General features: G+C 65.2%; 109 protein-coding genes and 2 tRNA genes (2 of these 111 running past the window's edge). 77 read left to right on the top strand and 34 right to left on the bottom strand.

The genetic code is table 11. The annotated features are described in order from the left end of the window. From tatB to IAG39_RS00805, 3 genes are all read left to right on the top strand, one after another. A protein-coding gene (gene tatB / locus IAG39_RS00815; RefSeq protein WP_059376782.1) for a Sec-independent protein translocase protein TatB crosses the window boundary here: on the top strand, positions 1 to 341 show its 3' portion. It extends 190 nt beyond the left edge of the window; only the last 341 of its 531 coding nucleotides appear in the window; its start codon lies off the left edge, out of view; it ends in the stop codon at positions 339 to 341. Then, entirely contained in the window at positions 338 to 1129 is a 792-nt protein-coding gene (gene tatC / locus IAG39_RS00810; protein ID WP_059376778.1) for a twin-arginine translocase subunit TatC, read from the top strand. Before tatB ends, tatC begins: the two co-directional genes overlap by 4 nt. Before the next feature lie 77 nt (positions 1130 to 1206). Further along, a complete protein-coding gene (locus IAG39_RS00805) occupies positions 1207 to 1575 on the top strand; it encodes a helix-turn-helix domain-containing protein (RefSeq protein WP_059376775.1) in 369 nt (122 codons plus the stop codon). Between the two features lie 27 nt (positions 1576 to 1602). Here IAG39_RS00805 and IAG39_RS00800 read toward each other — a convergent pair whose 3' ends face one another. Beyond that, positions 1603 to 2763 carry a trypsin-like peptidase domain-containing protein gene (locus IAG39_RS00800; RefSeq protein ID WP_059376772.1) on the bottom strand — a complete coding sequence of 387 codons (1161 nt, stop codon included), beginning with the start codon at positions 2761 to 2763 and terminating at the stop codon, positions 1603 to 1605. A gap of 19 nt (positions 2764 to 2782) precedes the next feature. Between IAG39_RS00800 and IAG39_RS00795 the strand changes: the two genes are divergently transcribed. From IAG39_RS00795 to IAG39_RS00785, 3 genes are all read left to right on the top strand, one after another. Continuing rightward, a complete protein-coding gene (locus tag IAG39_RS00795) occupies positions 2783 to 3559 on the top strand; it encodes a Nif3-like dinuclear metal center hexameric protein (protein WP_118933481.1) in 777 nt (258 codons plus the stop codon). Between the two features lie 269 nt (positions 3560 to 3828). Next, positions 3829 to 4455, top strand: a complete 627-nt coding sequence (locus IAG39_RS00790; RefSeq protein ID WP_059376767.1) for a glutathione S-transferase family protein — start codon at positions 3829 to 3831, stop codon at positions 4453 to 4455. Positions 4456 to 4505: 50 nt separating this feature from the next. Further along, complete coding sequence (locus IAG39_RS00785; protein ID WP_118933480.1) at positions 4506 to 5837, top strand: MFS transporter; 1332 nt, start codon at positions 4506 to 4508, stop codon at positions 5835 to 5837. 33 nt (positions 5838 to 5870) lie between these two features. Here IAG39_RS00785 and IAG39_RS00780 read toward each other — a convergent pair whose 3' ends face one another. Further along, positions 5871 to 6899, bottom strand: coding sequence for an AraC family transcriptional regulator (locus IAG39_RS00780; RefSeq protein WP_059376761.1), 1029 nt, complete (start codon positions 6897 to 6899; stop codon positions 5871 to 5873). Positions 6900 to 7043: 144 nt separating this feature from the next. On the opposite strand from IAG39_RS00780, the gene IAG39_RS00775 reads away from it, so the two are divergent. After that, complete coding sequence (locus IAG39_RS00775) at positions 7044 to 7811, top strand: aldolase (protein ID WP_118933479.1); 768 nt, start codon at positions 7044 to 7046, stop codon at positions 7809 to 7811. A gap of 117 nt (positions 7812 to 7928) precedes the next feature. Here the strand turns inward: IAG39_RS00775 and mscL are convergent, their stop codons facing one another. Then, positions 7929 to 8375, bottom strand: a complete 447-nt coding sequence (mscL, locus tag IAG39_RS00770) for a large conductance mechanosensitive channel protein MscL (RefSeq protein ID WP_042795720.1) — start codon at positions 8373 to 8375, stop codon at positions 7929 to 7931. Positions 8376 to 8515: 140 nt separating this feature from the next. Between mscL and petA the strand changes: the two genes are divergently transcribed. From petA to IAG39_RS00740, 6 genes are all read left to right on the top strand, one after another. Further along, positions 8516 to 9151, top strand: a complete 636-nt coding sequence (petA, locus tag IAG39_RS00765; protein ID WP_054455534.1) for a ubiquinol-cytochrome c reductase iron-sulfur subunit — start codon at positions 8516 to 8518, stop codon at positions 9149 to 9151. A gap of 74 nt (positions 9152 to 9225) precedes the next feature. Beyond that, a complete protein-coding gene (locus tag IAG39_RS00760) occupies positions 9226 to 10614 on the top strand; it encodes a cytochrome b (RefSeq protein ID WP_059376757.1) in 1389 nt (462 codons plus the stop codon). A gap of 23 nt (positions 10615 to 10637) precedes the next feature. After that, a complete protein-coding gene (locus IAG39_RS00755; protein ID WP_059376756.1) occupies positions 10638 to 11489 on the top strand; it encodes a cytochrome c1 in 852 nt (283 codons plus the stop codon). A 154-nt stretch (positions 11490 to 11643) separates the two neighbouring features. Further along, positions 11644 to 12255, top strand: a complete 612-nt coding sequence (locus IAG39_RS00750; RefSeq protein ID WP_006388039.1) for a glutathione S-transferase N-terminal domain-containing protein — start codon at positions 11644 to 11646, stop codon at positions 12253 to 12255. 12 nt (positions 12256 to 12267) lie between these two features. After that, positions 12268 to 12717, top strand: coding sequence for a ClpXP protease specificity-enhancing factor (locus IAG39_RS00745; protein WP_118933478.1), 450 nt, complete (start codon positions 12268 to 12270; stop codon positions 12715 to 12717). 68 nt (positions 12718 to 12785) lie between these two features. Continuing rightward, positions 12786 to 12861, top strand: a tRNA-Thr gene (locus IAG39_RS00740). 57 nt (positions 12862 to 12918) lie between these two features. On the opposite strand, the gene IAG39_RS00735 is transcribed toward IAG39_RS00740, so the two are convergent. Both IAG39_RS00735 and IAG39_RS00730 read right to left on the bottom strand, forming a co-directional pair. Further along, positions 12919 to 13884: a Bug family tripartite tricarboxylate transporter substrate binding protein gene (locus IAG39_RS00735; RefSeq protein WP_118933477.1), complete on the bottom strand. Its 966-nt coding sequence runs from the start codon at positions 13882 to 13884 to the stop codon at positions 12919 to 12921. A gap of 30 nt (positions 13885 to 13914) precedes the next feature. Continuing rightward, complete coding sequence (locus IAG39_RS00730) at positions 13915 to 15336, bottom strand: amidase (protein WP_118933476.1); 1422 nt, start codon at positions 15334 to 15336, stop codon at positions 13915 to 13917. Positions 15337 to 15483: 147 nt separating this feature from the next. Here IAG39_RS00730 and IAG39_RS00725 point away from each other — a divergent pair, with 147 nt between their 5' ends. From IAG39_RS00725 to IAG39_RS00705, 5 genes are all read left to right on the top strand, one after another. Then, on the top strand, positions 15484 to 16305 hold the full coding sequence (locus IAG39_RS00725; protein WP_118933475.1) for an IclR family transcriptional regulator: 822 nt from the start codon (positions 15484 to 15486) through the stop codon (positions 16303 to 16305). 65 nt (positions 16306 to 16370) lie between these two features. After that, positions 16371 to 16446, top strand: a tRNA-Asn gene (locus IAG39_RS00720). Positions 16447 to 16580: 134 nt separating this feature from the next. Then, positions 16581 to 17495 carry a transcriptional regulator GcvA gene (gene gcvA, locus IAG39_RS00715; protein WP_118933474.1) on the top strand — a complete coding sequence of 305 codons (915 nt, stop codon included), beginning with the start codon at positions 16581 to 16583 and terminating at the stop codon, positions 17493 to 17495. A 97-nt stretch (positions 17496 to 17592) separates the two neighbouring features. Continuing rightward, positions 17593 to 18066 (top strand): RidA family protein, encoded by a 474-nt coding sequence (locus IAG39_RS00710; RefSeq protein WP_054455544.1) that lies wholly within the window; start codon positions 17593 to 17595, stop codon positions 18064 to 18066. 17 nt (positions 18067 to 18083) lie between these two features. Beyond that, positions 18084 to 19280 (top strand): aminotransferase class V-fold PLP-dependent enzyme, encoded by a 1197-nt coding sequence (locus IAG39_RS00705; RefSeq protein ID WP_118933473.1) that lies wholly within the window; start codon positions 18084 to 18086, stop codon positions 19278 to 19280. A gap of 25 nt (positions 19281 to 19305) precedes the next feature. Here the strand turns inward: IAG39_RS00705 and IAG39_RS00700 are convergent, their stop codons facing one another. Next, the gene (locus IAG39_RS00700; RefSeq protein ID WP_118933472.1) at positions 19306 to 20199 is read right to left on the bottom strand and encodes a DMT family transporter; all 894 of its coding nucleotides are present in this window, start codon (positions 20197 to 20199) and stop codon (positions 19306 to 19308) included. A 155-nt stretch (positions 20200 to 20354) separates the two neighbouring features. Between IAG39_RS00700 and IAG39_RS00695 the strand changes: the two genes are divergently transcribed. The 8 genes from IAG39_RS00695 to IAG39_RS00660 all read left to right on the top strand — a co-directional run bounded on the left by IAG39_RS00695 (position 20355) and on the right by IAG39_RS00660 (position 31117). Then, positions 20355 to 21245: a helix-turn-helix domain-containing protein gene (locus IAG39_RS00695; protein ID WP_118933471.1), complete on the top strand. Its 891-nt coding sequence runs from the start codon at positions 20355 to 20357 to the stop codon at positions 21243 to 21245. A gap of 89 nt (positions 21246 to 21334) precedes the next feature. Continuing rightward, positions 21335 to 22777 carry a DUF2868 domain-containing protein gene (locus IAG39_RS00690; RefSeq protein ID WP_118933492.1) on the top strand — a complete coding sequence of 481 codons (1443 nt, stop codon included), beginning with the start codon at positions 21335 to 21337 and terminating at the stop codon, positions 22775 to 22777. After that, positions 22770 to 24158: a GTPase/DUF3482 domain-containing protein gene (locus IAG39_RS00685; RefSeq protein ID WP_059376731.1), complete on the top strand. Its 1389-nt coding sequence runs from the start codon at positions 22770 to 22772 to the stop codon at positions 24156 to 24158. Before IAG39_RS00690 ends, IAG39_RS00685 begins: the two co-directional genes overlap by 8 nt. A gap of 356 nt (positions 24159 to 24514) precedes the next feature. Next, on the top strand, positions 24515 to 26122 hold the full coding sequence (locus IAG39_RS00680) for an ABC transporter substrate-binding protein (RefSeq protein ID WP_059376729.1): 1608 nt from the start codon (positions 24515 to 24517) through the stop codon (positions 26120 to 26122). Positions 26123 to 26239: 117 nt separating this feature from the next. Continuing rightward, positions 26240 to 27211, top strand: a complete 972-nt coding sequence (locus IAG39_RS00675; RefSeq protein ID WP_059376727.1) for an ABC transporter permease — start codon at positions 26240 to 26242, stop codon at positions 27209 to 27211. A gap of 10 nt (positions 27212 to 27221) precedes the next feature. Beyond that, the gene (locus tag IAG39_RS00670) at positions 27222 to 28148 is read left to right on the top strand and encodes an ABC transporter permease (protein WP_059376724.1); all 927 of its coding nucleotides are present in this window, start codon (positions 27222 to 27224) and stop codon (positions 28146 to 28148) included. Between the two features lie 7 nt (positions 28149 to 28155). Beyond that, entirely contained in the window at positions 28156 to 29883 is a 1728-nt protein-coding gene (locus IAG39_RS00665) for an ABC transporter ATP-binding protein (protein ID WP_118933470.1), read from the top strand. A gap of 25 nt (positions 29884 to 29908) precedes the next feature. Further along, positions 29909 to 31117: a metal-dependent hydrolase family protein gene (locus IAG39_RS00660; protein ID WP_059376720.1), complete on the top strand. Its 1209-nt coding sequence runs from the start codon at positions 29909 to 29911 to the stop codon at positions 31115 to 31117. A 90-nt stretch (positions 31118 to 31207) separates the two neighbouring features. On the opposite strand, the gene IAG39_RS00655 is transcribed toward IAG39_RS00660, so the two are convergent. Then, the gene (locus IAG39_RS00655) at positions 31208 to 32680 is read right to left on the bottom strand and encodes a YdgA family protein (RefSeq protein ID WP_059376716.1); all 1473 of its coding nucleotides are present in this window, start codon (positions 32678 to 32680) and stop codon (positions 31208 to 31210) included. A gap of 304 nt (positions 32681 to 32984) precedes the next feature. Here IAG39_RS00655 and IAG39_RS00650 point away from each other — a divergent pair, with 304 nt between their 5' ends. The 4 genes from IAG39_RS00650 to IAG39_RS00635 all read left to right on the top strand — a co-directional run bounded on the left by IAG39_RS00650 (position 32985) and on the right by IAG39_RS00635 (position 37603). Continuing rightward, positions 32985 to 34511 carry a DEAD/DEAH box helicase gene (locus IAG39_RS00650; protein ID WP_187774072.1) on the top strand — a complete coding sequence of 509 codons (1527 nt, stop codon included), beginning with the start codon at positions 32985 to 32987 and terminating at the stop codon, positions 34509 to 34511. 33 nt (positions 34512 to 34544) lie between these two features. Next, on the top strand, positions 34545 to 35174 hold the full coding sequence (locus IAG39_RS00645; protein ID WP_059376713.1) for a LysE family translocator: 630 nt from the start codon (positions 34545 to 34547) through the stop codon (positions 35172 to 35174). Between the two features lie 110 nt (positions 35175 to 35284). After that, positions 35285 to 36892, top strand: coding sequence for a peptide chain release factor 3 (locus IAG39_RS00640; RefSeq protein ID WP_054455568.1), 1608 nt, complete (start codon positions 35285 to 35287; stop codon positions 36890 to 36892). A gap of 24 nt (positions 36893 to 36916) precedes the next feature. Next, positions 36917 to 37603 carry a hypothetical protein gene (locus tag IAG39_RS00635; RefSeq protein WP_187524009.1) on the top strand — a complete coding sequence of 229 codons (687 nt, stop codon included), beginning with the start codon at positions 36917 to 36919 and terminating at the stop codon, positions 37601 to 37603. Between the two features lie 81 nt (positions 37604 to 37684). On the opposite strand, the gene bfr is transcribed toward IAG39_RS00635, so the two are convergent. Together bfr and IAG39_RS00625 are read right to left on the bottom strand one after the other, a co-directional pair. After that, positions 37685 to 38161 carry a bacterioferritin gene (bfr, locus tag IAG39_RS00630; protein ID WP_013390908.1) on the bottom strand — a complete coding sequence of 159 codons (477 nt, stop codon included), beginning with the start codon at positions 38159 to 38161 and terminating at the stop codon, positions 37685 to 37687. Between the two features lie 366 nt (positions 38162 to 38527). Continuing rightward, positions 38528 to 39442 carry a DMT family transporter gene (locus IAG39_RS00625; RefSeq protein WP_118934759.1) on the bottom strand — a complete coding sequence of 305 codons (915 nt, stop codon included), beginning with the start codon at positions 39440 to 39442 and terminating at the stop codon, positions 38528 to 38530. A gap of 128 nt (positions 39443 to 39570) precedes the next feature. Between IAG39_RS00625 and IAG39_RS00620 the strand changes: the two genes are divergently transcribed. After that, positions 39571 to 40428 (top strand): LysR substrate-binding domain-containing protein, encoded by an 858-nt coding sequence (locus IAG39_RS00620; RefSeq protein WP_059376701.1) that lies wholly within the window; start codon positions 39571 to 39573, stop codon positions 40426 to 40428. 30 nt (positions 40429 to 40458) lie between these two features. Here the strand turns inward: IAG39_RS00620 and IAG39_RS00615 are convergent, their stop codons facing one another. Next, the gene (locus IAG39_RS00615; RefSeq protein ID WP_054455575.1) at positions 40459 to 40740 is read right to left on the bottom strand and encodes a bacterioferritin-associated ferredoxin; all 282 of its coding nucleotides are present in this window, start codon (positions 40738 to 40740) and stop codon (positions 40459 to 40461) included. Positions 40741 to 40873: 133 nt separating this feature from the next. Beyond that, entirely contained in the window at positions 40874 to 42319 is a 1446-nt protein-coding gene (rpoN, locus tag IAG39_RS00610; protein ID WP_118934761.1) for an RNA polymerase factor sigma-54, read from the bottom strand. Here rpoN and IAG39_RS00605 point away from each other — a divergent pair. Together IAG39_RS00605 and leuA are read left to right on the top strand one after the other, a co-directional pair. Next, complete coding sequence (locus IAG39_RS00605) at positions 42318 to 42935, top strand: hypothetical protein (RefSeq protein ID WP_118934763.1); 618 nt, start codon at positions 42318 to 42320, stop codon at positions 42933 to 42935. The two genes, rpoN and IAG39_RS00605, sit on opposite strands and share 2 nt — an antisense overlap. Positions 42936 to 43454: 519 nt before the next feature. Continuing rightward, positions 43455 to 45167 (top strand): 2-isopropylmalate synthase, encoded by a 1713-nt coding sequence (gene leuA / locus IAG39_RS00600; protein ID WP_054455581.1) that lies wholly within the window; start codon positions 43455 to 43457, stop codon positions 45165 to 45167. Between the two features lie 66 nt (positions 45168 to 45233). Here the strand turns inward: leuA and IAG39_RS00595 are convergent, their stop codons facing one another. Further along, positions 45234 to 46562 carry an amidase gene (locus tag IAG39_RS00595; protein ID WP_118934766.1) on the bottom strand — a complete coding sequence of 443 codons (1329 nt, stop codon included), beginning with the start codon at positions 46560 to 46562 and terminating at the stop codon, positions 45234 to 45236. Positions 46563 to 46874: 312 nt separating this feature from the next. Here IAG39_RS00595 and IAG39_RS00590 point away from each other — a divergent pair, with 312 nt between their 5' ends. From IAG39_RS00590 to IAG39_RS00565, 6 genes are all read left to right on the top strand, one after another. Continuing rightward, positions 46875 to 47888, top strand: coding sequence for a LacI family DNA-binding transcriptional regulator (locus tag IAG39_RS00590; RefSeq protein WP_118934767.1), 1014 nt, complete (start codon positions 46875 to 46877; stop codon positions 47886 to 47888). Between the two features lie 39 nt (positions 47889 to 47927). Next, positions 47928 to 48725, top strand: a complete 798-nt coding sequence (locus IAG39_RS00585) for a phosphodiesterase (RefSeq protein WP_118934769.1) — start codon at positions 47928 to 47930, stop codon at positions 48723 to 48725. 120 nt (positions 48726 to 48845) lie between these two features. Further along, positions 48846 to 49901: an ABC transporter ATP-binding protein gene (locus IAG39_RS00580; protein ID WP_118934771.1), complete on the top strand. Its 1056-nt coding sequence runs from the start codon at positions 48846 to 48848 to the stop codon at positions 49899 to 49901. A 27-nt stretch (positions 49902 to 49928) separates the two neighbouring features. Next, complete coding sequence (locus tag IAG39_RS00575) at positions 49929 to 51224, top strand: ABC transporter substrate-binding protein (protein ID WP_059376680.1); 1296 nt, start codon at positions 49929 to 49931, stop codon at positions 51222 to 51224. A gap of 13 nt (positions 51225 to 51237) precedes the next feature. Next, positions 51238 to 52113, top strand: a complete 876-nt coding sequence (locus IAG39_RS00570) for a carbohydrate ABC transporter permease (RefSeq protein WP_059376674.1) — start codon at positions 51238 to 51240, stop codon at positions 52111 to 52113. Beyond that, positions 52110 to 52910 carry a carbohydrate ABC transporter permease gene (locus IAG39_RS00565; protein WP_042795754.1) on the top strand — a complete coding sequence of 267 codons (801 nt, stop codon included), beginning with the start codon at positions 52110 to 52112 and terminating at the stop codon, positions 52908 to 52910. The genes IAG39_RS00570 and IAG39_RS00565 overlap by 4 nt, the downstream gene beginning before the upstream one ends. Before the next feature lie 76 nt (positions 52911 to 52986). Here the strand turns inward: IAG39_RS00565 and IAG39_RS00560 are convergent, their stop codons facing one another. Both IAG39_RS00560 and IAG39_RS00555 read right to left on the bottom strand, forming a co-directional pair. Beyond that, positions 52987 to 53304: a hypothetical protein gene (locus tag IAG39_RS00560; RefSeq protein ID WP_059376671.1), complete on the bottom strand. Its 318-nt coding sequence runs from the start codon at positions 53302 to 53304 to the stop codon at positions 52987 to 52989. Positions 53305 to 53393: 89 nt separating this feature from the next. Next, the gene (locus tag IAG39_RS00555) at positions 53394 to 53741 is read right to left on the bottom strand and encodes a DUF1840 domain-containing protein (RefSeq protein WP_059376669.1); all 348 of its coding nucleotides are present in this window, start codon (positions 53739 to 53741) and stop codon (positions 53394 to 53396) included. Between the two features lie 320 nt (positions 53742 to 54061). On the opposite strand from IAG39_RS00555, the gene argS reads away from it, so the two are divergent. From argS to IAG39_RS00530, 5 genes are all read left to right on the top strand, one after another. Further along, positions 54062 to 55744 carry an arginine--tRNA ligase gene (argS, locus tag IAG39_RS00550; RefSeq protein ID WP_118934773.1) on the top strand — a complete coding sequence of 561 codons (1683 nt, stop codon included), beginning with the start codon at positions 54062 to 54064 and terminating at the stop codon, positions 55742 to 55744. 9 nt (positions 55745 to 55753) lie between these two features. Continuing rightward, a complete protein-coding gene (locus IAG39_RS00545; protein WP_187524008.1) occupies positions 55754 to 56506 on the top strand; it encodes an SPOR domain-containing protein in 753 nt (250 codons plus the stop codon). 81 nt (positions 56507 to 56587) lie between these two features. Then, complete coding sequence (locus tag IAG39_RS00540) at positions 56588 to 57217, top strand: thiol:disulfide interchange protein DsbA/DsbL (RefSeq protein ID WP_118934063.1); 630 nt, start codon at positions 56588 to 56590, stop codon at positions 57215 to 57217. A gap of 136 nt (positions 57218 to 57353) precedes the next feature. After that, the gene (locus tag IAG39_RS00535; protein ID WP_118934061.1) at positions 57354 to 58565 is read left to right on the top strand and encodes an ABC transporter substrate-binding protein; all 1212 of its coding nucleotides are present in this window, start codon (positions 57354 to 57356) and stop codon (positions 58563 to 58565) included. After that, complete coding sequence (locus tag IAG39_RS00530; protein ID WP_187524007.1) at positions 58544 to 59521, top strand: alpha/beta fold hydrolase; 978 nt, start codon at positions 58544 to 58546, stop codon at positions 59519 to 59521. Before IAG39_RS00535 ends, IAG39_RS00530 begins: the two co-directional genes overlap by 22 nt. A gap of 21 nt (positions 59522 to 59542) precedes the next feature. Here IAG39_RS00530 and metC read toward each other — a convergent pair whose 3' ends face one another. Both metC and IAG39_RS00520 read right to left on the bottom strand, forming a co-directional pair. Then, positions 59543 to 60736 (bottom strand): cystathionine beta-lyase, encoded by a 1194-nt coding sequence (gene metC / locus IAG39_RS00525; RefSeq protein ID WP_165867940.1) that lies wholly within the window; start codon positions 60734 to 60736, stop codon positions 59543 to 59545. A gap of 82 nt (positions 60737 to 60818) precedes the next feature. Continuing rightward, a complete protein-coding gene (locus IAG39_RS00520; RefSeq protein ID WP_118934056.1) occupies positions 60819 to 61544 on the bottom strand; it encodes a nitroreductase in 726 nt (241 codons plus the stop codon). 133 nt (positions 61545 to 61677) lie between these two features. On the opposite strand from IAG39_RS00520, the gene IAG39_RS00515 reads away from it, so the two are divergent. Together IAG39_RS00515 and IAG39_RS00510 are read left to right on the top strand one after the other, a co-directional pair. Continuing rightward, positions 61678 to 62304 (top strand): LysE family translocator, encoded by a 627-nt coding sequence (locus IAG39_RS00515; RefSeq protein WP_059376646.1) that lies wholly within the window; start codon positions 61678 to 61680, stop codon positions 62302 to 62304. Positions 62305 to 62485: 181 nt separating this feature from the next. After that, on the top strand, positions 62486 to 63514 hold the full coding sequence (locus IAG39_RS00510) for a Bug family tripartite tricarboxylate transporter substrate binding protein (protein ID WP_118934055.1): 1029 nt from the start codon (positions 62486 to 62488) through the stop codon (positions 63512 to 63514). 8 nt (positions 63515 to 63522) lie between these two features. Here the strand turns inward: IAG39_RS00510 and IAG39_RS00505 are convergent, their stop codons facing one another. Beyond that, positions 63523 to 64590 carry an MBL fold metallo-hydrolase gene (locus IAG39_RS00505; protein WP_059376642.1) on the bottom strand — a complete coding sequence of 356 codons (1068 nt, stop codon included), beginning with the start codon at positions 64588 to 64590 and terminating at the stop codon, positions 63523 to 63525. A gap of 72 nt (positions 64591 to 64662) precedes the next feature. Between IAG39_RS00505 and IAG39_RS00500 the strand changes: the two genes are divergently transcribed. Continuing rightward, positions 64663 to 65043, top strand: coding sequence for a MerR family transcriptional regulator (locus IAG39_RS00500; RefSeq protein ID WP_059376638.1), 381 nt, complete (start codon positions 64663 to 64665; stop codon positions 65041 to 65043). 10 nt (positions 65044 to 65053) lie between these two features. Further along, positions 65054 to 65386 carry a YnfA family protein gene (locus tag IAG39_RS00495; protein ID WP_118934054.1) on the top strand — a complete coding sequence of 111 codons (333 nt, stop codon included), beginning with the start codon at positions 65054 to 65056 and terminating at the stop codon, positions 65384 to 65386. Positions 65387 to 65498: 112 nt separating this feature from the next. Here the strand turns inward: IAG39_RS00495 and IAG39_RS00490 are convergent, their stop codons facing one another. Together IAG39_RS00490 and IAG39_RS00485 are read right to left on the bottom strand one after the other, a co-directional pair. Further along, positions 65499 to 66470: a Bug family tripartite tricarboxylate transporter substrate binding protein gene (locus tag IAG39_RS00490; protein WP_118934053.1), complete on the bottom strand. Its 972-nt coding sequence runs from the start codon at positions 66468 to 66470 to the stop codon at positions 65499 to 65501. 58 nt (positions 66471 to 66528) lie between these two features. Beyond that, the gene (locus IAG39_RS00485; protein ID WP_118934069.1) at positions 66529 to 67704 is read right to left on the bottom strand and encodes a M20 aminoacylase family protein; all 1176 of its coding nucleotides are present in this window, start codon (positions 67702 to 67704) and stop codon (positions 66529 to 66531) included. 246 nt (positions 67705 to 67950) lie between these two features. Between IAG39_RS00485 and IAG39_RS00480 the strand changes: the two genes are divergently transcribed. The 11 genes from IAG39_RS00480 to IAG39_RS00430 all read left to right on the top strand — a co-directional run bounded on the left by IAG39_RS00480 (position 67951) and on the right by IAG39_RS00430 (position 83364). Continuing rightward, a complete protein-coding gene (locus IAG39_RS00480) occupies positions 67951 to 69129 on the top strand; it encodes an isovaleryl-CoA dehydrogenase (RefSeq protein ID WP_059376629.1) in 1179 nt (392 codons plus the stop codon). Positions 69130 to 69140: 11 nt separating this feature from the next. After that, the gene (gene aceK, locus IAG39_RS00475) at positions 69141 to 70997 is read left to right on the top strand and encodes a bifunctional isocitrate dehydrogenase kinase/phosphatase (RefSeq protein ID WP_118934052.1); all 1857 of its coding nucleotides are present in this window, start codon (positions 69141 to 69143) and stop codon (positions 70995 to 70997) included. A gap of 35 nt (positions 70998 to 71032) precedes the next feature. After that, on the top strand, positions 71033 to 72214 hold the full coding sequence (locus tag IAG39_RS00470) for an acetyl-CoA C-acetyltransferase (protein WP_059376625.1): 1182 nt from the start codon (positions 71033 to 71035) through the stop codon (positions 72212 to 72214). 225 nt (positions 72215 to 72439) lie between these two features. After that, positions 72440 to 74047 (top strand): carboxyl transferase domain-containing protein, encoded by a 1608-nt coding sequence (locus IAG39_RS00465; protein ID WP_059376622.1) that lies wholly within the window; start codon positions 72440 to 72442, stop codon positions 74045 to 74047. 56 nt (positions 74048 to 74103) lie between these two features. After that, complete coding sequence (locus tag IAG39_RS00460) at positions 74104 to 76128, top strand: acetyl/propionyl/methylcrotonyl-CoA carboxylase subunit alpha (RefSeq protein ID WP_118934051.1); 2025 nt, start codon at positions 74104 to 74106, stop codon at positions 76126 to 76128. A gap of 84 nt (positions 76129 to 76212) precedes the next feature. After that, on the top strand, positions 76213 to 76632 hold the full coding sequence (locus IAG39_RS00455; RefSeq protein WP_118934050.1) for a VOC family protein: 420 nt from the start codon (positions 76213 to 76215) through the stop codon (positions 76630 to 76632). A 107-nt stretch (positions 76633 to 76739) separates the two neighbouring features. Next, positions 76740 to 77960, top strand: coding sequence for an MFS transporter (locus IAG39_RS00450; protein WP_118934049.1), 1221 nt, complete (start codon positions 76740 to 76742; stop codon positions 77958 to 77960). Positions 77961 to 78089: 129 nt separating this feature from the next. After that, positions 78090 to 78635, top strand: coding sequence for an RNA polymerase sigma factor (locus tag IAG39_RS00445; protein ID WP_118934048.1), 546 nt, complete (start codon positions 78090 to 78092; stop codon positions 78633 to 78635). Next, a complete protein-coding gene (locus tag IAG39_RS00440; RefSeq protein WP_118934047.1) occupies positions 78632 to 79648 on the top strand; it encodes a FecR family protein in 1017 nt (338 codons plus the stop codon). Before IAG39_RS00445 ends, IAG39_RS00440 begins: the two co-directional genes overlap by 4 nt. A gap of 100 nt (positions 79649 to 79748) precedes the next feature. Beyond that, positions 79749 to 82175 carry a TonB-dependent siderophore receptor gene (locus IAG39_RS00435; protein ID WP_118934046.1) on the top strand — a complete coding sequence of 809 codons (2427 nt, stop codon included), beginning with the start codon at positions 79749 to 79751 and terminating at the stop codon, positions 82173 to 82175. A gap of 295 nt (positions 82176 to 82470) precedes the next feature. Continuing rightward, on the top strand, positions 82471 to 83364 hold the full coding sequence (locus IAG39_RS00430) for a hypothetical protein (RefSeq protein WP_118934045.1): 894 nt from the start codon (positions 82471 to 82473) through the stop codon (positions 83362 to 83364). Between the two features lie 72 nt (positions 83365 to 83436). On the opposite strand, the gene IAG39_RS00425 is transcribed toward IAG39_RS00430, so the two are convergent. Together IAG39_RS00425 and IAG39_RS00420 are read right to left on the bottom strand one after the other, a co-directional pair. Then, complete coding sequence (locus IAG39_RS00425) at positions 83437 to 84189, bottom strand: SDR family NAD(P)-dependent oxidoreductase (RefSeq protein WP_118934044.1); 753 nt, start codon at positions 84187 to 84189, stop codon at positions 83437 to 83439. A gap of 90 nt (positions 84190 to 84279) precedes the next feature. Continuing rightward, positions 84280 to 85158 (bottom strand): LysR family transcriptional regulator, encoded by an 879-nt coding sequence (locus IAG39_RS00420; RefSeq protein WP_059376583.1) that lies wholly within the window; start codon positions 85156 to 85158, stop codon positions 84280 to 84282. A gap of 148 nt (positions 85159 to 85306) precedes the next feature. On the opposite strand from IAG39_RS00420, the gene IAG39_RS00415 reads away from it, so the two are divergent. The 3 genes from IAG39_RS00415 to IAG39_RS00405 all read left to right on the top strand — a co-directional run bounded on the left by IAG39_RS00415 (position 85307) and on the right by IAG39_RS00405 (position 87754). Then, entirely contained in the window at positions 85307 to 86431 is a 1125-nt protein-coding gene (locus IAG39_RS00415) for an agmatine/peptidylarginine deiminase (protein ID WP_118934043.1), read from the top strand. Positions 86432 to 86632: 201 nt separating this feature from the next. Beyond that, entirely contained in the window at positions 86633 to 87208 is a 576-nt protein-coding gene (locus tag IAG39_RS00410; RefSeq protein WP_118934042.1) for an isochorismatase family cysteine hydrolase, read from the top strand. A 60-nt stretch (positions 87209 to 87268) separates the two neighbouring features. Then, positions 87269 to 87754, top strand: coding sequence for a hypothetical protein (locus tag IAG39_RS00405; RefSeq protein WP_223283441.1), 486 nt, complete (start codon positions 87269 to 87271; stop codon positions 87752 to 87754). Positions 87755 to 87835: 81 nt separating this feature from the next. Here the strand turns inward: IAG39_RS00405 and IAG39_RS00400 are convergent, their stop codons facing one another. The 3 genes from IAG39_RS00400 to IAG39_RS00390 all read right to left on the bottom strand — a co-directional run bounded on the left by IAG39_RS00400 (position 87836) and on the right by IAG39_RS00390 (position 89999). Then, positions 87836 to 88849, bottom strand: coding sequence for a hypothetical protein (locus tag IAG39_RS00400; protein WP_118934040.1), 1014 nt, complete (start codon positions 88847 to 88849; stop codon positions 87836 to 87838). Positions 88850 to 89160: 311 nt separating this feature from the next. Next, positions 89161 to 89475, bottom strand: coding sequence for a hypothetical protein (locus IAG39_RS00395; RefSeq protein WP_205736616.1), 315 nt, complete (start codon positions 89473 to 89475; stop codon positions 89161 to 89163). 50 nt (positions 89476 to 89525) lie between these two features. Beyond that, positions 89526 to 89999, bottom strand: a complete 474-nt coding sequence (locus IAG39_RS00390; protein ID WP_118934038.1) for a DUF2846 domain-containing protein — start codon at positions 89997 to 89999, stop codon at positions 89526 to 89528. A gap of 199 nt (positions 90000 to 90198) precedes the next feature. Between IAG39_RS00390 and IAG39_RS00385 the strand changes: the two genes are divergently transcribed. Then, on the top strand, positions 90199 to 90909 hold the full coding sequence (locus tag IAG39_RS00385) for a hypothetical protein (protein WP_118934037.1): 711 nt from the start codon (positions 90199 to 90201) through the stop codon (positions 90907 to 90909). A 25-nt stretch (positions 90910 to 90934) separates the two neighbouring features. Here the strand turns inward: IAG39_RS00385 and IAG39_RS00380 are convergent, their stop codons facing one another. Both IAG39_RS00380 and IAG39_RS00375 read right to left on the bottom strand, forming a co-directional pair. Next, positions 90935 to 91330 carry a YkvA family protein gene (locus IAG39_RS00380; protein ID WP_059376560.1) on the bottom strand — a complete coding sequence of 132 codons (396 nt, stop codon included), beginning with the start codon at positions 91328 to 91330 and terminating at the stop codon, positions 90935 to 90937. A 67-nt stretch (positions 91331 to 91397) separates the two neighbouring features. Next, entirely contained in the window at positions 91398 to 91613 is a 216-nt protein-coding gene (locus tag IAG39_RS00375) for a hypothetical protein (RefSeq protein WP_223283440.1), read from the bottom strand. A 132-nt stretch (positions 91614 to 91745) separates the two neighbouring features. Between IAG39_RS00375 and IAG39_RS00370 the strand changes: the two genes are divergently transcribed. The 4 genes from IAG39_RS00370 (at position 91746) to IAG39_RS00355 (ending at position 93870) form a co-directional block, all read left to right on the top strand. After that, positions 91746 to 92282 carry a DUF4189 domain-containing protein gene (locus IAG39_RS00370; protein WP_118934036.1) on the top strand — a complete coding sequence of 179 codons (537 nt, stop codon included), beginning with the start codon at positions 91746 to 91748 and terminating at the stop codon, positions 92280 to 92282. Between the two features lie 157 nt (positions 92283 to 92439). Beyond that, a complete protein-coding gene (locus IAG39_RS00365; protein WP_118934035.1) occupies positions 92440 to 92814 on the top strand; it encodes a glutaredoxin family protein in 375 nt (124 codons plus the stop codon). Positions 92815 to 92829: 15 nt separating this feature from the next. Next, complete coding sequence (locus tag IAG39_RS00360) at positions 92830 to 93255, top strand: hypothetical protein (RefSeq protein WP_118934067.1); 426 nt, start codon at positions 92830 to 92832, stop codon at positions 93253 to 93255. 57 nt (positions 93256 to 93312) lie between these two features. Beyond that, a complete protein-coding gene (locus tag IAG39_RS00355) occupies positions 93313 to 93870 on the top strand; it encodes a sugar O-acetyltransferase (RefSeq protein ID WP_059376551.1) in 558 nt (185 codons plus the stop codon). A gap of 41 nt (positions 93871 to 93911) precedes the next feature. Here IAG39_RS00355 and IAG39_RS00350 read toward each other — a convergent pair whose 3' ends face one another. Beyond that, positions 93912 to 94244 (bottom strand): hypothetical protein, encoded by a 333-nt coding sequence (locus IAG39_RS00350; protein ID WP_118934034.1) that lies wholly within the window; start codon positions 94242 to 94244, stop codon positions 93912 to 93914. A 474-nt stretch (positions 94245 to 94718) separates the two neighbouring features. Here IAG39_RS00350 and IAG39_RS00345 point away from each other — a divergent pair, with 474 nt between their 5' ends. From IAG39_RS00345 to IAG39_RS00335, 3 genes are all read left to right on the top strand, one after another. Next, positions 94719 to 95549: a Hachiman antiphage defense system protein HamA gene (locus tag IAG39_RS00345; protein WP_165867939.1), complete on the top strand. Its 831-nt coding sequence runs from the start codon at positions 94719 to 94721 to the stop codon at positions 95547 to 95549. Between the two features lie 46 nt (positions 95550 to 95595). After that, a complete protein-coding gene (locus IAG39_RS00340) occupies positions 95596 to 98661 on the top strand; it encodes a DEAD/DEAH box helicase (protein ID WP_165867938.1) in 3066 nt (1021 codons plus the stop codon). Between the two features lie 389 nt (positions 98662 to 99050). After that, positions 99051 to 99506, top strand: coding sequence for a winged helix-turn-helix domain-containing protein (locus IAG39_RS00335; RefSeq protein ID WP_187774071.1), 456 nt, complete (start codon positions 99051 to 99053; stop codon positions 99504 to 99506). Here the strand turns inward: IAG39_RS00335 and tnpC are convergent. The 3 genes from tnpC to tnpA all read right to left on the bottom strand — a co-directional run bounded on the left by tnpC (position 99433) and on the right by tnpA (position 101737). Next, a complete protein-coding gene (gene tnpC / locus IAG39_RS00330) occupies positions 99433 to 101004 on the bottom strand; it encodes an IS66 family transposase (protein ID WP_026385305.1) in 1572 nt (523 codons plus the stop codon). The genes IAG39_RS00335 and tnpC overlap by 74 nt on opposite strands. A gap of 62 nt (positions 101005 to 101066) precedes the next feature. After that, the gene (tnpB, locus tag IAG39_RS00325) at positions 101067 to 101423 is read right to left on the bottom strand and encodes an IS66 family insertion sequence element accessory protein TnpB (protein WP_158218705.1); all 357 of its coding nucleotides are present in this window, start codon (positions 101421 to 101423) and stop codon (positions 101067 to 101069) included. Further along, positions 101399 to 101737 carry an IS66-like element accessory protein TnpA gene (tnpA, locus tag IAG39_RS00320; RefSeq protein ID WP_050729651.1) on the bottom strand — a complete coding sequence of 113 codons (339 nt, stop codon included), beginning with the start codon at positions 101735 to 101737 and terminating at the stop codon, positions 101399 to 101401. Before tnpA ends, tnpB begins: the two co-directional genes overlap by 25 nt. Before the next feature lie 170 nt (positions 101738 to 101907). Here tnpA and IAG39_RS00315 point away from each other — a divergent pair, with 170 nt between their 5' ends. Further along, positions 101908 to 102840 (top strand): Fic family protein, encoded by a 933-nt coding sequence (locus IAG39_RS00315; protein WP_118934979.1) that lies wholly within the window; start codon positions 101908 to 101910, stop codon positions 102838 to 102840. An 88-nt stretch (positions 102841 to 102928) separates the two neighbouring features. On the opposite strand, the gene IAG39_RS00310 is transcribed toward IAG39_RS00315, so the two are convergent. Together IAG39_RS00310 and IAG39_RS00305 are read right to left on the bottom strand one after the other, a co-directional pair. After that, a complete protein-coding gene (locus IAG39_RS00310) occupies positions 102929 to 103258 on the bottom strand; it encodes a YegP family protein (protein WP_118934964.1) in 330 nt (109 codons plus the stop codon). A 160-nt stretch (positions 103259 to 103418) separates the two neighbouring features. Then, on the bottom strand, positions 103419 to 104612 hold the full coding sequence (locus IAG39_RS00305; protein WP_118934966.1) for an acetylornithine transaminase: 1194 nt from the start codon (positions 104610 to 104612) through the stop codon (positions 103419 to 103421). 210 nt (positions 104613 to 104822) lie between these two features. Here IAG39_RS00305 and IAG39_RS00300 point away from each other — a divergent pair, with 210 nt between their 5' ends. Continuing rightward, positions 104823 to 105788, top strand: coding sequence for a Bug family tripartite tricarboxylate transporter substrate binding protein (locus tag IAG39_RS00300; protein ID WP_059376525.1), 966 nt, complete (start codon positions 104823 to 104825; stop codon positions 105786 to 105788). A gap of 87 nt (positions 105789 to 105875) precedes the next feature. Here IAG39_RS00300 and IAG39_RS00295 read toward each other — a convergent pair whose 3' ends face one another. Next, positions 105876 to 106127 carry a hypothetical protein gene (locus tag IAG39_RS00295; RefSeq protein WP_118934968.1) on the bottom strand — a complete coding sequence of 84 codons (252 nt, stop codon included), beginning with the start codon at positions 106125 to 106127 and terminating at the stop codon, positions 105876 to 105878. Positions 106128 to 106281: 154 nt separating this feature from the next. Here IAG39_RS00295 and IAG39_RS00290 point away from each other — a divergent pair, with 154 nt between their 5' ends. The 3 genes from IAG39_RS00290 to IAG39_RS00280 all read left to right on the top strand — a co-directional run bounded on the left by IAG39_RS00290 (position 106282) and on the right by IAG39_RS00280 (position 108334). Beyond that, complete coding sequence (locus IAG39_RS00290; RefSeq protein ID WP_118934970.1) at positions 106282 to 107823, top strand: helix-turn-helix transcriptional regulator; 1542 nt, start codon at positions 106282 to 106284, stop codon at positions 107821 to 107823. Between the two features lie 140 nt (positions 107824 to 107963). After that, positions 107964 to 108149: a CsbD family protein gene (locus IAG39_RS00285; protein ID WP_059376519.1), complete on the top strand. Its 186-nt coding sequence runs from the start codon at positions 107964 to 107966 to the stop codon at positions 108147 to 108149. A gap of 56 nt (positions 108150 to 108205) precedes the next feature. Further along, positions 108206 to 108334 (top strand): entericidin A/B family lipoprotein, encoded by a 129-nt coding sequence (locus tag IAG39_RS00280; RefSeq protein WP_013390837.1) that lies wholly within the window; start codon positions 108206 to 108208, stop codon positions 108332 to 108334. A gap of 76 nt (positions 108335 to 108410) precedes the next feature. Here IAG39_RS00280 and IAG39_RS00275 read toward each other — a convergent pair whose 3' ends face one another. Beyond that, the gene (locus tag IAG39_RS00275; RefSeq protein WP_118934971.1) at positions 108411 to 109550 is read right to left on the bottom strand and encodes a DSD1 family PLP-dependent enzyme; all 1140 of its coding nucleotides are present in this window, start codon (positions 109548 to 109550) and stop codon (positions 108411 to 108413) included. A 253-nt stretch (positions 109551 to 109803) separates the two neighbouring features. Here IAG39_RS00275 and IAG39_RS00270 point away from each other — a divergent pair, with 253 nt between their 5' ends. Continuing rightward, a complete protein-coding gene (locus tag IAG39_RS00270; RefSeq protein WP_118934973.1) occupies positions 109804 to 110763 on the top strand; it encodes a TAXI family TRAP transporter solute-binding subunit in 960 nt (319 codons plus the stop codon). A 110-nt stretch (positions 110764 to 110873) separates the two neighbouring features. Beyond that, positions 110874 to 111159 carry the 5' portion of a TRAP transporter permease gene (locus tag IAG39_RS00265; protein WP_059376509.1) on the top strand. 1739 nt of this gene lie beyond the right edge of the window, so only the first 286 of its 2025 coding nucleotides appear in the window; its start codon is at positions 110874 to 110876; its stop codon lies beyond the right edge, outside the window.

Genomic DNA, 111159 nt, shown 5'->3' with positions numbered 1-111159 from the left:
GCGAAATGGAAGATGCCGCCCAGGGCGTGCAGAAGTCGCTGAACGAAACCCAGGCCTCGCTGCAGGAACCCGTCCAGCAGTTCCGCGCTGAACTCGACGAGGTCGCGCGCGAAGCCAACATCAAGGCCGAACCGTCCGTGGCCAGCGAAACGCCTGCCGAACCCGAACGCAGCATCGCGCCGCCGCCCAGCCAGAACCACAGCCTGAACCTGGACCTGGATCTGCCGCCGGTGGCTGCGCCCGCGCCCGCCGCGACCCAACAACCCGCGCCCAGCGCGCCCAAGGCCGACGACGCCGCGCCCGCCGCCAAGCCCGTCGCGCCCTCCGGAACCCCGACGTGACCCAGGACGCCTCCCAAGAAGAAGGCCAGCAGGAGACCTTCATCTCCCACCTGGTCGAGCTGCGCACCCGCCTGCTGCGCGCCGCCGCCGCCGTGATCGGCATATTCATCGTGCTGTTCATCTACCCCGGCGCGTCGGCCATTTACGACGTGCTGGCCCAGCCCATGCTGGCTTCGCTGCCCGAAGGCACGCGCATGATCGCCACCGGCGTCATCACGCCGTTCATGGTGCCGGTCAAGGTCACGATGATGGCCGCGTTCATCCTGGCGCTGCCCGTGGTGCTGTACCAGGCCTGGGCCTTCGTGGCGCCCGGCCTGTACCGGCACGAGAAGCGCCTGGCGCTGCCGCTTATCGTTTCCAGCACCTTTCTGTTCATCGCGGGCATGGCGTTCTGCTATTTCGTGGTGTTCCGCACGGTGTTCCACTTCATCGCCACGTTCGCGCCGCAGTCCATCACGCCAGCGCCGGACATCGAGGCCTACCTGAGCTTCGTCATGACGATGTTCATGGCCTTCGGCATCACCTTCGAAGTGCCCGTGGCCGTGGTGCTGCTGGTGAAGATGGGCGTGGTCGAACTCTCCAAATTGAAGGCCGCGCGCGGCTACGTGGTGGTGGGCGCCTTCATCATCGCCGCCGTGGTCACGCCGCCCGACGTGGTCAGCCAGTTCATGCTGGCGGTGCCTCTGTGCCTGCTGTATGAGGTCGGGCTGATCTGCGCCCGGCTGGTCACGCCCAAACCAGAAGCAGAGAGCGAGGCCGATTCGGACTCGCTGACAGAGCGCCACTGATCCCTTCGAACGGTCCTGCCCACAAAGCAGGACCGTTTCACCTTGTGGGCGGCCCACGGCAACTCTACATTGCCCTCATGTCACTCGCCCAAAGACTGCACACCCTGATGCGCTGGCGCGGCATCAAAAGCCAGAACCAGCTGGCTCGCATTTCTGGCGTGCCGCAATCGTGCATCCATCGGATCCTCATGCGCGAAGACTGCTACTCGCCGTCTCGCGCTACCTTGCTGCGCCTGGCGCGGGCGCTGGACACCAGCGTGCCGTGGCTGACCGACGGCGTGGGGCCGGGCGGGGATGCGCCGCACAACGGCGCGTCCCCGCCGGACGACGGCCCGGACGGCTATTGCACGGAAATATGGGCGCTGCTGCGCAATCAATCCGAAAGCACCAAGAAAGCCATCTTGTCGGCGGTGCGCCTGATGGCCAAGGACCCCGCCGCAACCTGAACCCCCACCCGCGGACCCGGCGCGGTCCTAGCGCGGCTTGCCCGGGCGCGTGCCCACCACCACCGCCAGCTCGGCTGGCTTACCGCTGCGCAATATGCCCAGCTTGGCGCTCTGGCCCGGCGGCAGCTGCGCGATCTCCGACAGCAGGCTGGCGGTGTCCATCATGCGCTTGCCGTTGACCGACTGCACGATGTCCCCCACCCGCAGGCCGCCGCGCGCCGCCGGCCCGTCGCGCATCACGCCGGCGATGATCACGCCCGCGGTATCGCGATCCAGCCCGAACGCACGCGCCAGCTCCGGCGTTACGTCCTGCGGCTCCACGCCCAGCCAACCGCGCTTGACCGCGCCGGTCTTGACGATCTCGTCCATGACCTTGCGCGCGATCTCGATGGGGGTGGCAAAGCCTATGCCCATCGACCCGCCCGATTCGGAATAGATGGCGGTATTGATGCCCACCAGATTGCCGGCGGCGTCGACCAGCGCGCCCCCGGAATTGCCGGGGTTGATCGCCGCGTCGGTCTGGATGAAGTTCTCGTAGGTGTTCAGTCCCAGCCCGTTGCGGCCCAGCGCCGATACGATGCCCAGCGTGGTGGTCTGCCCCACCCCGAACGGATTGCCGATGGCCAGCACCACGTCGCCCACCCGCAAGCCCCGGTCCGGCGCCAGCGTGGCCGCGGGCAGGGACCGCAAGGTGGCCAGCTTCAGCACGGCCAGATCGGTGTCCGGATCCGCGCCCACCACTTTCGCGGTATCGCGACGGCCGTCGGACAGCGCAACCTCGATCGCTTCCGCCGCCTGCACCACGTGGTAGTTGGTCAGCACGTAGCCGTCCTGGTTCACGATCACGCCGGACCCCAGGCTGGTCGAGGCCTGGCGCCGCGTCACGCCCGGCACCTGGCCAAAGAACTGGCGCAGCACCGGATCGTCGGGCAGCGGAATCAGCGGCACGTTAACGTGCTTGGTGGTGTATACGTTGACCACGGAAGGCGCGGCGCGGGCCACGCCGTCCGCATAGGACGCCGTGGCCTGGGCGCGCGCAACGGGCGGTCTTGCGGCGGCCGCCGCGGACTGAGGTCCCGCCGCCGGCCCGGCCAGCCGCAGCAGGTCGGGCCGCAAGGTCGTCACGACGAATAGAATACCCAGGCAGACCGTGACGGCCTGAGCAAAGATCAGCCAATATCGGCGCATGATTCTGATAGGACTAGCTATGAGTAAAGTGGACTCCCACGTCCTGGCCAACTGGCTGGACGACACCCTGCAAACGGCACGCTTCAAGGACTATTGCCCCAACGGGCTGCAGGTGGAAGGCCGATCCGAAATCGCACACATTATCGCCGGAGTCACGGCCAGCGAAGCCCTGCTGCGCGTGGCGGTCGAACGCGGCGCGGATGCGGTGCTGGTGCATCACGGCTGGCTCTGGCGCAACGAAGACCGCCGCGTCATCGGCACGCGCCGCGCGCGCATGGCCCTGGCCCTGAAAAACGACCTGAACCTGTACGCCTACCATCTGCCGCTGGACGCGCATCCCACGCTGGGCAACAACGCGCAGCTGGCGCGCGTGCTGGGCCTGACGCCCGCGCTGCGCGATGACGGCGCGCCGCAAACCTGTGGCCCAGACAACCTGGTCTGGCTGGGTACGGCGACGGGCGTGGCAACGCTGGGCCAGCTGGGCGAGCGAGTGGCCGAACGCCTGGGCCGCCAGCCGTTGGTGGTGGGCGACCCGGACATGCCCCTGGCGCGCGTGGCCTGGTGCACGGGCGGCGCGCAAGGCATGCTGGGCGATGCGGCGGACGCGGGCGCCAGCGCCTACATCACGGGCGAGGTTTCCGAATCCACCGTGCACCTGGCGCGCGAAACCGGCGTGGGCTTCATCGCCGCGGGCCACCATGCCACCGAGCGCTACGGCGCGCAGGCGCTGGGCCAGGCGGTCGCGGAACGCTTCGGCATCAAGGTCGAATTCGTCGACATCGACAACCCGGCATAACCGGCTCCGCCTCCTCAAGATCGCCCCCGCAAGGGGGCGTTTTCATTGCACGGCTCCCAGCGCGACCGTGCGCGCCGTCCGTGCCGAATCCGCAGGACTCGGCTAGGGGAAAACCAGAGGGCGCGATCAAGGCGGCGCCTGTGCGTCGCATCTGGTCAATCGCGGTTCTCTCCCTGTCAATTCCGCGCGCAGTCCAGCGCCCTAGCATTCCATGCAGCCGCCCGCTGCCGGCCTTTTCCGGCCGGGCCTCCTACACACGGAGCCATTGAATGCTGACCCTCTACGACCACCCGCGCTCCGGCAACTGCTACAAGGTGCGCCTGTTTCTCGCGCTCATCGGCCGGGACTACCAAAGCAGGTTCGTCGACGTGCTGGCCCGCAAGAACCAGACCGCGGAGTTCGAGCGCGTCAGCGCCTTCCAGCAGATCCCCGCGCTGACCGATGGCGACACGGCCATCTGGGACAGCCACGCCATCCTGCTGCATCTGGCGCATCACTACGCCCCCGAATGGCTGGCGCCGCTGCCTCGCATCGGCGCCATGCACGCCTGGATATCGGTGTCCGCCAACGAGATCGCCAACAGCCTGCAGCCGCTGCGCCTGACGCGCGTGGTAAGCAACGCCGAGGCCGCGCACCACCTGGGCGTGAGCGAGGCCTTGCTCGACGTGCCCGGCATGCAGGCCCGCACCGACCGCGTGCTGCAGCGCCTGGAAAAGCGCCTTGCGGACCACGCCTGGCTGGCGGGCGGCGAAGCGCCGACCGTGGCCGACATCGCCTGCTACGGCTACCTGGCGCTGGCCGAGGAAGCCGCCATCGACATCGCCGCCTATCCCGCCATCGCGGCGTGGCGCAAGCGCATCCAGCAGTTGCCAGGGTACGTGCCGCCAGGACCCTGAGTCCCGCGCACAACGACAAGAACCATTACTACAAGACAAGAGGGAACCACATGGACGCCATCCAGGCCGCGCAGCCTATTGCCCAATCACACAAGAAACCGAACCTGTTCCGGGTCGCCGTTGCCACAGTCATCGGCACCGCCGTGGAAGCCTTCGACTTCCTCGCCTACGGCACCGCCGCGGCGCTGGTGTTCAACAAGATTTTCTTCCCGCAGTTCGACCCCGTCACCGGCACGCTGGCAGCCTTCGGCGCCTTCGCCAGCGGCATGCTGGCGCGGCCCATCGGCGGCATCCTGTTCGGCCATTTCGGCGACCGCATCGGCCGCAAATCCATGCTGACGCTCAGCCTGCTGCTGATGGGGATCTGCACGGTGCTCATCGGGCTGTTGCCGACCTATGAACAAATCGGCATCTCGGCTGCGGTGCTGCTGGTGGTGCTGCGCATCGGCCAGGGGCTGTCGTTCGGCGGCGAGATGGGCGGCGCCATGCTGATGGCGGTAGAACACGCGCCGCCCAAATGGAAGGCGTTCTTCGGCAGCCTGCCGCTGGTGGGCGCGCCCCTGGGCATCCTGCTGTCGGTGGGTTCCTTCGCGCTGGTGACGCGGTTGCCGGAAGCGGACTTCCTGTCCTGGGGCTGGCGCCTGCCGTTCCTGGCCAGCGCAGTGCTGATCGTCGTCGGCCTGTTCATCCGCCACGGCATCGACGAATCGCCTGAATTCGAAGAGGTCAAGCGCGAGAAGGCGCGCAACAGACAGTCCGTGCAAGACAAGATGCCCTTGGGCGAATTGCTGCGCGCGCACGGCAAATCGTTGCTGCTGTGCATAGGCTGCAAGATTGCCGAGGTCACGCTGATCTACACCTTTCTGGTGTTCTCGGTTTCCTACGCGGTGTCCAAGCTCGGCTTCAGCCGCGCCGACGCGCTGCATGCCTTGCTTTACGGCGCTGGCGTGCTGATGTTCACCATTCCGCTGTTCGGCGTGCTGGCCGACCGCATCGGCGCGCGCCGCGTCTGTGGCTGGGGCGGCATGCTGCTTGGACTCATGGCCATTCCGATCTTTCTCGCGGTGGGCAGCGGTTCGCTGATGGCGTACAGCCTTGCCGTCTTCGTCGCCATGGCCTTCAACTACGCGATCATGATCGCGCCGCAATCCAGCCTCTACAGCGCGCAGTTTCCCGCGGAGCTGCGCTATTCCGGATTGTCCATCGGGGTCCAGTTCTCGGCCGCCATCGGCGGCGGGCTGGCGCCGCTGATCTCGGCCACGTTGGTGCAGAAGTTCGACAGCATTCTTCCCGTCGGCGTCTATCTGGCCTTCCTCGGCATCGTGGCGGGTAGCTCCGCGTTTCTCATGAAGCCCACCCCGCAGGACATGCGCCGGGGCTGACGCGCAGGAACGGCATGAGCAGGCGGCGCGGCGCTAGGCGCCGCCGTTGCCGCTTCTGGCGGTCTTGCGATACAGGGCCGGCGACATGCCGAAGCGTTCATGAAAGCGGCGAATGAAATGGCTCGCGTGCTGAAAGCCGCAAGACGCCGCGATGTCCTTGACTTCGACGTGCGCGCGCCGCGGATCCTCCAGCGCTTCCCGGGCCAGCTGCAGGCGGCGTTCACGCACATAGCTGGTGTATTGCAGCGAGCGCATCTTGAACAGCCGGTGCACCCAGCGCGTGGTCACGCGCAGCACATCCGCCACCGCCTGCACCGACAGTTCCGGATCGGTGATGTGGGCATCGATATAGCTGGCCAGCACCTGCCAGTTGTCGGCGGGCGCGCGCGCATCGCCCGGTATCTTCTCCAACGCCTGGCTGGTGTAGATCGAGGCCAGCAGCGCCAACAGCGCCTGCTCGGCAAATAGCGACGACGTCGGATTCGATTCCGCCTTGTCGAAGAACACATGATGCAGGCAGCGATGGGCGGTCTGCACCATGGGCAGGACCGCCACGCCGCGTTGCGCGGTGAACTGCGACATCGCCAGGCTATGCGCGCCCAGCAGGCGCGACAGCGGCCCCTTGACCACCACGATGCGCGAATCGGTGTACATCCGGATTTCCGATGGCAGGGCGGTCGTGCGGAAGATGATGTCGCCGGGTTCCAGCGGCAGCGTCGCGTCGTTCTGCACGATGACGCCATGGCCCGCAATCACAAAGCTCGCCAGGAACTCCGCATGCTCCAGATCGGCCGCATGCTCCGCGCGGTGGTGCACGCTGATCGGCGTGGACTCCAGGCTCACCACCAGCCCGCCCGCGCGCAGCCTGCAGGCCTGCAATAGCAGCCTGGGCGGTTCGGTCAGCGCCCTGAATTCGCCCGGCAGCACCAGCTTGTCCAGCTCGCGCTCGTAGCCGGCGATCTCCTGCGCATAGAAAGGGCGGAACTGCGGCGCAAAGTTCAGATCCGCCTCGGAACAGGCGGGCCGGGCGGATGGATTCACTGTCTGGCGGGCGCGTGGCATGCTCGGAACACTCTGTCGGGTCGGCCAACACTGGCCGAAAGGCGCCGGTCTTCCTGTCGCATTGAGTCAACCCTCGTTCGTGATCGGTCAATCGCGGGCGGCGGAGGCCGGCGTGTAATGGAGCCATTATCCCAAGGAGACCCCATGCTGGAAAAACAAGCCCATGCCGACGCCTTCTTTGCGCGCTCCGCGAACAAGCTCGACTTCGGGAACTGGAGCGAAGAAGAAAAGGTGGCGCTGAGCTGCCGCATTCTCGCCAGCGAAGGCCATTCGGAAACCCTGGCGGGCCAGATCACCGTGCGCAAGGAAGACGGCACGTTCCTGACGACGCCCTTGGCCCAGGCCTTCGACGAGATCATCCCGGCCTCGGTCATCCGCATCAACGACAACATGGAGGTGCTCGACGGCCCCGGCACGCCCAACCCCGCCGTGCGCTTTCACTTCTGGGTCTATCGCCAGCGTCCCGACGTGCAGTGCATCATCCACACGCACCCGCCCCATGTCTCGACGCTGTCCATGACGGGGCAGCCGCTGGTGGTCGCGCACATGGACGCGACGCCGTTCCACAACGACTGTGCCCATTTGAAGGAATGGCCCGGCCTGCCCATCGCCGACCAGGAAGGCGAGATCATCTCGGCGGCGCTGGGCGGCAAGCGCAGCATCCTGCTGGCCAACCACGGCTTTCTGGCAGCGGGCTCGTGCATCGAGGAAGCGCTGTACCTGTCGGTGCTGATCGAACGCGCCGCCCGCAATCAACTACAGGCAGCCGCCGCCTATGGCGAGGTGAAACCGGTGAATGACGCGCTGGCCGCCGAATCGCACGATTTCCTGTTGAAGCCTAGCATCGTGCGCGCAAGCTTCGCCATGTTCGCGCGGCGCGTCGAACGGCAAATGGCAGCAGAACGGGACTAGGGGAAGGGAACAGGCAGCGGATCGTTCAGCGGGGGCCGGCACGCGCCGGCGGGAACGTCCGCCAGCCGCGGCCCGGATCCGCGTCCATGCGGATCCCGGGCCGGCGGCAGCATCGGATCAGGGCTTCTTGAGCAGATCGCGGATTTCACGCAGCAGCGCCACGTCTTCGGGCGTCGCGGCGGGCGCCGGCGCTTCCTCGGCCTTGGTGCGGGCCTTGTAGATGGCCTTGACCATCCAGAAGATCACGAAGGCCAGCAACACGAAGTTGATGATGATCGTGACGAAGTTGCCCCACGCAAATACGTTGGCACCGGCCTTGGTGAGGTCGGCGTAGGTCATGGGGCCGTTGTAGCCGGCCGGCATCGACAGAACCAGGAACTTGTTCGAAAAATCGACCGAGCCTCCGAGGATGAAGTTGACCAACGGCATGACGATGTCCTTGACCAGCGAATCGACGATCTTGCCGAACGCCGCGCCGATGATGACACCGACCGCCAGGTCCACTGCGTTGCCTTTGACAGCGAAATCTCGGAATTCTTTGACGAAACCAGTCGCTTTGCTCATAAAAGCACTCCCTTCGTGATACGCCCGTGAGTGGGCTGGCGCTATAATACGCGGTTGCTATGTTGTTACAAATTCCCGCGAACCCGATGCCGCAGAAGTGATGCTACTCGTAGAGCGGGCGCATCAACAAGGATAGGAAGATGAGTCAGGATACGCTGGTGCACGATGATGACGGTGCGGTTGATCCCAACCTGCCACCTGATCCTTCGCGACGTTTCTGGGTTACCACCGCCTGTGCTGTGGGTGGCGTAGCAGGTGTCGCAACGGCAGTGCCGCTTGTGAGCACGTTTTCTCCCTCCGAAAAGGCCCGCGCTGCCGGGGCTCCCGTTGAAGTGGACGTCGGCGACATTCCCGTCGGCACCATGAAGACGGTTGAATGGCGCGGAAAACCGGTCTGGATCATCCACCGGTCGCCTGAACAACTCGCTGGTCTCAAGACCCAGGACGCGCTGCTGGCCGATCCTGATTCCAAGCGCCCCGGCTTCACGCCCAAATACGCCGAAAACGAAGGCCGCTCGCGCAAGCCCGAGCTCTTCGTCTGCGTCGGCATCTGTACCCACCTCGGCTGCTCGCCCACGTCCCACTTCGAAAAGGGCGGCAGTCTGGGCGCCGACTGGCAGGGCGGCTTCCTCTGTCCTTGCCACGGCTCCACGTTCGATCTGGCCGGCCGTGTCTACAAGAACAAGCCCGCTCCCGACAACCTCGAAGTCCCGCCGTACCAATATCTCACCGACACCCGCATCATCGTGGGCGTCGATGAAGACAACAAGGCCTGACGCGCGCGTCGCGCTTTTTTCCCGAATTACGTAAGTAAATCCGCATTACGCCACGTGAGAGAAGGAGCCGTTACATGGCTGGCGAGAAAACCGTCGAGACGACAGGCCTGTTGGGCTGGCTGGACCGGCGCTTCCCGGTGACCTCTACCTGGAAAGCCCATCTGTCCGAGTACTACGCACCGAAGAACTTCAACTTCTGGTACTTCTTTGGCTCACTGGCCCTACTGGTGCTGGTGCTGCAGATCGTGACCGGCATCTTCCTGGTCATGCACTACAAGCCGGACGCGGAACGCGCGTTCCAGTCCGTCGAATACATCATGCGCGAAGTCCCGTGGGGCTGGCTGGTGCGCTACATGCACTCCACCGGCGCGTCGATGTTCTTCGTCGTCGTGTACCTGCACATGCTGCGCGGACTGCTTTACGGTTCCTACCGCAAGCCGCGCGAGCTCGTGTGGATCTTCGGCGTCGCGATCTTCCTCTGTCTGATGGCGGAAGCCTTCTTCGGCTACCTGCTGCCCTGGGGCCAGATGTCCTACTGGGGCGCACAGGTGATCGTGAACCTGTTCGCGGCCATTCCCTTCATCGGTCCTGAGCTGTCGATCTGGATCCGCGGCGACTACGTCGTGTCGGACGCCACGCTGAACCGCTTCTTTGCCTTCCACGTCATCGCCATCCCGCTGGTGCTGGTGGGCCTGGTCGCGGCCCACCTGGTGGCGCTGCACGAAGTCGGTTCGAACAACCCGGACGGCATCGAGATCAAGCAAGGCCCGAAGGACAAGTACGGCCGCCCGAAGGACGGCATCCCGTTCCACCCGTTCTACTCGGTGCACGACCTGATGGGCGTCGCCGGCTTCCTGCTCGTGTTCGCGTTCATCGTGTTCTTCGCGCCGGAAATGGGCGGCTACTTCCTCGAGTTCAACAACTTCATCCCCGCTGACTCGCTGAAGACGCCCCCGCACATCGCGCCGGTCTGGTACTTCACGCCGTTCTACTCGATGCTCCGCGCCACCACCGACGAGTTCACCTGGGTGCTGGCGGGCGCTTCCGTGCTGGGCGCCATCGCGCTGCTCGTCAAGAGCAACCTGAAGGGCTTCATGCGCATCGCCGTCCCCGGCATCCTGATCGTCGTGGCCGTGCTGCTGCGCGTGATCGACGCCAAGTTCTGGGGCGTGGTCGCCATGGGCGGCACGGTCGTCATCCTGTTCTTCCTGCCGTGGCTGGACCATTCCCCGGTCAAGTCGATCCGCTACCGCCCGACCTGGCACAAGTGGATCTACGGCATCTTCATGGTCAACTTCCTGGTGCTCGGCTACATCGGTACGCAGCCGCCCAGTCCGCCGTTGAACGTCACCTCGCAGATCGGCACGCTGCTGTACCTGGCATTCTTCTTCCTGATGCCGGTATGGAGCCGCCTGGGCACTTTCAAGAAGGTGCCCGACCGCGTCACGTTCCACGCCCACTGAGCCCACCAGATAACGGATTAACCATGATCAAGAAGCTGATTGGTGCCGTGGCCTTGATGCTCACGTGTACCGCCACCCTCGCCGCCGGAGGCGGCTACCCCCTGGACAAGGCCCCGTACCGCGTCAACGACATGGCGTCGCTGCAGAACGGAGCCAAGCTGTTCGTCAACTACTGCCTGAACTGCCATAGCGCGTCCTCGATGCGCTACAACAAGCTCAAGGACATCGGGCTGACCGACCAGCAGATCAAGGAAAGCCTGCTGTTCACCGGCGAAAAGGTCGGCGACATGATGAACGTCGCCATGACCCCGAAGGACGCCAAGCAGTGGTTCGGCACGACGCCCCCGGACTTGTCCGTGATCGCGCGCGCCAAATCCGTGAACGCCGGCCCCTCGGGCGCCGATTACATCTACACCTACCTGCGCACCTTCTACCGCGACACCGCGCGTCCCACGGGCTGGAACAACCTGGTCTTCCCGTCGGTGGGCATGCCCCACGCGCTCTGGGAAGTGCAGGGTCCGCGCGAGCTCACGACGGTCGCCATGCACGAGGTCGAAGGCAAGGAAGGCGCCCCCAAAACCTGGGAACGCGTCACCACGGTGTACGATGCACAGGGTTTTTCCACGGTCAAGGCCGAACCGGTAGCCAACTACCACGGCCATGCCACCTTCGATGCCAAATTCAAGGCCGCTAACCCGGCCCAAGTCGCAACATACGACAACGACGTCGCCGACCTGACTGCGTTCATGTCCTGGATGGCCGAACCCGTCCAGACATTCCGCGTCCGTCTCGGCGTCGGTGTCATGTTGTTCCTGCTGCTGTTCTTCCTGGTTACCTGGCGCCTCAACGCCTCGTACTGGAAACACGTGCGCTAACCGCAACGCCCCGCCAGGTTCTTATCCGTCCCCGATTGCAAATGGGGACGGCATCAGCGGATAGGGCTGTACGCCTATCCCGCCTGGCAATTGGGGCCAGCGCCTGCTAGATTAAGGCGCTGGCCTTTCGTTTTTCAATAAAGGACTTACCGCCATGATGGTGCTCTATTCCGGAACCACGTGTCCGTTTTCGCAACGCTGCCGCTTCGTGTTGTTCGAAAAAGGCATGGATTTCGAGATCCGCGACATCGACCTGTACAACAAGCCCGAAGACATCTCGGTGATGAACCCGTACGGTCAAGTGCCCATTCTGGTCGAACGCGACCTGGTCCTGTACGAGTCGAACATCATCAACGAGTACATCGACGAGCGCTTCCCGCATCCCCAGCTCATGCCCGCCGACCCGGTCATGCGCGCCCGCACCCGCCTGTTCCTCTACAACTTCGAGAAGGAACTGTTCGTCCACGTCTCGACGCTGGAAGACCGCAGCGCCAAGCCCGACGAAAAGAAGCTGGCCAACGCCCGCCAGAACATCCGCGACCGCCTGGCCCAGCTGGCCCCCATGCTGCTGAAGAACAAGTACATGCTGGGCGAGGAATTCTCCATGCTCGACGTGGCCGTGGCTCCGCTGCTGTGGCGCCTGGACCACTACGGCATCGAACTGCCCAAGAACGCGGCTCCGCTGCAAAAGTACGCCGAACGCATCTTCTCGCGTCCGGCCTACATCGAAGCGCTGACGCCTTCGGAAAAAGTGATGCGTCGCTAAGGCTGTTGCGTGATGGGTGAAACTTCGACCAAACCGTACCTGATCCGCGCGCTGCACGAATGGTGCACCGATAACGGCTATACGCCCTACATCACCGTGCAGGTCGACGAGCACACCATGGTGCCCGTCGCCCATGTGCGCGACGGCCAGATCACGTTGAACGTGGGCACGCTGGCCACCAACCGCCTGGTGCTGGGCAACGAATTCATCGAATTCCAGGCCCGCTTCAGCGGCGTGACCGAAAACGTCTACGTTCCCGTGGGTGCCGTCAGCGCCATCTACGCGCGCGAAACCGGCGCCGGCATGGGCTTCGAAGTGCAGCCCTACGAACCGCCGGAAGCGGGCGCCCAGGGCGCGACGGCCGCCGCCGCGCCCGAAGGCTCCGACGCCGACGCCGCCCCCGGCGACGACGGCGGAGACGACGACGAACCCAAACGTCCGCGCCTGACCATCGTCAAATAAGGCATCCCCGCAGGGCCGGCATTTTTTTCATTACAATGCAGCCCTTCGCGTGCCCCCGGGTACGCAGCGCCGGTGTAGCTCAGTTGGTAGAGCAGCTCACTTGTAATGAGAAGGTCGAGGGTTCGATTCCTTTCACCGGCACCAAGAACGAATGAAAAAGGCCGACTCCAGGAGTCGGCCTTTTTTCTGCGCGGCCGGGATTCAATCCGGCTTGATCCCCGCAGCCTTGATGATCGCCACATTGCGCTCCAGTTCGGTTTCCACCTTGCGGCGGAACGCGGCCGGATCGGCGTACGTGGCGTCGAACCCCAGTTGCTCCAGCTTGGCGCGTGTATCGGGTTCAGCCATGACCGCTTCGATCTCCTTGGACAAGCGGGCGACGATGGGCGCGGGCGTGCCCTTCGGCATCACCACGCCGAACCAGGTTTCGAAGTCGTAGTTCGCCACGCCGCCTTCCGCGACGGTGGGCACGTCAGGCACCAGGGCCGAGCGCGCGTTGCCGGTCAGGGCCACGGCGCGCGCCTTGCCCGCCTTGATCTGCGGCAAGCCCGCGACCAGCGTGTCGATCGACAGCGGGATCTGATTGCCCAGCAGGTCGGCCATGGCGGGCGCGCTGCCGCGATAGGGCACATGCAGCAATTTGGCGCCGGTACGCTGCGCCAGCGATTCACCCGCGATGTGCGGCGTGGAACCGTTGCCGAAGGAACCGAAGCTCAGCGGCTGGGCGGCCGACTTGCTCTTGATGTCGGCAACGGTGGCGATGCCCGTCTGCGGATTCGTGAGGATCACGAAGGGCGTGCTGCCGGCAATCGCGACATACTCGTAGCTCTTGATCGGGTCGTAGTTCAGATTCGGATAGAGCAGCGGGTTGAGCGTGAAAGTGGGCGCTCCGGTGATCATGAACGTATAGCCGTCCGGAGCAGCGCGCGCGACGGCCGCTGCGCCGATGCCGGTATTGGCGCCCGGCTTGTTCTCGACCACGACGGTCTGCCGCAGGCGATCGCCCAGCTTGGCGGCGAACAGGCGGCCAATGACGTCCGTCGAACCGCCCGGCGGGAATGGCACGACCATCGTGATCGGCTTGCTTGGATAGTCCTGCGCCGCGGCCAGAGCCGGCCCGACAGCCAGAGCGCACAAGAATGCGCTCTTGGCGATGTGCTTGATCATGCGTAATTCCCCTTGTGTTGGTTGTGTGGTTCAGTCGGCCAGAGCCGGCGTCCGGCGCCAGCATTGCGTGGCTTGCTCAAACGCGTGGGCAAGCTGCAGCAGGGCGCGCTCCTGGCGGTAGCGCCCGACGATCTGGATGCCTACCGGCAGCCCCTCGGCCGTAAAGCCACAGGGCACCGAAATGGCTGGATGTCCTGTCAGGGACAGGTAATAGCCCGAACGCATCCAGTCGATGTAATTGAGCATCGGCGTACCCTCGATGCTGCCGACGGTTTCCTGCTCGACCGGAAACGGCAGCACCTGGCTGACCGGGCCGATCATGAATTCGTATGTCTGCATGAAGGCGTGCATGCGCGCGAACAGCGCGGCGCGGTCCCGCTCCGCCTGCACGACGGCGGCGGCGGATTGCCGCAGGCCGAGCTCGATGTTCCAGATCACCGTGTCCTTGAGCAGATGCCGGTGCTCAAGCAACGCGGCCTCATAGCCCACGGCAAAGGTCTGTCCGCGCAGGGCCTGGAACGCGGCATCCGCGCCGGAAAAGTCGGGGCAGGCCGGCTCCACGCGCGCGCCCAGATCCGCAAACACAGGCAGCCGCTGCTCCAGGGCCTGCACCACCGCGGGTTCGACGGGCAAATCCCCCCAGGTCGGCGCATAGGCGATGCGCACGCCTTTGAAATCGCGCTCCAGGGCGCCAAGAAAGCAGGCCGGATCCTGTTCAATGGCCAAGGGATCGCGCGAATCGGGACCGGCAGTGGCGGCCAGCAGCAAGGCCACATCGGCCACGGTGCGAGCCATGGGTCCGGCCACGGTCAAGGTATTGTAGGGACTGGCCGCGGGCCATTGCGGCACGCGGCCCGGGGAAGGACGCAGGCCCACGACATTGCAGAACGAGGCCGGATTGCGCAACGAGCCGCCCATATCCGTGCCGTCGGCCAGCGGCGCCATGCCGGTAGCCAGCGCGGCAGCGGCGCCGCCGCTGCTTCCGCCGGCGGTCATGCGCGGGTCATAGGGATTACGGGTGGCGCCGAATACGGTATTGAAGGTTTGCGAGCCCGCGCCGAATTCGGGCAGATTGGTCTTGCCCAGGGTGATGGCGCCAGCGGCGCGTTCGCGGCTGACGATCAGGCTGTCCCGCTCCGGCACAAAGTCGCGGTATAGCGGCGAACCATAGGTAGTGCGCATGCCCGCCGTCAGGAACGAGTCCTTGTGCACGATGGGCAGGCCGTGCAACAGACCCAGAACCTGCCCGCCTGCCTGACGCTCGTCGGCCCGGGCCGCGCCGGCCATTGCGGCTTCGGCGTCCAGCGTGACGATGGCATTGATCCGCGGATTCCAGGCCTCGATGCGCCGCAGATGCGCCGCCATGAGTTCCCGGGCGCTCAGATGCCCGGCTGCGATTTCCCCGCGCAGCGCGACGGCGGTCATGTCGCATAGGGTCGATTCGATAGTCATTTGCTGCCTAAAAGTATTGCTATGCAATACAAAGTATTGAATACTTAACTTTATAGTGGGTATTGCCAAGCCGGACAATCCGGGGAAACTAGCGCCTGCCCAGCCCCCGGCTGCCATCGCCGCCTGCCCCGCACTCGAGAAACCTCCATGAAAAAGCGCCAGCCATCCCCTCCCGATGTCGCACCGGCAACGTTGCCGCCAGAGCCGGCGGCCGCCGACGATCCGCTGTACGTCGCATCGCTGGAAAAAGGCGTCCGGGTGCTGGAAGCATTCCGCGATGCCGGCGACTCGCTGGGCCTGACCGACATCGCCACGGTGACCGGCCTGGGCAAGAGCGCCGCGCAACGCTTCGTGCATACCTGGGAACGCTTGGGCTATCTGGTCAAGGAAGCCGCCTCGCGACGCTACCGCCTAGGGCCGCGCGTGGTGGAGCTCGGCTACTTTTTCCTGCGCAGCGACCGGCTTGTGTCCATGGCCGCGCCGCACCTGGTCGCGCTGCGCGATCGTTGCGGGTTGGCGGTGCATATGAGCGTGCTGGCGGGCAGCGACATGATCTATCTGTTGCGCCTGCCCAGCCGCCAAATGACCCTGGCGGAAATGCTGCCGGGACGCCGCATGCCGGCATGGTGCAATAGCGCGGGACGCATACTGCTAGCGCAGCTGGACGACGAAGCCGTGCGACAGGCGCTTCTGCGTTCGCCCCCGCGCGCCTTCACCCCTCGCACCGTGATCGATCCCGAAGCGTTGCTGGCGCTGGTCCGGCAAGCCCGGGATGAGGGCTACGCCCTGACCGAAGACCAGGTCCTGCAGAATCAGGTGGGCGCGGCCGTGCTGCTGCGCGATGCCCGCGCCATGCCGCTGGCCGCCATCAGCGTCAGCGCGCCGCGCCACGACTATTCCACCGACCGCCTGGTGCGCGACATCGTGCCCCAGCTGTTCCGCACGGCGCAGGCGATCCAGAGCGCCTGAACCCGCGCGCGGGGCCGTTTTGCATTCTTCCGTTTTTTTGTGCATAATTCGCCCCCTCTACCTGTTCCCCGATAGCTCAGTCGGTAGAGCGACGGACTGTTAATCCGCAGGTCGCTGGTTCGAGCCCAGCTCGGGGAGCCAAAGAATGCAGTACTGAAGGGCCCGCAACTTGTTGCGGGCCTTTTGCATTTGGACGCGGCGCAAGCGGCCTGTTTGCCGGGCCGCGCGCGGCGTACGATGATGCGCATTCCCTCATCACCACATCGCCTGCCTCCATGCGTTCCGCGCGATCCCTGCCTGCCCTGGTTTCCCTGCGCGCCTTTGAAGCGGCCGCGCGGCGCATGAGCTTTTCGCTGGCCGCGCAGGAACTCTTCGTGACGCAAAGCGCCATCAGCCACCATATCCAACGGTTGGAAGCCGAGCTGGGCGTGGCGCTGTTCGAGCGGCTCACCCGCGCCGTGGCGCTGACCGCGGCGGGTCAGGCCTATTACGAGCGCGTGCACGCGGCCTTCGAACTGCTGCGCCAGGGTACCGACGAGATCCGTGCGCCCGAGACTGTGCGGCAGACGCTGCGCGTCGGGCTGCTGGCCTCGTTCGCCACGCGCTGGCTGGCGCCGCGCCTGGCGGCGTTTGCCGCCGCTCATCCCGACATCGATCTCCAATTGCAGCCCGACATCGGTTTGGCGGACGTCGCGGGCGGCGAGGTCGACGTCGCCATCCGCTACGGGCGCGGCGTGTGGCCCGGCGTGCGGGCGCGGTTGATCATGGCGGAGCGGCTGTCGGTGGTCTGCGCGCCCGCGCTGATCGCGGGCAGGAAACGCCCGCGCACGCCGCAGGATCTGCTGCGATTTCCGTTGCTGGCCTCGCATGCCCGCCATCCCTTCGAATGGGACGCCTGGGCCCGGCATCATGGCGTGGACCTGGGCGGCGTGCGGCCCGTGCGTCTGCATGACTACAACATCGTTGTGGAAGCGGCGCTGGCGGGGCAAGGCATGGCGATGGGCCGCCACCGCCTTATCGCCGCCCAGCTCGCCAGCGGCGCGCTGGTGGAGGCCCTGCCTGACGCCGCGCTCGAATCTCCCCGTATCGGCTGGTGGTTCGTGACGCCGCGCGGCGCGCTTGGCGACGCGGCGCAGCGCTTCCACGCGTGGCTGGCGCAGGTAGCCGCGGAGCAAGACGATACACATTAGTTTTACTCATGTGTACTGCGCGAAAATTGATTGGTCAGGGTCCGCAGTGGCCGATAGCATGAGGCTTGCCCTTAGTTTCCCTATTCAGGAGTCCCTCATGACCCGCTCGATCTCCGGCCGCGTGGCCGAACTTGGCCTGACCCTCGAAGCCGCCGCCGCTCCCGCCGCCAACTACGTGCCCTTCGTGCAGGAAGGCAACCTGCTGTATATCTCGGGCCAGATCTCCCGCAAGGACGGCAAGGCCGCCTATCTGGGCCGCCTGGGCGACCAGGTTTCTGACGCCGATGGCGTGGCAGCGGCGCGCTTGTCGGCGCTGGGCCTGCTGTCGCAGATCGCCGCCGCCACCGGCGACAAGCTGGACCGCGTGGCGCGCGTCGTGCGCCTGGGCGTGTTCGTGGCCAGCACGCCGGATTTCAACCGCCAGAGCGCCATCGCCAACGGCGCCTCCGACCTGATGGTCGAAGTGTTCGGCGACGCCGGCCGCCATGCGCGCAGCGCCGTCGGCGTGGCGTCCCTGCCCCAGGGCGTGGCGGTGGAAATCGAAGCCGTTATCGCGCTCACGCAAGCCTGATCCCCGCCGGAGCCGCCATGTCCGCCCCCTTGACTCCCAGCGCCGTGGAGGCGTTGCGCGCCCAGACCCCAGGCGCGCACACCACCGTCCATTTCAATCACGCCGGCGCGTCGCTGCCCTCGGCCGCCACGCTGCACGCCATCCACGCCCACCTGCACCGCGAAGCCACGCAAGGGCCTATGGAAGCGGGTGTGCGGTCGCGGGAGCTGATCGAGCAGGCTCGCACGCTGGCGGCCCGGCTGCTCAACGCGGACGCGGCCGAGATCGCGCTGACCGGCGGCAATTCGCCCGGCTGGGGCGCGGCCTTCGCGGCGATGGCGCCGTGGCGCGCCGGCGACCGCATCCTGGTGGGCCGCCACGAATGGGGCGGCAACCTGGCCGCCATGCGGCTCAAGGCGCAGCGTGCTGGCGCCACGCTGGAAACCATCCCCTCGGACGACAGCGGCTGCGTCGATCCGCAGGAGCTGGAGGCCATGCTCGATGAGCGGGTGCGCTTGATCGCGCTGACCTGGCTGCCCGCCAACGGCGGCCTGATCAATCCGGCCGCCGCCATCGGCAGCGTGGCGCGCCGTCACGGCATCCCGTACTTCGTGGACGCGGCGCAAGCCGTCGGCCAGTTGCCCGTGGACGTGGCGCAGATCGGCTGCGATGTGTTGAGCGGGGCGGGACGCAAGGCATTGCGCGGCCCGCGCGGCACCGGCCTGCTATATGTGCGGCGCGACTTCCTGGACCAGCTCACGCCCGCCTTCGTCGACACCCATTCCGCGCCCCTGGGCGCCGATGGCGAACCCGTACTGCGCCAGGACGCCGCGCGCCTGGAATCGGCGGAGGCCTCGCTAGCGCTGCGCTGCGGCCTGGCCAACGCCTTGCAGGAAGCCCTGGACATCGGCCTGCCAGCCATCCGCGCGCGCATCGCCGCCACGGCCCAGGCCCTGCGGACCGAACTGGCGGCCATCCCCGGCATCACGGTGCTGGACCAGGGCCGCGAACGCTCGGGCCTGGTGTCCTTCGACCTGGCCGGCCAGGACGCGGTATCCGTGCAGCGCGCCATGGCCGCGCAGGGCATCACCATCGGCAGCAACGGCGTGTCCTACACGCCGCTGGACATGCAGGCGCGCGGCCTGACCCAGATCGCGCGCGCCTCGGTCAGCTATCTGACCAACGACGCGGAAATCGATCGCCTGCTGGAAGGGCTGCGCGCGCTGACCCGCTAGGGCTTTGCCCGGCCCTGGGCCAAGCTCAAGCCGCCGCGCCCCGCGCGAAGGGCGTCCACTTGGTGAAGACCAGCAGGTTGCCCAGCATCACCAGCGCCAGGCCCAGCAGGGCCGGCGCCGTCCATTGATACCCTTCGGCAAAGGTGGACACGCTCAGGGCCACAACCGGGAACAGCACCGTGCAGTAGGCGGCCCGCGCCGGGCCCATGCGGCCCACCAGCGTCAGATAGGCGGTGAAGCCGATCACGGAGCCCGGAATCGCCAGATAGAGCAGGGCGCCGACGTAGGAAGGCGAGGTATCGAAGTCGAATGGCAGACCCGCCGCCAGGCACCCCGCCAGCAGGATGGCTGCGCCATAAAGCATGCTATAGGCATTGCCGGTCAAGGGCCGGATGCCGGCGCGCTGCTGCAGCGACGACAGCATGTTGCCCGTCGAAAAGCAGAACGTGCCCAACAGGGCAAAACCCAGGCCCAGCAAGGTTTCATGGCTGGCCTCCTGCCCCGCCAATTCGGGCCAGAACAACAGCACCAGGCCGGAAAAGCCCAGCGCGCCGGCCACCATCACGCGCGGCGCGACGCGGGTGCCGAACCACAGGCGGGCATTCAGCGCGTTCCACAGCGTCGCCGCCGAAAACACCACCGACACCAGGCCGCTGGGAATCCATTGGGTCGCCGTGTAGAAGCACAGGAAGTTCAGGCAGAACAGGCACAGCCCCTGGCCCACGCAAAGCCAGTGGCCGCGCCGGTCCATTTTCTGCAGCTTGCGGGTCAGAGCCAGGGCCGCGAACAGCACCAGGCCCGCCAGCGCAAACCGGTAGAAGATGGAGACGGGAATGGCCACCACGCCCAGCTGCAGCTTGATGGCGATCCAGGTGGTGCCCCAGATGACGACAGTGAGAAAATACAGGAAGAGGTTCACGATGCGATGCTGAAACAGGGACGCGGAAGGGCGGTCCGCAAGACCGTCGGGAAACCAAGTTTGCGCCTCCCCGGCCCGCAAGAATTGCCGGTTCTTGCGGTTTTCTTCCGCGCGCGCACGCGTCGCGCGCGGGATCGCAGTAGCATTCCACCCATATGGCTACCGTCGCCTCGGCCCCGGCCGATTTCTCCGTCTTCCGCACCCTGGCGGGTTCCACCGCAACGCTGGGGCGCGCCGCCGCGCTGGGCGATGGCATCGCCATTTCGCAATGGTCGCGCAGCGCCCACGAAACCATGGGCTACGACAACCCGGGCCATCACACCCTGTCGCTCTATCTGCGCGGCGGCGACAAGTCGTTCCGCCTGGGCCCGGACCGGCTGCACGGCGGCGCCGGCAAGTTCTGCGTGCTGCCCTCGGAGCACTATTCGCGCTGGTGCATGAACGACAGCGTGCAGTTCCTGCACCTGTACATCGCGCCGGAACGCCTGGCCCGCGAAGCCGTCATGCGGCTGGACTGCGAGCCCCGCACACTGGAACTGCGCGACCGCACCTACATCCACGACGACTCGCTGATCGACGTCTGCCGGCAGCTGCTGGAAACCGACTGGAACCAGACAGCTGACCGGCTGGCCGCCAGCAGCGCCGCCGAAACAGTCCTGCACCATCTGCTGAACCAGGGTGTGGCGCGCAGGCCCGCGGCAACGCTGCGCGGCGGCCTCGCGCCCGTCGTGCGCCGGCGCATCATGGACTACGTGGACGCGCACCTGGCCGAGCCGCTGACGCTGGACGAACTCGCGGGCGTGGCGGCGCTCTCCACCTACCACTTCGCCCGCATGTTCCACACCTCTTTCGGCGAGCCGCCGCACGCCTGGGTGCGGGCGCGGCGGCTGGCGCATGCACGCAAGCTGCTGGCGGCCGGCAAGGGCGACCTGGCCGGCATTGCCCAGGCCTGCGGCTTCGGCAACGCCAGCCATCTGGCGCGGGTCTTCCGCGACACCGTCGGCGTCACGCCCGGACAGTACCGCAGCGCCCGCGCCAGCCACTGACGCGTGGGGGCTGCGGCCCCGTTTCCCGTCCCGCCCGGTCTACAATGGTCCACCGCCCCCAGGGCCTGACCGTACCGCCGCCCGACGCGATGCCGTCTACGACCTCTCGCGATTCCACCTCCACGCCTGACCCCCTTGGCGCCGGCCCCGTGCGCGCGCACTGGCTGGCGGAGCTGATACGCCTGCGCGAAGCGCATTGGGGGCCCTTGGAAGACGCTGCCGCGGTGCGCCGCGTACGGCAGCAGGACGCCGATCTGCCCACGCGCATCCTCGCCCGCGCCGCGTTGCTGGCGCAGCGCGAGAATCTCATTCCCCTGGTCGACAAATGGCGCCGTAGCGCGCTCGCCATGTTGGCCGCGTTGTTCCTGCTGGCCGCGATGTCCGGGGCCGGCGCCGCGCTGGGCGCGCTGGGAGACGGCTCCCGGCCGGTCAACGTGCTGTGGGCGCTGGGCGCCTTGCTGGGCCTGCATGCGCTCACCTTCCTGCTGTGGCTGGCCAGCTTCCTGCTGCGGGCGTCCTCTGTCACGGGACTGGGACGTCTCTGGCTCTGGGCCACGCGCAAGCTGGCCCGCGGCCCCGACAGCGCGCTGGTGCCCCAGGCTTTCCTCAACCTGCTGGCCCGCGCGGGCGCCTTGCGCTGGCTCTTCGGCAGCGTCAGCCACCTGCTGTGGCTGACGGCTCTGTGCGCAGCGCTGGCGGTGCTGCTGGCCGTGTTGTCCACCGCCAGCTACCGCTTCATCTGGGCCACCACCTTGCTGGCACCCGACACCTTCGTGAGCCTGACGCAGGCGATCGGCTGGCTGCCAGCCCAGCTGGGCTTTCCCATGCCGGATGCGGCCATGATCCGCGCCAGCGATGGCGCACAGGCCTTGCCCGCCGAGGCGCAGGCGCAGTGGTCGCTCTGGCTGATCGGCGTGCTGGTGGTCTACGGCATCCTGCCCCGCCTGCTGGCCGGCGTGCTGTGCGTGGCGGGATCGCTACGCACCTTGCGCCGCCTGCGCATCGATCCCTCACTGCCCGGCTTCTCCGCCCTGCGCGACCGCCTGGAGCCGCCCGCCCTGTCCACCGGCATAGACCGCCCCGTCGATCCCCTGCACGAGCCGCGCGTCGGCGCGCCGCCGCTCGCGGGCCTGGGCGGCCAGCCCGTGCTGCTGGGACTGGAGCTGCCGCCGGACCTGGCCTGGCCGCCCGCCGACATGCCCGCGGGCGTCCAGCAGGCCGGCAACCTGGATACCCGCGAAGAGCGCAACCGCGTGCTGGACGCGCTCGCCGGCCAGGCCGCCACGCGCATGCTGATCGCCTGCGATGCGCGCCAGACGCCGGACCGAGGCACGCTGTCGCTGATCGCCGAACTGGCCGCGCACGCGGAACAGACGCGCGTATGGCTGGTCACGCCGCGCGCGGACGCCGAAGCTCCCGCCACCCGCGCCTCTCTATGGCGCGAACGCCTGCTGGCGCTGGGCCTGCCCGCCGACGCCGTGCTGCAAGCGCCCCTGGCTCCGCTTGCGTGGCTGGAGTCCGGCCATGGCTGAGGATCTCATCAAGATCGCGCTGGTCGGCCATACCAACACCGGCAAGACCTCGCTGCTGCGCACGCTGACGCGCGACACCACCTTCGGCGAAGTCGCCGACAGCCCCGGCACCACGCGCCACGTCGAAGGCGCGCGCCTGCGGCTGGAAGGGCGCGCCGTATTGGAATGGTTCGACACGCCGGGCATGGAAGACAGCATCTCGCTGTTGGAATACCTGGAAACACTCGACGGCCCGCAAGAACGCCTGGACGGGCCGGCGCGCATCCGCCGCTTCCTCGACACGCCCGAGGCGCATGGCCGCTACGAGCAGGAAGCCCGCGTACTGGCCAAGATGCTGGACTGCGACGCCGCGCTGTACGTCATCGACGCGCGCGATCCGGTGCTGGGCAAGCACCGCGACGAACTCGCCATCCTGGCCGCTTGCGGCCGTCCTCTGCTGCCGGTGCTGAACTTCGTCAACGCGCCCGCGCATCGCGCCGACGAATGGCGCGCCGCCATGGCCCGGCTGGGCCTGCACGCGGTCGTGGAATTCGACACCGTCGCGCCGCCGCTGGATGGCGAACAGCAGCTCTACGCCAAGCTCGGCGTGCTGCTGGACCGCCACGCTGCGGCACTGGCCCGGCTGTCCGCCAACCTGGCCGAGCAGCGCCGCGCGCGCCGCGGCGCCGCCTACGAACTGCTGGCCGACCTGCTGATCGACGTAGCGGCCTTGCATGTCTCCAGCGCCAGCGACGAGGCAGCGCTCGCGGCCGCCTCGGGCAAGCTGCGCGATCAGGTGCGCCAGCGCGAGCAGACCTGCGTCAACGCCCTGCTGGCGCTCTACAACTTCCGCGCGGCCGACTTCACCGATGATGCGCTGCCCTTGCAAGGCGAACGCTGGGGCATGGACCTGTTCCATCCCCAGGCCTTGAAGGACATGGGCGTGCAGGTGGGCATGGGCGCCGCCGCGGGCGCCATGGCCGGCGCGGCGGTGGATCTGTTCAGCGCGGGCTTGAGCCTGGGCACCGGCATGCTGATCGGCGCCGCCGCCGGCGGCCTGTGGCAAGGCGTCGAGAAGCTGGGCAAGCGCGTGGCGGGCAAGCTGCGCGGCTGGCGCGAGATCAGCGTCGACGACGCGGTGCTGCGTCTTTTGGCCCTGCGGCAGCGACAACTGATCGAAGCGCTGGAGCGCCGCGGCCATGCCGCGCGCGAGCCATTGAGACTAGACCATCCGGAGGACGAAGCCTGGCGCAAAGGGCCCTTGCCCGAAGCGCTGAAAGAGGCCCGCAGCCGACCCGAATGGTCGGCCCTGGGCGAGCACTACGAAGACAGCGACCGCCGCAAGCGCGTGGTGCGCGAATTGGCGAAAACCCTTGCCGACGCGCCGCCGCCCGGCGCCTGAGCCCACAGCCGCCAGCCTTGCCGAACGCACCATTCCACGCCGCCGGCAAGCAAGTACTAACCCCAATCCAAACCGATTGACGCTTAAACGAATGCGTCTATAAGATTCGTCCTACATCGATGCGGGTCCGTCCCCGTCATGATAATCACAAGGGGTTGGGTCTATCGTGAAGTCGAAGTCCTACGCAGTGATACCCGGCAGCGCCATCACCGGCGCGCACGCAGCTCGCGCTGCGTCCCGCCAGACCCCAATCCGTTTTTCGTCGTAAGCAGCAACGCCATGCCCCGGATCCCCATGGGGCCGGGGCCCTGTCACTTCTGTCGCGCTATCCGCGCACCACACGGAGCATGAGGGCTATGCGTACTTTTCCCCACCTGAAGCAAGCTGCGCTCGCCGCTGCCATCGCCGCATCGCTGGCATTCAGCGCCGGCGCGGCCGCCAAGACCTTTCACTGGTCCTACCAAGGCGATGCGACGTCCATGGATCCGATGGCCTTGAACGAAACGTTCACGCTGGGCTTCCAGGGCAACATCTACGAAACGCTTGCCGGCTACGACGGCAATCTGAAACTGACTCCGCTGCTGGCGGAAAGCTGGGAAAACCCCGAACCCACGAAGTGGGTGTTCAAGCTGCGCAAGGGCGTGAAATTCCATGACGGTTCACCGTTCACGGCGGACGACGTCATCTTCTCCTGGAAGCGCAGCCTGACCCCGGGTTCCGACATGAAGGGCTACGGCGCCAAGGCCTCCGACATCAAGAAGGTGGATGACTACACCATCGAAGTCACCACGCCCACGCCCAACCCGATCCTGCCGCGCGAATGGGTGTTCCTGTACATCATGAGCAAGTCGTGGTCGGAAAAGAACAAGACCACCGAAGCCACCAACGTCAAGGGCGACAACCAGGGCAACTACGCCAACCTCAACGCCAACGGCACCGGCCCCTTCATGCTGGCCTCGCGCCAGCCCGACGTGAAGACCGTGCTCAAGCGCTACGACGGCTACTGGAACAAGAACATCAAGACCAACGTCGACGAGGTCATCTTCCAGCCCATCACGCAGGAAGCGACGCGCGTGGCCGCGCTGATCTCCGGCGAAATGGACCTGGTGCAGCCGGTGCCCGTGCAGGACTGGAAACGGCTTGAAGACGCCAAGGGCGTCAAGCCGCTGACCGCGCCCGAAGCGCGCGCCATCTTCATCGGCATGGACCAGGACCGCGACGAGCTGCTGTTCTCGGACGTGAAGGGCAAGAACCCCTTCAAGGATCCGAAGGTACGCGAAGCCGTGGTGCTGGCCGTGGACACCAAGGCCATCAACGAGAAGATCATGCGCGGCGCGGCCAAGCCGCTGGGCTCGCTCATCGCCACCGCCATCAACGGCTATGACGATTCCTTCGGCGCGCCGTACAAGCCGGATCCCGAACGCGCCAAGAAGCTGCTGGCCGAGGCCGGCTATCCCAAGGGCTTCACGGTCACCATGGACTGCCCGAACGACCGCTACGTCAACGACGAAAAGGTCTGCCAGGCCGTCGCCGGCATGCTGGCGCGCGTGGGCATCAAGATCAACCTGCTGGCGCAGACCAAGTCGAAGTACTTCGGCAAGATCCTGCTGCAGGCCGGCAACCAGACCAGCATGTACATGCTGGGCTGGACGCCCAGCTCCACCGACGCGCACAACACGCTGCTGAACCTGACCTCGTGCCGCAATGCCAAGACCGCGGCGGGCCAGTTCAACCTGGGCGGCTATTGCAACAAGAAGGTCGACGAACTCACCGACAAGATCGGCGTCGAAACCGACCAGGCCAAGCGCAACGCCATGATCAAGGAAGCCTTCGAGATCGTGCGCAACGACTATGGCTACCTGCCGCTGCACCAGCAGCCCATGTCCTGGGGCGTGAAGGACAACATCAAGGTCATTCAGCGCGCCGACGACGTGCTCGACCTGCGCGACGTCGTCCTGCCGTAAACCGGCGACGCGAACCCCGGGCGGCGCATGCCGCCCGGGCGCGCCCGGCCCAGCCCCGGCTCCCACTATCCGAGGGAAACGCGGCCCGGCGTCATCTGAATCCGAGGGCTCCCGATAATGCTTTCCTTTATTGCGCAACGGCTTATCCAGTCGGTGCTGGTGATGTTGACGGTGGCGCTGATCGCGTTCGCCATGTTCCGCTATGTGGGCGACCCGATAGCCAGCATGGTGGGCCAGGACACCACCCCTGAACAACGCGCGGAACTGCGTGAACAGCTGGGCCTGGACGATCCCTTCGTGGTGCAGTACGCGCACTTCGTGGCCAACGCCGTGCGCGGCGACTTCGGCATGTCGTACCGCCATCGCCGACCCGTCAGCGAACTGCTCGAAGAGCGCATGCCGGCCACGCTGGAACTGTCCTTCGTATCTGCCGTAATGGCGCTGGCCCTGGGCATACCCATGGGCATCTACACCGCGCTCAAGCGCCACGGCGTGCTGTCCAAGGCCTTCATGGCGATCTCGCTGGCCGGCATCTCGCTGCCCACCTTCCTCATCGGCATCCTGCTCATCCTGTTCTTCGGCGTGCAGCTGCGATGGCTGCCCAGCTTCGGGCGCGGCGACGTGGTCAGCCTGGGATGGTGGACCACCGGCTTTCTGACCAAATCAGGCTGGCTGGCGCTGATCATGCCGGCCATCACGCTGGCGCTGTTCCAGATGACCCTGATCATGCGGCTGGTGCGCGCCGAGATGCTGGAAGTGCTGCGCGCCGACTTCATCAAGTTCGCGCGCGCCCGCGGCCTGCCGGAACGGCTGATCAATTTCCGCCATGCGCTGAAGAACACCATGGTGCCCGTCATCACCATCACGGGCCTGCAGCTCGGCTCCATCATCGCCTTCGCCATCATCACGGAAACCGTGTTCCAGTGGCCGGGCATGGGCCTGCTGTTCATCCAGGCCATCAGCATGGTGGACATCCCCGTCATGGCGGCCTATCTGGTACTGATCGCCTTCATGTTCGTGGTCATCAACCTGGTCGTGGACCTGCTGTACTTCGCCGTGGACCCGCGTCTGCGCGTGCAGAGCAAGTAAAGGACTCATCATGATTGCTCGCATCGCTCCCTTCTTCGCCCGCGCCGCCGACAGCGACCTCTGGCACAGCTTCAAGCGTTCGCCCGGCGCCATCATCGCCGCGATCGTCACGCTGGCCATCCTGCTGGGCGCGCTGTTCGCCCCCGTGGTCGCGCCGCACAACCCCTTTGACCTGGCGTCCCTGAGCATCATGGACGCCAATACGCCGCCGGCCTGGGAAGAGGGCGGCAGTCCCGATTTCCTGCTGGGCACCGACGACCAGGGCCGCGACATCCTGTCGGCGGTGCTGTATGGCTCGCGCGTGTCGCTGCTGGTGGGCTTCGCCTCGGTGCTGTTCTCGATGGTGCTGGGCGTGACGCTGGGCCTTATCAGCGGCTACGCCGGCGGCCGCATCGACAGCTTCATCATGCGCATCGCCGACGTGCAGCTCTCGTTTCCCGCCATCCTGGTGGCGCTGCTGATCGACGGCGTGGCGCGCGGCCTCCTGCCGCGCGACATGCACGACCAGCTCGCGCTCTACGTGCTGATCTTCGCCATCGGCATCTCCGGCTGGGTGCAATACGCGCGCACCGTGCGCGGCTCCACGCTGGTGGAACGCAACAAGGAATACGTGCAGGCGGCGCGCCTCATCGGCATCGGCCCCTTCACCATCCTGCGCCGCCACATCCTGCCCAACGTGATGGGACCGGTGCTGGTCATCGCCACCATCCACCTGGCCATCGCCATCATCACCGAAGCCACGCTGTCCTTCCTGGGCGTGGGCGTGCCACCCACGGCGCCATCGCTGGGTACGCTGATCCGCATCGGCAACAGCTACCTGTTCTCGGGCATGTGGTGGATCTCCATCTTCCCCGGCATCGCGCTGGTGGCGCTGGTGCTGTCGGTCAACCTGCTGGGCGACTGGCTGCGCGACGCGCTCAACCCCAAGCTGCGCTGAGGACGCCATGGCCCTGTTGAACATCGAAGATATCCGCATCGAATTCCCCAGCCGCCGCGGCACGCTGGTGGCCGTGGACGGCGTGTCGCTGTCCCTGGAGAAAGGCGAAATCCTGGGCGTGGTGGGCGAATCCGGCGCCGGCAAATCCACCATCGGCAACGCCGTGATCGGCCTGCTGGAGGCTCCTGGCCGCCTGGCGGGCGGCTCCGTGCTGCTGAACGGCGAACGCATCGACACGCTGAACCCGGCGCAACAGCGCAAGGTGCGCGGCCGCCGCATCGGCATGATCTTCCAGGATCCGCTGACCTCGCTGGATCCCCTGCAGACAGTCGAGAGCCAGCTGGTCGAAACCATGCAGGTGCACCTGAACCTGTCGCACGCCGAAGCGCAGAAGCGCGCGGTGCAGTTGTTGGCGCAGGTCGGCATCGACAAGCCGGAACTGCGCGTCAAGCAATACCCGCACCAGTTCTCCGGCGGCATGCGGCAACGCGTGGTGATCGCGCTGGCGCTGTGCTGCGAGCCCGAAGTCATCATCGCCGACGAACCCACCACCGCGCTCGACGTGTCGATCCAGGCGCAGATCCTGGAACTGCTCAAGAAGCTGTGCCGTGAAGAGCAGGTGGGCATGATCATCATCACGCACGACATGGGCGTGATCGCGGACGTGACGGACCGCGTGGCGGTGCTGTACCACGGCAAGCTGGTGGAACAAGGCCCCACATCCAAGATCCTGGGCGACCCCGACCATCCCTACACGCGCAGCCTGATCTCGGCCGTGCCGCGTCCCGACATCAAGCTGCGGCGCTTCCCGCTGGTAACTTACATCGAGGACGTAAAGAAGCCGGCGCAGCCGCTGGACCTGGCCACGCACTGGCTGGGCCAGCGCCGCGACTTCGGCGCGCGCACCGGCGGCCCGCTGGTGCAGGTCAACGACCTGAGCATGCGTTTCGTATTGAAGAACGCCCTGCTCAAGCGCAACCAGCGCACGCTGGACGCCGTCAAACGCGTCAATTTCTCCATCGGCGAGGGCGAGGTCTTCGGCCTGGTGGGCGAGTCCGGTTCCGGCAAGTCCACGGTGGCGCGGCTGATCTCCGGCCTCTACACGCCGAGCGAAGGCTCGGTCAATTTCGGCGGCACGGACCTGACCGCGCTCAAGGGCGAGAAACAGCTGAACCCATTCCGGCGGCAGATCCAGATGATCTTCCAGGATCCGTTTTCTTCGCTCAATCCGCGCATGCGGGTACTGGACATCGTGGCCGAGCCGATCCGCTTCCACAAGCTGGCGGCCAGCGAAGCGGAAACGCGCCGCATCGTGGCCGACCTGCTGGACGTGGTGGGCCTGGCCGATCGCGCCGCCGAGCGCTTTCCGCACGAGTTCTCGGGCGGCCAACGCCAGCGCATCTGCATCGCGCGCGCATTGGCCACGCGACCGCGTTTCCTGATCTGCGACGAACCGACCTCGGCATTGGACGTGTCCATCCAGGCGCAGATCCTGAACCTGCTGAAGGACCTGCAGGAAGAACTCGGGCTGACCATGCTGTTCATCAGCCACGACCTGCCGGTGATCCGCCAGATGTGCGACCGCGTGGGCGTGATGCGCTATGGCGAACTGCTGGAAGTGGCCAACACCGAAGACCTCTTCGAACGTCCGCAGCATCCCTACAGCCAACACCTGCTTGGCCTCATGCCCCGCCTGCAATCCATGTCCCGCGAGGGGCTGGACGTGGCGGGGTAGCGCCAGGCGCAACCCGGAGCGAGACATGACGGCGACACGACAGACCCTGTTCATAGGCGGCCAGGTTTTCGACGGCAAGGGCACGCTGCTGCCCAACCACGGCGTGCTGGTCGACGGCCGGCACGTGGCGCGCGTGGCGCCGGCCGGCGAGTTTTCCGGCTATGCCGGCGCGACCGTGCGCACGGACGGCATGACGCTGATGCCCAGCCTGGCCGACTGTCACGTCCATCTGGTCTACACCGGCGGCGCGGATCCCAATGCGCAACTGAGCAAGCAAGGCCCCGCGCAGATCACGCTGACGGCGCTGGAGAACGCCCAGGCCAGCCTGCGCGGCGGCGTCACCGCGCTGCGCGATTGCGGCGGCAAGGACTACCTGGAATTCGGCGTGCGCGACGCCATCGCGCGCGGCGTGTTCCCCGGCCCCACGATCAGGGCTTCGGGCCGCATCATCTGCATGACGGGCGGCCACGGCAACCGCATCGGCCGCGTGGCCGACGGCTGTGAGGACGTGATCAAGGCGGTGCGCGAACAGGTCCACGCCGGCTGCGACCTGGTGAAGATCATGGCCACGGGCGGTGTCATGACGCCAGGCGTCAGCCCCATGGACGCGCACTACAGCTTCGACGAAATGAAGGCCGGCGTGCATGAGGCCAAGCGCTTTCGCAAGAGCACCGCCAGCCATGCGCAGGGCACGCTGGGCATCCTGAATGCGGTGCGCGCCGGCATCGATTCCATCGAGCACGGCATCTTCATGGACGACGAATGCCTGCGCGAGATGCTGGACGCCCAGACCTATCTGGTGCCCACCATCGCCGCGGTGCGCAACATCATCGCCAACGCCGACAACGGCATCCCCGCCTACGCGGTCGAGAAGGCGCGCGCGGTGGAGCAGCGCCACCGCGAGTCGTTCCAGATGTACTACAAGGCAGGCGGGCGCATCGCGCTGGGCACCGACGCCGGCACCCCGTTCAACCTGCACGGCGAGAACGCCATGGAACTCGCCTACATGGTCGAGTTCGGCATGACGCCCGTGGACGCGCTGATCGCCGGCACCTCGCGCGGACATGACCTGATGGGCATGGACCAGCACGGCGCCATCGCCGAGGGCAACGTGGCCGATCTGCTGCTGGTGCAGGGCGATCCCACCGAGGACATCATGAAGGCGGCCGACAAGCGCTTCCACGTCGCGGTGCTGCGCAACGGCGAAGTGGCTGCCGGCGCCTTGCCGCGCTGAAACGCAACAGCCTCGGCCCGCAATAAAAAAAGGCCGCCGCGCCCAGGGCGCGGCGGCCTTTGTATAGCTCGATGCGAGAGACTGGCCGGCTTAGCGGGCGCCGCCCATCGCGCCGCTCATGACCATCATCAGGAACTGTTCGACCGGCATCTTCTTGCCGTTGAAGTCGACCTGGCCGTCAGCGTAGTTCAAGTAGGTCACGATGTTGTTGTTTTCGACCTTGGCCATGCCCATGGCGGTGGCCATGGTGCCAACCATTTCAGCCTGACCCTTAGCGGTCTGCTGAGCCTGCTCGGCCGGCACGCCGCGCACCTGGGGTTCGATGGCCATCAGGTCGCTCAGGTTGCCCTTGGACAGCACCAGCTTGGCGTTGAGCTTGCGGATCACCTGCTTCAGCGTGTCGGCGAACTCACCGTCCAGCGAGGCCGGCTTGGCCATGTCCAGATCCAGGTTGAAGGTCGACGTACCGTTGGCCGTGCGCACTTCCAGCGGCGAGACCGCCAGCGTCGGGTTGCCGGCCAGCAGCAGTTCGACGTTGGTCTTGATGACCTGCTTTTCTTCGTCCGTGAACTGGGGCGACTGTTCTTCGCCCTTGCTCTGCATCATGCGGCGCGAAGCGGCTTCATAGACGTCGTTCAGCGCCTTGAAGGCCTTCGAATCCAGCTTCTGCGCGTCCAGCACCAGCTTCAGGCCGGCCATGTCCTTTTCCTGCACGTTGATCATGCCGAAATCCATGGCCATCTTCACGCCCATGAGCGAGTTGGCTTCGGTCATGTCGACGGTGATCGCGGTGTCCTTGAGCTGGACCGGCGGCTTTTCCTTGGACGTGATGGTCCAGTTCTTGAGCGCGACCTTCTGGCTGCCGACATACATGTCGTTCGACGCCGGCGTCATGTCGCTGGTCAAGGTCAGGCCGGTCATGGCCATGCTGACGATGTCGCTTTCTTCGGATTCGCCCGCCAGCGTCAGGCTGTCGGCCTTCAGCGCGACCGTGCCGTGCTTGCTGCCGGTGGCGTAGGTCACGTCGCCCTTCATGCCCGAGAACTTCAGGCTGTTGGCGTCCTTCGCGAACTCGACCGGAGCCATGTCGAAGTTGCCGCTGATGTTCTTGGCGTAGCTGACGCTATAGGCGCCGGACAGCGGCACCGCGCCCTTGGCGGCGGCGAACCATTCCTTGACCAGGGGCGTTTCTTCCAGCTGGAAGCGGCTGGCCACCATGGCGGGCGCGAAGGAACCCGACTTCAGGTTGGACAGCGGGAAAGGTCCATGGTCCAGGTGCTCGACAAACAGCAGCTCGTGCTCCGTGACCGGCTGGCCGTCGGCGGGCGCCTCGGTGAACTTGATGCGGTAGCGCTCGGTGGACGAGAACACGCCACGGTCGAAGGACACCAGCTCAACCACGGGGGTCACGCCCCACTTTTCGCCGACCTTCTTCAGTTCAAGGTTGGCCTGCTCGATCGATTGCTTGACGAAAGCCTCGGCCTTCTGGCCCGTATACCAAGCCGTGCCGGTCCATACTGCGCCCAGCGCGACGACTACGCCCACAATTGCCGATTTTTTCATTGCGATCCTTTATTCTTCAAATGGATGAAAGCGGACGGATTATAGGGATTGCAGCCTAGGGAAAACACTTATTTCGTGCAAAGGCGCAGCAATGTGTTGCTTATTGATACAGAACTAGCCCGCCCGGGCGGTGCTGCAACGCCACATCAGCTACAATCCGTCGGTGCGTTTTGCCAATCTGCGCACGTCCGCTAGGCCCTTCGCTGCCGAGCTTCGCCCATCAGGGCGCTTCCCTTTTCTCCTTTATTCGTCCGCCTGGATTGGAGTCTCTCAACTTGAGCGACGGGCTGCCGCTGGAGTTGTTTTGACTACCTCTTCCCCTTTTGCCGACCTCGGGCTGGCTGATTCCCTGTTGCGCGCCATTGCCGAAACCGGCTACACCGCGCCCACCCCCATTCAGGCCCAGGCCATTCCCCAGGTCCTCAAGGGTGGCGACCTGCTCGCCGCCGCACAGACGGGCACCGGCAAGACCGCCGGCTTCACGCTGCCCATCCTGCACCTGCTGATGCAGAAAAAACCCGAGCTGCGCAAGCCCGGCCGTCCGCGTTGCCTGATCCTGACCCCGACGCGTGAGTTGACCGCGCAGGTCGAGGAATCGGTGCAGACCTATGGCAAGTACACCCCGCTGTCCTCCATGGTGATGTTCGGCGGCGTCAATATCAACCCCCAGATCTCCGCGCTGAGAAAGCCGCTGGACATCCTGGTCGCCACCCCCGGCCGCCTGCTGGACCACTGCGGCCAGAAGACCGTGGACCTGTCCGGCGTCGAAATCCTGGTGCTGGACGAAGCCGACCGCATGCTGGACATGGGCTTCATCCGCGACATCCGCAAGGTCCTCGCGCTGCTGCCCAAGCAGCGTCAGAACCTGCTGTTCTCGGCCACCTTCTCCGACGAGATCCGCACCCTGGCGCGCGGCGTGCTGAACAATCCGGGCGAAGTCTCCGTCACCCCGCGCAACACCGCCACCGAACTGGTCACCCAGACGGTGCACATGGTGGAACAGCACCACAAGCGCGACCTCATCAGCCACATCATCCGCGAAAGCGGCTGGCACCAGGTGCTGGTGTTCACCCGCACCAAGCACGGCGCCAACCGCCTGGCCGAAAAGCTGGTCAAGGACGGCCTGACCGCCGCCGCCATCCACGGCAACAAGAGCCAATCGGCCCGCACCCGCGCCCTGGCCGGCTTCAAGGACAGCACCGTGACGGTGCTGGTCGCGACCGACATCGCCGCCCGTGGCCTGGACATCGACCAACTGCCCCAGGTGGTGAACTTCGAACTGCCCAACGTGCCTGAAGACTACGTGCACCGCATTGGCCGCACCGGCCGCGCCGGCGCCACCGGTGCCGCGGTCTCGCTGGTCGACAACAGCGAAATCAAGCTGTTGAAGGACATCGAGCGCCTGATCAAGAAGACCATCGAGCGCAAGCCCGTGGAAGGCTGGACGCCGCCGGCCACGACCGCCGCGGCTTTCGACCGCCAGGAACGCGACGAAGACAACCGCAGCCCGCGCGGCGGCGGCGGCCGCAATGGCGGCCGTAGCGGCAACGGCAATGGCAACGGCGGCCGCTCGCGGCCGGCCCAAGGCCAGGGCCAGTCCCGCGCCGCGGCTGGCGGCCGCGCCCCCGCCCCGGCCCGTGCCGGCGGCGAAGGCCGCGCCAACCATGGCTCGCGCGACGGCAAGCCCGCCGACCGTCCGGCCCACGCTGGCCGCAACGAAGGCCGTCCGCAGCAGAACCACCGCCGTCCGGAAGGCTCCGGCCGCGCCGCAGGCAATGGCGGTTCCGGACGCCCCGCGGGCGCGCCGCGCGCCGCGCTGCTGAGCAAGTAATATCACCGCAACCGCCCCCCACGGACCCGCGCCATGCCCTTATCTACCTGGTTGACGTTCTTCCTGGCCTCCTGGGCCATTTCGTTCTCGCCTGGCGCGGGCGCGATCTCGGCGATGTCCTCCGGCCTGAAATACGGCTTTGCGCGCGGCTACTGGAACACGGCCGGCCTGATCATGGGCATCCTGTTCCAGTTCGTGGTGGTGGCCGTGGGCCTGGGCGCGGTGCTGGCCACGTCCGAAATGGCCTTCAACGTGGTCAAGTACCTGGGCGTGGCCTACCTGATCTACCTGGGCGTGCGCCAGATCCGCACGGATGCGGCGCCCGTCACGGTGGATTCCGGCGACCCCAAGCGCGCCACGATCCGTGAACTGGTGCTGCGCGGTTTCCTGATCAACACCATGAACCCCAAGGGCACGGTGTTCCTGCTGGCCGTGGTGCCGCAGTTCGTGGACACCGCGCTGCCGCTGACGCAGCAATACGCGGCCATCGCCGCCACGCTGGCGTTCACCGACCTGGTGGCCATGGGCGTGTACACGCTGCTGGCGGCGCGCGTGCTGCGCCTGCTGCGCAGCGCCAAGCATATCCGCTGGATGAACCGGACCTTCGGCTCGCTCTTCATCCTGGCCGGCGTGTTCCTGGCTTCGTTCCGCCGCCATTCCTGAACCTCATGCGCGGGGCATGCGCCGGCGACGGTGCATGCCCCGCGCGTTTTCATGCCCGATACCGGACCGCGCCGGGCCCAAAAGCGGCGCCAAGTAAAATCCTTCCGATCATGAACATCCCTCACGAAGTAGCGCGGCGCCGTACGTTCGCCATCATTTCCCACCCCGACGCGGGCAAGACGACACTGACCGAAAAGCTGTTGCTGTTCGCAGGCGCGATCCAGATCGCCGGCAGCGTCAAGGCGCGCAAGGCTTCGCGCCATGCCTCGTCCGACTGGATGGAAATCGAAAAGCAGCGCGGCATTTCCGTGGCGTCCTCGGTGATGCAGATGGAATACCGCGATTGCGTCATCAACCTGCTCGACACCCCGGGCCACGCGGACTTCTCCGAAGACACGTACCGGGTGCTGACGGCGGTGGACGCCGCGCTCATGGTGATCGACGCCGCCAACGGCGTGGAACCGCAAACTATCCGCCTCTTGCAGGTCTGCCGCGCGCGCAACACGCCCATCATCACGTTCATCAACAAGATGGACCGCGAAGTGCGCGAACCTTTGGAACTGCTGTCCGAGATCGAAGGCCACCTGGGTATGGACGCGGTGCCGTTCTCCTGGCCGGTCGGCATGGGCAAGGCTTTCGGCGGCGTGTTCGACATCCGCCAGGACCGCATGCGCGTGTTCCGTCCTGGCCAGGAGCGCCGCTCGGACAAGGACGACTTCATTGAAGGCCTGAGCAATCCCGAAATCGCCCGGCGCTTCGGCTCGGCGTTCGAGCAGGCCAGCGGCGAGATCGAACTCATCAACGAAGCCGCGCCCGCCTTCGACCGCGAGCAGTTCCTGGCCGGCAAGCAGACGCCCGTGTTCTTCGGCTCCGCCATCAACAACTTCGGCGTGCAGGAAGTGCTGGACGCGCTGGTCGAACAGGCGCCGCCCCCGGGCCCGCGCGAGTCCATGCAGCGCCTGGTGCAGCCCGTGGAACCCAAGTTCACCGGCGTGGTGTTCAAGGTGCAGGCCAACATGGATCCCGCCCACCGCGACCGCGTCGCGTTCGTGCGCGTGAGCTCCGGCCGCTTCGAGCGCGGCATGCGCCTGAAAGTCGCGCGCACCAACAAGGAAATGCGCCCCAACAACGTGGTGTCCTTCCTGTCGCAGCGGCGCGAGCTGCTGGACGAGGCCTATGCCGGCGACGTGATCGGCATTCCCAACCACGGCGTGCTGCAACTGGGCGACGTGCTGACCGAAGGCGAGACGCTGCAGTTCACCGGTCTGCCGTTCTTCGCCCCCGAGCTGTTCCAGGCCGTGGAAGTGAAGGACCCGCTGCGCACCAAACAGTTGCGCACCGGCCTCACCCAGTTGGGCGAGGAAGGGGCCATCCAGGTGTTCCGTCCCGAGGCCGCCGGCGGCTCGCTGCTGCTGGGCGCAGTCGGACAACTGCAGTTCGAAGTGGTCGCGCACCGCCTGAAGACCGAGTACGGCGTGGACGCGCGGATGCTGCCTTCCCGCTACACAATGGCACGTTGGATTACGTCTGAAAACCCCAAGGCGCTGCGCAAGTTCATGGATGCCAATGCCGCCCATATCGCCTATGATGTTGTGGATGCGGCGGCGTTTTTGATCGGTTCTCCCGCGCAGTTGCGCGTGGCCGAGGAACTGTATCCCGATGTGAAATTCCATGCCATGCGGGAGCACGGCGGCAAGGTTTTCGGAGACAAAGCGTAGACCCGTTGGGGTCCCGCACGGCAGATGAGGGTAGCAATGTCTTGGCGTTTCTTATTCGCAACGCTCCTGATCGCGCTTGGCGCGTCGGCCTGGGGCGGTATTCAACTGGGTGATTGGCTGGTGGCGCATGCGCCGGTGGCCGCGCCCGCTCCTGGCCAGGATGCCGCGGCATCCCAGCAGCCCGTGCTGGATGCCAACGGCCGTCCTTACGTGGCCCAGCCTCCGCAGCCGCGCATCGACGGCACCTTGGGCGTGCCCGACAAGCCGTCCGACCGCGAGTGGCAGGTCAACACCGTGTCCCTGTTCGACAGCGTCAGCGATCCCGCGGTGAAGATCTCGCGCGAACGCATCAGTCCGGATCAGGCCCGCGAAATCGCGGCGGCTTCGCAAGTGCCGCTGCCCTCGGGCGCGTCTGACGTCAGCACACTGGATCTGCAGGCTCCCGGCACGTCCACCGCCATCAATGGCGGCCAGGTCCAGGCCGGTGGCTACGGCACGCCGCAAATGGTCCAGGCGCCCCCGCCGCCCCCGAACACCGCTCAGGCGCCCGGCGCCCTGGGCTGGCAGGACGCGCTCAAGCGCGAACTCGCGCATTGCGCCACGCAAGGCTTCTTCGAGCGCCCCTCGTGCTCCTGGGCCGCGCGCAACAAGTACTGCGGGCCCAACCGCGCCTGGGGCACCATGGCCGAGTGCCCGGCTCGCCCGAATTGACGTATCGGCGCGCGGCATGCGCCGCGTGGCACCGACAAAAAAAATGGAGCCCCACGGGGCTCCATTTTTATGACCGGAACATTACTCCGGCACGGACATCTGGCTTTGCAGATAGTTCTGGATGCCGACCTTGTCGATCAGGTCGATCTGCGTTTCCAGATAGTCGATGTGCTCTTCGGTGTCGTCCAGGATGTCCTGGAACAGATCGCGCGAGACATAGTCGCGGACCGATTCGCAATGCGCGATCGCTTCCTTCACGGTCGCCTGCGCGCCTTGCTCCAGCTTCAGGTCACAGGCCAACAATTCCGGCACGTCCTCGCCGATCAGCAGCTTGTGCAGGTCCTGCAGGTTGGGCAGGCCGTCCAGCATGAAGATGCGCGCGATCAAGCGATCCGCATGCTTCATTTCGCCGATGGACTCTTCGTACTCGTGCTTGCCCAGCTTGTCGAAGCCCCAATGGTTCAGCATGCGGGCATGCAGGAAATACTGGTTGATGGCCGTCAGTTCGTTGGTCAGTTGCTTGTTCAGGAACTGGATGACGGTTTTGTCGCCTTTCATGATGGACTCCTTGCAGTCAGGCGCGACGCAGATGCATCGCGACAAAGGAGCGCACGATGCCGCGCGTACGCAACCCCGGCAGACTACCATCTGGCGCGGGGCCGCGCCTAGCCTTGCGCTGTATTTGGTAAACCGCTTTAGGACCGCTACAAGAAAGCGACAAGCTAATGAGAATGAGTATGCGTGCCTGATGCCTTGCATACGCGCATCAATGCCTGCGCGGCCTGACGCTGCGCGATGCGGCGGAATCCGTCGTCCGATCGGCACAACCGCATGCGTCGATATGCCATCTGCCTGCACGAAACGCGCCAGCTTGCGGCCGGCGGCGTTTCGTTGCGGATCGGCAACCCCGGCTGCGGCGGCGCGTTACTCGGCGCGCCGCGTCGCCAACCAGATGCCCAATGCGATCGGAACGATGCCCATCAAATCCAGCCACGACACGTGCTCACCCAGCACCAGCCACCCGAACAGCAGGCCCAGCGGCGGCATCAGGAAATGCAGCGCGCTCGCCGCAGTGGCGCTGGCGCGGCCCAGGATCATGAACCACAGGTAGTAGCCGCCCATCGACACCGCGACGATCATGTAGGCCATGCTCCAGAACAGGCTGGCGGTCATGCGCGCGTCGCCGATGTTCTCGTGCATCAACGCGAAGGGCAGCAAGGCTGCGGCGCCGGCCAGGGACTGTATGCCCGTGGACGTCCACAGGCCCGAGGACGGCTTCAAACGCTTGTAGAGCAGCGTGCCCGCCACCAACGCCACCAGGCCGCCCGTGACCAGCAGCGTGCCATGCAGGTCCTCCTGCATGCCCGACAAGCGCGAACGCAGCACCAAGGCCACGCCCGCCAATCCCAGGCACAGGCCCAGCAGCTTGCGCCAACCCAGCCGCTCGCCCAGCACCGGACCGGCCAGCACGCCGATAAGCAGCGGGTTGGTGCTGATCAGCACCGCAGTGAACGCCGACGACACCGTCGTCATGCCCGACCAGCTCAGGCCCAGGTACAGCGCGTTGTTCAGCGCCCCCAACAGGATCAGCGCAGCCAGGTCACGCGCGCCCGGCATCTTCCAACGGCCGCTCGCTGCCGCCAGGCCCAGCATCAACGCTCCCGCGATCAGGAAGCGGATGGTCAGCAAGGTCAGCGGCGGACAGTCCCGCACGGCGATCTTGGCCGCGGCGAACGCCGAGCTCCACAGAAAGCAAAACGCTGCGATGGGCGCCCAACTGATGCCCGGCGAGGCTTGAGCGGGAAGGGCGGCGGCAGAAAGGGTCGAGGAGGCCTTCATGATGAGTCCGGAAGGTGGCGCTGAGCCGCGGTGGCGGCGGATGGACGAATTCTGCGCGGCCGCCCATCCATTGACAAACTCTTTATTCGGATCGAAAGTATTTAAAAAATGAATGCATGGAGCGGCCGATGCCAGACCTCGATCTTTTGCACAGTTTCGTGTCCGTCGTGGATGCCGGCGGCTTCACGGCGGCGGGCGAACGCGTGCACCGCAGCCAATCCACCGTCAGCCAGCAGATCCGCAAGCTGGAGGAATCCTTGGAATGCGCACTGTTCGTGCGCGAAGGCCGCCAGGTCTCGCTGACCGAGGACGGCGAACGGCTTCTGGGTTACGCGCGGCGGATGCTGGCCCTGTCCACTGAGGTCCGGGAAGCCGTCAGCGGACGCAAGCGCGTGGACGTGATCCGGCTGGGTATCCCGGACGACTTTGCGGCCGACACACTGACCATCCTGGTATCGGAATTTGCGCGGTCCCGTCCGGGCGTGCGGCTATCGGTCCGCTGCGACCTGACCTCGGCGCTCACCCGCGCACTGGAACGCGGCGACCTGGACGTGGCGCTGCTCAAGCGCGAGCCCGGCGCGGGCGCCGCGTTGGCCGCCTGGCCCGAACAATTGCATTGGATCGGCGCCCCGGGGCTGGACGTCCCGGCAACCGAGCCGGTACCGCTGGTCGCGTTTCCGCAGGGCTGCATCTACCGCAACCGCGCCATCCATGCCCTGGAAGCTGCGGGCCGGCACTGGCGCATCGCCTACGAAAGCCCGAACCTGATGGGCTTGCAAGCGGCATTGACTGGGGGGTTGGGGGTGGCGCTGCTGGAGCGGCGCTGCCTCTTGCCGGACCATCGGATCATCGATGCGGGCCTGCCTGCGGTGCCCTCGACCGAACTGGCGCTATGCCTGGCCGACACGGTGCGCGAGCCTGCGCGTCAGCTGGCAATGGCTATCCGGGAATTCTGCGAGAAAGAAGCGACGCGGCCCGCTGCGTGACGGCAGCGAGCCGGAAAGAAACGACTATCCTCAGGCGATCGCGACCAGGGGAATCGGGAAGCTGCTGTTGGCAGCAGGCGCGCCCGACTCGACCAAAGCGGCCGGAGGATTGACCGGAACGGCAATGGAACGCACGTCGCACACGCTGGAGCAGCGGCCGCCTGGCAGGTATTCGGTGGCGGTAGCCGCGCAGCAGCCGCAGCACGTAGCCACGCCCAGCTCGAATTGCAGGTCGGAAAGCGTCGTCGCGCCCGCGTCCACGCTGGCGCGGACTTGGCGTTCGGTGATGGCATTACATACGCAAATGTACATGAGAATAATTATCGAAAATTATTCTGCTACTGACAAGCCCCGCGTGCAAATAAATTTGCAACCAAAGTGTCACGCAAGTCTTTGAAATTAGGGACGAATTTTCCCAACCCCGTCCCTCATTTCAAGAACCCGCTCAGCGGGCTGCCGCCTGCGCCTTGCGCAACGCCGCCGGGGCGATCCGCAGCGCTTCCCGGTACTTTGCCACCGTCCTTCGGGCGATGACTATCCCCTGATCAGCCAGCTTTTGCATGATCTGGCTGTCGGACAAAGGCTTGGCCCGGTTCTCTTCGGCCACCATCTGGCGGATGAAGGTCTGCACCGCCGTGGCCGAGGTGGCATCCCCGCCATCCGTCGAAACCCCCGTACCAAAGAAGCGCTTGAGCTCCAGCGTGCCAAACGGAGTGAGCATGTACTTCTGTGTTGTGGCCCGTGAAATGGTGGATTCGTGCAAACCGAGCTCACCGGCGATGTCCTTCAGGATGAGAGGCCGCATGGCGGCCGGCCCCTGGCTGAAGAAGGCCGTCTGGTGCTGCACGATGGCTTGGGCCACGCGCAGGATGGTGTCGAAGCGCTGCTCCACGTTGCGGATCATCCAACGGGCCTGCTGCAGCTGCGATTGCAGCCCCGCATGCGCGGATTCCTTCTGGTTGCCCAGCATCTGGGCGTACAGCCCGTTGATCTGCAGCTTGGGCACGGCGGCGCTGTTGAGGGTGACCTGCCAGCCGCCGCGCGTCTTGCGCACGATGACGTCCGGCACCGCGTAGTCGGCCGCGGGCACGGTCCAGGCACGCCCGGGGCGGGGCTCCAGGCGCAGGATGAGGGCGTGGGCCGAGCGGAACGTGGCCTCATCGCAGCCCACGGCCGCGCACAGGCGCGCGGCGTTGCCCGTCGCCAGCAGCGCGAGGTGCTGCGCGCAGATCTGGCGGGCACAAGCCAGGACCGCGGCGTCCGCCGCTTCGGGCAGCCGATCCAGATCCGGGTTGCGTAGCTGCAACAACAGGCATTCCGCCATGTCGCGCGCGCCTATGCCGGGCGGATCGAACGACTGCAACAGCGACAGGGCCGCCTTCAGCTCGTCGATGTCCGGTTCCAGTTCGGGCGGCAACCAGTCCAGGATTTCCTCCAGCGGCGATCCCAGGTAGCCGTTTTCGTCCAGTTCGTCGATCAGGAGGCCGGCCAGCGCAGCGTCGCGCGGCGCGGCGCGCGTCAGCATCAGTTGGCCCAGCAGATGTTCGCGCAGCGTATCCGGCCGGGCGGCCTCGGGGCGGCTGGAATCTTCGTCGGGGTAGACCCCGCCCGAGCCCGGCATTTCGTCCACCGGCGTCTCGCGTTCGGCGGCGGGCTCGTCATCCTGCACCGAGGATTCGCGGTCGGACTCGGCCGGCGCCTCGGCCGACGGCGCTTCGTCCTGCCGCTCCAGCAGCGGGTTCTCCGCCAGCACCTGCGAAATCTCGGCTTCGAGGTCGAGCGTGGACAGCTGCAACAATCGGATCGATTGCTGTAGTTGTGGCGTCAGCGTCAAATGCTGACCTGGTCGCAGTTCTAAAATTGGACGGGTCATAGGTACAATATTTTGCATGATGAATCTGACTTCGCCCGCAAGCGTCCGCCAGGACTGCCGCCTCATAGGCCAGACCCTGCTCAAACTGGCGCTTCCCCGACTCATACTGCGTGCGATCGTCATCGCCGTCGCTGTGGTCATCTGGTATCTGGCCGCCAACTGGATACTGAATTTCGGCCGCACCGTGAACTACGAGTTCCTGCACTCCCTGGGGCAGCCGACCATGGACATGGTGCAGAAGGTCAACCCCTACATCTGGTGGGTGGTGGCCGGCATCTGGACCCTGATCGTGTTCTTCACCATGCGCGCCTGGCTGTCCGCCAGCCTGGCTTCCGGCAGCGCCACGCCGGTCGAAACCAGCGTGCTGGCCGACCTGGCGCCCAACCTGTCCGACGAGACCCTGGGCGTACTGCGCTGGACCTGGGGCGATCGCCAGGAGCCCTTCACGGTGGGCGATCTGCGCCGCTCCCTGTCTGAAATTCGCCACAATCGCGCCGGCAAGATCGCCATGGTCGCGGAACAGGCCCGCATTCTGGAGTCGTCCGACCGCCAGCCGCGCGATCCACGCGACGAAGTCCGCCGCGAAGCGCGCAGCGAACGCTACGTGGAGCCGCGTATCGGCCCGGCCCGGTAAGCCCGTCCTTCCTTCCCTCCAATGCCATAGCAGGCCGCCGACAGGCGGCCTGTTTTTGTTTCGGCCGTACGCTTGGCCAGCCACATAGCGCGCCCCTCAGCCCCATCCAACCCGTTTGGCTGAATATTCTTCAGCAAAATGCGTTGTCACGCGCCCGTATTCCACCCCATCACAAAAGAGTATTCAGTTGCACTTCTGGCGAAAATATGTTCGACTAGCAACTTATGGCCGCTAACCGCACCCCCTTCGCGATTGCCACCGGACGCTACGACGCTCCGGTTGCCGGCCTGCGCGCTCGTTTCTCCTCCTACGCGCTATCGCTATACCTACCGATCGGTTGCCGGGCCTAGTGTCCCCGTGGTAGCTCGGCAACCACGTTTGCCACACGCGATTTCCCCCTTTTATCTCTGAATCCTGCCGGTCAATCACGGCAACTCCTGGCACAAGACCGCAATCCGGTCGCGTAGCCGCCTAGGGAAGCATTCCCGGGATTCAAAAGAAACCGATCGAGGTGTAGTAATGATGCTTGCCAACCCCGCCACCAAATACGTCCCCTTCGCGCCCTTTACCCGCGACTTTTCCGAACGCACCTGGCCCAGCCGCCGCATCACCAAGGCGCCGATCTGGATGAGCACCGACCTGCGTGACGGCAACCAGGCCCTGATCGAGCCGATGAGCGTCGAGCGCAAGCTCCGCTTCTTCGAACAGCTGGTGAAGATCGGCTTCAAGGAAATCGAAGTAGGCTTCCCGTCCGCTTCGCAGACCGACTTCGATTTCGTGCGCAAGCTCATCGACGAGAAGCGCATTCCCGACGACGTCACCATCATCGTGCTGACCCAGTCGCGCGAAGACCTGATCAGCCGCACGGTGGAATCCGCTGCTGGCGCCAAGCAAGCCATCGTCCACCTGTACAACGCCTGCGCCCCGGCGTTCCGCAAGGTCGTGTTCAACATGAGCAAGGACGAGATCAAGAACATCGCCACCACCGGCACGCGCCTGGTGAAGCAGTACATGGCGCAGCACCCGGAAACGCAATGGCGTTACCAGTACTCGCCCGAAGTCTTCAGCACGACCGAACCCGAGTTCGCATTGGAAGTCTCCAACGCCGTGGCCGACGTATGGCAGCCCACGCCCGAGTGCAAGATGGTGCTGAACCTGCCCGCCACCATCGAGGCCACCAGCCCCAATCTGTACGCCGACCAGATCGAATGGATGCACAAGAACCTGGCGCGCCGCGACAGCATCGTGCTCAGCGTGCACCCGCACAATGACCGCGGCACCGCCGTGGCCGCGGCCGAATTCGCCGTGATGGCCGGCGCCGACCGCATCGAAGGCTGCCTCTTCGGCAGCGGCGAGCGCACCGGCAACGTCGACCTCGTCACGCTCGCGTTGAACCTTTACACGCAGGGCGTGCATCCGGGCCTGGACTTCTCGGACATCGACGAAGTGCGCCGCTGCGCCGAGTACTGCAACCAGTTGCCGGTCCACCCGCGCCACCCGTACGCGGGCGACCTGGTCTTCACCGCGTTCTCGGGCTCGCACCAGGACGCCATCAAGAAGGGCTTTGCCCAGCAGCAGGCCGACGCCGTCTGGGAAGTGCCTTACTTGCCGATCGACCCGGCCGACCTCGGCCGCAGCTACGACGCCGTCATCCGCGTGAACAGCCAATCGGGCAAGGGCGGCGTGTCCTACCTGCTCGAACAGGAACACGGCCTGGTGTTGCCGCGCCGCCTGCAGATCGAATTCAGCCGCGCCATCCAGCGCGTCACCGACGAGACCGGCCGCGAAGTCACGGCCGACGACGTGCACACGATCTTCAACCGCGAGTACCTCGAGCAGAAGTCGCCGTGGAAGCTGGTGCGCCACCGCATCGACGGCAATCCGTCGGCCGGCGAAGGCCAGCATTTCAGCATCGAGGCCGAATTGGAATACAACGGCGAACGCCGCATCGTGACGGGCAAGGGCGACGGCGCCATCTCGGCCTTCGTGGCCGCGCTGGACGTGCCCGTTCGCATCATGGACTACCACGAGCACGCCATCGGCACCGGCACCGACACGCGCGCCGCTTCGTATGTCGAACTGCGCGTCGGCGAATCCAGCACGGGCTTCGGCGTGGGTATCGACCGCGACATCGTGACGGCTTCGTTCCAGGCCGTGCTGAGCGCCGTCAACCGCCACATCAATGCCGGCGCCGTGACCGCAACCGAGCAAGAAACCGCCGAAACCGCGTGATCCGCAATCCGGCGTAAAAAAAGCCAGCCTTATCGGGCTGGCTTTTTCTTTGAGCGCGCGCCGCGCTTATCCGCGCGGCCAGATGTCGGCCGCGCCGATATCCGGCGCAGTGGCGGCCAACAGCCGCTGATGAACCCACTGCGCCATCGCCAGCGTGCGATGGTCGCTATAGCGCGCACCGACCAGCTGCAGCCCCACGGGCAAGCCCTGCGGGCCGGTAGCGAAGGGCAGGCTGAGGGTAGGATGGCCGAATACCGTCCACGCGCGCGAGAACTGCGGATCCCCCGTCCCCAGGTCCGCGAACGGCGCCTCGCCGCTGGCGCTGGGCGCGAGCAGCACATCGTATTTGTCGAACCACGTGTCCACGCGCGCGCGCGACTCGGCGACGCGCATCAGGTTCTTCTGATGTTCTTCAGCGGTAATGCGCGAGCCCGCTTCCAGGATGGCCTGGATCTTCGGGCTGAGCTGCGCCGCATGCTCCAGGCGCTCGTAGGCCAATGCCTGCGAAGCTTCAAACGCCATGATGTCCGAATGCAGCTGCACCAGCACGCAATGCTCTGGCGGCAGCGGCAATTCTTCGACCACGGCGCCTGCGCGCGACAGAATGGCCGCGGCCTGCGCGTAGGCTTCTTTGGTTTCGGGCAGCGCATGCCGCCATTGCAGGCTGCGGTACATGCCGATACGCGGCTTGCCGTCATAGGCCAGATCGAGCATGCGCGGATCGCGCATCAGCACGGAAGCAAACAGCGCCACGTCCGGCACCGAGCGCGCGAAACCGCCGATGGTGTCCAGGGACTCCGCCAGGCTTTTGACGCCCGCGCGTGAAATGCTGCCAAAGGTGGGCTTGAAGCCCACGATGCCGCAATAGGAAGCGGGGCGGATGATGGAAGCCGCGGTCTGCGTGCCCAAGGCGAAGGGCACCATGTCGTCGGCCACCGCCGCAGCCGAGCCGCTGGACGAGCCGCCCGGCGAGTAGGCTTCGTTGCGAGGATTGCGCGTGGGGCCTGCCAGATAAGTGGCGAATTCAGTGGTCACGGTCTTGCCGACGACGATCGCGCCCGCGCCCCGGCACAGCGCCACCGAGGCCGCGTCCAGGCCCGGAAGGTGGCGTTCGTAGATGGGCGAGCCGTAGCGCGTGGGCAGGTCGACCGTGTCGAACAGGTCCTTCACGCCCATGGGCAGGCCGTGCAGCACGCCGCGCAGCGCGCCGCGGTCCAGCTCCTGCGCACGCTCCAGCGCAGCCTGCTTTTGCAACGCGGTCCAGGCATGGATGGTGCTTTCGCGTTGTTCAATGCGCGCGAAGCAGGCGCGCACCAATTGCTCTGCGGTCAATTCGCGCCGTTGCAGCTTGCGCGCGGCTTCCAGCGCGCCAAGTCTGTTCAAGGCAGTAGACATGGTCCTTTCCTCTTTACCGGCGCCGCGCTACGCGCGGCGGCTCAACTACGCACCCGGTCCCCTTGACCGAGGATCCGCCATGCCGCGCGGTTTTCTGCCGCGACGTTCAAGTGGACCAATCCCAACCATTGTGCGCCTTGCGTCAATTAGGAAATACCCAAGAAAGTCTGATTTTTCCCTGGAAATTGCGCGCCGCGCCTTGGCTTTGTGTTGTTGCGTCGGCATCAGCATAGCGCAAACCCGTGCAACACAAAGGTCATATTTGTCGAGTAAGATGAAATCGTTTTCACGAATCCCGGCAGCAATCCCGCCATGGCCTCGCGCTCGTCGCCCCGCTTTTCCATCATTGAAGTGGCCCGCAAGGCCGGGGTGTCCCCGGCGACGGTTTCGCGCGCGTTCAACCAGCCCGAGATCGTGCATCCGGACACGCTCGCGCATATCCGCAATGTCGCCAAGCGGGCCGGCTTCCGGCCTAACCGCGTGGGCCGCAGCCTGCGTTCCGGCAGCACGCGCACCATCGGCCTGATACTGCCCACGCTGTCCAACCCAGTCTTCGCCGAATGCTTCGAAGGCGCGGAGCGGCGCGCGCGGGAATCGGGCTACAGCGTCATGCTGACCGCCACCGGCTACGATCCCGCGGTGGAATCCGCCGCGGTCCAGGGCCTGATGGACCATCAGGTCGACGGCCTGATCCTGACGGTCGCCGACGCCGCCAAGAGCGCCACGCTGGACGACCTGGACCATGCCGACATTCCTTACGTGCTCGTCTACAACGAATCTGGCGCCCATCCCTTCGCATCGGTCGACAATCGCGCCGCCGCCAGCGACATGGTGGCGCATCTGGCCGCGCTGGGCCATCGGCGCATTGCGCTGGTCACGGGCCCCTTGACCGCATCGGACCGCGCCCGCCGCCGGCTGACGGGCGCGCGCGCCTGCGCCAAACGCCTGGGCCTGGACGCCATCCAGCACATCTCCATGAGCTCGCACACGGGCAGCGACCTCGACGCCCTGAAAGCGGCGCTGCGCGGCAAGCAGGCGCCCACCGCCTTGTTCTGTTCCAACGATCTGCTGGCCACCGCCGTGATCGCGGACCTGGTGGGCCTGGGCCTGTCGGTGCCCGCCGACATCTCGGTATGCGGCTTCGACGGCATGCGCTTTGGCGCCTTGCTGACGCCGCCCCTGACCACCGTGGCCCAGCCCAGCGACGGCATCGGCGAAACGGCCTGCTCGAACCTGCTGGCGCAGATCCAGGGCCAAGCGCCGCATTCGGACCGCCTGCCGCATTGCATCGTCGTCGGCGGCACCGCCGCGCCGGTGCGCCGCTGAGGCCTCTCTCTACAACAACCATTCTTCTGCATACGCGTCATGCTCATCGCACAAATCACCGACCTGCACATGCGCACTCCGGGCGACAAGGCCTACGGCATCATCGATCCGGCGGCGTTCCTGGCGCCCGCGGTGCGCGCGCTCAATGCCCTGACCCCGCGCCCCGATTGCGTGCTGATCACGGGCGACCTGACCGACCTGGGCCGCCCGCACGAATATCAAGTGCTGCGCGAACACCTGCAGGCGTTGGAAATTCCGTACTTCCTGCTGCCCGGCAACCACGACGACCGCGCCCAGCTGCGCGCGGCCTTCCCGGACCACGCCTATCTGCAAGGCGAGAGCCCCTTCATCCAGTACGCCATCGAGACCTATCCGCTGCGCATGCTGGCGCTGGACACGGTGGTACCCATGAAGAGCCATGGCGAACTCTGCCAGGACCGCCTGGACTGGCTGGCCACGCGCCTGGCCGAACAGCCCGAGCGGCCCACGCTGGTCCTGATGCACCATCCGCCTTTCCTGACGGGCATCGAGCACATGGACGCCATCGGCCTGCTGGCTGGCGCCCCCGAGCTCGAACGCATCGTGGCGCGCTTTCCCAATGTGGAGCGCGTGCTTTGCGGCCACCTGCACCGCACGATCTTCCAGCGTTTCGGCGGCACCATCGCGTCCACCTGTCCGGGCACCGCGCACCAGCTCGCAATGGAGTTGGGGCCGCGGCCGACGCTGCAATACATCATGGAACCGCCGGGCTACCAGCTGCACTGGTGGCAAGGGAAGAACCTGGTCACGCATCACGCAGTCATTGGGGAATACCCCGGCCCATACCCCTTCGGCTGAGGCCGACGCTAGACTACGAAAGTTTGTCCTGCCATACATCCGTCATGTTTGCGCTGCACAATGAAAAGGTTTTCATAACAGGCAACAATGCGGATCTAACTATTAGATCTTCGAGACAGCATGTCATCCATCGTCCTGGATAACCTCACCAAACAGTACGGCAACGCTGCCGCCATCCATGGCGTGAGCTTCACGGTTCCCGCCGGCAGCTTCACGGTCCTGCTGGGGCCGTCCGGCTGCGGCAAGTCCACCACGCTGCGCATGATTGCCGGGCTGGACACGCCCACCTCCGGCACCATCCACATCGGCGACCGCGACGTCACCCAGCTGCCGCCCGCCAAGCGCCGCATCTCGATGGTGTTCCAGTCGTATGCCCTGTTTCCGCACCTGTCCGTGCGCGAGAACATCCTGTTCGGCCTCAAGGTGCGCAAGGAGCCCGCGCGCGACTATGACCGCCGCCTGCAACGCGTGGCGGGCCTGCTGGGCCTGAACCATCTGCTGGACCGCAAGCCCTCGCAATTGTCGGGCGGCCAGCAACAGCGCGTGGCGCTGGGCCGCGCCGTGATTTCCGAAGCGCCGGTGTGCCTGATGGACGAACCGCTGTCCAACCTGGACGCGCAGCTGCGCCATGAAATGCGCCGCGAGATCCGCGCCTTGCAGCAGGACCTGGGCATCACCATGGTCTACGTGACGCACGACCAGACCGAGGCCATGAGCATGGCCGACCAGGTGGTGCTGCTGCGCGGCGGCAAGATTGAACAGCACGACACGCCCGACGGCCTGTACGCGCGTCCCACCACCGAATTCGCGGCGCGCTTCATCGGCACGCCGCCCATGAACCTGATCGGCCTGACCTCCGCGCAGGGCGCCACCGTCATCGCCGGCACGCAGAGCCGCGCCATCGCCGGCGCCCCCGCGGGCGCCGTGAAGCTGGGCGTGCGTCCCGAACACATCCGCATCGACGCCGACGGCGTTCCCGCCACCGTGGAAAGCGTGGAGTACTTCGGCGCGGATTCCATCGTGGTCTGCCGCGTGGGCGACACCAGCGGCGTGGCCGTGCGCGTGGGCGGCCATCTGCGCGCCGGCGCAGGCGAAACACTGGGCCTGTCCTGGGAGGACGGCCAGCAGCACTTCTTTGCCGCCGATTCGGCGGTCATCAACTCCGCTGGCCGCTAGGGCCCGTACACAGGAAAGGAAAACAACATGCGTCGCATCGTACTGAAAACCCTGGCCGCCAGCCTGGCCGCCGCCTGCCTGTCGCTGCCTGCGCAAGCGCAGAACAAGCCCGTCGAGGTGGAGTTCTATTACCCCGTCGCGGTCGGCGGCCCCATCACCAAGATCGTCGACGACATGGTGGCGGATTTCCAGAAGGAAAATCCCGACATCAAGATCAAGCCGATCTACGCGGGCTCCTACCAGGACTCCATCGCCAAGGCGCTGACCGCGCTCAAGGGCGGCACCCCGCCGCAGCTGGCGGTGTTGCTGTCCACCGACATGTTCACGCTGATCGACGAAGACGCCATTGTGCCGATCGACAGCCTGGCCAAGAGCGACGCCGACAAGAAGTGGCTGGGCGGTTTCTATGACGCCTTCATGCAGAACAGCCGCACCGGCGGCCATACCTGGGGCGTGCCGTTCCAGCGTTCGACCATCGTCATGTACTACAACAAGGACCTGTTCAAGGCCGCGGGGCTGGATCCCGAGCGCGCGCCGGCGACCTGGGCCGAACTGGTCGAGTACGGCAAGAAGCTGACCAAGCAGGACGCCTCCGGCAACACCACGCAGTGGGGCATCGAGATCCCCTCGGGCGGCGCGTTCGCCTACTGGCTGTTCCAGGCGCTGACCACGCCCAATGGCGCGATCCTGATGAACGAGGCCGGCAACGAGGTCTATCTGGACAAGCCTGCGGTGGTGGAAGCCGCGCAGTTCTGGCACGACCTGTCGGCCAAGCACAAGATCATGCCGACCGGCACCATCGACTGGGGCACCACGCCCAAGGACTTCCTGGAAAAGAAGGCCGCCATGGTCTGGACCACGACGGGCAACCTGACCAACATCCGCAAGAACGCCGACTTCCCGTTCGGCGTGGCCATGATGCCGCAGCAAAAGCGCGGCGGCAGCCCGACCGGCGGCGGCAACTTCTACATCTTCAAGAGCGGCACGCCGGCGCAGCAGCAGGCCGCGCTGAAGTTCGCGCAATGGGTCACCACGCCCGAGCGCGCCGCCGACTGGAGCATCGCCACGGGCTACGTGGCCGTGACCCCGGCCGCCTGGCAGACCGAAAAGATGAAGAAGTACGCGCAGGAAGTGCCGGCCGCCGCGGTCGCGCGCGACCAGCTGGAAGTCAGCGTGGCCGAGTTCTCCACGCATGAGAACCAGCGTGTCACCAAGACCCTGAACGACGCCCTGCAAGCCGCCCTGACGGGCTCCAAGACGCCGCAGCAGGCCCTGACCGACGCGCAACGCGAGGCCGACCGCATACTGCGTCCCTACAAGTAAACCGACAAGCACGATGAGCCGCTCTTTAAACGCGCTGTACGGCTGGCTGCTGTTGCTGCCAGCCCTCGTGCTGCTCGCCGCCTTCACGCACTACCCGGCGGTGGCGACGCTATGGCACAGCTTTTTCTCCACCCCCAAGGGCGCGCGCCCCGCGCGCTTCGTGGGGCTGGACAACTACGCCGTCATGCGCGACGACCCGGTGTTCTGGCAGTCGCTGTGGAACAACCTGTGGTTTGCGCTGGGGACCATTCCCACGTCCATCGGCATCGCGCTGGTCATGGCGCTGTGGGTCAACCGCAACCTGAGCGGGCGCGGCTTCCTGCGCATGGCCTACTTCACGCCGACGGTGCTGCCCATGGTGGCGGTGGCCAACATCTGGCTGTTCTTCTACACGCCGCAATACGGCCTGATCGCCCAGGTGATGCAGCTGTTCGGCGCTACGGGCCCCAACTGGCTGGGCAACCGCGAGACCGCGCTGCCCGCGCTGATGCTGGTGACGGTCTGGAAGGAAGCCGGCTTCTTCATGATCTTCTACCTGGCCGCCCTGCAGACGGTATCGCCGTCGCTGCGCGAGGCCGCGATGCTGGAAGGCGCATCGCGCTGGCAGTACTTCCGCCGCATCCTGTGGCCGCTGCTCATGCCCACCACGCTCTTCGTGCTGATCAATGCCCTGATCAACGCGTTCCGGCTGGTGGACCACGTAGTGGTCATGACGCGCGGCGGGCCGGATAACGCCAGCACGCTGTTGCTGTACTACATCTACCAGGTGGGTTTCAGTTTCTGGGACACGGCTTACGCCGCCACGCTGACCGTCGTGTTGCTGGTGGTGCTGGCGCTGACCGCGCTGGTCAAGTTCCGCTGGCTGGACCGCAGGACGCACTATCAATGAAAGACAAGCTCGATACCTTGGGCGCCTGGGCGCTCGGCCTGCTGTGGATCCTGCCCCTGGCCTATGCCATGTGGGCGGCGTTCCACCCGCCCGCCTACGCGACCCGCTTCGACCTGTTCGCGCCGCTGACGCTGGACAACTTCGTGCGCGCCTGGCACGCGGCGCCGTTCCCGCGTTATTTCCTCAACACCTTCCTGCTGGTCACCATGGTGCTGGCGGCGCAACTGGTGCTGTCGACCCTGGCCGGCTACGCCTTCGCGCGCTTCGAGTTCCGCGGCCGCGATTTCGTCTTCATGCTGGTGCTGCTGCAGCTGATGATCATGCCGGACGTGCTGCTGGTGGAGAACTACCGCTCCATGAGCCAGCTGGGCATCCGCGACACGGTGTTCGCCATCGGCCTGCCTTACTTTGCATCCGCCTTCGGCATCTTCCTCTTGCGCCAGACCTTCAAGACGGTGCCGCGAGAACTGGAAGAAGCCGCGCGCATGGAAGGCGCCAACGCGCTTCAGGTGCTATGGAAGGTGTATGTGCCGCTGGCCAAGCCGATCTACGTGGCCTACGGGCTGGTGTCGGTCAGCCACCACTGGAACAACTTCCTGTGGCCGCTGATCATCACCAACTCGGTCGAATCCCGGCCGCTGACGGTGGGCCTGCAGGTGTTCTCGTCGACCGACCAGGGCATCGACTGGTCGGTCATCACGGCCGCCACGCTGATGTCGGCGGCGCCGCTCCTGATCGCCTTCCTGCTGTTCCAGCGGCAATTCGTGCAATCGTTCATGCGGGCAGGCATCCGCTAGACCCGCCTGCGGGACCGGCCCAAATGAAAACTGCCCCTATGGGGGCAGTTTTTTCTTGGGGTTGAGGCCGGATCGCTCAGTAACCTACCGTCAGCCCCGGCAAGTCCACGGTGATGCGCGGACGCTCCAGCGCCAGCGCCAGGTGCTCCGCGAACTCGCGCGCCTCTTTTTCGTCGGAGGACAGGGTGTCGTAGCCCAGCGCATCGGCCACGCCCAGCACCTTGTCCAGCAGCAGGACCTTGCCGCTGGGACGCAGCGGTTCGCAGCCCAGCGTTTCCCAGGCGCTGTCGAACCAGTCGCGCGCATCGCTCTGGCGCTGCGGCGAGGGCTCGACGCTGGCCGAGAGGTCAAGCGAACGGCGGGAATCGAAAACGATGGTGATGTCGCTGCGCATGTCGGGGTTCCTTGGGGTGGCGTCAGGCGAGTAGGGTAGGCAAAAAACGCCGGGCAGATTGTCCGCCCGGCGACATTGGGCTCGCCGGCTTACCAGCCGCGCGACACCTCCCAGGTGACTTCGGCGTTTGCCGCCAAGGACTGGCGCATCATGTCGAGCAGGGGGAAGGCGCGCTCCTTCAGGCCCACCATGCGGGCCATGGGCGAGGCCGGGGCCTTGTCCTCGTCCTCTTCCTCGGAGCCGTCATGGGCGCTCTGGTATTCCTCGATCGCGCGTTCGATGCCGCTGATGGCCGGCCCCAGCTGCTCGACGGTGAAAACGCCGCGCTCCGGGATCTTGTCCTTGAAGGACTTGCCCGCCGCCAGCAGCAGCGCGCCGGCATGGTCGGTCAGCATCAGAACCTCGGCCACGACCTTGGAATGAAAGGTGATCAGCATATTCCAGTCTCCCACATTGATTACTTACATACACTACCGCAACACCAGGGCACTGCCAACTGGCCTGGGGAAGCAGGTCCGACGACCGGCGCCATGTGTCCCCCCGGACCCTTCCTTGCGGCGTTCCCGCCCAGGGCGCAGGCCGGTTCCATGGCCAAATCAAGCTATGATTCAGGAGATTCCCGTGACAGCGGGACCTGACGCGGCCATGAAGCCGGCACGCGCGGTCCGCCCGGCTACGCCGCCCCTGTCCGCTCCGCCCGACAGGCCCGGCCTGTGCGGGCGCGTCCGTCACTAACTCAGAACTTCTCCAGACGCCCATGCTCCTCGAGCAACAAAAACAGCTTATCTCCCTGATCCAGGCCGCCGTCGCGCAAAGCCTGCCCGACGCCGTGGCAAATGTGCTGCTGGAGCGCCCCAAGGTCGCCGCCCACGGCGACGTCGCCACCAACGTGGCCATGCAGCTGGCCAAGCCGGCCCGCCGCAACCCGCGCGAACTGGCCCAGGCCATCGTCGACGCCCTGATGGCCCAGCCCGGCGCCGCCAGCCTGATCGAGGCCGCTGAAATCGCCGGCCCCGGCTTCATCAACCTGCGCATTACCGCCGCCGCGCGCCAGGCCGTCATCGCCGCCGTGGCCGAGCAAGGCGCCGCCTTCGGCCGTGCGCCGCGCAACGGCGAGAAGATCCTGGTCGAATTCGTGTCGGCCAACCCCACCGGCCCGCTGCACGTGGGCCATGCCCGCCAGGCCGCGCTGGGCGATGCCATCTGCCGCCTGTACGACGCCATCGGCTGGGACGTCACCCGCGAGTTCTATTACAACGACGCCGGCAACCAGATCCAGAACCTGGCCATCAGCGTGCAGGCGCGCGCCCGCGGCCTGACGACCGATTCCCCCGAGTGGCCCGCCGACGGCTACAAGGGCGACTACATCGCCGACATCGCGCGCGACTTCCAGGCCGGCGCGACCGTTCACTCCGATGGCGTGGACGTCACCGCCACGGGCAACGTCGACAACCTGGACGACATCCGCGTCTTCGCCGTGGCCTACCTGCGCCGCGAACAGGACCTGGACCTGCAGGCCTTCGGCCTGGCGTTCGACAACTACTACCTGGAAAGCTCGCTCTACACCTCCGGCCGGGTCGAAGCGACCGTCAAGGCGCTGATCGCCGGCGGCCACACCTACGAGGAAGGCGGCGCGCTGTGGCTGCGCACCACCGAACTGGGCACGGGCGACGACAAAGACCGCGTCATGCGGAAGAGCGAAGGCGGCTACACCTACTTCGTGCCGGACGTGGCCTACCACAAGGCCAAATGGGAGCGGGGCTTCCATCGCGCCGTGAACATCCAGGGCAGCGACCACCACGGCACCGTGGCGCGCGTGCGCGCCGGCCTGCAGGCGCTGGAAGAGGGCATTCCCAAGGAATACCCGGCCTACGTGCTGCACAAGATGGTCAAGGTCATGCGCGGCGGCGAAGAGGTCAAGATCTCCAAGCGCGCCGGCAGCTACGTGACCATGCGCGACCTGATCGACTGGGTGGGCCGCGACGCGGTGCGCTACTTCCTGATCCAGCGCCGCGCCGACACGGAATTCGTGTTCGACGTGGACCTGGCGCTGTCCAAGAGCGACGAGAACCCGGTCTATTACATCCAGTACGCGCACGCCCGCATCTGCTCGGTCATCAACAACGCCGCCATGCCGGCCGCCGACGTGGCCCAGGCCGACGCGGCGCTGCTGACCGCCCCGACCGAATTCGCGCTGATGCAGCGCCTGGCCGAATTCCCCAACGTGGTGGCGCTGGCGGCGCAGGAACTGTCGCCGCACCATATCGCCTTCTGGCTGCGCGACTGCGCCTCGGATTTCCACGCCTGGTACAACGCCGAGCGCGTGCTGGTCGACGACAGGGCCCTGAAGCTGGCCCGCCTGCGCCTGGCCTCGACCACGCGCCAGGTGCTGGCCAACGGGCTGGAGCTGATGGGCGTATCGGCGCCCGAGCGGATGTAACATCGGTTCATGGCAACCAAGCGCAAAACCACCCGCCGTTCCTCCGGCGAAAGCGGCAGCACCCTGTACGGCGCGCTGGCCGGCTTGCTCATCGGCCTGATCGTGGCCGCCGTCGTCGCCTTCTACGTCACCAAGGCGCCAGTGCCCTTCGTCGACCGGGCCAGCCGCCAGGGCGACAACGGCAAGCTGCCGGACCCGCGCCAGGCGCCAGACCCCAACGCCGGCCTGTACGGCCGCGACGGCGGCGCCGGCACTCCGTCCACCGGCCCGACCGCCACGGCGCCCGCGCCGCTGCCCGGGGCCGGTACCGGCCAGGCCACCGGACCCGCCGCCTCCAAGGGCGACGATACCCCCACCAAGCTGGACGACCTGGGCGCGCTGATTGCCACCCTGCCTACGTCCAAGGCGCCCGCCGTGGCTTCGGCCGCGCCGTCCGCCACCCCCAGCCAGGCGCCCACGCCTATCTCCAAGGCCGCCCCCGCCGCCGCGCCCGCGCCGGCTCCCAAGCCGGCCGCCACCGCGTCCGCGGCCAACGGCACGTATTACCTGCAGGCTGGCGCCTTCCGGGGCGAGAACGACGCGGAATCCCTCAAGGCCCGCATCATCCTGCTGGGTCTGCCGGTGGCGGTGCAAAAGGCCGAAGTGAACGGCAAGCCCATCAACCGGGTCAGGGTGGGCCCGTTTGCCCGCCTGGACGACATGAACCGGGCACGCGGCCGCCTGGGCGAGAACAAGATCGAAACCGCGGTGGTGCGCCAGTAATGTGGGCCGCCGCGCGCGCAAGCATTGAACTTATCCGGCCCCGGGCCTGTCTGTAACTTTTTACTCAGGAACCTCTCATCCATGCTGTCCCCCAAGATAATCCGCATCCTGGCCGCGGCCGCGCTGACCGCCACGGCATTCTTCAGCCCGGCTAGCCACGCGCAAGGCACGCAGCAGTCCATCGCCATCAACCCGCCGCTGCCGTCGGACACCCCGGGCAGGATCGAGGTCCTGGAATTCTTCGCCTATACCTGCCCGCACTGCGCCGCCATGGAACCCATGGTTGAGGACTGGGCCAAGACCGCGCCGCCGGACGTGGTGCTCAAGCAGGTTCCGATCGCGTTCAACGCCGGCATGAAGCCGCTGCAGCAGCTCTACTACACGCTGCTGGCGCTGGACCGCCCGGACCTGCACCCCAAGGTCTTTGCCGCCATCCACGGCGAGCACAAGCGCCTGTTCGACAAGAAGGCGATGGGCGAATGGATCGCCACGCAGGGCGTGGACCGCGAGAAGTTCGACTCGGTCTTCGACTCGTTCAGCGTGCAGACGCAGGTGCAGCGCGCCACCCAGTTGGCCGACGCCTACCGCATCGACGGCACCCCGTCGTTCGCCGTCGGCGGCAAGTTCATGACCTCGCCTGTCATGGCGGGCAACAGCTACGAAGGCGCGCTGAAGGAAGTGACCCGCCTGATCCCGCTGGCGCGCAACTGATACGTTCCAGCCGGAATCCACAACGCCCCGAGCCTGCCGGCCGGGGCGTTTTTCTTTGCAGTTCCCGCCTGGGCCCGCGCTACACTTTCCGCACAACAAATCGCCGCAACAGCGGCACACAATGGGTGGAAGACAAATGAAGCAGCGATTCCCGCGCAAACGCGCGATGCTGGGCCTGTGCCTGGCGCTGGCCGCCGGCCTGGCGCAAGCCAACGAAACCGACGGCGTGAAGATCGGCGTACTCACGGACATGGCGGGCGTCACCGCCGACGCCACCGGCCGCGGCTCGGTCGAAGCCGCCCGCCTGGCCATCGAGGAAATGGGCGGCACCCTGCTGGGCAAGCCGATTTCGCTGGTCTCGGGCGACCACCAACACCGGCCCGACATCGGCAGCGGCATGGCGCGCAAATGGTACGACACCGACGGCGTGGACGTGATCGTGGACGTGCCCAACTCGTCGGTCGCGCTGGCAGTGCAGGGCATCGCGCGCGACAAGAAAAAGCTGGTGCTGTTCTCCAGTCCTGGCACCACCGCGCTGACCCAGGCGCAGTGCTCGTCCTACGGCGTGCAATGGACCTACACCACGTATGCGCTGTCGCGCGGCACGGCGACCGCGGTGGTCAACGAGGGCAACAAACGCTGGTTCATCCTGGCGTCCGACTATGCTTTCGGCAAGCAGCTGGCGGCGGACACCGAGGCCGTGGTCAAGGCCAACGGCGGCGAGGTCGTCGGCACCGTCTACCACCCGCTGAACGCCTCGGATTTCGCGTCCTTCCTGCTGCAGGCGCAGGCATCCAAGGCGCAGATCATCGCCATCGCCAACGCCGGCGGCGACACCATTTCGGCCATCAAGCAGGCCGCGGAATTCGGCATCGGCGGCGCGCAGCAGCTGGCGGCCATGCTGCTGCTGATCACCGACGTGCACAGCCTGGGCCTGCAAGCCGCGCAGAAAACCTATCTGACCGTGCCGTCCTACTGGGACATGAACGACGGCACGCGCGCTTTCGCCAAGAAGTTCGAGGCCCGCGTGGGGCGTCCCCCCACCTTCCTGCAAGCCGGCGTCTACGGCTCGGTGCGCCATTACCTGCAGGCCGTGAAGGCGGCAGGCACGGTGGACGCCGACGCCGTCATGGCCAAGATGAAATCGCTGCCCATCGACGACCCGTTCAGCCTCAACGCGCACATCCGCGAAGACGGCCTGGTGGTGCGCGACATGATGCTGGCGCAGGTCAAGACGCCGGCGCAGTCGAAGGCGCCCTGGGACTACTACAACATCGTGCGCAACATCCCCGGCGCGGCGCTGGCCTGGCCCTTGTCGGAAAGCCAATGCCCGCTGGTCAAGCCATGACGCAGGCGGTTCCCCAGGCAGTGGCCCTGGCCGACTTCGGCAGCTTCTACGCGGGCGGGCGGCAGGTGCGCATCGACGGCCTGCCTCGGCGCGATATCGCGTTCACGCAAAGCGCGTCGCTGGCGTATGACCCCAACGGGCTGTATCACTTCGAGCAGGCCTACGTGCAGTACTTCATCCCGGCGCGGCTGGCGCATCCGCTGCCCATCGTGCTGCTGCATGGCGGCGGCATGACGGGCGCGATGTGGGAACAGACGCCGGATGGCAGGCCGGGCTGGATGCAGCATTTCCTGCGGCAGGGACATGCGGTGTACGTCGTGGACAACGTCGAGCGCGGCCGCGCGGGCTGGGCGCCGTTCACGCAGGTCTGGCCCGAGCCGCCCATCATCCGCAATGCCGAGGAAAGCTGGACGCTGTTCCGCTTCGGCCGCGCCGAGGACTATCCGGCACGGCGTGCGTTCGACGGGCAGCGCTTTCCGGTCGCCGCGTTCGACGACTTCATCCGCCATGCGGTGCCGCGCTGGCTGGGCAATAACGATGCGGCATTGCAGGGGTTCTGCGCGGTGCTCGACCGCGTCGGACCGTGCCTGGTGATGGCGCACAGCCACGGCGGCGAAGTCGCCTACCGCGCGCTGCACGCGCGGCCGGACCTGGTGCGCGGGGTCATCGGCATCGAGCCCTCGGGCTACTCGTCCGAGGTGACGGCCCAAGCCGTGGCGGACAAGCCCTTTCTGTTCGTCTATGGGGATTACCTGGACGCGACGCCGCTATGGGAAAAGCTGTGCGCCACCGGCCAGGCCTATGCCGATGAGCTGACGCGCCAAGGCGCCCGCGTGCAAACCTGGCGCCTGGCCGACATGGGCATTGCCGGCAATTCGCACATGCCCATGATGGACGACAACAGCGACGACATCGCCGCGCGCATCGGCGCGTGGATACGCGGCGCGGCCGCCTGAGGCCGCCGCGCCTTGCGCCGCTCAGCCCTGGACGGCGGCGGCCTTTTCCAGCGCCTGGGTCAGGTCGGCAATGATGTCGTCCGGCGACTCCAGGCCGATGTGCAGGCGCACCAGGGCGTTGTCGCCTTCGCCCCAATAGCGGTGCTTGGCCAGGTCCTTGCTCGACACCAGCTGCACCAGGCTTTCATAGCCGCCCCAGGAAAAGCCGATGCCAAAGAGCGTCAGTGAATCCACGAACACGCGCGCGGCCGCCGGCGACAGGCGCAGCTCGACGGAAAGCATGCCATTGGAGCCGGTGCAATCGCGCTGCCACAGGGCGTGGCCGGGATCCTGCGGCCAGGCCGGGTGGAACAGGCGCACGGTCTCGGGACGGCTCTTGAGGAATTCGCATACCTGCAAGGCATGGCGCGCGTGCTGGGCCATGCGAATGGGCATGGTGCGTACGCCGCGCAAAGCCAGCCAGGCGTCGTCCGCGCTGATCGAATAGCCCATGGCGTACTGCGTGCGGTTGAGCTTGCGGGCAATCTGTTCGTCATTGGTGACGACCGCGCCCAGCATCAGGTCGGAGTGCCCACCCACGTACTTGGTGCCGGCGATGACGGATACCTGCGCGCCCAACGTCAGGGGACGGTAGATGTAGCCCGAACCCCAGGTATTGTCGGTGGCCAGCACCAGCCCGTGGCTCTGCGCGAAAGCGGCCATGGCGCCCATGTCCAGCATCTCGAACAGCAGCGATCCCGGAGATTCGACGTACAGCAGCTTGGTGTTGGGACGCACCAGCGCTTCGAGGTCCTCGCCGGCCGCGAAGTAGGTGATTTCGATGTTCATGCGCTTGAGCACCGCGTCGTCGAGTTCGCGCATCGGACCATAGACGCAGTCCGAGATCAGGGCGTGGTCGCCGGCCGAGCACAGGGCCATCATGACCATGGTCATCGCCGACAGGCCCGAGGACGCCAGGTAGCAATGCGTGCCGCCTTCGAGCTGGGTGAAGACTTCTTCCAGCGCCGCATGCGTGTCCATGCCCATGCGCCCGTAGGTGGAGGCGCGGCCGCCTGCCGCCTTGCTGCGCTGGGCCTTTTCGAGCGCTGCGAGGTTCTCGAAGCGCACCGTGCTGGCCCGCATCGGCGGCAGGGGTACCGGCGCGGTGCCGGTTTCCGGGTTGAACGGGGCGGTGCCTGCGTGCTGCAGAAGCGTATCGATGTGTTTGGTGGGCATCTTCAGTGGACTGCTTGCGTATGGACAGGGACGGAATAAAAGCGATCAGGAAGAACCATATCAGGCCAGGCGCGGCCTGTCCCTATTCGCCGATCCAGGTAACGGTTTCGGATTGCGGCGCGCGGCTGGTGCGATAGCTGTTGGCGGGGTGCTCCGTGTCGGCATAACCGAAGGAAATGCCGCAGACCACGCGGCGATCCGCGGCGATGCCGAGTTCATCGCGCAGCACTTCCGGATACATGGCCAAGGATGCCTGGGCGACGGTCGCCACGCCGTTGGCCTGGGCCGCCAGCAGGAAATTGGCCACATAGCCGCCGCAATCCATCGCGCCGTATTCACCCAGCGCCTCGTCGGTGGTGACGATGGCCACGTGCGGCGCATCGAACAGCTGGAAATTGCGCATTTCCTGGCGGCGGTATGCCTCGCGGTCGCCACGCGCCACGCCGACCGCGCCATACAGCTGGAAGCCTGATTCGCGCCGGCGGGCCAGGTACTCGCCCTGGTATTCGCGCGGAAACGGAAAATCCGGCGTGAAGCCAGACTGTTCCGCGCGGCGTTGCAGCGCGTCGCGCAGGCGTTCCGTACCCGCGCCTTCGGTGATCGTCACCTGCCAGGGCTGGCAATTGCACCAGGACGCGGCGCGCTGCGCCAGATCCAGGATGCGTTCGATGGTGCCGCGCGCGACGGGCTGGGGCAGAAAGGCGCGGCAGCTGTGGCGCGCATGCAGCCACGCTTCGAGTGCGGCATCGGGGCGCGCGTCTGCGTCCTGCATGGGTTGCGGGGAATGCGGCATGGCGGTGAAGGGCATGGCGGTCGTCTCTCCTGATCGGGTCGCACACGCCCGCCAGGGACGCATGCGGCATGCATGATGAGCACGTCTTTCCCTTTATGATGCCACTTCCGGCCTTCCAGAGCCGGCCGAACCGTTCCAGGCGACCCCCATGCTGCCCATCGACACCCTGATCGCATTCTTCGGCATTGCCGTCCTGCTGGCCCTGACCCCGGGGCCCGACAACCTGTTCGTGCTGATGCAATCCGCCATCTGGGGCCGCAAGGCCGGCATGTTCGTGGTGCTGGGCCTGTGCACGGGACTGCTGGGACATACGGCCGCCGTGGCCGTCGGGCTGGCGGCCGTGTTCGCGGCCTCGCCCATGGCCTTCACCGTGCTCAAGCTGGCGGGCGCCGCGTACCTGGCCTATCTGGCGTGGCAGATCCTGCGCGCACCGGTCGAAGCCGAGGACGGCAAGCGCCCCGAACCCATGAAGCCCGGCGCGCTCTATCGCCGCGGCATCGTGATGAACCTGACCAATCCCAAGGTGTTGCTGTTCTTCTTCGCCTTCCTGCCGCAGTTCACCTCGCCGGCGCTGGGCCGGGTGGGCCTGCAGACCATGCAGCTGGGCGCGGTGTTCATGGTGTCGACGCTGCTGGTGTTCGGCGCCATCGCCTTCTTCTCGGGCGCGTTCGGGGAATTGCTGCAGCGTTCGGTGACGGCCAAGCGCTGGCTGAACCGGATCGCCGCGCTGGTGTTCGTCGGGCTGGCCGTGCGGCTGGCGACGGCCTCGCGTTGAACGGGCGGGGCAGGCCCTCGCAAATGCGCCCGCTCTGAGAGAGCCACGCGCATTCTTCATGAGCATATGTGGAATTTGACGTTTGCGGACCTGGGCCGGCGGTTCAAGATTGCCGCATCGCCCCAGGAAAGGCATAGGCACGGACACCGATAGCCCCCCTTGCGGCGCAAGGAGCGTGGCCATGAATCTAAGCAAACACTTGCGCAGGAAAGCCCCCACCCAAGCGCTGGCCACGGTTGCCAGGCGGGCCGGATGGGCTGCCGTTGCGCTGGCATGCCTGTCCTTGCGTGCGCACGCCCAAACCGACTATCCGTCCAAGCCCTTGCGCCTGGTCGTGCCTTACCAGGCTGGCGGACAGGTCGACGTCATTGCACGATCGGTAGCCGAAGGCCTGGGCAAGCGGCTCGGCCAGTCCGTGCTCGTGGAGAACAAGCCTGGCGCAGGCGGCATCATCGCCACCAATCACGTCGCCAAATCGGCCCCGGACGGTTACACCCTGCTATTGACCCTTGCCACGCCGATCACCGCCAACCTCGTGCTCTACAAGAAGCTCCCCTACGATCCGCGCACCGAGTTGCGGCCGATCTCCGATATCTCCAAGAGTTCGGGCGTGATCGTGGTCCGCGGTTCGTTGCCCGTAAAGAACATGGACGAGCTGATAGCGCACGCAAGAAAAGAACCTGGCGCGCTTCGAATGGGTTCGTGGGGACCGGGCTCCACGCCGCACGTCATTCAGCGCTACATGAACAAGACTTATGGCATCGACATCCTGAACGTGCCCTATAAGGGTGAACTGCCGATCGTGACGGCATTGCTTGCCGGCCAGATCGACGTGGCCCTGGCTTCCGCGTACACCCTCAGGCAGCACCTCGCCGCCGGCAAGATACGCGCCCTCGCGGTGCTCGGCGGAAAGCGGATCAGCAGCCTGCCAGACGTACCGAGCATGGCCGAGGCAGGCTACGACGATGAGGCGTATCGAACCGTGACGCCGACGACGCTGCTTGCCCCTGCCCAAACGCCCGCCGACATCGTCGAACGCCTGGGTCGCGAGATCAGCGCCACGGTGCAGAGCCCAGAGGTCCGCGAGCGGCTGCTCGCGATGGATCTGGAGCCGATCGGAAACCTGCCCCACGAAGCCGAGGCCGAGTACCAGACCTATCTTCCGATCGTTCTAAAGCTGACCACCGACGCAGGTGTGACGCTGGACTGAGGCCGGATTCAGGCGGCCGAGAACCGCACGATGCCGTCCGCGCCCAGCGCGCGCTTGAGCTTGCCTTCGAAATACAGCGCGTGCAGGTGCGCCAGCGCCTCGCCCATGGCGAAGGTCAGCTGGTGCAGGTCGAGCTTGCGCTTGAACAGCACCGGCACGATGTCCGTGGTCGATTGCGGCTGGACGGCACAAGCTTCCAGCACTTCCGCCAGGCGGTCGCGATGGTGTTCGTGCTGTTGCGCGATGCGCTCGTGCAGGCCCTTGAAAGGCCGGCCATGCGATGGCAGCACCAGCGTGTCTTCGGGCAGGTCGGCGTAGCCATCCAGCGAACGCAAGTACAGGGGCAGGGGATTCGCGTCGGGCTCGTAATCGAACACGCTGACGTTGGTGGAAATGCGCGGCAGCACCATGTCGCCGGAAATCAGCACGCGCAGGTCCGGGGAATACAGCGAGGCATGTTCCGGCGCGTGGCCGTAACCCACGATGACGCGCCAGTCGCGCCCGCCGATGCGCACCTCATCGCCGTTCATGATACGGGTGTAGCGCGCGGGCACGGCCGGCACCAGGTTGGGGTAGTAGTTGGCGCGCTGGCGGATCTGCTCTTGCGCGTCCGGGTCGGTCAGGCCATGGCGCGCGAAGTGATCCACCGCCGATTGGCCGCCCGGACCGCCGCCGGCCTCGCCGCGGCGCGAGGACCACAGCGACGCCACCATGAAGTCCGTCATCGTCATCCACAGCGGGGCGTTCCAGCGTTCGCACAGCCAGTGCGCCAGGCCGATGTGGTCGGGGTGCATGTGGGTGACGATCACGCGCAGCACCGGCAGGCCTTCGAGCTCGGTCTCGAACACGCGTTCCCACAGCGTCTTCACTTCATCGCGCGTGATGCCACAGTCGACGATGGTCCAGCCGTCGCGCCCGTCGATGTTGTCGCGCAGCAGCCAGAGGTTGATATGATCCAGCGCGAACGGCAGAGGCATCCTGATCCACTTGACCCCATCCGCCACCCCGTGCGAACGGCCGGCTTCGGGCTGGAAATCGGCCCAGGGGTACTGCAGTTTCTGTTCGTTCGGATTCATTGCCTCTCCTCCACGCTTGACGATTGGGTCAAGTCATCATAATTTACGTTTACGTAAACTGCCACAAGCCGCATGTCCCCGTCAACCTGGACTATCTCAGAGCTCTCCCGCGAGTTCGACGTCACGCCCCGCACGATCCGCTTCTACGAAGACCAGGGGATCGTCAGCCCGGCGCGTGAAGGACGCAACCGGGTCTTCGGGCCACGCGACCGCACGCGCCTGAAACTGGCCCTGCGCGGCAAGCGCCTGGGCCTGCAATTGTCCGAGATCCTGACCCTGATCGACATGTACGACGGGCCGGGCGACACCGAGGTCCAGCTGCGCCAGTACCTAAGCGTGCTGGAACAACACCGCGCCACGCTGGAACAGCAGCGCCGCGACATCGAGGATACCCTGCGCGAGATCGCGCAGCAGGAACAGCAATGCCGCGAGTTGCTCGCGCAAAAGCCCTAGGGGCGCACGCATGGCCGCCCTGCAAACCCTCGCGCTGTTCGTCCTGACGGCGCTGGCCGAGATCATCGGCTGCTATCTGCCTTACCTGTGGCTGCGCAAGGGCCATTCGATCTGGCTGCTGGCGCCTGCCGCGGCCAGCCTGGCGCTGTTCGCCTGGCTGCTCACGCTGCACCCCACGGCCTCGGGCCGCGTGTACGCGGCGTATGGCGGCATCTATATCGGCATGGCGCTGCTATGGCTGTGGGCCGTGGACGGCGTGCGTCCCAGCATGAGCGACTGGCTAGGCGTGGGCCTGTGCCTGGCGGGCATGCTGGTGATCATGTTCGGGCCGCGCAGCGCGTAGGCTGCGACAAACCGCCACAAGAAAGACCCCACTGGGCGCCCGCTGTCTTGGGGCAGGCCGAAAAAAAAGCGCGCGTACCCACAGGGTCGCGCGCTTTTTGTTGGGGCAAGGCTTACTCAGCCTTGATGTTGCCTTCCTTGATGACCCGCGCGTTGTTCGCGAATTCCGCCTGCACCTGCTTGGCGAAGGCCTCGCCCGTGGCGGTGCCTGGCTGCAAGTACGACTTGGCCAGCAGATCCTGGAATTCAGCGCTGGCGACTGCCTTGGCCAAAGCCGCCTGCAAGGGCTGGGCGACCATCGCCGGCAGCTTGGCCGGCGCAAACACGCCGAAGTTCGAGTAGTACTGCGCCTGCGGCATCTTCAGTTCCGCCATGGTGGGCACGTCCGGCCAGGCGGCCAGGCGCTCGGGCGCCATCACGGCCAGCGGCTTGAGCGCGCCGCTGGCGACGTGCGGCAGCACCACGTCGCTATTGACCACCAGCAACTCGACCACGCCGCCCAGGCCGTCGGTCAACGCCTGGCTGTTGCCGCGGTAAGGCACGTGCAGCATCTTGGTGCCGGTCTGCGCCGTGACGGCCGACATGCCGATGTGGGCCACGGTGCCCTGGCCCGGCGTACCGTAGCGCACGCCGTCGGGATGCGACTTGGCGTAGTCGATCAGGCCGGCGAAGTCCTTCACCGGCAGCGCCTTGGTGGCGACGATGGCGACGGGCGCGACCGCCACGCTGGCCACCGGCGTCAGGTCCTTCATCGGGTCGTAGTTGGTCTTGGCCAGATGCGGGAAGATCGTCAGCGGGCTGGTGGAGGCCAGCAGCAAGGTGGTGCCGTCCGGCTGCGCGCGCGCCACGAAGTCGGTGCCGACGGACGCGCCCGCGCCCGGCTTGTTCTCGACGATGACGGTTATGTTGCTTTCCTTGCGCAGGACGTCGCCCAGGCGGCGTCCGATCGCGTCGGCGCTGCCGCCCGCGGTGTAGGGCACGACCAGCGTCACCGGCTTGGCCGGCCAGTTCTGCGCCATCGCGCCGCTGGCCATGATCGCCAAGGCCGCCCCCGCGGCCTTGATCAGCAATGTCTTCTTTTTCATATCGTCCTGGTAATGTTGCGTGGCACTGCGTCAGATAAAACGAAAAGCGTGAAGCACATCAGGCCAGATAGCGTTGCGCCAGGCGTACCCAGTACGACGCGCCAGCCGGAATCAGGGAATCGTTGAAGTCGTAGCTGGCGTTGTGCAGCATGCAGGGACCCAGGCCGTGGCCTGCCATGCGGTGCTCGCCGTCGCCGTTGCCCAGGAACACGTAGCAGCCGGGTTTTTCCTGCAGCAGAAAGGCGAAGTCCTCCGAGGCCATGGCCGGTTCGATCACCATTGCCTTGTCCTCGCCCACGACCTCGCGCATGACTTCCATGCAGAACTCGGTTTCGGCGACGGTGTTCACCAGCGCCGGGTAGCGGCGCTCGAAGAATACGTCGGCTTCGCAGCCGTGCGCGGCGGCGATGTTGCCTGCAATCTCGTTCATGCGGCGTTCGATCAGATCGACCACGTCCGTGCTGTAGGCCCGCACCGAGCCACCCAGCCAGGCGCTATTCGGAATGACGTTAATGACGCTGCCGCCGGCCTGCACCTGCGTGATCGACAGCACGGCCGCATCCAGCGGGCGCTTGCTGCGCGTGAGAATGGTCTGCAGCGACTGGCCGATGGCGAACAGCGCAGGCACCGGATCGCTGCAGTCCTGCGGCGCGGCCGCGTGGCCGCCCTTGCCGCGCACGGTGATCTTGAAGCCGTTGGCGGCTGCCATCATCGGGCCGGAGCAGACGCCGATGGATCCGGCGGGCAGCCCCGGCCAGTTGTGCAGGCCGAACACGGCTTCGCAGGGAAAACGTTCGAACAGACCGTCCTGGATCATGGCGCGGCCGCCCGCGCCGCCTTCCTCGGCCGGCTGGAAGCACAGGTACACGGTGCCGTCGAAGCCGCCTTCGGCCTGCAGGTGGCGCGCGGCGGCGAGCAGCATGGCGGTGTGGCCGTCATGGCCGCAACCGTGCATCTTGCCGTCGTGGCGCGAGCGGTGCTCGAACTGGTTCTCTTCCTGCATGGGCAGGGCGTCCATGTCGGCGCGCAACATGATGGCGCGATCCGACGTGCCGCGCTTGATCACGCCGACCACCCCGGTCTTGGCGATGCCGGTGTGAACCTCGATGCCCCAGCCGCGCAGCGTGTCCGCCACCACCTTGGCCGTGCGGTGCTCTTCGTAGCAGAGCTCCGGATGCATGTGGATGTCGCGCCGCAGCGCCACAATTTCGTCCAGGTTGGATAGTTCGAGCACGGCAGACTCCATCGCAATGATTCAGGATTCAAGGATCGGCTGGCATCTTACTCAGCGCAACTCCCTGGGCAGGCCGGAATTACCTAGGGATAACCCGACTCCAATTTACGTTTACGTAAACGTAATATTTGCGGTGCATCATTGCGCAGCGATGGCCGATCGGCGCATCATGAGCCACGCGCGGCAAGCTGGCGCCGGACACAGGCGCCCACAAAATAGTAAGTACCTACTATCACGGAGACAGCGATGAACCTTCCCGGCCTGAACTTCGACCTGGGCGAAGATCTGGACATGCTGCGCGACGCGGTGCGCAATTTCGCACTGGCCGAGATCGCGCCGCGCGCCGCAGAAGTCGACCGCAGCGACCAGTTCCCCATGGATCTCTGGCGCAAATTCGGCGACCTCGGCGTGCTGGGCATGACGGCCGACGAGGAATACGGCGGTGCAAAAATGGGCTATCTGGCCCACATGGTCGTGATGGAGGAAATCTCCCGCGCCAGCGCCTCCATCGGTCTGTCCTACGGCGCGCACTCCAACCTGTGCGTGAACCAGATCAACCGCAACGGCACCCCCGCCCAGAAAGCCAAATACCTGCCCAAGCTGATTTCGGGCGAACACGTGGGCGCCCTGGCCATGAGCGAGCCGGGCGCGGGTTCCGATGTGGTCAGCATGAAGCTGCGCGCCGACAAAAAGGGCGACCGCTACGTACTGAACGGCACCAAGATGTGGATCACCAACGGCCCCGACGCCGACACCCTGGTGGTCTACGCCAAGACCGACCCCGAAGCCCATCAGCGCGGCATCACCGCCTTCCTGGTGGAAAAGGGCTTCAAGGGCTTTTCCGTGGCGCAGAAGCTGGACAAGCTGGGCATGCGCGGCAGCCACACCGGCGAACTGGTGTTCCAGGACTGCGAAATCCCCGAAGAAAACGTGCTGGGCCAGGTCAACGGCGGCGTCAAGGTGCTGATGAGCGGCCTGGACTACGAACGCGCCGTGCTGTCCGGCGGCCCGGTAGGCATCATGCAGGCCGTGATGGACGTGGTCGTCCCCTATATCCATGACCGCAAGCAGTTCGGCCAGGCCATCGGCGAATTCCAGCTGATCCAGGGCAAGGTCGCGGACTTGTACACCACGCTGCAAGCCAGCCGCGCCTTCTGCTACCAGGTCGGCAAGAACCTGGACCGCCTGGGCGCCGAGCACGTGCGCCAGGTGCGCAAGGACTGCGCCGCGCTGATCCTCTACACCGCCGAAAAGGCCACCTGGATGGCGGGCGAGGGCGTGCAGATCCTGGGCGGCAACGGCTACATCAACGAGTACCCGGTGGGCCGCCTGTGGCGCGACGCCAAGCTGTACGAAATCGGCGCCGGCACCAGCGAAATCCGCCGCATGCTGATCGGCCGCGAACTGTTCAACGAAACCGCCTGAGCCACGCCGCCATGATCCGCATGTCCGACGTCCAGCACATCGAGCAGGCGCCCGCTCCGGGCCCATCGCCGCTGGACGTCGCGCGGCTGATCCTGGCGGGCTTCGACCGCCACTACGCGCTGTTCCGCTACAGCGCCCAGCGCGCCAAGGCGCTGTTCGAATCCGGCGACTGGCACGGCATCCAGCGCCTGTCGCGCGAGCGCATCGAGTACTACGACATGCGGGTGCGCGAATGCGCCACCCAACTGGAAGGCGTGCTGCGCGGCCGCCCCGAAGGCGCGGTCGGCGCCAACGGCAGCGCGGCGCCCGCCCTGAGCGATGCGCAGACGGCATTCTGGCAACAGATCAAGCAGGAATTCGTGGGCCTGCTGGGCGACCACCGCCAGCCCGAATGCGCCGAGACGTTCTTCAACTCGGTGTCCTGCCGCATCCTGCATCGCGACTACTTCCACAACGCCTTCCTGTTCGTCCGCCCGGCCATCGCCACCGACTACCTGGACAGCAGCATCCCGTCGTACCGCGTGTATTACCCCGCCACCGACGGGCTGGAAAAAAGCCTGATCCGCATGGTGGCGGATTTCGGCCTGGCGCTGCCCTTCGAAGACCTGCCGCGCGACACCCGGCTGCTGGCGCGCGCCGCGGTCAAGCAGCTGCGCGCGATCCTGCCGCGCCACGTCGGCCGGCGCATCGCCAGCGATTGCCAGATCCACGCGCTGGGCTCGCTGTTCTTCCGCAACAAGGGCGCCTACATCGTCGGCCGTCTGATCAACCAGGGCACGGTGTATCCCTTCGCGGTGGCGCTGATGCGCAACCCGGCGGGTCAGGTCGTGCTGGACGCGCTGCTCCTGGGCGCTGACGACCTGAGCACGCTGTTCAGCTTCACGCGCGCCTATTTCCTGGTGGACATGGAAACGCCGGCCGCGGTGGTGAACTTCCTGTCCAGCCTGCTGCCGCGCAAGCCCAAGGCCGAGCTCTACACCATGATCGGCCTGCAGAAGCAGGGCAAGACGCTGTTCTACCGCGACTTCCTGCACCATCTGGCCCATTCGCGCGACGCTTTCGACATCGCCCCCGGCATCAAGGGCATGGTGATGTGCGTGTTCACGCTGCCGTCCTATCCCTACGTGTTCAAGCTCATCAAGGACCGCATCGACAAGGACGGCATGGACCATGCCACCGTGCGCCGCAAATACCAGATGGTGAAGCTGCACGACCGCGTCGGCCGCATGGCCGACACCTGGGAATATTCACAGGTGGCGCTGCCGCGCACCCGTTTCGCGCCGGCGCTGCTGGAAGAGTTGCGCCGCCTGGTGCCCAGCCTGATAGAGGAAACTGGCGACACGGTGGTCATCCGCCATGTCTACATCGAACGGCGCATGACCCCGCTGAACATCTATCTGCGCCAGGCGTCGGACGCGCTGCTGGACCCGGCCGTGCGCGAATACGGGGACGCCATCCGCCAGCTGGCGGCGGCCAATATCTTCCCCGGAGACATGCTCTACAAGAACTTCGGCGTCACGCGCCTGGGCCGGGTCGTTTTCTACGATTACGACGAAATCCAGCGCATGACCGAAATGAATTTCCGGCGCATTCCGCCCGCCCCCAACGAAGAGGCGGAACTGGCGTCCGAACCCTGGTATGCCATCGGTCCGAATGATGTCTTCCCCGAAGAATTCGGACGCTTTCTGCTAGGCGACCCGCGCGTGCGCGGCGCCTTCATGCGTCACCATTCCGACCTGCTGGAACCGGAGTGGTGGCAGGCCTGCCGCGCCCATGTGGCGCAGGGCCGGATTGAAGAATTTTTCCCTTACGATACGGACAGACGCCTGCGTCCGGAACGCCCTACGGGCGAACCCGCGGCCTCGTAACCCCAGAGCTGTCCCGACCCTCACAGGAGCTAGCCATGTCAGATCCCATCGTCATCGTTTCCGTCGCCCGCACGCCCATGGGCGGCATGCTGGGCGCCTTGTCCGGCCTGGCCGCGCACGAGCTGGGCTCGATCGCCATCAAGGCCGCCGTCGAACGCGCCGGCATCAAGCCCGAGCAAGTCGAAGAAGTCATCATGGGCAACGTGCTGCAGGCCGGCCAGGGCCAGGCCCCGGCGCGCCAGGCAGCACTGGGCGCCGGCCTGCCGCTGGGCGTGGCTTGCACCACCATCCACAAGGTCTGCGGCTCGGGCCTGAAGGCCGCCATGTTCGGCCATGACCTGCTGGCCGCGGGCAGCGCCAACATCGTCGTCGCTGGCGGCCAGGAAAGCATGAGCAACGCGCCCTACCTGCTGCTCAAGGGCCGCCAGGGCTACCGCTACGGCCACAACACCGTGTATGACCACATGGCGCTGGACGGCCTGGAAGACGCCTACGACAAGGGCAAGGCCATGGGCGTGTTCGCCGAAGATTGCGCCGCCAAGTATTCCTTCACGCGCGAACAGCAGGACGCGTTCTCGCTGGAATCGCTGCGCCGCGCCCGCGCCGCGTCGGAAGACGGCAGCTTCAAGTGGGAAATCGCCCCCGTGACCGTGGCCGGCCGCAAGGGCGACACCGTGATCGACACCGACGAAGCCCCCACCAAGGCCATGCCGGAAAAGATCCCCACCCTCAAGCCCGCCTTCAAGAAGGACGGCACCGTCACCGCCGCCAACTCCTCGTCGATCTCCGACGGCGCCGCCGCCATGGTGCTGATGCGCGCCTCCACCGCCGAGAAGCTCGGCGTGAAGCCGCTGGCCCGCATCGTCGCCCACAGCCAGCATTCGCAAGAGCCGAACTGGTTCACCACCGCCCCCGTGGGCGCGCTGAAGAACCTGTTCGCCAAGACCGGCTGGAAGGCCGAGGACGTGGACCTCTACGAAATCAACGAAGCCTTCGCGGTGGTCACCATGGCTGCCATGGCCGACTTCAAGCTGCCGCATGACAAGGTCAACGTCCACGGCGGCGCCACCGCCCTGGGCCACCCGATCGGCGCGTCCGGCGCCCGCCTGATGGCCACCCTGGTCGGCGCGCTGCGCAAGACCGGCGGCAAGCGCGGCGTGGCCACGCTGTGCATCGGCGGCGGCGAAGCCGTTGCCATGGCGATTGAAATGATCTGACGCAACGCCGGGGGGCTTCGGCCTCCCGGCTTTCGATGGATTCCGCTGCGCCTTTCTTGCATGGCGTCATAGCGCGACGGGTCGGTCGCGCGCCATGCAGGAAAGGCGCAACGAAATCCCTCTTCGGTACCCCTGACCGACAAGAATGCCCGGCCCACCGGGCAGCGAGACAAACCGCTCCACGAGCGCCTTCAAATTTCCAACAAGCAGGACGGGTGGAACCCCATGCCCATCATCGAATCCCGCATCAATCCGCGGTCGCAGGACTACACCGACAATGCGCAGGCCATGCAGGCGCAGCTGGACGATCTGGACCAGCAACTGGCCCATACCGCGCTGGGCGGCAGCGAAGCCGCGCGCGCCAAGCACGTGGCGCGCGGCAAGCTGCTGCCGCGCGACCGCGTTGAACACCTGATCGATCCGGGCACGCCGTTCCTGGAACTGTCGCCGATGGCGGCGCACGGCATGTACGGCGGCGAAGCCCCCGGCGCCGGCGTCATCACCGGCATCGGCCGCGTGGCCGGCACCGAATGCGTGATCGTCTGCAACGACGCCACGGTCAAGGGCGGCACCTACTACCCGATGACGGTCAAGAAGCACCTGCGCGCGCAGGAAATCGCCGCGCAGAACCATCTGCCCTGCGTCTACCTGGTGGATTCGGGCGGCGCCAACCTGCCGCAGCAAGACGAGGTCTTCCCCGACCGCGAACACTTTGGCCGCATCTTCTACAACCAGGCGCAGATGTCCTCGCAGGGCATTTCGCAGATCGCCGTGGTGATGGGCTCCTGCACCGCCGGCGGCGCCTACGTGCCCGCCATGAGCGACGAGTCCATCATCGTCAAGAACCAGGGCACCATCTTCCTGGGCGGTCCGCCGCTGGTGAAGGCCGCCACCGGCGAGGAAGTCAGCGCCGAGGACCTGGGCGGCGGCGACGTGCACACGCGCCTGTCCGGCGTGGTCGACCACCTGGCCGCCAACGACATGCACGCGCTGCAACTGGCGCGCAACGCCGTCGCGCGCCTGAACCGCAAGAAGCCGCAGCCACTGGCCACCATCCCGGTGCGCGAGCCGCGCTACGATCCGAACGAACTCAACGGCATCATCCCGGCCGACACCCGCAAGCCCTACGACGTGCGCGAAGTCATCGCGCGCATCGTGGACGGCTCCGAGTTCGACGAGTTCAAGGCGCGCTTCGGTCCCACGCTGGTCACTGGCTTCGCGCACATCCATGGCATGCCCGTGGGTATCGTGGCCAACAACGGCATCCTGTTCTCGGAGTCCGCGCAGAAGGGCGCGCACTTCATCGAACTGTGCGCACAGCGCAAGATCCCGCTGGTGTTCCTGCAGAACATCACCGGCTTCATGGTCGGACGCAAATACGAAAACGAAGGCATCGCCCGCCACGGCGCCAAGATGGTGACGGCCGTGGCCACCGCCAACGTGCCCAAGTTCACCGTGCTGATCGGCGGCTCGTTCGGCGCCGGCAACTACGGCATGTGCGGCCGCGCCTATTCGCCGCGCATGCTGTTCATGTGGCCCAACGCCCGCATCTCGGTCATGGGCGGCGAACAGGCCGCAAGCGTCCTGGCCACGGTCAAGCGCGACGGCATCGAGGCCCGCGGCGGCCAGTGGTCGGCCGATGAGGAAACCGCCTTCAAGGCGCCGATCCGCGAACAGTACGAACGCGAAGGCCATCCCTATTACGCCACCGCGCGGCTGTGGGACGACGGCATCATCGCGCCGGCCGACACGCGGCGCGTGCTGGGGCTGGCCCTGTCGGCGGCCTTGAACGCCCCCATCGAGGACACCAAGTTCGGCGTGTTCCGCATGTAGGGCGGCTTGGCCGTCCCCATTGCAGCCCAAGAATAATTTCAGCCTGGATGACATCCATGTTCGACACTTTGCTGATTGCCAACCGCGGTGAAATCGCCTGCCGCGTGGCCGCCACCGCCCGCCGCATGGGCATCCGCACCGTCGCGGTGTATTCCGACGCCGACGCCAACGCCCGCCACGTCGCCGCCTGCGACCAGGCCGTGTACATCGGCGGCTCCGAGCCGCGCGCCAGCTACCTGCGCGCCGACGCCATCCTGCAAGCCGCGCGCGATACCGGCGCGGGCGCCATCCACCCCGGCTACGGTTTCCTGTCTGAGAACGAAGCCTTCGCCGAGGCCGCCGAGAAGGCCGGCATCGCCTTCGTCGGGCCGCCGGCCTCCGCCATCGCCGCCATGGGCAGCAAGTCCGCCGCCAAATCGCTGATGGAAAAAGCCGGCGTGCCGCTGGTGCCCGGCTACCACGGCGACAACCAGGACCCGCAATTCCTCAAGACCCAGGCCGACGCCATCGGCTACCCCGTGCTGATCAAGGCCAGCGCCGGCGGCGGCGGCAAGGGCATGCGCGTGGTCGAATCGTCCGGCGCGTTCCTCGATGCGCTGGCCTCATGCCAGCGCGAGGCCGCCTCCAGCTTCGGCGACGACCGCGTGCTGATCGAACGCTATCTGCAGAAGCCGCGCCACATCGAAATCCAGGTATTCGCGGACACGCACGGCAACTGCGTCTACCTGTTCGAACGCGATTGCTCGGTACAGCGCCGCCACCAGAAGGTGATCGAAGAGGCTCCCGCGCCCGGCATGACCGAAGAGCGCCGCCGCGCCATGGGCGAGGCCGCCGTGGCCGCCGCGCGCGCCGTGGGCTACGTGGGCGCAGGCACGGTGGAGTTCATCGCAGAACCCGACGGCCGGTTCTACTTCATGGAAATGAACACGCGCCTGCAGGTCGAGCACCCGGTCACCGAAATGATCACGGGCCACGACCTGGTCGAATGGCAACTGCGCGTGGCCGCCGGCCAGCCGCTGCCGGCGCGCCAGGAAGACCTGCGCATCCAGGGCCACGCCATCGAGGCCCGCATCTACGCCGAGAACCCCGAGAAAGGCTTCCTGCCGTCCATCGGCACGCTGGCCTACCTGGGCCTGCCGGCGCACACCGCATTCGCCAACGGCGACATCCGGGTCGACGGCGGCGTGCGCATGGGCGACACCATCACGCCGTTCTACGACCCCATGATCGCCAAGCTGATCGTGCACGGCGCCGACCGCGACCAGGCCCGCGCCCGCATGCTGCAGGCCCTGGCCCAGACGCAGGCCGTGGGCGTGCAGACCAACGTGGCTTTCCTGTCGCGCCTGATGCAGGACAGCGCCTTCGCCGCGGCGGACCTGGACACCGGCCTGATCGAACGCCAGCGCGCCACGCTGCTGCCCGAACCCCAGGCGGCCAACGCCGCCACGCTGGCGCTGGCCTGCGCCGCGGTGCTGGTGCGCCAAGGCCTGGCGCAGCCGCAGGCTACGGGTGGCAAGCAGCCCGCCGACCCCTGGGACGCGCGCGACGGCTGGCGCCTGGGCGGCCGCTACCAACGCCAACTGCAATGGGTGGACAACGGCGAGACCCGCCACGTCACCGTCGCCCGCCAGGGCGGCGTCTGGACCCTGGACAGCGGCGCAGGCCCGCAGGCCTTCCTGTGGCGCGCCCACGCCAGCGCCAACCCCAATCTGGCCTACGGCCTGCGCATCACGCTGGACGGCCATGAAAGCGCCGGCACCGTCGTGCTGCACGCCGAAAAGGCCCACGTCTTCGGCGAAGCCGGCGTGCACGTGCTGGACCTGTACGATCCGCTGGCGCATTCACAGGACACCCAGGGCGAACACGGCGGCGGCCTCACGGCCCCCATGCCCGGCAAGATCATCTCGATCTCGGTCAAGGCCGGCGACACCGTGGAAAAGGGCCAGCCGCTGCTGGTGATGGAAGCCATGAAGATGGAGCACACCATTTCCGCGCCCGCCGACGGCAAGGTCTCGGAAGTGTTCTACGGCGTGGGCGATCAGGTAACGGAAGGCGCCGAGCTGGTCGCCATCGGCGAGTAGCCAGGCGCGCAGTAACAAAATCGTCATCCTCCCCGCCGCCCGCGGGTGCATCATGGGCGCTCCTGCATTTTCACAGGAGTACCCATGATGAGTGCTATGCCCTCCGAATCCGCGGCGCCCCGGCTGTTCCCAACCCTGCGTTGCCGCGATGCGGACGCCATGCTGCGCTGGCTTACTGGCGTACTGGGTTTCACCGAACACGCCGTCTATCGCGACGACGGCGCGGTGCAACATGCGGAACTGGCTTATGGCAGCTCCCTTTTGATGCTGGGTCCTGACCGCGACGACGCCCATGGCAAACTGGTAGGCGACCTGCAAGGACGCCGCACCGACGCGCTGTATTTGGCGGTGGATGATCCGGACGCCCTGCACGCGCAGGTCCAGGCGTCCGGCGCCACCATCGAAACCCCGCCCTACGACACCGCCTACGGCAGCCGTGAGTTCGCCTGCCGCGATCCGGAGGGCAACCTGTGGAGCTTCGGGACGTATTGGCCGAAGGCATAACGGCATGCGCGGCCGGGGACACACGAGCCGCTCTTAGTTTCCCGTCAGCGACTTCTCCCTAGAATGCGGGGTCCGGCGCCCGTCGCGCGCCCAAAGCGCAATCCCCGATGCCCGCCCCCGATTCCCCCAGTCCGCTTCAACGTCCCGCCTTCCTGCATTACCTGTTCGCGCGCATCGGCGCGTCGCTCGCCTTCCAGATCGTCTCCGTCGCGGTGGGCTGGCAGATCTATGCATTGAGCGGCAGCGCCCTGGACCTGGGCCTGATCGGCCTGGCGCAATTCCTGCCCATGGCGGCGCTGACCCTGGTGGTGGGCCACGTAGCCGATCGCTACGACCGCCGCAAGATCGTGGCGGTATGCATGGCGCTGGAGGCGCTGGCCACGCTGGTGCTGGCGATCGCGGCCCTGCACGGCGTGGGCGGCAAGACGCTGATCTACGCCACCATCATCATCATGAGTTCGGCCCGCGCCTTTGAAGCGCCGACCCTGGCCACGCTGATCCCGGCGGTGGTGCCGCGCGAATGGCTGCCGCGCGCGACCGCGCTGGCCTCGTCCGGCGGACAGATCGCGCAGATCGCGGGTCCTGCGCTGGGCGGCGTCGGCTACGGGCTGGGAGCAGGGTGGATCTATTGCGTGGCGGCGGCCCTGTACCTGTCCGCCTTCGCCTCCATCGCCACGCTGGTCATCGAACGCGCCCCGCCGCGCAAAGAACCGACCACCTGGCGCACGCTGTTCGCCGGCATCACCTTCATCTTCCAGCGCCGCCTGCTGCTGGGCACCTTGTCGCTGGACCTGTTCGCCGTGCTGCTGGGCGGCGCCACGGCGCTACTGCCGATCTTTGCCAAGGACATCCTGAACGCGGGCCCCTGGGCGCTGGGCGCGCTGCGCGCCGCTCCCGCTTGCGGCGCCGCGCTCATGTCCTTGACGCTGGCCCGCCTGAGCCTGGGCGAACACGTCGGCCGGCTGCTGTTCGGCGCGTTGATCGTGTTCGGGCTGGCGACCACGGTATTTGGCCTGTCGACCTCGATCCCGCTGTCCATCGGCGCGCTGGTGGTGCTGGGCGCGGCGGACGCGGTCAGCGTGGTGGTGCGCTCGTCGCTGGTGCAGCTGAACACGCCCGACCATATGCTGGGACGAGTGAGCGCGGTGAACACGCTATTCATCGGCGCCTCAAATCAGCTGGGCGAATTCGAGTCCGGCGTCATGGCCGCGGCCTTCGGCGCGGTGCCCGCGGTGGTGATCGGCGGGGTCGGCACGATTGCCGTGGCGGGGTTGTGGATGCGGTGGTTTCCCGAGCTGAGGAAGCTCAGGAGCTTGCACACGCCCTGAAGCGATAAGGCGCGGCTCCTCCTGGCAGTGCCTGATAATCTTGATACAATAAGAATCATTATCATTTGATCAAGCCATGCCTACGCGCCCAGGTCACAGAACCCGGCGCCGGACATCGACAGGGGCATCATGGGGGAGCGGTTCTTCGGCGTGATCGCCGAGGCGTACAAGGCGTGGAACGTGGAGCTGGTCGGTTTCCTGAACCGCCAGCTCAAGCGTTCGCCCGAGGCCGCCCAGGACCTGGCGCAGGAGACCTTCGCCAAGTGGTTGGCGGCGCATGACGGCGCCACGCCGCCGGAGAAGCCGCGCGCCTATCTGTACGAGATCGCGCGCAACCTGCTGCGCGACCACTGGCGCCGCGAAAGCGTGCGCGACGAGCACGTGGTGGCCAGCCTGGACGACCAGGGCTTCGAACCCACGGCCGTCGGCCTGGCCGCCCCCGCCGGCCAGCAGCCCGAGGCGCGCGCCGACGCCAGCCAACGCCTGCGGTTGCTGCAGGCCGCCATCGACGAGATGCCGCCGCGCCAGCGCGAGGCCTTTCTGCTTTATCGGTATGATGAGCTGCGTTGCGAGGACATCGCCGACCACATGGGAATCTCTGTGCGCGCGGTCGAAAAGCATCTGCAACTGGCGCTGGCGCACTGCAAGCGCCGTGTCCACGGCGAAACGCCATGACCCGATCCCTACCTTTGTCCGCTGTCGAAGAGGCCGCGAGCGCATGGTTCATGCGCCGCCGGGAGCGCGCGTCCGATGCCGGCGCCGAACAGGCCTTCCAGTCCTGGTTGCAAGCTTCGGCCGAGCACCGGCGAGAGTACGAGCGGCTGGAGCTGGTGTGGGAAGACATGGCGGCGCTGCCGCGTCCGGACTCCGCGCGCACACATTCGCAACCCACCAGCCACGCTCAGATCCCGCCGCGCAGCCGGCCGCAGTCCCGGCCCCGCGCGTGGTCGGCACCGGCCCGCCGCCCGGCCTTCCTGCGCTGGGGCGGCGCCCTGGCCGCGACGCTGCTGATGGCGGCGGCCGCCTACCAATACGTGCCCATCAGCTACGAGACCGTCGCCAACGCGTCCACCCAGACCCGCAGCCTGGACCTGCCTGACGGCACCCGCCTGCATGCCAACGTCGGCACGCGCGTGAGCGTGCGCTACACGCTCGCCGAGCGCCACATCCGTGTCGACGGCGGCGAGGTCTACATCGACGCCGCGCCCGACCGCCGGCCGCTGATCGTGGCCGCAGGCAATGCCGAACTGCGCGACATCGGCACCGAGTTCAACGTGCTGCTGCTGCCGGACGTGCTGCAGGTCGGGGTGCGCAGCGGCGAAGTCAGGCTCGACGCCAAGGGCGCCAACGCCCCCGCCGCGCAGACGCTGAAGGCCGGCGACACGGTGCTGCTGTCGCGCGCCGACGCGCGCCTGTTGCGCCGCCAGCAAGTGCCCGCCAGCGAGATCGGCGCCTGGCAGGGCGGCGTGGCGGTGATGCACGACACCACATTGCAGCAGCTGGCCGGCTATCTGGCCCTGTACCGTGACACGCCGCTGCGCTTTGCCGACGAGCGCGCACGGGGCTTGCGCCTGTCCGGCACGCTGGACCTGCGCCAGCCCGACGCGGTGCTGGACATGCTGCCCGGCCTGTTGCCGGTGACGGTAAGCCGGCGGCCGGATGGCGCTGCGGTGATCGGCAGCCGCTGAAGATAAGAATTAAGAATTATTTTTAATTAGACAGGTTCGGGTTTTGGCGGCTGGCGCGTCTTCCCCAGTTGAAGATCCACTTCCAGACTGGGGAAAGTCCATGGCGCAACGCCATTTTCATCGTCGGCTGAGCGCCGGCCGTTACGCGCTGCTGTGCGCGCTGTCCATGACCGCCGCGCTGGCGGTCCAGGCGCTGGCGCCGTCCGCGGCCCATGCGCAGAGCGCCGCCGCGCACACCTTCGACTTGCCCGCCGGCAGCCTGGCCGACGCGCTGGTGGCGCTGGGCCGGCAGGCGCAGCTGCAGGTGCTGTTCAGCCCCGACGTGGTGGCCGGCCTGAGCGCCCCCGCCGTATCCGGCTCCATGACCCCGCAGGTCGCGCTGAACCGCCTGCTGGCGCGCAGCGGCCTGGTGGCCGTGCAGAGCGGCTCGGGCTTCGTGGTGCGGCGGCCGGCCGACGCATCGTCCGCCGATGCCACCACGTTGGCGCCCGTGACGGTCACCGGCCGCGACCTCACCGTCACCGAAGGCACGGGATCCTACACGGCCCCCGCCGTCACCATCGGCAAGAACGCGCAAAGCCTGCGCGAAATTCCACAATCGGTGTCGGTGGTGACGCGCCAGTTGCTGGACGACCAGAACCTGACCACGCTGGACGACGCCATGCGTACCGTCACCGGCATCACGGTGGAAGCGGGCAGCATCGGCGGCAACCATGGCAACTTCTACTCGCGCGGCTATGCCCTGGACACGATCCAGGTCGACGGCGTGAACACGCCGGCCAGCACCGGCAACGACCTGTCCTCGGGCTTCGGGCTGGCCATCTACGACCACATCGAAGTGCTGCGCGGACCCTCGGGCCTCTACCAGGGCGCGGGCGATCCCGGCGGCACGGTGAACCTGGTGCGCAAGCGCGCGCAAAAGGAGTTCGCCTTCAGCGGCCAGGTCATGACGGGATCGTGGGACCGCTACTACACCGAGGCCGACATCACCGGCCCCTTGGACAGCGACGGCCGCCTGCGCGGCCGCCTGGTGGCGTCCTATGACGACCGCAAATCCTTCGTCGACGGCGTCTACACCGAAAAACCGCTGTTCTACGGCACCCTGAGCTTCGACCTGACGCCCGACACCGTCCTGACCGCCGGCGCCACGTACCAGCAATACAAGGGCCGCCCGTTCTTCGGCCTGCCCGGCTACACCGACGGCCGCCTGCTGGACGTGCGCCGCTCCACCAACCTGGATCCCAGCTGGAACCACATCACCGAGGAAGTCACCGAGTACTTCGCCGACGTGGACCACCGCCTGGCCAACGGCGGGCGCATCAAGGTCAGCGGCATCTACCGCGAACAGGATGAGCCCAGCCGCGAATTCGGCTGGTCCGATTGCGCGGTGGACCCGATCACCGGCGACACCTGCCTCATCAGCTGGAAGTACCGCAGCCACTGGAAGACCTACGGCCTGGACGCCTTTGTGGCCACGCCCTTCGAAGCCTTCGGCCGCCAGCACGAGTTGACCGTGGGCGCCGACTACCGCAACGTCCACAAGAACTTCCGCTACGGCGGCGGCGACAACGCCGACACCAACCTCTACCACCCCAACAACAACATCCCCAAGCCGGACTACCAGTACACCAACGGCAACGACAGCAAGACTGATCAGTACGGCCTGTATGCGCGCACCAATCTGCGCGTGACGGACGCGGCCACCCTCATCGCCGGCGGCCGCTACACCTGGTGGGAAAACCGCACGCAGAACCGCAACGCCTACTTCAACCAGTTCACCAACACCAGCGACAAGATCAACGGCGAGTTCACGCCCTACCTGGGCCTGGTGGTGGACCTGAACGAGCAGTTGTCCGCCTACGCCAGCTACACCAGCATCTTCACGCCGCAGACCGTCACCGACGTCAACGGCCAACTGCTGGACCCGCGCACCGGCAAGCAATTCGAGATCGGCCTGAAGGGCGAATTCCTGGACAAGCGCCTGAACGGCCACGCCGCGCTGTTCCGCATGGAAGACGAGAACCGCTCCATGACGGACCCGGACAATCCGCTGTTCTCCATGGCCGCGGGCAAGATGCGCAGCCAGGGCTTCGAGGCGGAAATCAGCGGCAGCCCCGCGCCGGGCTGGGACATCACCGCCGGCTACGCCTACACCACCACCAAGACCCTGAAGGGCACGGAAGAGCAGAAGTCGCAGCAATACGCCTTCATCACGCCGCGCCACACCTTCAACCTGTGGACCAAGTACACCTTCGCCACCGGCACGCTGGAAGGCCTGTCGCTGGGCGCGGGCGTACGCAGCGTCAGCAGCATGTACCGCCTGAACGGTCCGGTGAAATTCGAGCAGCGCCCGTACACCACCGTCTCCGCGCAAGCCGGCTACCGCTTCAACAAGCACCTGGAAGGCACGCTGACGGTGAACAACCTGTTCGACAAGGTCTATTACCAGCGCGTGTGGGCGGCGTATGGATCGAACTACTACGGCGAGCCGCGCAGCGTGATGCTGAATCTGCGGGCGACGTACTGAGAGAACGCGCCGCGCGAAACCCATCCCCGTGCTGCAACGGGCGATGGGTTTCGCGCGTTGCAGGACAGTTCTGTCCGCCACGTCTTTCTTGCGCCACACCCATCCTCCAATCCCCGAGCAAAACGCCGATTCCGTGGCAGACTAGCCACAGGCGCTCCATGCATTGCAGTCCGACACAATTGGCAAATTGTTGTCCGACGCGGATTGCGACGGGCGATTAGGATGGCGCCGCACAGACAGAGACAGGCGATCACAAGGCTTTCCCGCCTGAGGCCGACAAGAAGATGTCCGACACATGAAAACCATTCAGAAAACCCGCCCCCGTAGCCGTTTGCTCCGCACCGCCATGGCCGGCCTGCTGACGTCCACCCTGGCCGCGCTGTTCAGCCCCGCCGCAACCGCCGCCGAATCCGCCAGCGCCGCCACGCTACCGCCCACCGCCCAGGCCGCCGCCATCGCGCCGCCCGATGTGGCTACGGTGATGTATTCCATCTACCAGATCGACGGCAAGGGCGCCGACTCCTACGAAGTCGCCAACGGCAGCATCGCCACCTTCTGGTTCGGCCACGCCTTCGAACTGGGCGGCACGCGCTACTACACCGGCTTCACCTGGGACACCCGCGAACGCTACGGCAAGCCCGGCGAGGACGAAGTCGGCCCCGGCGTCCAGGTCAACCTGGCCGAAGCCACGTTCACGCAAACCGGCTCCACGCCCGACCGCCCCTGGCAATTCCGCGGCATGAAGCATTCCGTCGGCGAATTCGGCGCCTATGAAAAGCCGGAAGACGTGGACACCCGCCGCAAGCCGGTGGAATACCGCACGCCCTCCGGCAAGCTGCTGCTGGCCGTACCCACCGAAGGCTTCGACAACGGCATCAGCTTCAGCGGCTACGCGCTGCTGGTCTTCAATCCGGCGGGCCCGGACGAAGGCGCGGGTTGGACCTACGTAGGCAGCATCAATACCGGCGAAGACAACAGCGCGGCCTGCGCCGAAGGCGACGTCATGCCCTGCGTGGCCAGCTCGGGCGAACTGGTCTTTTCCGCGCATGGCGGCAGCGACATGCCGCGCGTGACCGTCAAGCGCAGCGGCACGGAAATCTCCGGGCCGGACAAGACCCGCCAACTGGGCGCGGGCGATGCCGTCATCTACGCCTACGACACGGCCAGCAAGAAGTACGCGGAGAAGTAAGGCCGGCGTCGATGGCGGCAGGGCACGCAAGCCGGCTTGCCAACGGCTGCGATGCCCGCGCGGCTTGTGCTGCTACGTGAGATTCAAACCGCCATCGGAGAGCAGGATCTCGCCGGTCAGATAGTCCGACGCGGCCAGCATGGCGACCGCCTGCGCGATATCCTCCGGACTGGCCGCGCGGCGCATCGGCGCCTTGTCGCGCCACAATGCCTGAGCCTGCGTCCAATCGGCCGTCATCGGCGTATCCACCAGACCCGGCGCAACCGCATTCACCCTGATATGCGGCGCCAGCGAAAGCGCGAGCAAGCGCGTCACATGATTGAGCGCCGCCTTGGTTGCCGCATAAGGAATGGACGCGCCTTTGGGCCGCACGCCCGCGTGCGAACTCACGTTGACCACGCAAGCAGGCCGGCCATGCGCCGCCGCCGCTTGCAGCGCGGCCTGCGCCTCGGCCACCAGGCGAAACGGCGCCACCACGTTGACCTCATGCAATTCATGCCAGATGTCCGGCGTGGCCGCGGCCAGGTCCGCATGGGGAATGACGTGGCTGATTCCGGCGTTGTTGACCAGCACGTCCAGCCGCCCCCATGCCGCGACGGCTTCCCGAACCAATCGGACCCGGTCGGCATCGTCCGCCAGATCCGCCTGCACGTAGACAGCGTCGCCCAGCTCGCGCGCCAGGGCATGGCCGGCTTCAGCCGAGCGCCGTGAATGCACGACCACCGCATAGCCGTCCCGCGACAGGCGGCGGGCAATGGCCTCGCCTATGCCGGAGGTGGAACCCGTGATCAAGGCAACAGGACGCGTGGATTGCAGATTGGACATCGATGAATCTCTTGCTCTGGAATGTGCCGCATGCGGCGGTTAGGCTACAACTTAACACCGTGATGAAAGCCCCAACCTGAGAGGCAAGATTCAGGCTGCCGCGCCGCCGTCCTCGCGCGACGCTTCCAACTCTTCGGACACCCACTCGCAGAACGCGCGCGTCAGCGGATCGTCCTGGCTGTCCCGATGCACCAGCCAGGCCCACTTCGGACCGCGCACGGTCTGCTCCGTCAACGCCGCCAACGCGCCGTCGCGGCGCGAGCGCTCGGCCAGCAGGCTACTGACCAGCGCCATGCCCAGGCCTTCGCGCGCCGCATCCAGCAACAGGCCGGGGTCGGAAAAATTCATGCCCTGGCCATGCTGGCCCACGTCGGTTCCGCCCTGCGTTTCCCAATGGCTCCAATCCATCTCGCGCTCGCCATGCAGCGTGGCGCGCGTGTCCGCCGCCAGCAGGCGCGGATGGCAGGCTGGGTACATACGGTCCTCGACCAGCACGCGGAACGCGCAATCGGCTTGCGGACCCAGATCGTCGCGCAGCGCGATATCGATGGTCTGCTTGGCCATGTCCGGCGCGGCATCGCTGGTGTACAGCCACAGGTCCGCCTCGGGATGCAGGGTGCGGAAGGCTTCCAGCCTGGGCAGCAGCCAGTGCCGCGAAAACGCCGGGCTGGTGTTCACGATCAACTGATTCGGCTTGCGGTACTGGTCCAGCCTGCGTATGCCGGCCGCCAACTGCTGCAACATCGCCTGCGTCGTGCCCAGCAGATCCCAGCCCGCATCGGTCAGCGACACCGCGCGCCCCTGACGGAAGAACAGCGGCTGGCCCAGATAGTCCTCCAGGCTGCGCACCTGCTGGCTGATCGCCGACTGGGTCAGGTGCAGCTCGTCGGCCGCCTTGTGGAAACTGCCGAGGCGGGCGGCCGCCTCGAAGCCGCGCAGCACGTTCAGGGGAGGCCATTGCTTGAGCATATCGATAAGCCCTGCTAATCATAATTCCGCTAAATATATCGCTAGTCCACGCGACCAGGCGGGAAATACACTGCAATGCTAGCGGTGCGCACCGTTGACTCCGACATAACCGTTTTTTATCGATCATCCCGAACTCCAGGAGCCCGACGTGCCCACCCGCCGCCAACTCATCCAACACACCGCCACGCTCATGGGCGTCCACGCCGCCGCCTCGCTGGGCCTGGGTCTGCTCGCCTCCGGCGCGCGGGCGGCGCAAGCGCCCCGGTGGCACATGCCTGACGAGGGCGCCCCCCAGGCCCGCGCCTTCATCGCCTTCGGCGCCCAGGACGCCATCTGGGAAGACTTCACCGCCGACGTCCAGGCCGCGCTTGGCCGCATCGCCCGCGCCATCGCCGCGCACCAGCCCGTCACCGTGTTCTGCCGCAGCCGCGAACGCAGCCTGGCCGAACGCCATTGCGGCGCGGACAACGTGAGCTTCGTCGAAACCCGCCTGGACGACATCTGGATGCGCGACATCGGCGCCAACTTCGTGCTCGACGGGCGGGGCGCGGTCACCGGCGTGGACTTCAACTTCAACGGTTGGGGCAACAAGCAGCGCCATGCAGCCGACGCCAAGATCGCCGCTGAAACCACCGAGGTCACTGACACCGAATACCTGCAAAGCGAACTGGTCGGCGAAGGCGGCGGCATCGAAGTCGACGGCCGCGGCACCGGCATCATGACCGAAAGCAGCTGGATCAACGCCAACCGCAATCCCGGCTGGAGCAAGGCAGAGGTCGAGGAGGAGCTGAAGCGCTGCCTGGGCCTGCGCAAGATCATCTGGCTGCCCGGCATCAAGGGTAAGGACATCACCGATGCCCACGTCGATTTCTACGCCCGCTTCGCGCGGCCAGGCGTCGTCGTCGCCAACCTCGACATGGATCCCGACTCCTACGACTACGCGCTGACCCGCAAGCACCTGGAGATCCTGCGGCGCGCAACGGATGCCGACGGCAAGCCGCTGGAAATCCACACTGTGAGCCCGCCGCTCAATCCGCGGGATAGCAAGTTCCTGCGCGACAACCCCGACTTCGCGGCCGGCTATATCAACTATTTCGTCATCAACGGCGCGGTCATCGCGCCGGAATTCGGCGATGCGGAGGCGGACGCGAAGGCGCGCGATCTTCTGGCCCGCCTGTATCCGGGCCGCAAGGTCGTGCAGTTGGATATCGACGCCATTGCGTCAGGCGGCGGCGGGATTCATTGCGTGACGAATCAGTTGCCGATGGTGTAATTCCCGGGCTCGCGCAAGGGATCGCGCGGCGCCAGAACCTCCACCCGCTTTCCATGCGCAGTTATGCCATGGCCGCCGTGGTAGAGTCGTTCGTCCTTCCGTCGCACCCCATCACCTCGCCAAGCGTCACACCATTGCGGGCCGCCCAGGCAGCAGGCCGACCCGCAAGGCGCGCATGGCAAACCCTTTGCGGAGCGGAGCATGAACACCCAGACCCTGGCCATCATTCCGGCGCGTACCGCCTTGCTGGTCATGCACTACCAGACCGACATCATGGAACTGTTCCCATCGGTCGCCCCCGCCTTGCTCGGCGACACGCGGCAACTGTGCGACGCCGCGCGGCGCGCCGGCGTCAGCGTCTATTTCGCCAAGATTCATTTCAGCCCTGGCTATCCTGAAGTCAGCCCCTTGAACAAAAACGGGCAGGGCATCAAGCAGCTGGGACTTTTCGTCCACGACCGCATCTCGCCAGAGCTCGACCGCCGCGAAGACGAGCCCATCATCCTCGCCCACCGCGCCAGCGTGTTCTTCGGCACCGACCTGCAAGTGCGGCTTTCCGCGCAAGGCATAGACACGCTGATCATGGTCGGCGTCGCCTCCACCGGCGTAATGCTGTCGTCGATTGCGCATGCCAGCGATGCGGACTATCGCCTGCTGACGGTCAAGGACTGCTGCTACGACCCGGACCCGATCGTGCATGAACATCTGTTCGCGACCGCCTTTGCATCGCGCACCACCGTGCTGTCGCTGGACGATGCCTTGTCCTTGCTGGCCTAGCGGCCTGCCGGAAGAATGCCTGCCTCCATGATCCCGAAGAGGTCACCCTCGCTGCCCATCATGTCTTTCCGAACGATTCCTGCAGAACCTTACGCGCCGCGCCGCATGGCGTTCATCGAGCAATGGCGCGAAGACGGTCTGGCCATCAAGGCCTACGCGATACAACGCAATCCCGATCCCACGGTTGCGCTGCTCTCCGCTGAAGTAGCCGCAGCCGCCCGCAAGACCGCAATGGCCACGTTGCAAGACGCCGCCCGCGACCCGCGCGCTACGGGCCTGGGCTTCTGCATCGTGCACGTGGGCGAGGAAGCCGTCTGGCTGCTGGCGGACTGGTGGATATCCGGCGGCATCCTGTGCCAGCAGATGTACTCGGCGCCGTTGGAGCGACCTGAGCAATTCGAGCCCGTGCAAGGGCCGTTCATTGCCTGCGTGTGGGAGCTGGAAGTGACCGCGCATGAGCGCGGCGCGTGGATGCGGCATGTATTGCGCAATGAACCAGATACCGTCGCCTATTTGGCAGATGTGCTGCCCACCGGAAGTTATTGAGATAGCCGTCAACGGCGGTAGTCTACGGCCCTCAATGTCCGGCAGCGCGCGACACGCCATGCAGGCGCCGGCGCGAGCGCTTTAGCGCCTCGGCGACGAACACATGACAGCCCGATGCTTGTCGATGTACGCCTGCGCCTGCTTCGACATCCAGTTGTGCGCGTCTACCGACACTTGCGCGATCTCGTCGGACGCCAGATCGCCAAAGTAGTAGGCGATCTTCCGCCCCAACTTCTGCTCATCGTTCAGCGTATGCACGTCGGAATCCTCGACCGGTCCCTTGCGTTGATACGCCTGCAATGCCTGTAGCCCCTGATTCACCCGTTCTTCGAACACATCCTCTGCCATCGCGTCGATTGACTCTTGCGGCACGGCAAACCAGTAGGCCAGCTGCACAGTATTGCCCGCCTTATCCAGCCAGGTAGCCACCTCGTACCATTGCTGGATCTGCTCGTCCTTCAACGGCAACTCCGTCGGCAGTGACTCGAACAATGCCGCCTTGGCAGCATCAACCTGCGCGAAAGCCTTGACCACCGGACCCAGCTGACCAGCCTTGGCCAGCGTCTCCTTCATCGCCAGCAACACCGCCAGATTCAACTGGCCGCTGCTCACGTCCACGGAATTCTCCAGGTACTGACTCAGGATCGTGCCCACATCCCTCACATTGCGTAGCGGCAGCGTATTGGCGCTGGTCAGCCAGCGCAGGGAGCGCTGATATTCCGCCTCGGTCAACTGGTCTGCTGCCCACAGCTTCGTCGTGCTGGCCATCGCGCTGGCTGGGCCCGAATCCTGGAGATAGCGGCGATAAGCCCCGCCCACGGTCTCGGCGTAAGCCCGATAGTTGGGATCCAGCAACCGTTCCCCGCCAGGCTTCGCGCAGCGTGTGTACAAAACCGCACGCTGCAACTTCGGTTCAACGGCAATCAGAACCGCGTACCGTTCGCGCCAGGCGGCGTAGACGGGGCTCGAACTCTCCGCCGCGGCCAGAAGCTGCTGCTGCCGCGGTGTCATGGCGGGTGTCGCGGCTTGTGCCAGCACGGGCCACGCCAACGCCATCACGGTCCCCAAACACCATCTACCGACCCGGAGCTTCATCAGATTCCTCGCGCATTCTGTTTGATCGAAGCGTGAGTTTAGGTGCTGGATGCCCGAACCAATTGGAGGAATTACGGCCATACACATCGACACGGAGCCCGGATGGAGCAAGGCCAGACGGCAATCCCTGCGACTGCATCCAGCTCGTGCACGTGAGCGAAGAAGCCGTCTGGCGGCTGGCAGACTAGTGGATATCCGGCGGCGTCCTGTGCCAACAGATGTACTCCGCGCCGTTGGATCAGCCCGAACAGTTTCAGCCCGTGCAGGGGCCGTTCATTGCATTATTGAGACGGCCTCAAACAGCGCAGCGCTTATTTCCTGAGATAGGACTTCTTGCCGCTATCGGTGTAGCAGAACGTTCCGCCCCGCGGCCCGGTGCAGTATTGGCCGTCGCGGCAGCTACATGCGCCATTCGAACCAGACGCCGAGGGCTTGGAAACAAGGGGCTGTGCGCCGGAATCCGGACTTGAGCACACGCGTTTCGATGCGCTGATCGAACCGTCGCGGCACAGAAACTGTTCTCCGACGCAACGCTCCACGCCGCCCTTCTTTCCTGAGCAGGGATAGTTCGCCGCATGGGCCGTCGCGGCAAACAGCAGGGCCGCCAACAACAGACCAAGACGCATCGTTATTCCCATTGCAAGTAGGCAAGAACAGCGGCGGGAGCGGACTGCGATCAGCCCGTGCAACGGCCTTCGGCCGCCAGGTTCACTTCGGACTTGGAGATCACCCGCTGACCTTCCTCTTCCGTCACCTGCTCCACGCCGGCGCCGCCCACGAATACGCCCATCTTGATGAATTGGCGCACGAAGTAATTCTTGCCCGCCTCCATCATTACCATCAGATCGTTCGGCGAAAACTCCGACTCGGTGGAAACTTTGTGCTGCTCGTTGCCAGCCACCTGCGTGTAGAAAAACACGCGGTCTGCCGTTTCGCCCAGACACTTGCCATTGACGTACACGTCCTTCTTCAGCGCCTTGCCCACAAAGCTGTCCCGGTAGACGTACAGGCCGGACTTTCCTTCGTCCGGCGCCGGGAACGATTTGGCCTGCTTGTTTTGTTCAGCTGGCGCCATCGGCACATTGGCGCAACCCGCGATCGCCATCACGCAAGCGGCAGCGGCCGCCAGCTTCAACATCTTTTTATTCATGTGATTCATCTTCTTCAGCTTAGTTATCTGCCGCTTCCTGCCCTCCGCAGGGGAACGGGTAAATGTATCCAAGAGATTCTAATAATGTCACATGAATACCAAATAAGCTATCTCGCAGTAGGAAATGCTGCTATTCCGGGATTAGAACTGGCAGACTACGAGTCCCCGGCGACATCGCAGCCTGACATCTCCCTCGCCCATGAATAGAACCGAAGGCGCAACCTTCCTGATGGCCTACGACAAGGGCAGCTCGCACTTCAGCGATCTGCACTTCCACGACTGCACCTTCGACAACTGCGCCCTGTCCATGGTCAAGACCCCACAGCGCATGTCGCGCGTGCAGAACGTGCGCCTCTCCAAATGCCGCGCCGTCAACTCGATGATCCAGCCCTGCATGTTTGAAGATGTGCTGATCGAGGACTTATCCACCAATCCCATCCTGCTGGTGTGGGCCTCGTTCTTTCGCCGGGTCAAACTGGTGGGCAAGATCGGCAAGCTCAATCTCAACCTGACGCCCACCGCGTTCTGCAAGGACGAGCGCCTCCTCGATCAGTTCGCATCCGCGCGCGCCGCCTTCTACGCGGAGACGGATTGGGCCTTGGACATCAGCGAAGCCAAGCTGCTGGGCCTGCGTTGCGAAGGCGTGCCGCTGCACCTGATCCGGCGCAATCCGCAGACGCAGGTCATCGTGGACAAGCAGGGGCGTTATCCGGGGTACGAGGCGCTGGGAGCGGATTTCATTCAAGCCTTCCCGGGCATCGCCAGCGTGCTGCAGAGCTTTGACGAATCACCCGACCAGTCCAAGCTGCTGACCGCCTCGCTGGCCGCGCCCAAGGCGCGGCGGGAGGAGGAGAAGGGCGCGATCGCGGAACTCAGGACCTTGGGGTTCGCGGAAGAAGGTTCAGCGTAATTCTGCGCGCAAGCCGGTCAGGGCGTTACCGGAAATACGGCGCAAGCCAAAACCACGCCACAACACTTATCCCCAGCCATAGCGTCACGATCATCACCGCGCCTGCCACACTGCGCGGCTTCTTGCCCTGCGACTGCATCCAGCCATCCGCCTGAACCCTGCATTCCTGCAGCACATCGGGCGGCAACAGCTTGATGGCCAGCCAGATCAGGCCGGGCAATAACAGCACGTCATCGACGTAACCCAGCACGGGAATGAAGTCGGGAATCAGGTCGATGGGGCTGAGCGCATAGGCCACCACGAACAGACCCAGCGCCTTGGCGTACCAAGGCGTGCGGGCATGCCTGCCGGCAAACCAGAGCGTCAGGCCGTCGCGTTTGATGCGCTTGGCCCAGGCTTTCAGGCGATCACTGAGGTTCATGCTTGTAGTCTGACATGCCGTGAAGCCGTCAGGGGCCAACCGGAAACAGAAGCCGCGGCACGGGCAGCTATTCCGTCCCCACCGCCCGGATCAGACTCGGCGCGGCCGCGGATTCCGGCTTGTAGTGCCGCGTGGGCGCACGGTACACCAGGTCGCGCAGCGCCTCATTCAGCTTGGGCAGCTTGAAACTGCCTGCGTCCGGCGCCTGGGGAAAGTCCCCCAGGCTCGCCGGCAGGCGCGTCAACGTGATCGAGTCCATCGTGCAGACCGGATCGAAAACCAAGAAGTCAGACTACACTTCCCCGGGGCGAATCCGCAGCCTGACGCCTTGCTTCGGACGGCTCTGACTGCCCGGGCTCGGCCCGCGGGACGCACGGCCTCCGGATTGAAGAACACGACAACTGCGAGACGACACATGCGTGCTTTGAAACTGGTTTTCCTGCTGGCAATGCTGCATCTCGGCATCCCAGGCCTGGCGCAGGCCGAACAAGGCTGCCCCGACGGCTTCATGCCCAACGCCGCCGGCACCCCGGGCCAGCAATGCGTGCCGATTCCCGGCCAGACCCGCCCACAGGGCGGCACCGGCGCGCAAACCGCGCCCGACCAGCCACGCTGGACCACCCGCTGGGGCGCAATCGCCTACGACCCGCCGTCCGGCTCCGTCGGCATCGCTGCCGACAAGACCAGCAAGGCCAAGGCCGAACGAGCCGCGCTGGAACATTGCGCGTCCAAAGGCGGCAAAGGTTGCGAGACCAACATCACGTACTACAACCAATGCGTAGCGGTGGTGTATGGCCCTTCACCCAAAGGCGAAGGCGTGTTGATGAATTCCGCCAGCGCCGAAACCAAGGAACTGGCGCAATCCCTGGCCATCGAGACTTGCGAGAAGGGCACCGGCACGAGCTGCAAGACCTTCTATACCGGCTGCAGCTATCCGGTACGGATTCAGTAACGCACCGGCTGCGAATTCCGAACCATGACGTGACACAGAATATTCGCCACGTCACGCAGGACGACAAGCGGCGGTCATGGCTGACTGCATACGCAATGCCGGAACGCATCGCGCAGGGTAGACTGGCCCCCTGTCCATCCCTATCGAGTCCTACTCCATGCTAGTCAAAGCCCTGCGTGTCGGCCTGGGTCAAATCATCGTGTTGGGCGACGCCCTCACGCGCCCACGCCCGCAACAGCGCTCCGCGCAAGGCCAGGCCGCGGTCAACGCCGAAGCGGCCCAGCTGTCGCTCTACCAATTCCACGCCTGCCCCTTCTGCGTCAAGACGCGGCGCGCCATTCACAAACTGAACGCGCCCATCGCGCTGCGCGACGCCAAAGGCGATCCCGAAGCGCGCGCGCAACTGCAGGCAGGCGGCGGCAAAGTGAAGGTGCCGTGCCTGCGCATCGACGATGCAGCAGGCACGCGCTGGATGTATGAGTCCAGCGACATCATCGCCTACCTCGAACAACGCTTCGCCAACGTGGCCTGACGGAAGCGCATGGGCATGACCCGCCTGGCTCGCCTGTTTCTCATCACCCTGGCCGCCATGGGTGCACTGGCCGGCTGCGATTCCTCGTCCTTGAAGCCCGCGCCGCCCGGATCAAAACTCAACGCCGAAACCATCGCCACGCGCGACACGCCGCCGGAGCTGCAGTTCAAGGGCGTGCTGGCCGGGCAGCCCGTGCATCTGCTGGTGCATGAATGCAAGGTGTACAAGGTCGAGCCAGCCGAAGGCGAGAACGTGAAATGGACGCTGGTGCTTGAAGGCGACTTCTCTCTGCTGCCGACCATCTGCGTCCAGCAGCGGCTGACCGAGAGCAAGGGGGTGGTGACTGCGTTCCTGGGGCGGCAGGCGTTTGGCGCGGGTGGGTGTTGCACGGGGACGCCGGAGTATCGGTCCAAGGATGGGGTGAATTGGAAGCCGCGTTAAATGCGGGCGTCGTGTTCGCCAGCGCTGACTACGCCGTACCCCAAAGGAAAGCCGCAGATGGCAAATGACGACCGCAGCCTGATCATTCCCAGAAGAACGCCCGAATCAGCCGCCATGACGGCCAACATCAAACGCGCGATGACGATCACCGCCGCCCTCAACCGCCTGACCTTCAACGACGCCGCCGAAGTCCGCGCCTTGTTCAGCGAACTGATCGGCAAGACGGTCGATGAGAGCTTCCTGTTGATTCCGCCGTTCTATACGACCGGTGGCCCCGATATCAGCGTCGGGCGCAATGTCTTCGTCAATCAGAACTGCACCTTCTATGACTTGGGCGGGTTGAGCATTGCCGATGACGTGATGATCGGGCCGAACGTCAGCCTCATCACGTCTGGCCATCCGATCGAACCTTCGCGGCGTCGTGATTTCGTCACTGCGAAGCCCATTGTGATCGAGAGGAATGTCTGGATCGCGGCGGGTGCGACCGTTATTGGTGGCGTGACTGTGGGGGAGAACTCGGTGGTTGCGGCGGGTTCGGTGGTCACCAAGGATGTGCCGGCGAATACACTGGTGGGTGGGAATCCGGCCAGGGTGATTCGGTCGATTGCTGAGTAAGGCGGGCGCTCGAGCGCCGCGCCTCTGGCTGCTAAGTTTGGCTACTGGATCGACGATGGCGCGCCGTGCGTGATGTCGCCGAGATCCGCATCCACCTCGCAAAAGCGTGCCTGCGCCAGCATGGCATCGGTCAAGGTGCCCAGGTGATCGCACAAGCCTTCCACTCCACCCATCAACGCCGCCACTGTCCAGGCGTCCAACGGCTGCCCGCCTGTTGCGTCGGGTTCGGATGCGCTGTTGCCGACCATGCGGGCAATGGCCTCGATGGCGTGGCGGGCTCGGTCTATGTGGTGGAGATGGGAGAGGGGGACTGGCCCGAGCTCGGGGTCGGATTCGACGGACCAGGGGTTTTGGGTGAGGGGGTGGGATTGCATGGACTTCCTCCGACGATGTGGGAAATCCCGCTGCCCCACTTCCAAATGAGGCGGGCGGGCACAGGACAAGGTTGGAAGACCGGATCGTCGGAACCGGCGTGCGGCTAGCGCACCCCTGCCAAGGCCCGCCCATTGGGACGTGCGAAGGCGTGCGGACATGAGGTCCGCACCGACGAATTTACCGGCTTCCATTCCGGGCTACCGTTGGTGGCGGTAGTGGGGGGAGTATACGGGAGGAGATTTGATGCTATGCGCAGGGTGAATGACAATTTCGCCACCGACTACTCACACGTCTGCTTTCGACCCAAAGCGGTCGCAGGCAAAACCACTGCCCATGCGGTATTCGGCGACCAAGATCGATATAAGCGCACCCAATAGGACTAATTTGAGTGTGTCTGGGGTAGATTCAGTGCGGAAAGAAAAATAATGACAAATTGAAGCATAATGTTCTTATTTGTCGTTCAGGTGAGATCCGTGTCTAGCAGTACTTCGCTGCCGCATTCAACGTGGTTTAAAGAAATTGGCCGGATTACGACTTCCGAAGGCAGGCCGATAGCGCTGTATCGATTTGACTACAACCCTACCGACGCCGAAACGATGTCTGCGTGGGCGCGCCATTTTCGAGAGCACTACTGCCTGGATTCGCAGATCGATCGACTCAGGCGGGGTACACCTTACTCGCGGAGTGATTACCTTAACGAACTAAAGTTCCCCGACCAGCATATCCGGCCTGGGCCGAGCGTACGATCCGGCGATTTCTCTGAAATTCTGATCGTTGACCTACTGGAAACGATATATCAGTACTTCATCCCAAGGACCCGGTATGGGGACAAGAAATCAAGAAACGAGTCCGCGAAGGGAAGCGACATAATCGGCTTAAAAATTCTCAGTCAAGCTCCCTCCTATAGTGCTCCAGATGACGTCCTTGTGGCGGTCGAGACAAAGGCGCAATTGACCGGAAAAACGCACATCAATCGCCTACAAGATGCTGTGAATGACTCTTGGAAAGACTCTATTCGAATTGCGACTTCGCTGAATTCTATGAAGCAGCGACTCCTCGACCTAAATCTAGACGATGACTCTGACTATGTAGAGAGATTCCAGGACCCCATGGGCAAGCCCTACATACAAAAGTATGGCGCAGTGGCAGTATTCAGCACCCCTGTGTTCGACGCCGATTCAATAGCCGAGACAATTTGCCTAAATCACCCAGGCAATGCAACGCTTGCGCTCTTGTGTGTCTATGGAGAAGACCTCATGAACTTGGCTCACGCACTGTACAAGCGAGCCGCCGATGAAGCCTAGTCGTGAAGCTCGGCTCTATGCATCAGTGACACTTTCGAAAGGGAAAATGTACGAGTACGAAATTCCCGAAGATGAACACATCACTATCCCAAAGGGGATGCACCTTGAACGACAGTTTCCGCTAGCGATCGGAACACTGGGAGATTTCGCAGCAGAAGTTTTCGCTGGCGAGTTGGGGAAGAAGCGTGCCGAAAAGACCGAAGTCGAAGAGCTAATTTTTGCATCCCAAGTTCTATCTGCAACAGCGACTGCCAAAATCGACGACAGCCTATCTAGCCTGCTCCGACTACTCGCAGCCGCTGGATTCTATTTGGCCGACTCGCCTGGGACAACGATGGCAATCCTCAAGGCTATCGACGAAAGAGAGGTGCAGCGGATACCCAACGCCGACGCCCTATTGCACGTTCTGACGTCTCCCTGGCTTCCCAAACGCGGCGCGCCTGATATCAGCCTCATCGAAAGTGTGCTCTACCATTTGCGCGGCCATTACACACATGGAAGGAAAATTTCCGAAGCTTGGGCCTCTTTGACGCGACTACGCGACTTTGCATATTCGCACTCCGAACCTCTCGAGTTTCTCCTGCTAGAAGTTCTCGGGGCCTCGATCATCAAGCGGTACCATCGATCGGTGTGGCACATTCTTCCTAGATGCAGCAACCTGGAACAGGAAGCGTGGGCACCATTTCTCTCCCGACCTGCTTCTATCAAGGAGCTCTGGCCATCTCAGAGGGCTCTGGCTGAAGCGGGAGTGCTCAACGGAAAATCAGCGGTCGTACAGATGCCGACCAGCGCAGGAAAAACAAAGGCGACGGAACTGATCATCAGGGCAGCCTTCCGCTCTGCAAGGACGAATACCGCCGTTGTAGTTGCCCCCTTTCGTGCCCTTTGCCAAGAAATCGCGAACAGTCTGGATGAAGCATTCGCCGGCGATGGATATGCCGTCAACCAACTGTCGGATTCATTACAGAAGGATTACGTTGCAGCGATATTCGACGGAGGCCTAGACACCCTCATGCGGCCAAAAGTTTTGGTAATAACGCCGGAGAAACTCGTCTATGCTCTTCGACAAGAAGAGAATTTTCTAGAAAGCGTCGGGCTTCTTATATACGATGAGGCTCATCAGTTCGATACAGGAAAGCGCGGCGCCACGTATGAGCTGCTGCTCACATCGATCAAGCAAAGCACACCGCCGCAAACTCAAAGTGTTTTGATCTCAGCCGTTATCGGCAATGCTGATGAGTTGGCCCTATGGCTATTCGGCGATAAGGCAAAGACCGTGGAGGACAAGGCGCGACAAAGTCGGAGCACTATTGCCTTCACGAGTTTTCAGAAAGGAGCCCGTGGGCAGTTGCAATTTCAGCCCACAATTCCAGGAGAACAGGGGTTCTTTGTGCCAGGGATCATCCCTAGACTCAAGCTCGCACATACCGAGCGCGAGAAGCCTCGGTACTTTCCTACCCAAGATGGCCCATCTATTGCACTCTACTTAGGCCTTAAATTAGCGAAGCTAGGTCCGGTGGCGGTCTATTCCCGATTGCCTGCATCAGCGTCTAAGGCAGCTAAAGAGTTGATAACGTATGTGGTGAAGCGCAATGCTCCTATAGTCTTCCCTCGCGCATACAGTGACGCACACCAACTTCAACGATTGCATCACTTGTATGTACAGAACTTTGGCCCGACCGACAACCTAAGTCAGGCTGCAAATCTGGGAGTGTTCGTTCACCACGGCGAAACTCCACACGGCATCCGACTGGCAGTCGAGCATGCAATGAAACAGGGCCATATTCGCTTCATTGCATGTACATCAACACTGGCACAAGGTGTAAACCTTCCAATCCGCTATCTAGTTGTCAACAGTTCATTAACGGGAAGAGACGTGATCAAAGCCCGCGAGTTCAAGAACCTAATCGGGCGATCTGGAAGAGCTGGGATGCACGAAGAAGGAACGATCATCTTCGCAGATCCCAGACTTTTCGACGACAAGGAAGATGCTTGGGAAACAAGTCAACATCTCATCGACCCCGACAGCGCGACAGCTACGAGCAGCACTCTATTGGAGCTAGTCCGACCTCCTTATATTTCTCGCAAGTTGGCGAACCACCTTGGCTGGGGCGCGAATGACTTAGCGCACATGCTCATAAATTACCCCGAGCATGTCTTCGAGCAACTTGCAGATATTTCAGATGAAAGACTTGAAGCGGCAGCAAACCGGTTGTTGGACGAACTTCCCGTCAGACGAGCGGCCATCGAAGCTATTGAGAGTTTTCTAATGACCTATAGGTCCGAAAATGGCCCGCTAGGCTTTCTCGCTGATGCTGCGCACCTAGCACGCATGACCTTTGCTCATTCGTTGGCTCAGGACTACGAGAAAGATCACCTTGAGGGTGTTTTCATACGGATCGCCGAACGCCTGAACGTGCACAATCTGCCCACCGAAGTCCAGCACAGATACGGACGCAGCCTCATAGGCCTAGATCTCTCTTTGAAAGTGGACGCTTGGGTTCAAGCGCACGAATTCGCGCTTGCCTATTCGGAGACGACGGAGACGTTACTCGATACAATCTGGCCACTTTTGCTAGAAATTACTGTAAATAGTGACATCCTAAAGCTCACGCCGGACGTTGCGGCGAAGGAAGTAGCATTCATGTGGATACAGGGTCAGAGCTTTCACAAGATAATGTCCTACCTTCAGGATCTCGGCGCGGTCATTCAACACTCAAGGCGAAGAGAAAAAATTACCTATGACACCATCGTTAGTATCACCGAGAAAGGCTTCGGCTTCGAGTTCTGTCTGCACCTAGCGGCGGTCAAAGAGAGTTATGTCGCGAGCCAAGGAGAACGAGCTGACGTGAATGCCATAGGCGCAAAATTTGACCTCTTGGCAAAACGGCTCAAATATGGCCTTCCTTCAATTAACTCAATCGCTCATTTCGAAGTGGGATTCGCAGACAGAGTGATAGCCCAGGAATTGGCCGACCTTCACAAAGGAACGGAGGTGGCCTACCCGCACGAAGCTCGCGACATACTTAATCAATACAAAAACCAAGCCGCAGCGCGCCTCTCTCCGTACCCAGATTTTTTTTCCACAGTCCTTGCACGCATTCTTAGATAGCATCAGAATCCCTTGACCGTAAATCAAATAATGGTGTCAGACTACAATTTCCCGCCGTCTCGCTGAATGCTTGGCGCATTGGCGGGGCGATGCGCGCATAGCACTCGCTTGTCGCATACAACGTGCTCCGCCGCGGCTACAGCCGTTGGGATGCCGTGGTGGCGTATCGGACCAGCCTCACCTCGAATGACAACCACGTCGGAATGCCGCAATCATCTCTGTTGGCGGCAAAGTACTCGTTATGTCGTTGATGCGTGAATGACGAAATCGTGGCAATCGATTTCCTCGAGCGGACGCATTGAGAATCAGCTCAAAATCAGACCAAATCAGCTCATTTCTTGAGCTGATTACTGCTAAATTGAGCTGATTCGACATCTTCGGCTCTTGCCATGACCGTCCGCGAAGACATTCTTCAGTTTCTGCGCGCCCAGCAGCGCGAGAACCTGCCCTGGGTGAGTTCCAGCGAACTGGCCTACCGAACCGGCGTCAGCTGGTCCACGGTGAAGCGCCAATTGGAAAACCTGCGCAAAGCCGGCGCGATACTGCGCGAGGGGCAGGGCCGGGCAACCCGTTACCGGATTACGGACGAAACACCCGCATCGACGCTCCCAACGACCATTGCCACGCGGCTGGCGGAGCCGGCGTCCGAGACCGTCGGGATGATCTGGTCTGAGCGTGGTCAAGCCCTGCTGGCCCGGCTTCGGCAGCCGTTGTCGGCGCGTGAGCCTGTGGGATGTAAGCGCCTGCTGAACACACCCTTGACGGTTCTGCTTATGCAGCAGGTTGCCACCGATGCGGCAGCAGCTCAGCGATCTGGCTGTTTTTCTGCGTGGGCAGGCGCGTGAGCACGTCCTTCAGATAGGCGTACGGGTCGTGCCCATTGAGCCGCGCCGACTGGATCAGGCTCATAATGGCGGCCGCACGCTGCCCGCCGCGCAGCGAGCCTGCGAACAACCAGTTCGAGCGCCCGATCGCCCAGGGCCGGATCTGGTTCTCCACCCAGTTGTTGTCGATCGGTGCATCGCCATCATCAAGATAGCGCGTGAGCGCCTCCCAGCGCTTGAGGCTGTAGTCGATGGCGCGTGCGGTACCCGAGCCATCGGGCACGCGCTGGCGCTGCGCGATCAGCCATCGATGCAAGGTCTCGGCGATCGGCCTGGCGCGATCCTGACGTATCCGCCTGCGCTCGTCGGCAGGCAGGTCGGCTACGTCCCGCTCTACGCCGTAGAGCGCGCCGAACAGATCCAGTGCCTCTCCGGCGATCTGGCTCTGGTGGCTCGCATGCAGGTCATGGAACTTGCGCCTGGCGTGCGCCATGCAGCCAAGTTCCTTGATGCCGGCAGCGAAGCCGGCCTTGTAGCCCACATAATCGTCGGTCACCAGTTTGCCGCGCCAATCTTGCAGGAACGTGCGGCAGTGCTCACCGGCCCGGCTTGGCGCGAAGTCGTAGAGCACTGCACGCAGGCTGTCGAACGAGGTCGGTGTGTATGCCCACAAGTAGGCCCGGTGCGTCTTGCCCGCGCCCGGATTGAGCATCTGCACTGGCGTCTCGTCGGCATGCAGCACGGGTTTGCCCAGCACCTCGGCCTTGAGCGCATCGACCAGCGGCTGCAACCGCAGCCCGCATACGCCGACCCACTCGCCCAGCGTCGAGCGCGGCAGCGCCAGACCGGCGCGCGCAAAGATGCCTTCCTGGCGGTATAGCGGCAGGTGGTCGGCGAACTTGGCCACCAGCACCTGCGCCAGAAGTCCCGCCGTCGGGATGCCCTTGTCGATGACCTGCGCGGGGACCGGCGCCTGCGTGAGCGTCTCGCAGTGCTCGCACACCCATTTGCCGCGGATGTGACGTTCGACCGTAAAGACGCCCGGCAGGTAATCCAGCTTCTCGCTGACGTCCTCGCCGATGCGCTTCAAGCCGCAGCCGCAGCGGCACGTCGTGGACGCCGGTTCGTGATGGATGTCGGTGCGCGGCAGTTCGGGCGGCAACCGCATGCGGCGCGGCGCTTGCGGCGGCGCAGGCTTGGCGGATATCGCCTCGCGCAGCGCGTTGACTTCCTCTTCGATAGCCGCCATGTCGGCATCCATCGTTTCTTCCAGAAGGCTTGCCTGCGCAGGGTTCAGTTGCTCGCTGCGCTTGCCGTAACGCCAGCGCTTGTACAGCGCCAGCTCCTGCATGAGCTGGTCGATGTGCGTCTGTTTGAAGTGCAGTACGCGATCCCGCTCGGCAACCACCGCATCGTGCGCCGCTATCTGGGCGTCACGCGCGGCCACCTCGCCCATCAGGCGTTCGGCCAACGCGCGCAGTTGCTGTGCGTCGAGGTGATCCAGGGATGCGGTACTCATGGCCCACAGTATGCCGCAGGGTTCGCAGCGGCGATATTGGCGTCTTGCCGGATTGTCCGGCGCTACAACACCGAGATCGCGCCTGCCGCGCCCACATGCTGCCAAGGCAGGCCCAGCACCAGCGCCTGCCACTGCTCACTGTCGACCGCGACGTGTGGGCCGCGCAGCGCATCGGCCCACACGAACTTGCCGCGGTTCAGCCGGCGCGCGGCCAGCCACACGCCGATCCCGTCATGTACCAGCACCTTCATGCGGTTGGCGCGCCGGTTTGCGAAGCAATAGGCGTGGTGCGGACGGGCCGAACCGAACACGGCCACCACCCGGGCCAGTGCCGTCTCGGTGCCGGCGCGCATGTCCAGCGGCTCGGTGGCCAGCCAGATCGCATCGACACGGATCACCGCAGCCACTCGCGTAGCCACGCCACACATGCGCCCGCTTCACTCACGGGCCATTGCACCGTCGCTTGCGCGGGACCGCGCGACAAGTGAATCTCGATGTGACGGCCTGACGAGGGCACCGCAGGCAACGCGACCGGCACGAACGTCGGCGCTACAGGGGCCTGCCGTTCGGCCTGGCGAATCCACTTATGCACCAGGTTCGCGTTCACGCCGTGTGACAGCGCCACGCCGGCAATGGAGGTTTCTGGCTGGCTGCACTGGGCCACGATCTGGGCCTTCAGCGCCTTCGGATAAGACCGACGCTTAGGAACCGGCGCTAATTCTGTCTTCGACATGGTGTCCACCTAAAAGTGGTGGACACTATCGAGGACAACGCACGCGCTCAATATGTGTTCGCCGGGCGCTTACTGTGGGATACGAACGCACCTTCGTAGACAGCTATGTGCCAAACCAGAGCTCCCTGTTGCCGCCTTCGCTGGCTCAGGACTTGGCCGACGAGGGCCGCATGCCAGGTCAGTCGCCAGCCGGGACTTACGCGCGTCGCGTACTGGAGCCGCTGCTGCTCGACCTGTCCTGGTCATCCTCTCGACTGGAAGGCAACCGGTATTCCTTGTTGGCCACGCAGGAACTCTTCAAGCACGGCATGGCCGGGGAAGATCTGGATGCAGTGATGCTGCTCAACCATAAGAGGGCCATCGAGTTCATGGTCGATGCGGTGCCCGCACATGGCCTGACGTCCGCCGTGATCGGCAACCTTCACGCGATCCTGCTGGAGGAACTATTGGCCAATACCGACGGCCTGGGCCGTATCCGCCAGACCGTGGTCAACATCGGGGACACGACTTACGTGCCGCTCCAGGCGCCCTTGTTGCTGCAAGAAATGTTCGACCAGATTGTGGAGAAAGCGCGGCTTATCAAGAACCCAGTGGAAGCGGCATTCTTTCTGTGGGTGAACCTAGCCTATCTTCAGCCTTTCGAAGACGGCAACAAGCGCACCAGCCGCCTGGCGGCCAACATTCCGTTGATGCTTTACAACTGCGCGCCGCTGTCCTTCCTGGACGTAGAGGTACAGGACTACGTCTACGCAATGTTGGGGGTCTATGAATACGGCGACGTGACGCTGGCGACAGAGCTGTTTGCCTGGGCCTATCGGCGCTCGATCCGCAAGTACGCCGTGCAACTGAACGCTGCGGGCGTGCCAGATCCGGTGCGATTCCGATTCCGGGAAAAACTGAACGAAGCGATTGGCCGGGTACTACGTGAGCAGCAAACCGCCGACGCCGCAACAGCGGCACTGGGCTTGTCCGAAGACGATATTCAATTATTCCGCCCGATACTGGCGCAAGAACTGCGCCTACTGGATGTGTACAACTGCGCGCGCTATCGCTTGTCGATGGACCTGGTGCAACAATGGGTCGAGGCCGGGCGGCCGCATTGATGCAAACCAGCGGAACAAGAGCCGCAAACATTGCGGCTCTCTAGTCCCGACACCGATGGATGCGAATAAGGGCTTGCACCCCAACCACTCAGGTATTGTCTTTCACTACAGTGCTTGGCCCATTGGCCTTCACAGACGCAATCCCGGCGTCCCGAGCCGCTGCACTCGAGTACATTTCACTGCGCCCAATAGACTGCCCATTCGCCGCACTCAACGAGAAATAAGGCGAACCGTTGGTAGCCGTCTTGCGCTGATAGCGCTCATCGATCGGTGAATTCTGGCGGACAGACGCGATGCCATCCTGAGCACTAGCTTTAGTGGTGTAGCGCTCGCTCGTAAGAATGACTTCATGATTCCCGGCTTTCAGATTGAACATGTACTGATCGCCGCTGCGCTTCAACTCGTAGTAACCGCTCATGGAAACCTCCAATATATGGCTAGTTCAACAATGGGTCGATACTGCGATGCACACACATGAATGCCGCTTGATGATAGTCCATGCATTACGTACAGGACATACCAAAGAAAAGGGCCGCTAAACGCGGCCCTCATCGTCACTGCTCAACGTATCGCGTCAATTACGCCTTACGCACCTGAGCAATCAGCCCATCCAACTGCGCCAGCATCGTATCGATTTCCTCAGCCGTCACATTCAACGCAGGCATGAACCGCAGCAGATTCCCACGCGGCGCATTCAGCAGCAGGCCATTGGGCGCCAGGTTACGCGCGGCTTCGACGATGGCGGGGCCGTCGTCGCGGTCCATGACCAGTGCGCGCAGCAGGCCCATGCCGCGCTCACCCTTCATGCCCCACTTGGCCGACAGAGCCAGCAGGCCTTCGGACAGCTGCTTGGCACGCGCATTGACGGATTCCATGAAGCCCGGCGCAGCCAGCGCGTCAAACACAGCAACACCAACAGCAGCCATCAACGGATTGCCGTTGTACGTACCGCCCTGGTCGCCGTGCGAGAACACGCACACTTCCTGGCGGGCCAGGAGTGCAGCCAGCGGCACGCCGCCGCCAATACCCTTGGCCAGCGTCATGATGTCCGGCACAACGTCCGATTGCTGGTACGCAAACATGGTGCCAGTACGCCCCATCCCCGTCTGCACTTCATCAACGATGAACAGCAGCTTGTGCTCGTCGGCCAGCTTGCGCAGGCCTTGCATGAATTCCTTGGTGGCGGGGATGACGCCAGCTTCGCCTTGCACGGGTTCGAGCATGATGGCGACGGTCTGGTCGTCGATCAGCTTGCGCACGGATTCCAGGTCGTTGATTTCGGCCTTGGGGAAGCCTTCGACCTGCGGGGCGAACATCTTGTCCCAGCCCGGCTTGCCGGACGCGGACATGGTGGCCAGCGTGCGGCCGTGGAAGCCGTGGTTCATGGTGATGATCTTGTAGGCGCCCTTCTTATTGACCTGGCCCCATTTGCGCGCCAGCTTGATGGCGCCTTCGTTGGCTTCGCCGCCGCTGTTGGCGAAGAAGACGCGGTCGAGGACCGAGGCGCCGGTGAGGCGCTCGGCCAGTTCGATGGAGGGCAGGTTGTAGAACGCCGGCGAGGGGTTCATCAGCAGCTTGGACTGGTCCAGCAGGGCCTTTTGCATTTCCGGGGCGCAGTGGCCCAGGGTGTTGACGGCCCAGCCCTGGACGAAGTCCAGGTATCGCTTGCCCGCGTGATCCTCCAGCCAGGATCCCTGGCCGCGCACGAACACGAGGTCCGGGCGGGAGGTGATCTCCATGAGGGCGTTGGTCTTGAACTGGCTGAATTCCATGGCGGTTCCTGCGGAATGAGAGAACAGGGATTAAAAGTAATTGGACGATGCCAATAGGCGAATTTAGCACCGACGGGGGGATGCTATCGTGACGCACCCCCAGCCGATCCGCCCGGGCCGCCTCAAAAGGGCAGACAACGCGGGCGCTCTATTTTATGCAACAGGCGCGACCCCGCGCGCAGCCCTTTTGTCGCTTTTTACTGACCAATCATGAAACGTATTCTTTCCAGTCTTGCCGCCGGCCTGGCGCTGGCGACGGCCGCGGCGACCGCGCATGCCGATTATCCCGAGCGCCCCATCCGCCTGATCGTGCCGTTCCCGCCCGGGCAGGCGACCGATATCTTTGCGCGCGCGCTGGCCGAAAAGCTGGGCGCGGCCGTCAAGCAACCCATCGTGGTGGAGAACCGCGCGGGCGCGGGCAGCAACATCGGGATGGAGCAGGCGGCGCGCGCGACGCCGGACGGCTATACGCTGGTGATCGCGGGCTCTGCCGCGGCGGTGAACCAGACGCTGTACAAGACCATCAATTACAGCCTGACCAAGGACTTCGCGCCGGTGTCGGGGGTGTTCTCGGTGCCGCTGATGTTCCTGGCGACGCCGGCTTCGGGGATTACCTCGCTCAAGCAGCTGGTGACGCAGGCGCGCGCCAATCCGGGCGAGCTGGCCTATGCCAGCGCGGGCATCGGCGGCACGCAGCATTTGTCGGCCGAGATGTTCAAGGCGGCGGCGAACATCGACATCCGCCACATTCCGTACAAGGGCAGCGGCCCGGCGCAGGCGGATTTCCTGGGGCATCAGGTGCCGTTGATGGTGGACTCGGTGACTGCCGGCCTGCCGCATGTGCAGAGCAAGAAGGCGGTGGCGCTGGCGGTGACGACGGCCAAGCGCCTGCCGCAGCTGCCGGACGTGCCGACCGTGGCGGAATCGGGTTATCCGGGTTTCGAGGCCATCGGCTGGGCGGCGGTGCTGGCGCCGCGCGATACGCCGGCCGAGGTAACGGGCTATCTGAGCAAGCAGATCGGCCAGGTGCTGAATTCGCCGGACATGCAGAAGTTCTTCCGCGACCGCGGTGCGGAGCCGATGCCGCTGACGCCTGACGCGACCGGCACTTTCATCACCGGCGAAGTGAAGAAATGGGGCGAAGCGGTGAAGCAGTCGGGCGCGCAGGTCGACTGACGGACGCGCAAGACGTCATGCCCCCAGCAAACCGCCCCGCACCGACGGGGCGGTTTGCATGATGGGCTGAGGTAAAGCGATGACGGCTTAGGCCGGATCACCCGGCTGGCCCGGCCGTCCGGGCTCGCCCGGTTGCCTGGGTTCTTCCGCAGGTTGCCCCGGATTGCCGGGCACTTCCGGCGGCATGCGGCCCGGATCAATATCATCCGGGCCGGGCTGGCCCGGCACCTGGCCGGGTGCCTGCTTTTCCGGAGCGTCGCCGGGTTCCTGTCCGGGGCGCTGGGAGGGGTCGATGCCGGGTTGGTAGGCGGGATCGCCGGGCTTCTGGTTCGTGTTCATGGATGTCTCCTGAAGATTCACGTGTAGCGCTCACGCGCAGCGGCACGCGTATCGTGCAAGCCCACGATAGAAGCCATGTTCGCGTTCGCCCAGATCACGCGGGACGACTTTATCTAGTACTTTCTTCTTATCTCTTGCTCAACCAGGAGCCAGAATGAAGAAGACTGCCACGGCGTTCACCACGGAACGCCGCCATCTGCTGGAAATCATCGACGGCCTGATCGAGGGCATCATCCTGCTGGACCAGGACCGCCGTATCGTCTGGGCCAACGACACGGCGCTGGCCATGCACGGCGTGACGGATCTTGCCGCGCTGGGCGGCACTGCCGTCGGCTACCGCAAGGCATTTGCGCTGCGTTACCGCAACCGTCGCGCCTTGCGCGCGGCGCAGTATCCGCTGGACCGCGCGCTGGCGGGCGAGGCCTTCAAGGACGTGGTGGTGGAAGTGACCAGCCGCCGCGATCCGGATTTAAGCCGCATGCACCAGGTGCGCAACCTGGTGCTGCGCGATGCGCAGGGCGCGGCTGAAGGCATGGTGCTGGTGCTGCTGGACGTGACCGAGCAATACAGCGCGGAAGAGCGCTTTGAACGAACCTTCAACGCCAACCCCGCGCCGGCCGTGATCTGCTCGCTGGCGGATCTGCGGCACATCAAGGTCAATGACGGTTTTCTGGCCATGACGGGCTACACGCGCGAACAAGTGCTGGGCAAGACGCTGCGCCAGCTGGACGTGCTGGGCGACACGCCGCAACGCGAGGATGCGCTGCACCGGCTGGCGGAAGGAACGACCATTCCGCAGACGGAAACCATCATCGCGGTGCAGGGCGGCAGCGACAAGCTCGTGATCGTGGCGGGCCAGCCCATCGAGGTCGCGGAGCAGCCCTGCATGCTGTTCACCTTCAACGACCTGGAGCCGCGCCGCAAGGCCGAGACGGCGCTGCGCGACAGCGAACAGCGCTTCGCCACGGCGTTCCGTCTTGCGCCCGTGCCCATGACGCTGAGCACCACGGCAGGCAAACTGCTGGAGGTCAACGATGCCTTCGTCGCAACCACCGGCTACGACGCCAAGACCTTGGCGCGCGACGAGGATGCGCTGGCGCAGCTATGGACGGACCCGCAGGCCTACGACCGCGCCATGGCCTCGCTGGAGCAGGGCGCCAGCGTACGCAGCCAGGAAATGGCGTTGCGCACGCGCGACGGCGCACTGCTGGACTGCCTGGTGTCGGCCGCGCCGGTGTCGATCCAGGACCAACCCTGCGTGCTGGCGGCGATCCAGGACATTACCGAGCGCAAGCGCAACGAGGTCGAGCTGATGGAGGCGATCGAGACGGTGATGCAGGACACCTCGTGGTTCAGCCGCACCGTCATCGAGAAGCTGGCGCAGATCCGCACGCCCCAGGGCGCGCCGCAGGGGCAGAGCGAATTGGCCGACCTGACGCCGCGCGAGCGCGAGATCCTGGGCCTGATGTGCCAGGGCCATACGGACCCGGAGATCGCGGCCAGCCTGCATCTGTCGCGCAACACGGTGCGCAATCATGTGGCGGCGCTGTACAGCAAGCTGGACGTGCACCGGCGCAGCGCCGCCATCATCTGGGCGCGGCAGCGCGGCATCGTGGGATATGAAAAGCCGGCACGCAAGCAGGCACAGAAACAGCCCGGCAAGCAGACTACAAAGCAGGTCCACAGGATTCGGTAGAAAAGTACCAGTCGATCTGATGCGCGCGCTTCTTACACGCGCGCCATGCGCTTCCTATAGTGGGTTCGTCCGCAGCCGGAGCCAGGCTTCGAAGGCCTCTCCCGCGCGGTTTCACGCAACCTGGAATTAGGAGCGACAACATGGATAACGACCGCATCAAGGGCGCAGCCAAGGAAGTCAAAGGCTCGATCAAGGAAACGGCAGGCAAGCTGACCGGCAACCGCGAGACCGAGCTTGAAGGGAAGGCGGAAAAAACCGTGGGCAAGGTGCAGCGCAACGTCGGCGAGGCCAAGGATCAGGCACGGGACTTGCTGAACAAGAAGTAGCGCGGCTGCCTGTCGGCATGGCCCGCTACGCCCATGAACGCCGAAAGGAGAAAAAAATGACGCATCGAATCTGGCTTGCGCTGCTGCTGGCAATCACCGCCATCACGGCCGGTTGCAACACGATGGAAGGCGCCGGCAAGGACATCGAACGTGGCGGGGAGAAGATCCAGCAGAAAGCCCAGTAAGTCCTGAACCGGTAGCCTGCTTTATCGGCCGGCGCGCTAACCGCGCGCCAGCCTTTTTGCGTTTGGGCGCCGCAATTCAGCGCGAGAAGCCGCGCGCCGAAATCTCCCAGATGTCCTGCACCACGCCGTCTTTGAACACGACCAGTCCGTCGTGCAGGTTAAAGGTCGGGTCCACGTGCGCAGGCACCAGGCGCAGCACGCTGCCCAACGCGGGCGCCGTAGCGCCGGGTTCCACACGCACCACGCTGTGCTCGTCGTTGATGGCGGTGCAGGTCAGGCCGGACTCGCCGTAAACCGCGGGCGGGCCGCACTCGGCGGAGGCCGATTTGAGGCCGGCGTCCAGCACTACGCGGTCGGGCGTGGGCGCGCTCATCACGGTGGATAACAGGAACAGGCTGTTCTTGAAATTGAGCGGGCCGCCCCATTCGTTGGCGCCGTAGTCGCCATCCATGAAGGCATAGGATCCGGCCTGCAATTCGGTGTAGACGCCGCTGGCCGCGTCGAACTCCACGCTGCCGGTGCCGCCGCCGGTGATGGTGTCGCAGGCGATGCCGCTTTCACGCAGTAGCTGCGCGTAGGAAGCTGCGATGCGCGCGGCCTGCCGGGAGACGGTGGCGCGTTCTTCGCGCGTGCGGTAGTGCTGCACCGACCCGTGATAGGCCTGCAGGCCCGCGAAGTTCAAACCGGGCAGCGCGCGCGCCTGCTGCGCCAGCGCCAGGACGGTGGCGTCGTCGGACACGCCGCAGCGGCCCTGGCCCACGTCCACTTCCACCAGCACGTCGATCTCGGCGCCAGCCTGCACCATGGCGGCCGACAACTGCGCCAGGTTCTGGGCGTTGTCCACGCAGACGCTGATCTTGGCGGCGCGCGCCAACTGGCCCAACAGCGTCATCTTGGCCGCGCCGACGACTTCGTTGCTGATGTGGATGTCGCGGATGCCGGCGGCCACGAAGGGCAGGGCTTCGCTCACCTTCTGGCAGCAGATGCCGCGCGCCCCCAATGCCACCTGCCGCAATGCAATCTGCGGGCACTTGTGGGCCTTGGCATGCGGCCGCAACGCCACTTCGTGGCGATCGGCCCAGGCCTGCATGGCGCGCAGGTTGGCTTCGAAGGCGGTCAGGTCCAGCGCCAGGCTGGGCGTGTCGACGCGGGCTAGGGGATCGCCCGGTTGGGCGGCGGGGGGCAGCGCAATGCCGCGTATGACTTCCTGGGACATCTTGGAAACTCCGTTATCAGCACTGCAGGGATGTAACCGCACACCATAACCAAAGCGGGACCACCCATAACCTTGGGCGATGCGACCCCCTGGAAAACCATAGCCCTGTAATCATTGGCTACAGGGGGTGGGCATGACAGAATTTCATCATAAAGAAAGCCCCCGAGGGGAGGCAGATTTTTGCCGGGGGAATTCGCCCATCGGCAGAAATCACATTACTGATACCCGTCAGCAAGAATTCGGAGAAGCTCGCATGAAACTCAAGACCTGGATCACCGCCCTGACCATCGCGGCAGCCGCCGTCGGCGCCGCCGGTTCGGCGCAGGCCCAACAGTTCTTCCGCATCGGCACCGGCGGCACCGCCGGCACCTACTACCCCGTGGGCGGCATCATCGGCAACGCCGTGTCGCAACCGGGCAAGCTCATCGCCACCGCGGTGGCCTCCAACGGCTCGGTCGCCAACATCAACGGCGTCATGGGCGGCTCGTTCGAAGCGGGCTTCACGCAATCCGACGTGGCCTTCTGGGCCTATAGCGGCACCGGCACCTTCGAAGGCAAGCCCAAGGCCCAAGACCTGCGCCTGATCGCCACGCTGTACCCGGAAAGCATCCACCTGGTGACGCGCAAGGGCTCGGGCATCAAGGGCGTGGCCGACCTGAAGGGCAAGCGCGTGTCCATGGACGAGCCGGGCTCCGGCACGCTGGTGGATGTGCGCCTGATCCTGGGCGCCTACGGCCTGACCGACAAGGACATCAAGGCCGAATACCTCAAGCCCAACCAGGCTGGTGACAAGCTCAAGGACGGCGGCCTGGACGCGTTCTTCTTCGTGGGCGGCGCCCCCGCCGGCGCGATCGCCGAACTGGCCTCCACCGGCAATATCGAACTGGTGTCGCTGGTCGGCCCGGAAATCGACGCGCTGCGCGGCAAGCAGGAATTCTTCACGCCTGACGTGATCGCCGCCAACACGTACCAGAACTTGCCGGAAGTGAAGACCATTTCGGTCAACGCACAGATGGTCACCTCGGCCAAGATCCCCGACCAGGTGGTGTACGACGTGACCAAGGCGCTGTACAGCGACGCCACGCGCAAGACGCTGGATGCCGGCCACGCCAAGGGCAAGCTGATCACCAAGGAAAACGCCGTCAAGGGCGCGGGCATCCCGTTCCACCCGGGCGCGGAGAAGTTCTACAAGGAAGTCGGCCTGCTCAAGTAAGCGAGCCGGGACTTCTTTCACGGATAGATCACGGCGCAGTCTGACCCGCCGTGTTTGAGCAGGGCCGCCACGAGCGGCCCTGCTTGCTGCATCACCAGAGACTCACCGCGATGGAAATTGACCACGAGAAAACCCAGCAGCTGGCGGAAAAGTACGACTCGGAAATCCGCTTCCGGCCGCTGGACAAGACGGCCACCTGGATCGTGTCGGGCCTGCTCGTCACCTTGTCCCTCTTTCACTACTACACGGCCGGCTTCGGCCTGTTGCGCGAAGCCACGCACCGCGGCGTACATCTGGCCTTTGTACTGAGCCTGATCTTCCTGGTGTTCGGCTTTTCCAAGTCGCACTACCAGCGCCAGCCCAAGTCCACCTGGTACTCGCCCGGCGGCATTCCGC

The organism is Achromobacter xylosoxidans, from assembly GCF_014490035.1.
GTDB lineage: Bacteria > Pseudomonadota > Gammaproteobacteria > Burkholderiales > Burkholderiaceae_B > Achromobacter > Achromobacter bronchisepticus_A.
The sequence above is the reverse complement of the archived record's forward strand: the minus strand, read 5'-3'. Positions and strand labels throughout refer to the sequence as shown.

What these genes read in the sequence shown, in the direction of transcription:
- IAG39_RS00520 (WP_118934056.1), bottom strand. Translation starts at nt 61,544, where the DNA reads ATGCCCTTCACCGCCATGCCGCATTCCCCGCAACCCATGCAGGACGCA.
- IAG39_RS00500 (WP_059376638.1), top strand. Translation starts at nt 64,663, where the DNA reads ATGTCCCCGTCAACCTGGACTATCTCAGAGCTCTCCCGCGAGTTCGAC.
- IAG39_RS00470 (WP_059376625.1), top strand. Translation starts at nt 71,033, where the DNA reads ATGTCAGATCCCATCGTCATCGTTTCCGTCGCCCGCACGCCCATGGGC.
- IAG39_RS00655 (WP_059376716.1), bottom strand. Translation starts at nt 32,680, where the DNA reads ATGAAAAAATCGGCAATTGTGGGCGTAGTCGTCGCGCTGGGCGCAGTA.
- IAG39_RS00355 (WP_059376551.1), top strand. Translation starts at nt 93,313, where the DNA reads ATGGCAAATGACGACCGCAGCCTGATCATTCCCAGAAGAACGCCCGAA.
- IAG39_RS00425 (WP_118934044.1), bottom strand. Translation starts at nt 84,189, where the DNA reads ATGTCCAATCTGCAATCCACGCGTCCTGTTGCCTTGATCACGGGTTCC.
- petA (WP_054455534.1), top strand. Translation starts at nt 8,516, where the DNA reads ATGAGTCAGGATACGCTGGTGCACGATGATGACGGTGCGGTTGATCCC.
- IAG39_RS00785 (WP_118933480.1), top strand. Translation starts at nt 4,506, where the DNA reads ATGGACGCCATCCAGGCCGCGCAGCCTATTGCCCAATCACACAAGAAA.
- IAG39_RS00400 (WP_118934040.1), bottom strand. Translation starts at nt 88,849, where the DNA reads ATGAAGCTCCGGGTCGGTAGATGGTGTTTGGGGACCGTGATGGCGTTG.
- IAG39_RS00575 (WP_059376680.1), top strand. Translation starts at nt 49,929, where the DNA reads ATGCGTCGCATCGTACTGAAAACCCTGGCCGCCAGCCTGGCCGCCGCC.
- IAG39_RS00455 (WP_118934050.1), top strand. Translation starts at nt 76,213, where the DNA reads ATGATGAGTGCTATGCCCTCCGAATCCGCGGCGCCCCGGCTGTTCCCA.
- IAG39_RS00775 (WP_118933479.1), top strand. Translation starts at nt 7,044, where the DNA reads ATGCTGGAAAAACAAGCCCATGCCGACGCCTTCTTTGCGCGCTCCGCG.
- IAG39_RS00725 (WP_118933475.1), top strand. Translation starts at nt 15,484, where the DNA reads ATGAAAAAGCGCCAGCCATCCCCTCCCGATGTCGCACCGGCAACGTTG.
- IAG39_RS00465 (WP_059376622.1), top strand. Translation starts at nt 72,440, where the DNA reads ATGCCCATCATCGAATCCCGCATCAATCCGCGGTCGCAGGACTACACC.
- IAG39_RS00710 (WP_054455544.1), top strand. Translation starts at nt 17,593, where the DNA reads ATGACCCGCTCGATCTCCGGCCGCGTGGCCGAACTTGGCCTGACCCTC.
- IAG39_RS00565 (WP_042795754.1), top strand. Translation starts at nt 52,110, where the DNA reads ATGAAAGACAAGCTCGATACCTTGGGCGCCTGGGCGCTCGGCCTGCTG.
- IAG39_RS00495 (WP_118934054.1), top strand. Translation starts at nt 65,054, where the DNA reads ATGGCCGCCCTGCAAACCCTCGCGCTGTTCGTCCTGACGGCGCTGGCC.
- IAG39_RS00745 (WP_118933478.1), top strand. Translation starts at nt 12,268, where the DNA reads ATGGGTGAAACTTCGACCAAACCGTACCTGATCCGCGCGCTGCACGAA.
- IAG39_RS00545 (WP_187524008.1), top strand. Translation starts at nt 55,754, where the DNA reads ATGGCAACCAAGCGCAAAACCACCCGCCGTTCCTCCGGCGAAAGCGGC.
- IAG39_RS00590 (WP_118934767.1), top strand. Translation starts at nt 46,875, where the DNA reads ATGGCCTCGCGCTCGTCGCCCCGCTTTTCCATCATTGAAGTGGCCCGC.
- IAG39_RS00445 (WP_118934048.1), top strand. Translation starts at nt 78,090, where the DNA reads ATGGGGGAGCGGTTCTTCGGCGTGATCGCCGAGGCGTACAAGGCGTGG.
- IAG39_RS00380 (WP_059376560.1), bottom strand. Translation starts at nt 91,330, where the DNA reads ATGAACCTCAGTGATCGCCTGAAAGCCTGGGCCAAGCGCATCAAACGC.
- IAG39_RS00365 (WP_118934035.1), top strand. Translation starts at nt 92,440, where the DNA reads ATGCTAGTCAAAGCCCTGCGTGTCGGCCTGGGTCAAATCATCGTGTTG.
- IAG39_RS00430 (WP_118934045.1), top strand. Translation starts at nt 82,471, where the DNA reads ATGAAAACCATTCAGAAAACCCGCCCCCGTAGCCGTTTGCTCCGCACC.
- IAG39_RS00675 (WP_059376727.1), top strand. Translation starts at nt 26,240, where the DNA reads ATGCTTTCCTTTATTGCGCAACGGCTTATCCAGTCGGTGCTGGTGATG.
- IAG39_RS00690 (WP_118933492.1), top strand. Translation starts at nt 21,335, where the DNA reads ATGCCGTCTACGACCTCTCGCGATTCCACCTCCACGCCTGACCCCCTT.
- IAG39_RS00805 (WP_059376775.1), top strand. Translation starts at nt 1,207, where the DNA reads ATGTCACTCGCCCAAAGACTGCACACCCTGATGCGCTGGCGCGGCATC.
- IAG39_RS00370 (WP_118934036.1), top strand. Translation starts at nt 91,746, where the DNA reads ATGCGTGCTTTGAAACTGGTTTTCCTGCTGGCAATGCTGCATCTCGGC.
- IAG39_RS00505 (WP_059376642.1), bottom strand. Translation starts at nt 64,590, where the DNA reads ATGAATCCGAACGAACAGAAACTGCAGTACCCCTGGGCCGATTTCCAG.
- IAG39_RS00780 (WP_059376761.1), bottom strand. Translation starts at nt 6,899, where the DNA reads ATGCCACGCGCCCGCCAGACAGTGAATCCATCCGCCCGGCCCGCCTGT.
- aceK (WP_118934052.1), top strand. Translation starts at nt 69,141, where the DNA reads ATGATCCGCATGTCCGACGTCCAGCACATCGAGCAGGCGCCCGCTCCG.
- IAG39_RS00665 (WP_118933470.1), top strand. Translation starts at nt 28,156, where the DNA reads ATGGCCCTGTTGAACATCGAAGATATCCGCATCGAATTCCCCAGCCGC.
- IAG39_RS00595 (WP_118934766.1), bottom strand. Translation starts at nt 46,562, where the DNA reads ATGTCTACTGCCTTGAACAGACTTGGCGCGCTGGAAGCCGCGCGCAAG.
- IAG39_RS00580 (WP_118934771.1), top strand. Translation starts at nt 48,846, where the DNA reads ATGTCATCCATCGTCCTGGATAACCTCACCAAACAGTACGGCAACGCT.
- IAG39_RS00735 (WP_118933477.1), bottom strand. Translation starts at nt 13,884, where the DNA reads ATGATCAAGCACATCGCCAAGAGCGCATTCTTGTGCGCTCTGGCTGTC.
- IAG39_RS00480 (WP_059376629.1), top strand. Translation starts at nt 67,951, where the DNA reads ATGAACCTTCCCGGCCTGAACTTCGACCTGGGCGAAGATCTGGACATG.
- IAG39_RS00350 (WP_118934034.1), bottom strand. Translation starts at nt 94,244, where the DNA reads ATGCAATCCCACCCCCTCACCCAAAACCCCTGGTCCGTCGAATCCGAC.
- IAG39_RS00605 (WP_118934763.1), top strand. Translation starts at nt 42,318, where the DNA reads ATGATGAATCTGACTTCGCCCGCAAGCGTCCGCCAGGACTGCCGCCTC.
- IAG39_RS00750 (WP_006388039.1), top strand. Translation starts at nt 11,644, where the DNA reads ATGATGGTGCTCTATTCCGGAACCACGTGTCCGTTTTCGCAACGCTGC.
- IAG39_RS00275 (WP_118934971.1), bottom strand. Translation starts at nt 109,550, where the DNA reads ATGTCCCAGGAAGTCATACGCGGCATTGCGCTGCCCCCCGCCGCCCAA.
- IAG39_RS00570 (WP_059376674.1), top strand. Translation starts at nt 51,238, where the DNA reads ATGAGCCGCTCTTTAAACGCGCTGTACGGCTGGCTGCTGTTGCTGCCA.
- IAG39_RS00660 (WP_059376720.1), top strand. Translation starts at nt 29,909, where the DNA reads ATGACGGCGACACGACAGACCCTGTTCATAGGCGGCCAGGTTTTCGAC.
- IAG39_RS00405 (WP_223283441.1), top strand. Translation starts at nt 87,269, where the DNA reads ATGTCTTTCCGAACGATTCCTGCAGAACCTTACGCGCCGCGCCGCATG.
- IAG39_RS00585 (WP_118934769.1), top strand. Translation starts at nt 47,928, where the DNA reads ATGCTCATCGCACAAATCACCGACCTGCACATGCGCACTCCGGGCGAC.
- IAG39_RS00705 (WP_118933473.1), top strand. Translation starts at nt 18,084, where the DNA reads ATGTCCGCCCCCTTGACTCCCAGCGCCGTGGAGGCGTTGCGCGCCCAG.
- IAG39_RS00300 (WP_059376525.1), top strand. Translation starts at nt 104,823, where the DNA reads ATGAAACGTATTCTTTCCAGTCTTGCCGCCGGCCTGGCGCTGGCGACG.
- IAG39_RS00435 (WP_118934046.1), top strand. Translation starts at nt 79,749, where the DNA reads ATGGCGCAACGCCATTTTCATCGTCGGCTGAGCGCCGGCCGTTACGCG.
- IAG39_RS00450 (WP_118934049.1), top strand. Translation starts at nt 76,740, where the DNA reads ATGCCCGCCCCCGATTCCCCCAGTCCGCTTCAACGTCCCGCCTTCCTG.
- IAG39_RS00640 (WP_054455568.1), top strand. Translation starts at nt 35,285, where the DNA reads ATGAACATCCCTCACGAAGTAGCGCGGCGCCGTACGTTCGCCATCATT.
- bfr (WP_013390908.1), bottom strand. Translation starts at nt 38,161, where the DNA reads ATGAAAGGCGACAAAACCGTCATCCAGTTCCTGAACAAGCAACTGACC.
- IAG39_RS00695 (WP_118933471.1), top strand. Translation starts at nt 20,355, where the DNA reads ATGGCTACCGTCGCCTCGGCCCCGGCCGATTTCTCCGTCTTCCGCACC.
- IAG39_RS00305 (WP_118934966.1), bottom strand. Translation starts at nt 104,612, where the DNA reads ATGGAATTCAGCCAGTTCAAGACCAACGCCCTCATGGAGATCACCTCC.
- IAG39_RS00420 (WP_059376583.1), bottom strand. Translation starts at nt 85,158, where the DNA reads ATGCTCAAGCAATGGCCTCCCCTGAACGTGCTGCGCGGCTTCGAGGCG.
- IAG39_RS00270 (WP_118934973.1), top strand. Translation starts at nt 109,804, where the DNA reads ATGAAACTCAAGACCTGGATCACCGCCCTGACCATCGCGGCAGCCGCC.
- IAG39_RS00755 (WP_059376756.1), top strand. Translation starts at nt 10,638, where the DNA reads ATGATCAAGAAGCTGATTGGTGCCGTGGCCTTGATGCTCACGTGTACC.
- IAG39_RS00615 (WP_054455575.1), bottom strand. Translation starts at nt 40,740, where the DNA reads ATGTACATTTGCGTATGTAATGCCATCACCGAACGCCAAGTCCGCGCC.
- rpoN (WP_118934761.1), bottom strand. Translation starts at nt 42,319, where the DNA reads ATGCAAAATATTGTACCTATGACCCGTCCAATTTTAGAACTGCGACCA.
- IAG39_RS00310 (WP_118934964.1), bottom strand. Translation starts at nt 103,258, where the DNA reads ATGAGCGGTTACTACGAGTTGAAGCGCAGCGGCGATCAGTACATGTTC.
- IAG39_RS00360 (WP_118934067.1), top strand. Translation starts at nt 92,830, where the DNA reads ATGACCCGCCTGGCTCGCCTGTTTCTCATCACCCTGGCCGCCATGGGT.
- IAG39_RS00340 (WP_165867938.1), top strand. Translation starts at nt 95,596, where the DNA reads ATGTACGAGTACGAAATTCCCGAAGATGAACACATCACTATCCCAAAG.
- IAG39_RS00295 (WP_118934968.1), bottom strand. Translation starts at nt 106,127, where the DNA reads ATGAACACGAACCAGAAGCCCGGCGATCCCGCCTACCAACCCGGCATC.
- IAG39_RS00635 (WP_187524009.1), top strand. Translation starts at nt 36,917, where the DNA reads ATGAGGGTAGCAATGTCTTGGCGTTTCTTATTCGCAACGCTCCTGATC.
- IAG39_RS00670 (WP_059376724.1), top strand. Translation starts at nt 27,222, where the DNA reads ATGATTGCTCGCATCGCTCCCTTCTTCGCCCGCGCCGCCGACAGCGAC.
- IAG39_RS00490 (WP_118934053.1), bottom strand. Translation starts at nt 66,470, where the DNA reads ATGAAAAAGAAGACATTGCTGATCAAGGCCGCGGGGGCGGCCTTGGCG.
- IAG39_RS00625 (WP_118934759.1), bottom strand. Translation starts at nt 39,442, where the DNA reads ATGAAGGCCTCCTCGACCCTTTCTGCCGCCGCCCTTCCCGCTCAAGCC.
- IAG39_RS00440 (WP_118934047.1), top strand. Translation starts at nt 78,632, where the DNA reads ATGACCCGATCCCTACCTTTGTCCGCTGTCGAAGAGGCCGCGAGCGCA.
- IAG39_RS00315 (WP_118934979.1), top strand. Translation starts at nt 101,908, where the DNA reads ATGCCAGGTCAGTCGCCAGCCGGGACTTACGCGCGTCGCGTACTGGAG.
- IAG39_RS00410 (WP_118934042.1), top strand. Translation starts at nt 86,633, where the DNA reads ATGAACACCCAGACCCTGGCCATCATTCCGGCGCGTACCGCCTTGCTG.
- IAG39_RS00335 (WP_187774071.1), top strand. Translation starts at nt 99,051, where the DNA reads ATGACCGTCCGCGAAGACATTCTTCAGTTTCTGCGCGCCCAGCAGCGC.
- IAG39_RS00680 (WP_059376729.1), top strand. Translation starts at nt 24,515, where the DNA reads ATGCGTACTTTTCCCCACCTGAAGCAAGCTGCGCTCGCCGCTGCCATC.
- IAG39_RS00730 (WP_118933476.1), bottom strand. Translation starts at nt 15,336, where the DNA reads ATGACTATCGAATCGACCCTATGCGACATGACCGCCGTCGCGCTGCGC.
- IAG39_RS00620 (WP_059376701.1), top strand. Translation starts at nt 39,571, where the DNA reads ATGCCAGACCTCGATCTTTTGCACAGTTTCGTGTCCGTCGTGGATGCC.
- IAG39_RS00645 (WP_059376713.1), top strand. Translation starts at nt 34,545, where the DNA reads ATGCCCTTATCTACCTGGTTGACGTTCTTCCTGGCCTCCTGGGCCATT.
- IAG39_RS00535 (WP_118934061.1), top strand. Translation starts at nt 57,354, where the DNA reads ATGAAGCAGCGATTCCCGCGCAAACGCGCGATGCTGGGCCTGTGCCTG.
- IAG39_RS00685 (WP_059376731.1), top strand. Translation starts at nt 22,770, where the DNA reads ATGGCTGAGGATCTCATCAAGATCGCGCTGGTCGGCCATACCAACACC.
- argS (WP_118934773.1), top strand. Translation starts at nt 54,062, where the DNA reads ATGCTCCTCGAGCAACAAAAACAGCTTATCTCCCTGATCCAGGCCGCC.
- IAG39_RS00790 (WP_059376767.1), top strand. Translation starts at nt 3,829, where the DNA reads ATGCTGACCCTCTACGACCACCCGCGCTCCGGCAACTGCTACAAGGTG.
- tnpA (WP_050729651.1), bottom strand. Translation starts at nt 101,737, where the DNA reads ATGTCGAAGACAGAATTAGCGCCGGTTCCTAAGCGTCGGTCTTATCCG.
- IAG39_RS00530 (WP_187524007.1), top strand. Translation starts at nt 58,544, where the DNA reads ATGCCCGCTGGTCAAGCCATGACGCAGGCGGTTCCCCAGGCAGTGGCC.
- gcvA (WP_118933474.1), top strand. Translation starts at nt 16,581, where the DNA reads ATGCGTTCCGCGCGATCCCTGCCTGCCCTGGTTTCCCTGCGCGCCTTT.
- metC (WP_165867940.1), bottom strand. Translation starts at nt 60,736, where the DNA reads ATGCCCACCAAACACATCGATACGCTTCTGCAGCACGCAGGCACCGCC.
- IAG39_RS00795 (WP_118933481.1), top strand. Translation starts at nt 2,783, where the DNA reads ATGAGTAAAGTGGACTCCCACGTCCTGGCCAACTGGCTGGACGACACC.
- IAG39_RS00800 (WP_059376772.1), bottom strand. Translation starts at nt 2,763, where the DNA reads ATGCGCCGATATTGGCTGATCTTTGCTCAGGCCGTCACGGTCTGCCTG.
- IAG39_RS00395 (WP_205736616.1), bottom strand. Translation starts at nt 89,475, where the DNA reads ATGCGTCTTGGTCTGTTGTTGGCGGCCCTGCTGTTTGCCGCGACGGCC.
- IAG39_RS00460 (WP_118934051.1), top strand. Translation starts at nt 74,104, where the DNA reads ATGTTCGACACTTTGCTGATTGCCAACCGCGGTGAAATCGCCTGCCGC.
- leuA (WP_054455581.1), top strand. Translation starts at nt 43,455, where the DNA reads ATGATGCTTGCCAACCCCGCCACCAAATACGTCCCCTTCGCGCCCTTT.
- IAG39_RS00385 (WP_118934037.1), top strand. Translation starts at nt 90,199, where the DNA reads ATGAATAGAACCGAAGGCGCAACCTTCCTGATGGCCTACGACAAGGGC.
- mscL (WP_042795720.1), bottom strand. Translation starts at nt 8,375, where the DNA reads ATGAGCAAAGCGACTGGTTTCGTCAAAGAATTCCGAGATTTCGCTGTC.
- IAG39_RS00290 (WP_118934970.1), top strand. Translation starts at nt 106,282, where the DNA reads ATGAAGAAGACTGCCACGGCGTTCACCACGGAACGCCGCCATCTGCTG.
- IAG39_RS00510 (WP_118934055.1), top strand. Translation starts at nt 62,486, where the DNA reads ATGAATCTAAGCAAACACTTGCGCAGGAAAGCCCCCACCCAAGCGCTG.
- IAG39_RS00390 (WP_118934038.1), bottom strand. Translation starts at nt 89,999, where the DNA reads ATGAATAAAAAGATGTTGAAGCTGGCGGCCGCTGCCGCTTGCGTGATG.
- IAG39_RS00540 (WP_118934063.1), top strand. Translation starts at nt 56,588, where the DNA reads ATGCTGTCCCCCAAGATAATCCGCATCCTGGCCGCGGCCGCGCTGACC.
- IAG39_RS00760 (WP_059376757.1), top strand. Translation starts at nt 9,226, where the DNA reads ATGGCTGGCGAGAAAACCGTCGAGACGACAGGCCTGTTGGGCTGGCTG.
- IAG39_RS00285 (WP_059376519.1), top strand. Translation starts at nt 107,964, where the DNA reads ATGGATAACGACCGCATCAAGGGCGCAGCCAAGGAAGTCAAAGGCTCG.
- IAG39_RS00555 (WP_059376669.1), bottom strand. Translation starts at nt 53,741, where the DNA reads ATGCTGATCACCTTTCATTCCAAGGTCGTGGCCGAGGTTCTGATGCTG.
- IAG39_RS00560 (WP_059376671.1), bottom strand. Translation starts at nt 53,304, where the DNA reads ATGCGCAGCGACATCACCATCGTTTTCGATTCCCGCCGTTCGCTTGAC.
- tnpC (WP_026385305.1), bottom strand. Translation starts at nt 101,004, where the DNA reads ATGAGTACCGCATCCCTGGATCACCTCGACGCACAGCAACTGCGCGCG.
- IAG39_RS00515 (WP_059376646.1), top strand. Translation starts at nt 61,678, where the DNA reads ATGCTGCCCATCGACACCCTGATCGCATTCTTCGGCATTGCCGTCCTG.
- IAG39_RS00280 (WP_013390837.1), top strand. Translation starts at nt 108,206, where the DNA reads ATGACGCATCGAATCTGGCTTGCGCTGCTGCTGGCAATCACCGCCATC.